General features: G+C 61.4%; 86 protein-coding genes and 3 pseudogenes (2 of these 89 only partly in view). 39 read left to right on the forward strand and 50 right to left on the reverse strand.

Features of this window, described 5'->3' with window-relative positions:
• Window positions 1–2,153, forward strand: partial view of an Orn/Lys/Arg decarboxylase N-terminal domain-containing protein gene (locus DKB71_RS15780; protein WP_323605852.1) — the 3' portion only. The gene continues 103 nt to the left of window position 1, outside the view; the window shows 2,153 of its 2,256 coding nt (coding positions 104–2,256); the start codon falls outside the window, past its left edge; its stop codon occupies window positions 2,151–2,153.
• A 14-nt stretch (window positions 2,154–2,167) separates the two neighbouring features.
• On the forward strand, window positions 2,168–2,782 hold the full coding sequence (locus DKB71_RS15785; protein ID WP_274077008.1) for a GNAT family N-acetyltransferase: 615 nt from the start codon (window positions 2,168–2,170) through the stop codon (window positions 2,780–2,782).
• On the opposite strand, the gene DKB71_RS15790 is transcribed toward DKB71_RS15785, so the two are convergent.
• Together DKB71_RS15790 and DKB71_RS15795 are read right to left on the reverse strand one after the other, a co-directional pair.
• Window positions 2,748–3,641: a LysR substrate-binding domain-containing protein gene (locus tag DKB71_RS15790; RefSeq protein ID WP_408600981.1), complete on the reverse strand. Its 894-nt coding sequence runs from the start codon at window positions 3,639–3,641 to the stop codon at window positions 2,748–2,750. The two genes, DKB71_RS15785 and DKB71_RS15790, sit on opposite strands and share 35 nt — an antisense overlap.
• A gap of 87 nt (window positions 3,642–3,728) precedes the next feature.
• Entirely contained in the window at window positions 3,729–3,962 is a 234-nt protein-coding gene (locus DKB71_RS15795) for a hypothetical protein (RefSeq protein WP_274077006.1), read from the reverse strand.
• Between the two features lie 183 nt (window positions 3,963–4,145).
• Here DKB71_RS15795 and DKB71_RS15800 point away from each other — a divergent pair, with 183 nt between their 5' ends.
• Entirely contained in the window at window positions 4,146–4,706 is a 561-nt protein-coding gene (locus DKB71_RS15800) for an NADPH-dependent FMN reductase (RefSeq protein WP_274077005.1), read from the forward strand.
• Window positions 4,707–4,715: 9 nt separating this feature from the next.
• On the opposite strand, the gene DKB71_RS15805 is transcribed toward DKB71_RS15800, so the two are convergent.
• Window positions 4,716–5,375: a TetR/AcrR family transcriptional regulator gene (locus DKB71_RS15805; protein WP_408600982.1), complete on the reverse strand. Its 660-nt coding sequence runs from the start codon at window positions 5,373–5,375 to the stop codon at window positions 4,716–4,718.
• Window positions 5,376–5,430: 55 nt separating this feature from the next.
• On the opposite strand from DKB71_RS15805, the gene DKB71_RS15810 reads away from it, so the two are divergent.
• Window positions 5,431–6,534 (forward strand): DUF2855 family protein, encoded by a 1,104-nt coding sequence (locus DKB71_RS15810; protein WP_408600983.1) that lies wholly within the window; start codon window positions 5,431–5,433, stop codon window positions 6,532–6,534.
• Window positions 6,535–6,636: 102 nt separating this feature from the next.
• Here the strand turns inward: DKB71_RS15810 and DKB71_RS15815 are convergent, their stop codons facing one another.
• Window positions 6,637–7,587, reverse strand: a complete 951-nt coding sequence (locus DKB71_RS15815) for a DUF1853 family protein (protein WP_408600984.1) — start codon at window positions 7,585–7,587, stop codon at window positions 6,637–6,639.
• A 111-nt stretch (window positions 7,588–7,698) separates the two neighbouring features.
• On the opposite strand from DKB71_RS15815, the gene DKB71_RS15820 reads away from it, so the two are divergent.
• The 6 genes from DKB71_RS15820 to pepN are packed head-to-tail and all read left to right on the forward strand — an operon-like array spanning window position 7,699 to window position 14,216.
• Window positions 7,699–8,589, forward strand: a complete 891-nt coding sequence (locus tag DKB71_RS15820) for an NAD(+) kinase (protein WP_274077001.1) — start codon at window positions 7,699–7,701, stop codon at window positions 8,587–8,589.
• A complete protein-coding gene (locus DKB71_RS15825) occupies window positions 8,589–9,560 on the forward strand; it encodes a metallophosphoesterase (protein ID WP_408600985.1) in 972 nt (323 codons plus the stop codon). Before DKB71_RS15820 ends, DKB71_RS15825 begins: the two co-directional genes overlap by 1 nt.
• Window positions 9,557–10,426 carry a rhomboid family intramembrane serine protease gene (locus DKB71_RS15830; RefSeq protein WP_408600986.1) on the forward strand — a complete coding sequence of 290 codons (870 nt, stop codon included), beginning with the start codon at window positions 9,557–9,559 and terminating at the stop codon, window positions 10,424–10,426. The genes DKB71_RS15825 and DKB71_RS15830 overlap by 4 nt, the downstream gene beginning before the upstream one ends.
• A gap of 34 nt (window positions 10,427–10,460) precedes the next feature.
• Complete coding sequence (locus DKB71_RS15835) at window positions 10,461–10,721, forward strand: YeaC family protein (RefSeq protein ID WP_274076998.1); 261 nt, start codon at window positions 10,461–10,463, stop codon at window positions 10,719–10,721.
• A complete protein-coding gene (locus tag DKB71_RS15840; RefSeq protein WP_408600987.1) occupies window positions 10,718–11,548 on the forward strand; it encodes a DUF2797 domain-containing protein in 831 nt (276 codons plus the stop codon). The genes DKB71_RS15835 and DKB71_RS15840 overlap by 4 nt, the downstream gene beginning before the upstream one ends.
• A 10-nt stretch (window positions 11,549–11,558) precedes the next feature.
• Window positions 11,559–14,216: an aminopeptidase N gene (pepN, locus tag DKB71_RS15845; protein ID WP_408600989.1), complete on the forward strand. Its 2,658-nt coding sequence runs from the start codon at window positions 11,559–11,561 to the stop codon at window positions 14,214–14,216.
• A 142-nt stretch (window positions 14,217–14,358) separates the two neighbouring features.
• Here the strand turns inward: pepN and DKB71_RS15850 are convergent.
• Window positions 14,359–14,478: pseudogene (locus tag DKB71_RS15850) on the reverse strand (outer membrane lipoprotein carrier protein LolA); the annotation flags it as partial.
• Window positions 14,479–14,769: 291 nt separating this feature from the next.
• On the opposite strand from DKB71_RS15850, the gene DKB71_RS15855 reads away from it, so the two are divergent.
• Together DKB71_RS15855 and DKB71_RS15860 are read left to right on the forward strand one after the other, a co-directional pair.
• Window positions 14,770–15,822: a YCF48-related protein gene (locus DKB71_RS15855; protein WP_323605840.1), complete on the forward strand. Its 1,053-nt coding sequence runs from the start codon at window positions 14,770–14,772 to the stop codon at window positions 15,820–15,822.
• A 28-nt stretch (window positions 15,823–15,850) separates the two neighbouring features.
• A complete protein-coding gene (locus DKB71_RS15860; protein WP_323605838.1) occupies window positions 15,851–18,235 on the forward strand; it encodes an RND family transporter in 2,385 nt (794 codons plus the stop codon).
• Between the two features lie 169 nt (window positions 18,236–18,404).
• Here the strand turns inward: DKB71_RS15860 and DKB71_RS15865 are convergent, their stop codons facing one another.
• The gene (locus DKB71_RS15865) at window positions 18,405–19,124 is read right to left on the reverse strand and encodes a FadR/GntR family transcriptional regulator (RefSeq protein WP_323605836.1); all 720 of its coding nucleotides are present in this window, start codon (window positions 19,122–19,124) and stop codon (window positions 18,405–18,407) included.
• 202 nt (window positions 19,125–19,326) lie between these two features.
• On the reverse strand, window positions 19,327–21,063 hold the full coding sequence (locus DKB71_RS15870) for an IlvD/Edd family dehydratase (protein ID WP_166620189.1): 1,737 nt from the start codon (window positions 21,061–21,063) through the stop codon (window positions 19,327–19,329).
• 193 nt (window positions 21,064–21,256) lie between these two features.
• On the opposite strand from DKB71_RS15870, the gene DKB71_RS15875 reads away from it, so the two are divergent.
• The 9 genes from DKB71_RS15875 (at window position 21,257) to DKB71_RS15915 (ending at window position 28,177) form a co-directional block, all read left to right on the forward strand.
• Window positions 21,257–22,579: an MFS transporter gene (locus tag DKB71_RS15875; protein ID WP_274076992.1), complete on the forward strand. Its 1,323-nt coding sequence runs from the start codon at window positions 21,257–21,259 to the stop codon at window positions 22,577–22,579.
• A 153-nt stretch (window positions 22,580–22,732) separates the two neighbouring features.
• Window positions 22,733–23,725 carry an AraD1 family protein gene (gene araD1 / locus DKB71_RS15880; RefSeq protein WP_408600991.1) on the forward strand — a complete coding sequence of 331 codons (993 nt, stop codon included), beginning with the start codon at window positions 22,733–22,735 and terminating at the stop codon, window positions 23,723–23,725.
• Window positions 23,726–23,735: 10 nt separating this feature from the next.
• Window positions 23,736–25,310, forward strand: a complete 1,575-nt coding sequence (locus tag DKB71_RS15885; RefSeq protein WP_408600992.1) for an aldehyde dehydrogenase (NADP(+)) — start codon at window positions 23,736–23,738, stop codon at window positions 25,308–25,310.
• A gap of 122 nt (window positions 25,311–25,432) precedes the next feature.
• Complete coding sequence (locus DKB71_RS15890; protein ID WP_408600993.1) at window positions 25,433–25,771, forward strand: DUF5629 family protein; 339 nt, start codon at window positions 25,433–25,435, stop codon at window positions 25,769–25,771.
• Complete coding sequence (locus tag DKB71_RS15895) at window positions 25,764–26,933, forward strand: lactonase family protein (RefSeq protein WP_408600994.1); 1,170 nt, start codon at window positions 25,764–25,766, stop codon at window positions 26,931–26,933. Before DKB71_RS15890 ends, DKB71_RS15895 begins: the two co-directional genes overlap by 8 nt.
• 156 nt (window positions 26,934–27,089) lie before the next feature.
• Window positions 27,090–27,269, forward strand: coding sequence for a hypothetical protein (locus DKB71_RS15900; RefSeq protein ID WP_408600995.1), 180 nt, complete (start codon window positions 27,090–27,092; stop codon window positions 27,267–27,269).
• A gap of 200 nt (window positions 27,270–27,469) precedes the next feature.
• Window positions 27,470–27,595: a hypothetical protein gene (locus tag DKB71_RS15905; RefSeq protein ID WP_274076987.1), complete on the forward strand. Its 126-nt coding sequence runs from the start codon at window positions 27,470–27,472 to the stop codon at window positions 27,593–27,595.
• A gap of 115 nt (window positions 27,596–27,710) precedes the next feature.
• A complete protein-coding gene (locus tag DKB71_RS15910) occupies window positions 27,711–27,923 on the forward strand; it encodes a hypothetical protein (protein ID WP_274076986.1) in 213 nt (70 codons plus the stop codon).
• Window positions 27,920–28,177 (forward strand): hypothetical protein, encoded by a 258-nt coding sequence (locus DKB71_RS15915; RefSeq protein ID WP_274076985.1) that lies wholly within the window; start codon window positions 27,920–27,922, stop codon window positions 28,175–28,177. Before DKB71_RS15910 ends, DKB71_RS15915 begins: the two co-directional genes overlap by 4 nt.
• Window positions 28,178–28,186: 9 nt before the next feature.
• Here the strand turns inward: DKB71_RS15915 and DKB71_RS15920 are convergent, their stop codons facing one another.
• From DKB71_RS15920 to DKB71_RS15930, 3 genes are read right to left on the reverse strand one after another with little or no spacing between them, the layout of a single operon-like run.
• Complete coding sequence (locus DKB71_RS15920; protein WP_408600996.1) at window positions 28,187–28,783, reverse strand: glutathione S-transferase; 597 nt, start codon at window positions 28,781–28,783, stop codon at window positions 28,187–28,189.
• Window positions 28,780–32,421 (reverse strand): AAA family ATPase, encoded by a 3,642-nt coding sequence (locus tag DKB71_RS15925; RefSeq protein ID WP_408600998.1) that lies wholly within the window; start codon window positions 32,419–32,421, stop codon window positions 28,780–28,782. The genes DKB71_RS15920 and DKB71_RS15925 overlap by 4 nt, the downstream gene beginning before the upstream one ends.
• Complete coding sequence (locus tag DKB71_RS15930; RefSeq protein ID WP_408600999.1) at window positions 32,418–33,662, reverse strand: exonuclease SbcCD subunit D C-terminal domain-containing protein; 1,245 nt, start codon at window positions 33,660–33,662, stop codon at window positions 32,418–32,420. The genes DKB71_RS15925 and DKB71_RS15930 overlap by 4 nt, the downstream gene beginning before the upstream one ends.
• Window positions 33,663–34,015: 353 nt before the next feature.
• Here DKB71_RS15930 and DKB71_RS15935 point away from each other — a divergent pair, with 353 nt between their 5' ends.
• On the forward strand, window positions 34,016–35,371 hold the full coding sequence (locus tag DKB71_RS15935; RefSeq protein WP_408601000.1) for a lytic polysaccharide monooxygenase: 1,356 nt from the start codon (window positions 34,016–34,018) through the stop codon (window positions 35,369–35,371).
• A 96-nt stretch (window positions 35,372–35,467) separates the two neighbouring features.
• On the opposite strand, the gene DKB71_RS15940 is transcribed toward DKB71_RS15935, so the two are convergent.
• From DKB71_RS15940 to DKB71_RS15970, 7 genes are all read right to left on the reverse strand, one after another.
• A complete protein-coding gene (locus DKB71_RS15940) occupies window positions 35,468–37,120 on the reverse strand; it encodes a BatD family protein (protein WP_408601001.1) in 1,653 nt (550 codons plus the stop codon).
• Entirely contained in the window at window positions 37,117–38,850 is a 1,734-nt protein-coding gene (locus DKB71_RS15945) for a tetratricopeptide repeat protein (RefSeq protein ID WP_408601002.1), read from the reverse strand. Before DKB71_RS15945 ends, DKB71_RS15940 begins: the two co-directional genes overlap by 4 nt.
• Complete coding sequence (locus DKB71_RS15950) at window positions 38,847–39,926, reverse strand: VWA domain-containing protein (protein WP_274076978.1); 1,080 nt, start codon at window positions 39,924–39,926, stop codon at window positions 38,847–38,849. The genes DKB71_RS15945 and DKB71_RS15950 overlap by 4 nt, the downstream gene beginning before the upstream one ends.
• Complete coding sequence (locus tag DKB71_RS15955) at window positions 39,919–40,413, reverse strand: DUF4381 domain-containing protein (RefSeq protein WP_408601003.1); 495 nt, start codon at window positions 40,411–40,413, stop codon at window positions 39,919–39,921. Before DKB71_RS15955 ends, DKB71_RS15950 begins: the two co-directional genes overlap by 8 nt.
• Window positions 40,410–41,354 (reverse strand): DUF58 domain-containing protein, encoded by a 945-nt coding sequence (locus DKB71_RS15960; RefSeq protein WP_274076976.1) that lies wholly within the window; start codon window positions 41,352–41,354, stop codon window positions 40,410–40,412. Before DKB71_RS15960 ends, DKB71_RS15955 begins: the two co-directional genes overlap by 4 nt.
• A 5-nt stretch (window positions 41,355–41,359) precedes the next feature.
• Window positions 41,360–42,319: a MoxR family ATPase gene (locus DKB71_RS15965; protein WP_008150800.1), complete on the reverse strand. Its 960-nt coding sequence runs from the start codon at window positions 42,317–42,319 to the stop codon at window positions 41,360–41,362.
• A gap of 301 nt (window positions 42,320–42,620) precedes the next feature.
• Window positions 42,621–42,974, reverse strand: a complete 354-nt coding sequence (locus tag DKB71_RS15970; protein WP_408601004.1) for a hypothetical protein — start codon at window positions 42,972–42,974, stop codon at window positions 42,621–42,623.
• A 356-nt stretch (window positions 42,975–43,330) separates the two neighbouring features.
• Here DKB71_RS15970 and DKB71_RS15975 point away from each other — a divergent pair, with 356 nt between their 5' ends.
• Both DKB71_RS15975 and DKB71_RS15980 read left to right on the forward strand, forming a co-directional pair.
• Window positions 43,331–44,725 (forward strand): hypothetical protein, encoded by a 1,395-nt coding sequence (locus DKB71_RS15975; RefSeq protein ID WP_408601005.1) that lies wholly within the window; start codon window positions 43,331–43,333, stop codon window positions 44,723–44,725.
• 502 nt (window positions 44,726–45,227) lie between these two features.
• Window positions 45,228–50,117, forward strand: coding sequence for an NAD-glutamate dehydrogenase (locus tag DKB71_RS15980; protein ID WP_408601006.1), 4,890 nt, complete (start codon window positions 45,228–45,230; stop codon window positions 50,115–50,117).
• Window positions 50,118–50,280: 163 nt separating this feature from the next.
• Here the strand turns inward: DKB71_RS15980 and DKB71_RS15985 are convergent, their stop codons facing one another.
• The 4 genes from DKB71_RS15985 to DKB71_RS16000 form a co-directional block, all read right to left on the reverse strand.
• On the reverse strand, window positions 50,281–50,991 hold the full coding sequence (locus DKB71_RS15985) for an ATPase (protein ID WP_323605800.1): 711 nt from the start codon (window positions 50,989–50,991) through the stop codon (window positions 50,281–50,283).
• A 228-nt stretch (window positions 50,992–51,219) separates the two neighbouring features.
• Entirely contained in the window at window positions 51,220–51,630 is a 411-nt protein-coding gene (locus tag DKB71_RS15990; protein WP_408601007.1) for a cupin domain-containing protein, read from the reverse strand.
• Window positions 51,631–51,824: 194 nt separating this feature from the next.
• Window positions 51,825–52,118: a putative quinol monooxygenase gene (locus DKB71_RS15995; RefSeq protein ID WP_046818089.1), complete on the reverse strand. Its 294-nt coding sequence runs from the start codon at window positions 52,116–52,118 to the stop codon at window positions 51,825–51,827.
• A 124-nt stretch (window positions 52,119–52,242) separates the two neighbouring features.
• Window positions 52,243–53,676: a PLP-dependent aminotransferase family protein gene (locus tag DKB71_RS16000; protein ID WP_408601008.1), complete on the reverse strand. Its 1,434-nt coding sequence runs from the start codon at window positions 53,674–53,676 to the stop codon at window positions 52,243–52,245.
• A gap of 205 nt (window positions 53,677–53,881) precedes the next feature.
• Here DKB71_RS16000 and DKB71_RS16005 point away from each other — a divergent pair, with 205 nt between their 5' ends.
• From DKB71_RS16005 to DKB71_RS16020, 4 genes are all read left to right on the forward strand, one after another.
• On the forward strand, window positions 53,882–54,322 hold the full coding sequence (locus DKB71_RS16005; RefSeq protein WP_323626595.1) for a carboxymuconolactone decarboxylase family protein: 441 nt from the start codon (window positions 53,882–53,884) through the stop codon (window positions 54,320–54,322).
• Between the two features lie 73 nt (window positions 54,323–54,395).
• A complete protein-coding gene (locus tag DKB71_RS16010) occupies window positions 54,396–55,373 on the forward strand; it encodes a LysR family transcriptional regulator (RefSeq protein ID WP_408601009.1) in 978 nt (325 codons plus the stop codon).
• A gap of 58 nt (window positions 55,374–55,431) precedes the next feature.
• On the forward strand, window positions 55,432–55,953 hold the full coding sequence (locus DKB71_RS16015) for a GNAT family N-acetyltransferase (protein WP_408601010.1): 522 nt from the start codon (window positions 55,432–55,434) through the stop codon (window positions 55,951–55,953).
• Window positions 55,954–56,062: 109 nt separating this feature from the next.
• Window positions 56,063–56,557, forward strand: a complete 495-nt coding sequence (locus DKB71_RS16020) for a hypothetical protein (protein WP_408601011.1) — start codon at window positions 56,063–56,065, stop codon at window positions 56,555–56,557.
• Between the two features lie 94 nt (window positions 56,558–56,651).
• Here DKB71_RS16020 and DKB71_RS16025 read toward each other — a convergent pair whose 3' ends face one another.
• From DKB71_RS16025 to DKB71_RS16110, 18 genes and pseudogenes are all read right to left on the reverse strand, one after another.
• Entirely contained in the window at window positions 56,652–56,852 is a 201-nt protein-coding gene (locus DKB71_RS16025; RefSeq protein WP_408601108.1) for a cbb3-type cytochrome c oxidase subunit 3, read from the reverse strand.
• A pseudogene (locus DKB71_RS16030) lies at window positions 56,849–56,962 on the reverse strand (hypothetical protein); the annotation flags it as partial. The pseudogene DKB71_RS16030 and the gene DKB71_RS16025, both read right to left, overlap by 4 nt.
• Before the next feature lie 331 nt (window positions 56,963–57,293).
• On the reverse strand, window positions 57,294–59,660 hold the full coding sequence (locus tag DKB71_RS16035) for a tetratricopeptide repeat protein (protein WP_408601012.1): 2,367 nt from the start codon (window positions 59,658–59,660) through the stop codon (window positions 57,294–57,296).
• A gap of 187 nt (window positions 59,661–59,847) precedes the next feature.
• A complete protein-coding gene (locus tag DKB71_RS16040) occupies window positions 59,848–62,361 on the reverse strand; it encodes a fused MFS/spermidine synthase (RefSeq protein ID WP_408601013.1) in 2,514 nt (837 codons plus the stop codon).
• A 184-nt stretch (window positions 62,362–62,545) separates the two neighbouring features.
• Window positions 62,546–64,120, reverse strand: coding sequence for an arylsulfatase (locus DKB71_RS16045; protein ID WP_323626602.1), 1,575 nt, complete (start codon window positions 64,118–64,120; stop codon window positions 62,546–62,548).
• A 75-nt stretch (window positions 64,121–64,195) separates the two neighbouring features.
• Window positions 64,196–65,224, reverse strand: a complete 1,029-nt coding sequence (locus DKB71_RS16050) for an HAD family hydrolase (RefSeq protein ID WP_408601014.1) — start codon at window positions 65,222–65,224, stop codon at window positions 64,196–64,198.
• Window positions 65,221–66,647, reverse strand: a pseudogene (locus DKB71_RS16055) (hypothetical protein). The gene DKB71_RS16050 and the pseudogene DKB71_RS16055 overlap by 4 nt, the downstream one beginning before the upstream one ends.
• Window positions 66,644–68,224 carry a VWA domain-containing protein gene (locus DKB71_RS16060; RefSeq protein WP_408601015.1) on the reverse strand — a complete coding sequence of 527 codons (1,581 nt, stop codon included), beginning with the start codon at window positions 68,222–68,224 and terminating at the stop codon, window positions 66,644–66,646. Before DKB71_RS16060 ends, DKB71_RS16055 begins: the two are co-directional and overlap by 4 nt.
• A gap of 1 nt (window position 68,225) precedes the next feature.
• A complete protein-coding gene (locus DKB71_RS16065) occupies window positions 68,226–69,218 on the reverse strand; it encodes a vWA domain-containing protein (protein WP_408601016.1) in 993 nt (330 codons plus the stop codon).
• Window positions 69,205–69,780 carry a DUF4381 domain-containing protein gene (locus DKB71_RS16070; RefSeq protein ID WP_323626607.1) on the reverse strand — a complete coding sequence of 192 codons (576 nt, stop codon included), beginning with the start codon at window positions 69,778–69,780 and terminating at the stop codon, window positions 69,205–69,207. Before DKB71_RS16070 ends, DKB71_RS16065 begins: the two co-directional genes overlap by 14 nt.
• Entirely contained in the window at window positions 69,777–70,712 is a 936-nt protein-coding gene (locus DKB71_RS16075) for a DUF58 domain-containing protein (RefSeq protein ID WP_408601017.1), read from the reverse strand. The genes DKB71_RS16070 and DKB71_RS16075 overlap by 4 nt, the downstream gene beginning before the upstream one ends.
• Window positions 70,709–71,689 (reverse strand): MoxR family ATPase, encoded by a 981-nt coding sequence (locus tag DKB71_RS16080; RefSeq protein WP_274076951.1) that lies wholly within the window; start codon window positions 71,687–71,689, stop codon window positions 70,709–70,711. Before DKB71_RS16080 ends, DKB71_RS16075 begins: the two co-directional genes overlap by 4 nt.
• A gap of 8 nt (window positions 71,690–71,697) precedes the next feature.
• On the reverse strand, window positions 71,698–72,645 hold the full coding sequence (locus tag DKB71_RS16085) for a transporter (protein ID WP_408601018.1): 948 nt from the start codon (window positions 72,643–72,645) through the stop codon (window positions 71,698–71,700).
• A gap of 12 nt (window positions 72,646–72,657) precedes the next feature.
• Window positions 72,658–74,061 carry a DUF1254 domain-containing protein gene (locus tag DKB71_RS16090; protein ID WP_408601019.1) on the reverse strand — a complete coding sequence of 468 codons (1,404 nt, stop codon included), beginning with the start codon at window positions 74,059–74,061 and terminating at the stop codon, window positions 72,658–72,660.
• A 26-nt stretch (window positions 74,062–74,087) separates the two neighbouring features.
• Window positions 74,088–75,539, reverse strand: coding sequence for a DUF1254 domain-containing protein (locus DKB71_RS16095; RefSeq protein WP_408601020.1), 1,452 nt, complete (start codon window positions 75,537–75,539; stop codon window positions 74,088–74,090).
• A gap of 13 nt (window positions 75,540–75,552) precedes the next feature.
• Complete coding sequence (locus DKB71_RS16100) at window positions 75,553–76,344, reverse strand: hypothetical protein (RefSeq protein WP_408601021.1); 792 nt, start codon at window positions 76,342–76,344, stop codon at window positions 75,553–75,555.
• Between the two features lie 356 nt (window positions 76,345–76,700).
• Window positions 76,701–77,840, reverse strand: coding sequence for an RHS repeat-associated core domain-containing protein (locus tag DKB71_RS16105; RefSeq protein ID WP_408601022.1), 1,140 nt, complete (start codon window positions 77,838–77,840; stop codon window positions 76,701–76,703).
• A 174-nt stretch (window positions 77,841–78,014) separates the two neighbouring features.
• Window positions 78,015–78,440 (reverse strand): YciI family protein, encoded by a 426-nt coding sequence (locus DKB71_RS16110; RefSeq protein ID WP_408601023.1) that lies wholly within the window; start codon window positions 78,438–78,440, stop codon window positions 78,015–78,017.
• A 555-nt stretch (window positions 78,441–78,995) separates the two neighbouring features.
• Between DKB71_RS16110 and tpx the strand changes: the two genes are divergently transcribed.
• The 7 genes from tpx (at window position 78,996) to DKB71_RS16145 (ending at window position 92,164) form a co-directional block, all read left to right on the forward strand.
• The gene (gene tpx / locus DKB71_RS16115; protein ID WP_274077334.1) at window positions 78,996–79,496 is read left to right on the forward strand and encodes a thiol peroxidase; all 501 of its coding nucleotides are present in this window, start codon (window positions 78,996–78,998) and stop codon (window positions 79,494–79,496) included.
• Between the two features lie 178 nt (window positions 79,497–79,674).
• Window positions 79,675–80,991, forward strand: coding sequence for an MdtA/MuxA family multidrug efflux RND transporter periplasmic adaptor subunit (locus DKB71_RS16120; protein ID WP_408601024.1), 1,317 nt, complete (start codon window positions 79,675–79,677; stop codon window positions 80,989–80,991).
• Window positions 80,988–84,092 (forward strand): MdtB/MuxB family multidrug efflux RND transporter permease subunit, encoded by a 3,105-nt coding sequence (locus DKB71_RS16125; RefSeq protein ID WP_274077332.1) that lies wholly within the window; start codon window positions 80,988–80,990, stop codon window positions 84,090–84,092. Before DKB71_RS16120 ends, DKB71_RS16125 begins: the two co-directional genes overlap by 4 nt.
• Window positions 84,089–87,196, forward strand: a complete 3,108-nt coding sequence (locus tag DKB71_RS16130; RefSeq protein ID WP_408601026.1) for an efflux RND transporter permease subunit — start codon at window positions 84,089–84,091, stop codon at window positions 87,194–87,196. The genes DKB71_RS16125 and DKB71_RS16130 overlap by 4 nt, the downstream gene beginning before the upstream one ends.
• Entirely contained in the window at window positions 87,193–88,656 is a 1,464-nt protein-coding gene (locus DKB71_RS16135; RefSeq protein WP_408601027.1) for an efflux transporter outer membrane subunit, read from the forward strand. Before DKB71_RS16130 ends, DKB71_RS16135 begins: the two co-directional genes overlap by 4 nt.
• A 587-nt stretch (window positions 88,657–89,243) precedes the next feature.
• Entirely contained in the window at window positions 89,244–91,325 is a 2,082-nt protein-coding gene (locus DKB71_RS16140; protein WP_408601028.1) for a putative bifunctional diguanylate cyclase/phosphodiesterase, read from the forward strand.
• Between the two features lie 92 nt (window positions 91,326–91,417).
• Window positions 91,418–92,164 carry an SDR family oxidoreductase gene (locus tag DKB71_RS16145; RefSeq protein ID WP_274077328.1) on the forward strand — a complete coding sequence of 249 codons (747 nt, stop codon included), beginning with the start codon at window positions 91,418–91,420 and terminating at the stop codon, window positions 92,162–92,164.
• Between the two features lie 62 nt (window positions 92,165–92,226).
• Here the strand turns inward: DKB71_RS16145 and mapR are convergent, their stop codons facing one another.
• From mapR to DKB71_RS16160, 3 genes are all read right to left on the reverse strand, one after another.
• The gene (mapR, locus tag DKB71_RS16150) at window positions 92,227–93,636 is read right to left on the reverse strand and encodes a GntR family transcriptional regulator MpaR (RefSeq protein WP_406592664.1); all 1,410 of its coding nucleotides are present in this window, start codon (window positions 93,634–93,636) and stop codon (window positions 92,227–92,229) included.
• A 144-nt stretch (window positions 93,637–93,780) separates the two neighbouring features.
• Complete coding sequence (gene ccoG, locus DKB71_RS16155; RefSeq protein WP_408601029.1) at window positions 93,781–95,211, reverse strand: cytochrome c oxidase accessory protein CcoG; 1,431 nt, start codon at window positions 95,209–95,211, stop codon at window positions 93,781–93,783.
• A gap of 194 nt (window positions 95,212–95,405) precedes the next feature.
• Window positions 95,406–95,639 (reverse strand): DUF3203 family protein, encoded by a 234-nt coding sequence (locus DKB71_RS16160; RefSeq protein WP_274077325.1) that lies wholly within the window; start codon window positions 95,637–95,639, stop codon window positions 95,406–95,408.
• A 124-nt stretch (window positions 95,640–95,763) separates the two neighbouring features.
• Here DKB71_RS16160 and DKB71_RS16165 point away from each other — a divergent pair, with 124 nt between their 5' ends.
• Complete coding sequence (locus DKB71_RS16165; RefSeq protein WP_408601030.1) at window positions 95,764–96,267, forward strand: MgtC/SapB family protein; 504 nt, start codon at window positions 95,764–95,766, stop codon at window positions 96,265–96,267.
• A 152-nt stretch (window positions 96,268–96,419) separates the two neighbouring features.
• Here the strand turns inward: DKB71_RS16165 and DKB71_RS16170 are convergent, their stop codons facing one another.
• Window positions 96,420–96,587 carry a hypothetical protein gene (locus tag DKB71_RS16170; protein ID WP_408601031.1) on the reverse strand — a complete coding sequence of 56 codons (168 nt, stop codon included), beginning with the start codon at window positions 96,585–96,587 and terminating at the stop codon, window positions 96,420–96,422.
• Window positions 96,588–96,806: 219 nt separating this feature from the next.
• Between DKB71_RS16170 and DKB71_RS16175 the strand changes: the two genes are divergently transcribed.
• The 3 genes from DKB71_RS16175 (at window position 96,807) to glgB (ending at window position 104,525) form a co-directional block, all read left to right on the forward strand.
• Window positions 96,807–98,804, forward strand: a complete 1,998-nt coding sequence (locus DKB71_RS16175) for an alpha-1,4-glucan--maltose-1-phosphate maltosyltransferase (RefSeq protein WP_408601032.1) — start codon at window positions 96,807–96,809, stop codon at window positions 98,802–98,804.
• A gap of 142 nt (window positions 98,805–98,946) precedes the next feature.
• Window positions 98,947–102,288 carry a maltose alpha-D-glucosyltransferase gene (treS, locus tag DKB71_RS16180; RefSeq protein WP_408601033.1) on the forward strand — a complete coding sequence of 1,114 codons (3,342 nt, stop codon included), beginning with the start codon at window positions 98,947–98,949 and terminating at the stop codon, window positions 102,286–102,288.
• A gap of 2 nt (window positions 102,289–102,290) precedes the next feature.
• On the forward strand, window positions 102,291–104,525 hold the full coding sequence (gene glgB / locus DKB71_RS16185; RefSeq protein WP_408601034.1) for a 1,4-alpha-glucan branching protein GlgB: 2,235 nt from the start codon (window positions 102,291–102,293) through the stop codon (window positions 104,523–104,525).
• A 79-nt stretch (window positions 104,526–104,604) separates the two neighbouring features.
• Here glgB and DKB71_RS16190 read toward each other — a convergent pair whose 3' ends face one another.
• The 7 genes from DKB71_RS16190 to DKB71_RS16220 all read right to left on the reverse strand — a co-directional run.
• Window positions 104,605–105,672, reverse strand: coding sequence for an autotransporter domain-containing protein (locus DKB71_RS16190; protein WP_408601035.1), 1,068 nt, complete (start codon window positions 105,670–105,672; stop codon window positions 104,605–104,607).
• A gap of 310 nt (window positions 105,673–105,982) precedes the next feature.
• The gene (locus tag DKB71_RS16195; protein ID WP_408601036.1) at window positions 105,983–108,697 is read right to left on the reverse strand and encodes an autotransporter outer membrane beta-barrel domain-containing protein; all 2,715 of its coding nucleotides are present in this window, start codon (window positions 108,695–108,697) and stop codon (window positions 105,983–105,985) included.
• 228 nt (window positions 108,698–108,925) lie between these two features.
• On the reverse strand, window positions 108,926–109,726 hold the full coding sequence (locus DKB71_RS16200; RefSeq protein WP_408601037.1) for an endonuclease/exonuclease/phosphatase family protein: 801 nt from the start codon (window positions 109,724–109,726) through the stop codon (window positions 108,926–108,928).
• A 944-nt stretch (window positions 109,727–110,670) separates the two neighbouring features.
• Entirely contained in the window at window positions 110,671–111,426 is a 756-nt protein-coding gene (locus DKB71_RS16205) for a PIG-L deacetylase family protein (protein ID WP_408601039.1), read from the reverse strand.
• Between the two features lie 193 nt (window positions 111,427–111,619).
• Window positions 111,620–113,779 carry a glycogen debranching protein GlgX gene (gene glgX, locus DKB71_RS16210; protein ID WP_323628239.1) on the reverse strand — a complete coding sequence of 720 codons (2,160 nt, stop codon included), beginning with the start codon at window positions 113,777–113,779 and terminating at the stop codon, window positions 111,620–111,622.
• Between the two features lie 114 nt (window positions 113,780–113,893).
• On the reverse strand, window positions 113,894–114,217 hold the full coding sequence (locus tag DKB71_RS16215) for a DUF2934 domain-containing protein (protein ID WP_274077314.1): 324 nt from the start codon (window positions 114,215–114,217) through the stop codon (window positions 113,894–113,896).
• A gap of 21 nt (window positions 114,218–114,238) precedes the next feature.
• Window positions 114,239–115,343 carry the end of a malto-oligosyltrehalose synthase gene (locus tag DKB71_RS16220; RefSeq protein ID WP_408601040.1) on the reverse strand. The gene runs 1,670 nt beyond the window's last position, so 1,105 of the gene's 2,775 nt are visible here — the last part of the coding sequence; its start codon lies beyond the right edge, outside the window; the stop codon is at window positions 114,239–114,241.

Genomic DNA, 115,343 nt, shown 5'->3' on the forward strand with positions numbered 1-115,343 from the left:
AGGAAGGTTTCAGTATCGTCTCGGCGATGGATTACACCGAAGGCCGGCTGGTTGCCTCGACCCATCACGGCCTCTCCTGCATGCTGATAGCAGCGGAAGACGCCAGCGCTCATTCGCACTTGTTACAAAATATGGCCGAGTTGATCGGGCTGGCGCGGGTGCGTGCCCCGGATCTGCCCATTTTCGCCTTGGGTGAGCAAGTAACCCTGGAAAACGCGCCGGCCGACGCCATGGCCGAGCTCAATCAGTTACGCGGCATTCTCTACCTATTCGAAGACACCGTGCCTTTCCTCGCCCGCCAGGTGGCGCGGGCCGCGCGCAAGTACCTGGATGGCTTGCTGCCGCCGTTCTTCAAGGCGTTGGTGCAACACACCGCCGATTCCAACTATTCCTGGCACACCCCCGGTCATGGCGGCGGGGTGGCGTATCACAAAAGCCCGGTAGGGCAGGCGTTCCACCAGTTCTTCGGGGAAAACACCCTGCGTTCGGATTTATCGGTATCGGTGCCGGAACTGGGCTCGCTACTGGATCACACAGGGCCCCTGGCAGAGGCGGAGGCGCGTGCGGCGCGTAACTTCGGCGCCGATCACACCTTCTTCGTGATCAATGGCACCTCGACCGCGAACAAGATCGTCTGGCACTCCATGGTCGCGCGCGACGATCTGGTGCTGGTGGACCGCAATTGCCATAAGTCGGTGCTGCATTCGATCATCATGACCGGTGCCATCCCGCTGTACCTGTGCCCGGAGCGCAATGAGCTGGGGATCATCGGCCCGATTCCGCTGAGCGAATTCAGCCGCGAATCGATCCAGTCCAAGATCGACGCCAGTCCGTTGACCCGGGGCAGGGCGCCGAAGGTCAAGCTGGCGGTGGTGACCAACTCGACCTACGACGGCCTCTGCTACAACGCCGAGCTGATCAAGCAGCAGTTGGGCAACAGTGTCGAGGTGTTGCACTTTGACGAGGCCTGGTACGCCTACGCGGCGTTCCATGAATTCTTCGCCGGGCGCTACGGCATGGGTACTTCCCGCAGTGAAGACAGTCCGCTGGTGTTCACCACCCATTCCACGCACAAGCTGCTGGCAGCCTTCAGCCAGGCGTCGATGATTCATGTGCAGGACGGTGGCGCCCGGCAGCTGGACCGCGATCGTTTCAACGAAGCTTTCATGATGCACATCTCCACGTCGCCGCAGTACGGCATCATCGCTTCGCTGGATGTGGCGTCGGCGATGATGGAGGGCGGGGCCGGGCGTTCGCTGTTGCAGGAAATGTTCGACGAGGCCCTGAGTTTTCGCCGGGCGCTGGCCAATTTGCGCCAGCACATCGCCGCCGACGATTGGTGGTTTTCCATCTGGCAGCCGCCGTCGGTGGAAGGCATCGACCGGGTGGTGACCGAGGACTGGCTGCTGCAACCGGGGGATGACTGGCACGGCTTTGGCGAGGTGAGCGACGATTATGTCCTGCTCGATCCGATCAAGGTCAGCCTGGTGATGCCGGGCCTGACCGCGGGCGGTGCGCTTAGCGAACGCGGAATCCCGGCGGCGGTAGTCAGCAAGTTTCTCTGGGAGCGCGGGCTGGTGGTCGAAAAGACCGGGCTGTATTCGTTCCTGGTGCTGTTCTCGATGGGCATCACCAAGGGCAAGTGGAGCACGCTGCTCACAGAATTGCTGGAGTTCAAGCGCAGCTACGACGCCAACGTCAGTCTGGCCAGTTGCCTGCCCTGTGTGGCCCAGCAGCACGGCGCGCGCTATCTGGGCATGGGCTTGCGTGACCTGTGCGATCAGCTGCACGCCTGTTACCGCAGCAATGCCACGGCCAAACATCTCAAGCGCATGTACACGGTACTGCCGCAAATCGCCATGAAGCCGGCGGACGCCTATGATCATCTGGTGCGTGGCGAAGTTGAAGCGGTGTCGATCGATGCCCTGGAAGGGCGTATCGCTGCCGTCATGCTGGTGCCGTACCCGCCGGGCATTCCGTTGATCATGCCCGGCGAACGATTTACCGAAGCGACCCGCTCGATCATCGACTACCTGGCGTTTGCTCGCACGTTCGACAGCAGCTTCCCGGGTTTCGTCGCAGACGTGCATGGATTGCAACACGAAGACGAGGGCAATGGACGGCACTACACCGTCGATTGCATCAAGGAATGAGGACCTTTCCCAGTATGCAACCGGTCATGAATCCGAATTACCCAGGGCTGTCGGTGCGCGTCGCCGACGAGGGCTTTGCCGCTTATATCTGGGGCAGTGATTTCAGTTTTGAAGTCGCCGCCTACGGTGCTCCCGAAATAGGCCAGCCGGTGGAGCAGTGGCGGGTCACGCCGATCATCCCGTATCGCAAGTGCTATGGCATCGATCCGGAGGAGTTCAGCAGCTTTCGCGATGCCGCCGACAGTGCGATCTTCATGGCGTACCTGGACGATGAGCCTGTGGGCCACCTGGTGATCAGCACCAACTGGAACGGCTTTGCCCACATCGACGAACTGGCGGTGCACGCACCGGCCAGGCGCCACGGCGTGGCCAAGGCGTTGCTGGATGTCGCGCAGTTCTGGAGTCGCAAGAAAAAACTGCCGGGCATCATGCTCGAAACCCAGAACAATAACCTGGGCGCCTGCCGGCTTTACGAGCGTTGCGGGTACGTGATCGGCGGTATCGACCATCTGCGTTATCGCGGCATTGACCCCAATACCGCCGAAGTGGCGCTGTTCTGGTACCGATTCTTCGACAACCCGCTGGAACACCCGATCAGCTCGCCAACATCGCCGCGGCTTGTTCCGTGATGATCGCCAGCAACGCCTGAATGGCCGGCCCGGGCTCGCCGTTCTTCAGGGTCAAGGCGTAGAGGCTGACCGGCACGGCCGGTGCCAGCGGGCAGACATCGAGCCCGGCCCCTTTGGCGCCGAGGGCGGTAAAGGGGTCGACAATGGCCAAGCCTTCACCGGCCTCGACCATGCTGCGCATCATCTGGTGAGTCTGCACCCGGGTTTGTATGACCGGCGCCGGCCGCAGCGCATGCAGTTTGTGTTCAAGCGCCGGGCTGAGCGGGTCATGTCCTTCCAGGCCCACCATTGCCTGACCGGCCAGGTCCTGCAGCGAGATGTACTTCTGCTTGGGTTGCAGCCAGCCGTGGGGGGCGAGCAGCTGCAGCTTGCCTTGGGCGATCGATTGACAATGAATATCGGCATGCTCGGGATCGTGCAGGCTCAGGCCGAGGTCGCTTTCGCGCAGCAACAGGCTTCGGACGATATCGCGGGTGGGTTGGCTCAGGAGCGTGCAGGGCGCGTCGGGCAGGCGGCGGCGCAGGGCGGCGATGCTTTGCGGCAACAAGTGCTGGGCCAGGGGCGGGGTGCAGATGATGCGCAGCGGCGGGGCCAGGTATTGCCGCAGGCTGTTGGCCAGGCGTTGCACCGGTTCGAGGGCATCGTAGAGGCGGGTGATTTCGATCTGCAACTCCCGCGCCTCACGCGTGGCCTGCAAACGCCCGCGAACGCTGGCGAACAGCATGAAACCCAACTGATCCTCGGCGTCGCGCAGGATGCGTTCGACTTCGGCCACCGGCAACTGCAGCCATTCGGCGGCGGTGCCCAGGTGACCGGTCTGCAGGAGCGCCTGGATCACTTCGATATGGCGTAAGCGCATGCGTGAAGTCCACGTTCAGCAGGTGAGGAGTCATTGACTGAATCCTAACCCAAGTCTGCGCATCTGCCTTCTGCTCATAACACCGGGTTATGAAACGACGTTTACCGGTTCGCGGGTGATGGTCACGCCCGATTGCACCAGCATGAATTCGTTTTCATCGAGCTTGTTCACGCGATCGCCAATGGCCAGCTTGTACGTGGTGACAGGCGTCGAGCCTGCGTAGCCGTCTGCCGGCGGGGTGGATTCCTGGAACTCATGTACGGAATAAATGCGGCCTTCCGCGTCTCTTGCATGGAACTGACCGACGAGTACTGCTGCCATCTGCTTAGAACCTCTGGAGATAAATCACTCAATGTGCGGTGGATAGACCGCCACTGAGCACGGTAAGTTTTCCTACGTAAAAAAAATATAATCAGGACGCAGATATACCCATGTTCATTGGTCGAACCGTCGCCTGATCATCTATAACTACAGGCTCCTCCCACGGACAATCGAGAGTCTTCCATGAGCAATGTCTATAACGTCGCCGTAGTGGTCGGCAGCCTGCGCAAAGCATCGATCAACCGCAAGGTCGCCCTCGCGCTAGCGGATCTGGCGCCGGCCAACCTCAAGCTGGAAATCGTCGAAATCGGTGATTTGCCACTGTACAACGAAGACATCGATGGTGCTTCACCGCCGGCAGCCTACAGTACTTTCCGACAACAAGTCAGTTCATCCGACGCAGTGCTGTTCGTCACCCCGGAATACAACCGTTCGGTGCCGGCCCCGTTGAAAAATGCCATCGACGTGGGTTCGCGGCCTTATGGCAAGAGTGCCTGGAGTGGCAAGCCGGGTGCGGTGATCAGTGTTTCCCCGGGTGCGGTCGGTGGATTCGGCGCCAATCACAACTTGCGCCAGTCCATGGTGTTTCTCGATGTGCCATTGATGCAGCAGCCTGAAGCCTACCTGGGCGGCGCCGGTTCCGCGTTCGACGAGGCGGGCAACCTGTCCGAATCCGTCAGGCCGTTCCTGCAGAAATTCATCGATGCCTACGGCAAGTGGGTTGAACAGCACAAGAAGCTTTGATGCTTTGGATTACGTAGCGCTGGCCAGTCGGCCACAGATCAGCGTTTCCATTTCCGACAACCATGCGGCGGTTTGCGCCGCCGCAGGTTGTGCGGTAACGCAATAACGCCGTCCGCCCCAGGCCATGATGACCCACGCATCGATGGTTGTCTGTGAGGGCTGAACAGGCAAGTCGCTACAGGCGGCGAGCGCTTCGCCCCATTTGCGTGACAGTTCTTCGAACACCCTTCGATGATGTTTTGGCTCGGCGATCTGGTGTTCGATGAGCGAAACGGCATGGTTGAACAGGGGCTGGCGCTCGTCGACGGGATTGCAGGTCATGTAGATCAGGCGTTTGATCCGGGTCGGCCAGTCCAGGTCATTGGCTTGTACCACCGATTCATCCATGTGCTGTAACAGGGCATCCAGTTGATGCCGTATGTAACCGGACAGCAGCGCCTCCTTGCTCGGGAAATAGTCGTACAGCGTGCCAACCGCAACGCCTGCTTCCAGTGCCACTTCCCGGGTGGTCAGACCGGCCCAGCCATTTCTTTGCCAAATCCGAACAAAAGCCTGGTAAATCGCTTCGACGGTGAAAATCGCCCGGGCCTGACTCGGCCGTTTCAGCGGTTTTGCCCGGGGATTGACGGCGGGCTCGCCGCCCTTGGAGTTTCCGAACCCGCTCTTCATTGGCTGCCATTACTCTGGTGCTACCCGCCACGTTTGCGCAGCAGGAGACTGAAAGATGCAAAGTCCAATTACCGTAACACGGCTGATCACCCGTAAAAACGCCCTTGACCAAGGCCGGATCGAGCAGGTGCAACGAAGCCTGGTCCCGGCAACCGGCGAGGTGATCCTGAAGATTGACCGTTGCGCGCTGACGACCAACAACATTACCTACGCCGCCTATGGCCATTCGATGAACTACTGGGGGTTCTTTCCTACAGGGTTGGCGGAATGGGGCCATGTGCCTGCCTGGGGATTCGCCGATGTCGTGGCGTCTGACGTGGCTGGCATCAAGGTCGGGGAGCGCTTCTACGGCTACTTTCCCCTGGCCAGCCATCTGTGGATGCGCCCGGAGCGGGTCACCGAACGTGGTTTCTACGACGGTGCCGAACATCGACTCGGGCTGACCTCGGCGTACAACCAATACACCCGTTGCAGTTGGGATGCGTACTACAGCCCGAAAACCGAAAACCTGCAGATTCTGCTCAAGCCGCTGTTCCTGACCTCTTCCATGCTTGCGGACTTCTTGCAGGACAAGCAGTTCTTCGGAGCAGCCCGGCTGGTGTTCTCCAGCGCTTCGAGCAAAACTGCCTATGGCACCGCAGTCTGCCTGGGCGATCATCCCGGGCTGGAACGGGTAGCGCTGACCTCTGCCGGCAACAAATCCTTTGTCGAGACCCTTGGCTGTTACGAGCGAGTGGTGTCTTACGCCGAGCTGGCGAACCTGCCCAATGACCGTCCTACGCTGTATGTGGATTTTTCCGGCGACCTTGATTTGCGTGACCGGGTGCACCGGCATTTTGCCGGGCGGTTGGTCTATAGCTGCTTTGCCGGCTCGGCGCAAAGTACCGATGAGGCTCGGCTTACGGCCATTGAGGGGCCGCAGCCGGTGTTCTTTTTTGCGCCGATTCAAATCCGCAAGCGCAATGCCGAATGGGGGCCGGAAGGGGTGAGTCAGCATATTGGTGAGGGATTGCTGCAGTTTTTCCGGAAGGTGACGGGTGGTGAGTCGCCGTTGTTGGAGGTGGTGGAAGGTCATGGGTATGAAGCGGCGCAGGCGCTTATTTCCCGTTTGTTTCATGGAGAAGTCGCGCCGGTGGAGGGGCATGTGATTAGGTTGTGACCGTACCGGCCTCTTCGCGAGCAAGCCCGCTCCCACATTGGAAATGCATTCCCCTGTGGGAGCGGGCTTGCTCCGAAGAGGCAGGTTCAGGCGCCAAAAAACTCAACCCTGCCCCGGCACATTCGGCCAAAGATCCGCCACCAGAAACAACCGCTCCGCTTCCTCCCAATCACCCAAGGCATTTTCCGTAAGACGCACCAGCAATTGCGCCGGCGCCAAGGGCTCCAGTTCGCTCAGCCAGGCATTCAACTGTTCAGCGCCCCACGTCTGCTCCCCGGGGTAGTGCGCCGGTGCCAGCCAGGCATGGCGGGGCAGGGGTTGCCAGCGGCCGGGCGGGCTCTGGGCGAAGAACGCCGGCCAGTCCTTTTGATGCAGCCAGCGACCGCGCAAGTGCTGGGGATGCGCGCCACTGGGCGATGATGCCTGCCCCGGCCAGGGATAAAGCAAATAGCCCCCCAGCCACAAATGCGCATTGAACTGGCGGATATCCAGCGCCGCCAGCACCTCGCGACTCTCCGGGCGCGCGGAGATTGGCAGTTGGTGCTGGCTCAGGTGCGCCAGTTTGCGGTCCAGCCGATCGTGGCAACCCGGACCGAGCCACTGCGCGGCGTCCTGTCCGTCGCCGTTCTGCGGGCCGAGGTACAGCTTGATCGCCAGTTCCAGGTGATGCACGCCGTCGCGATCGCGCAGCAGCATGTCCAGCTCGCCCAGGGTGTGACCCTCGCGACGGATCGGCATGTTGGCGGCAATCAACTCGATCCCCGGCGCATGCTGCACGGCGAACTGCCAGAGTCGCTCATAATAAAGGCCCAGGCGGCGGGTACGGGCCTGGGCCAGCCAGTGCAGCAAGCCGTAACTGTCCCGGTCGAGTTTTCGCAGCCAGTTTTCCAGGTGGTCCGGGGCCTGCACCCAGTCGCTGCCGGCCAGCGGATGACGTTGTGGCCAGGGCGTGGCGCTGAGCATCGGCGGGGCGAGGATGACCCACGCCATGTCGCGCACTTCGGGGTGGCGCAACTGGTGGGGTAACTGCAGCAAATCTGGAAATAGGATCATCTTGCGAGCATAGCCCGAATCGCGGGCACACCTTGAAGCTGAAAGGATTTTGTCTATCCCGTGCTTTCGCCCATAATCGTGCTTTTCGCCGTCACAGAGCTTAGGGGCCCCATGGAGCAATTTCGCAATATCGGCATCATCGGTCGCCTGGGCAGTTCCCAGGTGCTGGATACCGTACGCCGACTGAAACGTTTTCTGCTCGATCGTCACCTGCACGTGATCCTCGAAGACACCATTGCCGAAGTCCTGCCGGGCCACGGTTTGCAAACCTCGTCGCGCAAGATGCTCGGTGAGGTCTGCGACATGGTCATCGTGGTGGGCGGTGATGGCAGCCTGCTGGGCGCGGCCCGTGCCCTGGCCAAGCACAATATCCCGGTGCTTGGCATCAACCGCGGAAGCCTGGGGTTCCTCACCGACATCCGCCCCGATGAGCTGGAAACCAAGGTCGCCGAAGTGCTTGACGGCCACTATCTGGTGGAAAACCGCTTTCTGCTGCAGGCCGAAGTTCGCCGCCACGCCGAAGCCATTGGCCAGGGCGATGCCCTGAACGATGTGGTGCTGCACCCCGGCAAATCGACACGCATGATCGAGTTCGAACTGTACATCGACGGCCAGTTCGTCTGCAGCCAGAAAGCCGACGGCCTGATCGTCGCCACGCCCACCGGTTCCACGGCCTATGCGCTCTCGGCCGGTGGCCCGATCATGCATCCCAAGCTCGACGCTATTGTGATTGTGCCGATGTACCCCCATACCTTGTCAGGCCGGCCGATTGTGGTCGATGGCAACAGTGAGCTGAAAATCGTCGTGTCCAAGGATATGCAGATTTACCCGCAAGTCTCGTGTGACGGGCAGAACCACTTTACCTGTGCGCCCGGCGACACCATCACCGTGAGCAAAAAGGCGCAGAAGTTGCGGCTGATCCACCCGCTCGATCACAACTACTATGAAGTGTGCCGGACCAAGCTCGGCTGGGGCAGCCGGTTGGGTGGTGGAGGCGACTGATGCTCGATCCCGCGCGTAGCTACGACCTGATCGGTGACGTGCACGGTTGCGCTCTGACCCTTGAGCACTTGCTCGACCGGCTCGGTTACCACAAGCAAGCGGGCGTCTGGCGCCATGCCTCGCGCATGGCGGTGTTCGTCGGCGACATCATCGACCGCGGTCCGCGGATTCGCGAGGCGCTGCACATCGTCCATGACATGGTCGAGGCCGGCCAGGCACTGTGCATCATGGGCAACCACGAATTCAATGCCCTGGGCTGGGTCACCCCGGCGCTGCCTGGCAGCGGCAAGCAGTTCGTGCGCGAACACACCCCGCGCCATGCGCGCCTGCTGCACGAGACCCTGACCCAGTTCGAACACCATCCGGCGGACTGGCATGACTTCCAGCAGTGGTTCTATGAACTGCCGCTGTTCGTCGATGCCGGACGCTTCCGGGTGGTGCATGCCTGTTGGGACGCCGGCTTGATCGAGCCGCTGCGGGCCTTGTTCCCCGATGGCTGTGTCGATGAGCACTTCCTCCAGTCCTCGGCCGTGCCCGGCAGTTTCGCCTGCACCGTGTTCGACCGCCTGTTGCGCGGCACCGACATGCGCCTGCCCCATGGCCTGACCATGACCAGCGGCGACGGCCTGACCCGCGCGTTCTTCCGCACGAAATTCTGGGAAGACGACCCGCAAACCTACGGAGACATCGTGTTCCAACCTGACGCCTTGCCCGACCCGGTCGCCCGAACGCCACTGTCGTCCACCGAGAAAAACACGCTGTTGCGCTACGGCATAGACGAACCGTTGCTGTTCGTCGGCCATTACTGGCGCAGCGGCAAACCGGCACCGATTCGTCCGAACCTGGCGTGCCTGGATTACAGTGCGGTGCTCTACGGAAAACTGGTGGCCTATCGCCTGGACCAGGAAACCCGGCTCGATCCGCACAAGTTTGTCTGGGTCGATGTCGAGCGACCGGAGGTGTTGCAATGAGCAAGATCGCAGTCTTGCGCCTGCCGCTGGCGGTGGACCTGAGCGGTTTCGTCAAGTTGCTGCAACGCATGCAGGTGCCGCATCGGGTCAGCGAGGAAGCGGGCGAGCAGGTGCTGTGGGTGCCGGAAAACATCAGCCACGACGTGCGGGTGTTGTATGAGCGTTATCCCGAGGGCGATCCGGAGCAGAAACTCGACATCCCGGTGGCTCAGTCGACGCGTCGACCGAACTTCGCCGATCAACTGCGCCATGGAAAAGCCACGGCAACGGTGCTGCTGCTGAGCCTGATCGTCGGCGCGCTGACGCTGCTGGGCGATAACCTGACGACATTGCGCTGGCTGACCTTTCTCGATTTTCGCGTGGTCGGCGAGTACATCCATTTCGTGCCGTTGGCCGACAGCCTGGCGGCGGGGCAGTGGTGGCGACTGGTGACGCCGATGCTGATCCACTTCGGCATCCTGCACCTGGCCATGAACGGCATGTGGTACTGGGAGCTGGGGCGGCGCATCGAGTCGCGCCAGGGCAGTATCAACCTGATCGGTCTGACCTTGCTGTTCAGCCTCGTGTCCAACTATGCCCAGTACGTGTTCAGCGGCCCGACCCTGTTTGGCGGCTTGTCCGGCGTGTTGTACGGCCTGCTCGGGCACTGCTGGATCTTTCAGGTCCTGTCGCCGAACAGCGCCTATCGCCTGCCTCGTGGGGTGTTGGCGATGATGCTGATATGGCTGCTGCTGTGCCTGTCCGGGCTGGTCTCGATGATCGGCTTCGGCGAAATTGCCAACGCGGCCCACGTCGGCGGGTTGCTCGTCGGATGCTTGACCGGCTTGTTGGGTGGTTTGTACAACCGCCGTAAACTGGCCGCCTAAAACTGTTATGTGATTCAAAGAGCGCGGAGACCCAATGTCCTCTTTCAACGAAATGATCAAGAACATCACCCCGGACATCTACCAGAGCCTGAAACTGGCGGTGGAAATCGGTAAATGGTCCGACGGTGGCAAGCTCACCGCCGAACAACGCGAACTGTCGTTGCAGGCGATGATCGCCTGGGAAGTCAAGAACCTGCCTGAAGAAGAGCGTACTGGCTACATGGGCCCGCAGGAATGCAGCTCCAAGTCGATTCAAGTGCCCAATATCCTGTTCAAGTCGGATGCCATCCATTGATCGAGATTGGCCGCGGTGCAATCAGTAAAATGTCGGCGCGCCTGGACGGGCCGAACGTGCAATACGCATTTCGCCTGGGCGACGTCGAGGTTCCGGTCAATCCGTTGATCGGCACCACGGTGCGCCTGGAATACCTGGGGGCGATTCACTGCACCCATTGCGGACGCAAGACCAAGACCAGTTTCAGCCAGGGTTACTGCTACCCGTGCATGACCAAGCTGGCCCAGTGCGACGTGTGCATCATGAGCCCGGAACTCTGCCATTTCGACGCCGGCACCTGCCGGGAGCCGGAGTGGGGCCAGACGTTCTGCATGACCGATCACATCGTGTACCTGTCGAATTCCTCCGGGGTCAAGGTCGGGATCACCCGCGCCACCCAGTTGCCGACCCGCTGGATCGACCAGGGCGCCAGTCAGGCCTTGCCGATCATGCGCGTCGCGACCCGCCAGCAATCAGGCTTCGTCGAAGACCTGTTCCGCAGCCAGGTCGCCGACAAGACCAACTGGCGCGCCTTGCTCAAGGGCGATGCGGTGTCGGTGGACCTGCCGCACATCCGTGACCAGTTGTTCGACAGCTGCGCCGAGGGTCTGCAAGGATTGCAGGAACGATTCGGCCTGCAGGCGATCCAGACGATTGCCGACGTCGAACCGCTGGAAATCCGCTTTCCGGTCGAGCAGTATCCGGCGAAGATCGTCAGCTTCAACCTGGACAAGAACCCGATTGCCGAAGGCACGCTGATGGGGATCAAGGGTCAGTACCTGATCTTCGATACCGGCGTGATCAACATTCGTAAATACACGGCTTATCAGCTCGCCGTGCATAGTTAAGGACTCCAGCATGCGCACCGAACAACCGAAGATGATCTACCTCAAGGACTATCAGGCGCCCGAGTACCTGATCGACGAAACGCACCTGACCTTCGAGTTGTTCGAGGACCACAGCCTGGTCCATGCGCAACTGGTGATGCGCCGCAACCCCGAGCGAGGCCCGGGGTTGCCGCCGCTGGTGCTGGATGGCCAGCAGCTGGAATTGCTGTCGGTCACCTTGGCCGACCAGGAGCTTTCTGCAGCCCAGTACCAGCTGACCGAAAATCACCTGACCCTGCAGCCGACCAGCACCACGTTCACGGTCGACACCAGCGTGCGCATCCACCCGGAAACCAATACTGCGCTGGAAGGCCTGTACAAGTCCGGCACGATGTTCTGCACCCAGTGCGAGGCCGAGGGCTTCCGCAAGATCACCTATTACCTCGACCGCCCGGACGTGATGAGCACGTTCACCACCACGGTGGTCGCCGAGCAGCACAGCTATCCGGTGCTGCTGTCCAACGGCAACCCGATTGCCTCGGGGCCTGGCGAAGACGGCCGGCACTGGGCGACCTGGGAAGACCCGTTCAAGAAACCGGCGTACCTGTTCGCGCTGGTGGCCGGTGATTTGTGGTGCGTCGAAGACAGCTTCACCACCATGAGCCAGCGCTCCGTGGCGCTGCGCATTTATGTCGAGCCGGAAAACATCGACAAGTGCCAGCACGCCATGAACAGCCTGAAGAAGTCCATGCGCTGGGACGAAGAGGTCTACGGTCGCGAGTACGACCTGGACATTTTCATGATCGTCGCCGTGAACGACTTCAACATGGGCGCCATGGAGAACAAGGGGCTCAACATCTTCAACTCCAGCGCCGTGCTGGCGAAGGCCGAAACCGCCACCGACGCCGCGCACCAGCGGGTCGAGGCGATCGTAGCCCACGAATACTTCCACAACTGGTCGGGCAACCGCGTGACCTGCCGCGACTGGTTCCAGTTGTCGCTCAAGGAAGGTTTTACCGTGTTCCGCGATTCCGGCTTCTCCGCCGACATGAACTCGGCCACGGTCAAGCGTATCCAGGACGTGGCGTACCTGCGTACCCACCAGTTCGCCGAAGATGCCGGTCCGATGGCCCACGCGGTGCGCCCGGACAGCTTCATCGAAATCTCCAACTTCTACACCCTGACCGTGTACGAAAAGGGTTCGGAAGTGGTCGGCATGATCCACACCCTGTTGGGCGCCGAAGGCTTCCGTAAAGGCAGCGACCTGTACTTCGAGCGCCATGACGGCCAGGCCGTGACCTGCGATGACTTCATCAAGGCCATGGAAGATGCCAACGGCGTCGACCTGTCCCAGTTCAAGCGCTGGTACAGCCAGGCCGGTACACCACGCCTGGTGGTGAGCGAGTCCTACGACGCCGCGGCGAAAACCTACAGCCTGACCTTCCGCCAGAGCTGCCCGGCAACGCCGGACAAGGTGGAAAAACTGCCGTTCGTGATTCCGGTCGAACTCGGCCTGCTCGATAGCCAGGGCGGTGAAATGGCCCTGCGTCTTGCCGGTGAAGCGGCGGCGCAAGGCACTTCCCGAGTGATCTCGGTGACCGAAGCCGAGCAGACGTTCACCTTCGTCGACATCGCCGAACAGCCGCTGCCGTCGCTGCTGCGTGGTTTCTCGGCGCCGGTCAAACTGAGCTTCCCGTACAACCGTGACCAACTGATGTTCCTGATGCAGCACGACAGCGACGGCTTCAATCGTTGGGATGCGGGTCAGCAACTGTCGGTGCAGGTGCTGCAGGAACTGATCGCCCAGCAGCAGAAGGGCGAGGCGCTGGTGCTCGATCAGCGTCTGGTTTCGGCCTTGCGTACCGTGCTGTCGGATGAGTCGCTGGACCAGGCGATGGTCGCCGAAATGCTCTCGCTGCCAAGCGAAGCCTACCTGACCGAAATCAGTGAAGTTGCCGATGTCGAGGCGATTCATACCGCCCGCGAGTTTGCCCGCAAGCAACTGGCCGATGCGTTGTTCGAAGGCCTGTGGCTGCGTTACCAGGCCAACCGCGACCTGTCCAAGCAGACCCCCTACGTGGCCGAAGCCGAGCATTTCGCCCGTCGCGCATTGCAGAACATTGCGCTGTCGTACCTGATGCTCAGCGGCAAGCCTGAAGTGCTGGCGGCGACGCTGGAACAGTTCGAGGCCTGCGACAACATGACCGAACGCCTGACCGCGCTTGCCGTACTGGTCAACTCGCCATTCGAAGAACAGAAGGCCAAGGCCCTGGCCAGCTTCGCCGAGCACTTCAAGGACAACCCGTTGGTCATGGACCAGTGGTTCAGCGTCCAGGCCGGCAGTGTGCTGCCCGGTGGCCTGGATCGGGTCAAGGCATTGATGCAGCACCCGGCGTTCAACATCAAGAACCCGAACAAGGTGCGCGCACTGATCGGCGCGTTCGCCGGGCAGAACCTGATCAACTTCCATGCGGCGGATGGTTCCGGGTATCGCTTCCTGGCGGATCTGGTCATTGAGTTGAACGGCTTCAATCCGCAGATTGCGTCCCGGCAGTTGGCGCCTTTGACGCGCTGGCGCAAGTACGATGATGCGCGTCAGGCCTTGATGAAAGGTGAGCTGGAGCGGATTCGGGCTTCGGGGCAACTGTCCAGCGATGTGTTTGAGGTGGTCAGCAAAAGCCTGGCTTGAGGTTGGTCTTGCTCCCGCAGTGTTCCTCGGACCCTGCGGGGGCATATCTCCCGCAGATGTACACCGATCAACCTGTAGGAGCTGGCTTGCCAGCGATGGCTGCCTTATAGGCGACCCATCTCCCACAGATGTACTGCGGTCGAACTGAGGGAGCGAGCCTGCTCGCGAAAAGCCCGAGAGCGCCGTGGGGTGTCAGGCTTCCCGCGTCATCGTTGACCTCCATCGCGAGCACGCTCGCTCCTACAGGTAAGAGCGAAACCATAAGTGGCCGTTACCTGAATAATGGATATGTACACCACCACTCCCCAAAAAAAGCGCAATCACCCCACCTGATACCCAATCATTCAGAAATCCCCCATCCCCCTGCGGTTAACAAAACATAACGTGCCGTCGATTGTCAGCCCTTCAAGAACACCGATAGGATAAGCCAGCTTCCGAAGGGGCTCTGGATTGCGGGTTTCAAGACTATGCTTTGAAACAGGTCATCCCGCGAACACCCCTTACGGCGCCCTGAAAGGTTGAACGACCTAACAATAATAATGGGGGAAGGTCTATGAGTGAGCCTGTCATGGGTGTGGGTATCTGCCGCCCGCCGGCATTGCGCAAGTTCGCGTTGCTGGCTACAGCGCTCTCGCTGTTGGGCTGTGCCGTGTGGTCGGCACCGGTGCTGGCCGCTGATGCGCCGGCATCCGACGTTGTTTATTCCGTTGAATCGGCCAAGGCCAGCAAAAGCCTGGTGCTCGATGTCGTGCACGCCGGCAAGCGCCTGGTGGCGGTCGGGGATCGCGGGCACATTCTCTATTCCGATGACCAGGGCGCGACCTGGACCCAGGCCAAGGTGCCAACCCGGCAGCTGCTGACCTCGGTGTTCTTCGTCGATGACAAGCACGGCTGGGCCGTCGGTCATGACGCGCAGATCCTCGCCAGCGAGGACGGCGGTAGTACCTGGACCAAGCAATTCGAAGATCTCAAACGCGAATCGCCGCTGCTCGACGTCTGGTTCCAGGACGCCAGCAACGGCTTTGCCGTGGGTGCCTACGGGGCGCTGATGGCCACCACCGACGGCGGGAAAAACTGGGAAGACGTCAGCGATCGCCTGGACAACGAAGACCAGTTCCACCTCAACGCCATCACCGCAGTCAAGGATGCCGGGCTGTTCATCGTCGGCGAGCAGGGCAGCATGTTCCGCTCGGCCGATTGGGGCCAGACCTGGGAAAAGCTCGAAGGCCCGTATGAAGGTTCGCTGTTCGGTGTGATTGGCACCGCGCAACCCAACACGCTGTTGGCCTATGGCCTGCGCGGCAATCTGTACCGCTCCACCGATTTCGGCAGCAACTGGGAAAAAGTCGAGCTCAAGGCTGAGCGCGGTGACCTGGAGTTCGGACTGTCCGGCGCGACCTTGCTTGACGATGGTTCGATCGTGATCGTTGGCAACGGCGGATCGGTGATCAGCAGCAGCGACAACGGTGAAACCTTCAGCGTGTTCAACCGTCGCGATCGTATCTCGCTGTCGTCGGTGGTCGCCGCAGGCAATGGCAATCTGATTCTGGCTGGACAGGGCGGCGTTCGCGCCACTTCGCCAAACGGCGCAGAGCTGGGCAAATGAGCCGGGTTAATAATAAGAAGGCGCAGCTATGACTTCCTTAAGCACACCTCATCAGGACAAGGCGACGTTTCTTGAGCGCCTGATCTTCAACAACCGCCCGGCAGTCATCACGATCTGCCTGCTGGTGAGTATTTTCCTGTTCTGGCAGGCGACGCTGATCCGGCCGTCCACCAGCTTTGAAAAAATGATCCCGCTCGAGCATCCATTCATTCAAAAGATGATGGAGCACCGCAACGATCTGGCAAACCTGGGCAACACCGTACGCATTTCCGTGGAAGCCACTGACGGCGACATCTTCTCCAAGGAGTACATGGAGACTCTGCGCCAGATCAACGACGAGGTGTTCTACATCTCCGGCGTCGATCGCTCCGGCCTCAAGTCGCTGTGGAGTCCGAGCATTCGCTGGACGGAAGTGACGGAGGAGGGTTTCGCTGGCGGTGAAGTGATCCCGCAGAGCTACAACGGCTCCCAGCAAAGCCTCGACCTGTTGCGCAACAACGTGCTCAAGTCCGGGCAGGTCGGGCGGTTGGTGGCCAACGACTTCAAATCGAGCATCGTCGACATCCCGCTGCTGGAGTCCTACCCGGACCCGCAGGACCAGGGCAAGCTGCTGGCGCTGGACTACCGCCAGTTTTCCCATGAGCTTGAAGACAAGATCCGCGACAAGTTCGAAGCACAGAACCCGAACGTGAAGATCCACATCGTCGGTTTCGCCAAGAAAGTCGGCGACCTGATCGACGGCCTGGTGATGGTGGTGATGTTCTTCGGCATCGCCTTCGTCATCACCCTGATCCTCCTGCTGTGGTTCACCAACTGCCTGCGCAGTACCGTCGCCGTGTTGAGCACGACGCTGGTGGCGGTGATCTGGCAGCTGGGGTTGATGCACTTCTTCGGCTTCGGGCTCGACCCGTACTCGATGCTGGTGCCGTTCCTGATCTTCGCCATCGGTATTTCCCATGGTGTGCAGAAGATCAACGGTATCGCCCTGCAATCGAGCGAGGCGGAAAACGCCCTGACTGCCGCGCGACGTACGTTCCGCCAACTGTTCCTGCCGGGGATGATCGCGATCCTCGCCGATGCCGTGGGCTTCATCACGCTGCTGATCATCGACATCGGTGTGATTCGCGAGCTGGCCATCGGCGCTTCCATCGGTGTGGCAGTGATCGTGTTCACCAACCTGATCCTGTTGCCGGTGGCGATTTCCTACGTCGGCATCAGCAAGCGCGCGGTCGAACGCAGCAAGAAAGACGCGGTGCGTGAGCATCCGTTCTGGCGCCTGCTGTCGAACTTTGCCAGCGCCAAAGTTGCACCGGTGTCCATTCTCCTGGCGCTGGTCGCCTTCGGTGGTGGCCTGTGGTACAGCCAGAACCTGAAAATCGGTGACCTCGACCAGGGTGCGCCGGAGCTGCGCCCGGACTCGCGCTACAACAAGGACAACAACTTCATCATCAGCAACTACTCCACCAGTTCCGACGTGTTGGTGGTGATGGTCAAGACCAAGTCCGAAGGCTGCTCGCGCTACGAAGCCATGGCGCCGATCGACGAGCTGATGTGGAAGATGCAGAACACCGAGGGCGTGCAGTCGGCGATTTCCCTGGTGACCGTGTCCAAGCAGATGATCAAGGGCATGAACGAGGGCAACCTGAAATGGGAAACCCTGTCGCGTAACCCGGACGTGTTGAACAACTCCATCGCCCGTGCCGATGGCCTGTACAACAACAGCTGTTCATTGGCGCCGGTGCTGGTGTTCCTCAACGATCACAAGGCCGAAACCCTGGATCGCGCGGTGCATGCGGTGCAGGAATTCGCCAAGGAGCACAACACCGAGAACCTGGAGTTCATCCTGGCGGCCGGTAACGCGGGGATCGAGGCGGCTACCAACGAAGTGATCAAGAAGTCCGAGCTGACCATCCTGATCCTGGTGTATATCTGCGTCGCGGTCATGTGCATGATCACCTTTCGTTCCTGGGCGGCGACCCTGTGCATCGTGTTGCCACTGGTCCTGACGTCGGTGCTGGGCAACGCCCTGATGGCCTTCATGGGCATCGGCGTGAAAGTCGCGACCCTGCCGGTGGTTGCGCTGGGTGTGGGGATTGGCGTGGACTACGGCATCTACATCTACAGCCGCCTGGAAAGCTTCCTGCGTGCGGGCCTGCCGTTGCAGGAGGCGTACTACCAGACGCTGAAATCCACCGGCAAGGCCGTGCTGTTCACCGGTTTGTGCCTGGCGATCGGCGTGTGCACCTGGATCTTCTCGGCCATCAAGTTCCAGGCTGACATGGGCCTGATGCTGACCTTCATGCTGCTGTGGAACATGTTCGGTGCGTTGTGGCTGCTGCCGGCATTGGCGCGGTTCCTGATCAAGCCGGAGAAGCTGGCGGGGCAGAAGGGCAATTCGCTGTTTGCTCACTGATCCAGGGCCAGAAACACAAAAGCCGTAGCCTCAGGGTTGCGGCTTTTTTACATCTAAAATTCACACCAGACCCCTATAGGAGCTGGCTTGCCAGCGATGGTGTGTCAGACACATTGATGTCGACTGACACACCATCGCTGGCAAGCCAGCTCCTATAGGGGATCGCGTTTTATGAGGGATCGCTGCCTAGCACCACATTCAACGCACTGCGCGCATCATCGAGCTGCACCAGCGTCGCATGCCGCGCGCCCAACGCATCGCGGTTCTCGATCGCCGTGAGTATCGCCTTGTGCCGTGGCAGCGCCAGTTCATGCAGGTTCGGCCGCTGGTTGGAATGCTTCAATGCTTCGGCAATTGCCACCGACAGCATGTTGCACAGGTTGGCCAGCAAGTCGTTGTGGGTGGCGTCTGCAATTCGGCTGTGGAAATCCAGGTCCGGTTGCAGCAGGGCTTCCGGCGTCGGCGCGGCTTCCATGCGTTGGTAGGCTTCACCGATGGAGGCGATATCCGCGTCGGTGGCGAACTGTGCGGCGAGGGCGGCGGCGGCCGGTTCGATGATGCTGCGTACGCTGGTCAGCAGGTCGAAGAACTGGTTCTGCGGGCTGCTTTGCATCAGCCAATGCAGGACGTCCGGGTCGAGCATGTGCCATTCCTTGCGCGGCTTGACCACGGTGCCAACCCGCGGACGGGAGTACACCAGGCCCTTGGCGACCAGCACACGGGTGGCTTCGCGCAACACCGGCCGGCTGACGGCATATTCCTCGCAGAGCAGGGCTTCGGCGGGCAGTTTGTCGTCCGGCAGGAAACGTCCGGAGACGATCTGCATGCCCAGTTCCTGGACGATGCGCGAGTGCATGCTTTTGCGGTCGGAGGGTTTGCGGTAATCCATGGGGAACGGCGCGGTCCTGGGCGATGGAGATGGCGGGCATGATAGCAGGCGTGGGGAGTGACGGTCGCTAGCACCGGGTTTTGACTGGCGCAGAACGACTGTAGGAGCTGGCTTGCCAGCGAAGAGGCCCTGACAGCAAACATTAGGGTTGACTGTCAGGCCGCCTTCGCTGGCAAGCCAGCTCCTACAGGGGGCGGTGGTGTCAGTGAGAATGACGCGGTACTTCGGCCCCACGGCAACCGACCAGGAAGTCAAAGTCGCAACCCTGATCCGCCTGCAACACATGGTCGATGTACAGCTGACGGTAACCGCCCACCAGCAATTGCTGTGGCGGTTGCAGATCCGCCATGCGCGCCGCCAGTTCAGCATCCGGAATATCCAGGTGCAACCGGCCGCTGGCGCAGTCCAGCTCGATCCAGTCACCTTCCTTCACCGCCGCCAAAGGCCCACCGGCTGCGGCTTCCGGTGCCACGTGCAGGACCACCGTGCCATACGCGGTACCGCTCATGCGTGCATCGGAAATGCGCACCATGTCGGTCACGCCCTGGGCCAGCAGCTTGGCCGGCAGGCCCATGTTGCCGACTTCGGCCATGCCCGGATAACCCTTGGGCCCGCAGTTTTTCATGACCAGGATCGAGTTGGCATCCACATCCAGTTCCGGGTCGTTAATGCGCGCCTTGTACATGTCGAAGTTCTCGAACACCACCGCACGCCCGCGGTGTTGCATCAGCTCGGCACTGGCGGCGGAGGGCTTGAGCACCGCGCCCAGTGGTGCCAGGTTGCCGCGCAGTACACAGATCCCGCCGTCGGCGCGGATCGGGTTGTCGAGGGTACGGATCACTTCGTCCTCACCATAGATCGGCGCGTCCCTGGTGTTCTCGCCGATGGACTTGCCGTTGACGGTCAAGGCGTTCGGGTTCGGGATCAGGTTGGCTTCGCCGAGACGGCGTAGTACCGCTGGCAAGCCACCGGCGTAGTAGAACTCTTCCATCAGGAAACGTCCGGACGGTTGCAGGTCGACGATGGTCGGCATGCCGCGACCGATGCGGGTCCAGTCGTCCAGGTCCAGCTCCACGCCGATGCGCCCGGCGATGGCCTTGAGGTGAATCACGGCGTTGGTCGAACCGCCAATGGCGGCGTTGACCCGGATGGCGTTTTCGAAAGCTTCCTTGGTCAGGATCTTCGACAGCTTCAAATCCTCCCGGACCATTTCCACGGCACGCATGCCGGACATGTGCGCCAACACATAACGCCGCGCATCGACGGCAGGAATCGCCGCGTTGTGGGGCAGGGAAGTGCCCAGTGCTTCGGCCATGCAGGCCATGGTCGACGCGGTGCCCATGGTGTTGCAGGTACCGGCCGAGCGGGACATGCCGCCTTCAGCCGCGAGGAAGTCATCGATGGTGATGGTGCCGGCCTTGACCTGTTCGCTGAGCTGCCAGACCACGGTACCCGAGCCGATGTCCTTGCCCTTGTGCTTGCCGTTGAGCATCGGCCCGCCGGTGACGACGATCGCCGGCACGTCGCAGCTGGCCGCACCCATCAGCAAGGCCGGGGTGGTCTTGTCGCAACCGGTTAGCAGCACCACGCCGTCGATGGGGTTGCCGCGAATCGCTTCTTCGACGTCCATGCTCGCCAGGTTGCGGGTGAGCATGGCGGTCGGGCGCAGGTTGGATTCACCGTTGGAGAACACCGGGAACTCCACCGGGAAGCCCCCGGCCTCGATCACTCCGCGCTTGACGTGTTCCGCGATCTGGCGGAAATGCGCGTTGCACGGGGTCAATTCCGACCAGGTGTTGCAGATGCCGATGATCGGCTTGCCATGGAACTGGTGGTCGGCGATGCCCTGATTCTTCATCCAGCTGCGGTACATGAAGCCGTTCTTGTCGGCGGTGCCAAACCATTGGGCGGAGCGCAGGGTGGGTTTCTTATCAGACATGATCGATTCTCTTATTGTATGACTATATTGTTCGAGCTGAAGCGTAACATAAGCGCAAATTCGTCTGTTTGGAAGTGTTGTTGGCTAAATAGTATTACTATATAGTCGTTTTCAGCGGAGGGATGGCCCTGACGGTTTGCCGTGAGAGGCGTCCCCCGAGGTTCTATAACAACAACAATCGGAGACCGATCTCATGAGCCAGGAACTGCGGCTGATACGTCGCATCACGCTGAAACTGATTCCCTTCCTGATCCTGCTGTACCTGATCGCCTATGTGGATCGCTCCGCCGTAGGTTTCGCCAAGCTGCACATGGGCGCCGACATCGGCCTGGGCGATGCGGCGTACGGACTGGGCGCAGGGCTGTTCTTCATTGGCTATTTCCTGCTGGAAATCCCCAGCAACCTGATGCTTGACCGTTTTGGCGCGCGGCGCTGGTTCGCGCGGATCATGGTCACCTGGGGTGCTATCACCATCGGCATGGCATTCGTCCAGGGGCCGAACAGCTTCTACCTGATGCGCTTTCTGCTCGGCGCGGCGGAAGCCGGGTTCTTTCCAGGCGTCCTCTACTACATCACCCAGTGGTTCCCGGTACGCCATCGCGGCAAGATCCTGGGCCTGTTCATCCTGTCCCAACCCATCGCGATGATGATCACCGGACCTATATCCGGTGGTTTGCTGGGCATGGAAGGGGTGTTCGGCCTGCATGGCTGGCAGTGGCTGTTCATCGTCATCGGCACCCCGGCGATCCTGCTGACCTGGCCGGTGCTGCGCTGGCTGCCGGATGGTCCGCAACAGGTGAAATGGATGGACCAGGCGGAGAAGGACTGGCTCAGTGGCGAGCTGAAAAAGGACCTGGAGCAGTATGGCCAGACCCGTCACGGCAATCCGCTGCACGCCCTGAAGGACAAACGCGTGTTGCTGCTGGCGCTGTTCTACCTGCCGGTGACCCTGAGCATCTATGGCCTGGGCCTGTGGCTGCCGACCTTGATCAAGCAGTTCGGCGGCACTGATCTGGTGACCGGGTTCGTGTCATCGGTGCCGTACATCTTCGGGATCGTTGGTTTGCTGATCATCCCGCGCAGCTCCGATCGATTGAATGATCGGTATGGCCACCTGGCCGCTCTGTACGTGCTCGGTGCCATCGGCCTGTTCTTCAGTGCCTGGCTCTCGGTGCCGGTGTTGCAACTGGCGGCGCTGTGCCTGGTGGCGTTCTCGCTGTTTTCCTGCACGGCGATTTTCTGGACCTTGCCCGGTCGCTTCTTTGCCGGCGCGAGCGCGGCGGCGGGGATTGCCCTGATCAACTCGGTGGGCAACCTCGGCGGCTACATCGGCCCGTTCGTGATCGGCGCGCTCAAGGAGTACACCGGCAACCTCGCGTCGGGGCTGTATTTCCTGTCCTGCGTGATGCTGTTCGGCCTGGTGTTGACCGGCGTGGTGTATCGCCTGCTGGAGCGCAAGCATGTGTTGCCGGTGGATGAGTTTGCCGCCAGTGCGCGTGGGGCTACCCGTACCTGACACAAAAATCTGGCAATCACCCCTACCCCTGTAGGAGCTGGCTTGCCAGCGATGGCGATCTATCTGACACATTGACGGTGAATGTGCCGCCGCTTTCGCTGGCAAGCCAGCTCCTACAGGGGGGCGGTGTTTTCAAGTAAATGGAGAATATTCATGCGTTTGGTTCAGTTCGAATTGAGTAACGGCGAACGCCGCGTAGGCGTGGTCGAGGAAGGTCTGGTCCGTGAAGTGCAAGACGCCCGCACGGTGCGCGACCTGGCCCTGGCGGCGATCGAGGCGGGTTGCAATCTTGAGCAGCAGGTGCAGAGCCTCGGGTTGGGCATCAGCCACGACTACGCCGAGCTGCTGGCGCAACTGCGCATCCTGGCGCCGCTGGATCACCCGGACCCGGCGCACATGCTGGTCAGTGGCACCGGCCTGACTCACCTGGGCAGCGCGTCGGCCCGGGACAAGATGCACCAGCAGGCCGGTGATGAAGCTTCGATGACCGACACCATGCGCATCTTCAAGTGGGGCGTGGAGGGTGGCAAACCCGCGGCAGGCCAGGCGGGGGTCCAGCCGGAATGGTTCTACAAGGGCGACGGCAGCATTGTCGTACGCCCGGGCCAGCCGTTCCCGCTACCACCCTTTGCCGAAGACGCCGGTGAAGAGCCTGAACTCAGCGGCCTCTACGTCATCGGTCACGACGGCAAGCCGTACCGCGTCGGTTTTGCCGTGGGCAACGAGTTTTCCGATCACGTCATGGAGCGCAAGAACTACCTGTACCTGGCCCACTCGAAACTGCGCAGTTGCAGCTATGGACCGGAGCTGCGGGTGGGCGAGCTGCCGCAACACCTGGCCGGTACCAGCCGTATCCTGCGCGATGGCCAGGTGCTGTGGCAGAACGAGTTCCTTAGCGGTGAGGCCAATATGTGCCACAGCCTGGCCAACCTCGAGTTCCACCATTTCAAGTACAGCCAGTTCCTGCGTCCGGGCGATGTGCACATCCACTTCTTCGGCACCGCGACCCTGTCTTTTGCCGATGGCATCCGCACGCAACCGGGCGATGTGTTCGAGATCAGCCAGGGCGAATTCGGCGCGCCGTTGATCAATGGCATCGCGCCTGTCGATGCGGCTTTCGAACCCGGCACCGTCTGCACACTTTAAGGAGTTACCTATGATCCTTGGTCACAACTACATCGGCGGCCGGCGCAGCGCGTTGGGCAGCGTGACATTGCACAGCGTCGACGCCGAAACCGGCGAGGCGTTGCCCCATGCTTTCATCCAGGCCACCCCGGAAGAAGTCGATGCCGCCGCCAAGGCTGCCGCTGCAGCGTACCCGGCTTATCGCAGCTTGAGTGCCGAGCGGCGCGCACAATTTCTCGACGCTATCGCCGATGAACTGGATGCGCTGGGGGATGAGTTCGTAAGCGTGGTGTGCCGCGAAACCGCGCTGCCTGCTGCACGGATTATCGGTGAGCGTGGCCGCACCAGCGGCCAGATGCGCCTGTTCGCCGCTGTGCTGCGGCGTGGCGACTTCTACGGCGCGCGCATCGACCAGGCCCTGCCTGAGCGTCAGCCGTTGCCGCGTCCGGACCTGCGTCAGTACCGTATCGGGCTCGGACCGGTGGCGGTGTTCGGGGCCAGCAACTTTCCCTTGGCGTTCTCCACCGCCGGTGGCGACACCGCGTCGGCCCTGGCCGCCGGTTGCCCGGTGGTGTTCAAGGCCCATGGCGGCCACATGGCCACGGCCGAGCAGGTGGCCGATGCGATCATTCGCGCGGCACAGAAAACCGCGATGCCGGCCGGCGTGTTCAACATGATCTACGGCGGCGGGGTAGGTGAAGCGCTGGTCAAGCATCCGGCCATCCAGGCGGTGGGCTTTACCGGTTCGCTCAAAGGTGGTCGAGCCTTGTGCGACATGGCCGCGGCACGCCCGCAACCGATCCCGGTGTTTGCCGAAATGTCCAGCATCAACCCGGTGATCGTGCTGCCCCAGGCGCTGCAGGCGCGCACGGAAACCATCGCCCGTGGCCTGTCGGCTTCGGTGGTCCAGGGTTGCGGCCAGTTCTGCACCAACCCTGGCCTGGTGATCGGCATCCGTTCGCCGCAGTTCACCGCCTTCCTCCAGCTACTGGCCGACATGATGGCCGACCAACCGGCGCAGACCATGCTCAACGCCGGGACCCTGGGCAGCTATGCGAAGGGCTTGCAAACATTGCTCGATCATCCTCGGATCGAACACCTGGCGGGCCATGCGCAACAGGGGCGGCAGGCGCAGCCGCAGCTGTTCAAGGCCGACGTCAACCTGCTGATTGATGGCGACGAGGTGCTGCAAGCGGAAGTGTTCGGCCCCACCACCGTGGTGGTCGAAGTGGCGGATCAGGCACAACTGAGCGCCGCGCTGCACGGCCTGCATGGTCAGCTGACCGCGACCATCATCGGCGAGCAGGCGGATTTCGAGCAGTTCAGCGAGCTGACCGGGTTGCTGGAGCAGAAGGTCGGGCGAATCCTGCTCAATGGCTATCCCACCGGTGTGGAGGTCTGTGATTCGATGGTCCATGGCGGGCCGTACCCGGCGACGTCGGATGCGCGCGGCACGTCGGTGGGCACCCTGGCCATCGACCGATTCCTGCGCCCGGTGTGTTTCCAGAACTACCCGGACAGTTTGCTGCCGGAGGCGCTGAAAAACAGCAATCCACTGGGTATCCAGCGCCTGGTGGATGGCCAACCGTCCCGCGAGGCCCTCTAACAGCCAAATACGATTCCTTGTGGGAGCGGGCTTGCTCGCGAAGGCGGCCGACCAATCAATAGGGATGTCTCTGACCCATCGCTTTCGCGAGCAAGCCCGCTCCCACATTGGTATGAGGCGCAATGAGCTATCATTGCGTTTTTCCCATTCAAAGATTGAATGCCATGACTGCTGCAAACGACACCCTGCTCAACGCCCTCGAACACTGCGGGATGGTGGAAATCGATGGGCTGCATGCCTTCGAATTCGCCCTCGATGAAGACGACAACCTGCATATCGAATGCATTGACGGTCGCAATGCCCTGCACTGGGAATTCACCCCCGCGCAGATCCAGGCGGCAACGTTCGATGCGACCTTGCAAAGCTGGTTGATCAACGACAACAACGGCGAACACCGCCTGGTCTGCCTCGACGACGTCGTCAGCGGTGACAACGACGACGATGATCAACAGGATGCGTAACCTCTGGCCGCTGTTGATCGCCGGTAGCATCGGCGCGATGGGCGTGCAGGTGGCGGCCGCCGACGACTATCAATTGCTCGTGGGTTCCTACACGGCCGGCCAAAGCCAGGGTATCTATCGCCTGGCCTTCGACAGTGCCACCGGGCAGATCGACGCCAAGCCGCTACAGGTGATCAACAGCGAAAATCCGTCCTGGCTGACCCTGTCCAAGGACCAGCAGCACCTGTTCGTGGTCAACGAAAATGGCCCGGGCCAGGCCGATCCGGTCGGGCGCGTGAGCAGTTATGCCATTGACCCCAAGACCCATGAGTTAAGCCTGATCAACCAGGTACAGAGCCTGGGCAACGAGCCGACGCATTCGAGTCTCAGCCTTGATGCCAGCCACTTGTTCGTCAGCAACTACTCGGTATCTGAAGATCCGGGTGGCACCCTGGCGGTGTTGCCGCTGGCGGCCGATGGCACGCTCAAGCCTGTGGTGCAGATGAGCAGCCATCCGGCCAGCCGGGTCAATCCCGAGCGGCAGATGTCGGCGCATGTGCATTCGACGGTCTCCTCGCCTGATGGCAAATACGTGTTTTCCAACGACCTGGGGGCGGACAAGGTGTTTGTCTACCGCTTCGACCCCAAGGCCAATCCCGACTTGCCGTTGATCCCGGCGACTCCCTCGTTCGTTCAGTTGCCAGCGGGCAGCGGGCCGCGCCATTTGCTGTTCAGTGCCGATGGCAAGCACGCCTGGCTGACCATGGAAATGAGCGCGCAAGTGGCGGTGTTCGATTACCGCGACGGCAAGCTGGAGCAAACCCAAATGGTCGACCTGGCTGCGGGTCAGCCGGTTTCGGACAAGGCCGCCGCGGCATTGCATGCCTCGAAGGACGGCAAGTTCCTCTATGTCAGCAACCGTGGCACCGCCAACCAGTTGCTGGTGTTCGCCATCGAGCCAGCCACCGGCCACCTCAAGGAGCTGCAACGTCGCGCGGTAGAAGGCGACCATCCCCGGGAATTCAGCCTCGATCCGAGTGGCAAGTTCCTGCTGATCGCCAACCAGAAAAGCAACCAGATTGTCGTCGTCGAGCGCGATGCCAAGACTGGCTTGTTGGGTAAGACCGTGCAAAACCTGCCGATGGATGCCCCCAGTGACCTGAAATTCCTGGTGCGTCAATAGGCCGCAGGCCCCGGTTGATGGGGCCTGCATCCTTCTATCGATGAGCGTGATATGTGGAAGTGCTACAAAGCATTTCAAGCGGCTAAGCCCCGAGGGTTAAGTTTGCTTCACGGCCCCACCGGCCAGGCAAGCCAACTGACTTCGAGGAACTCCCGCATGAACTTCAATCTCTTCTCCGTGATCGCCGCTTCCGCCATTTCCGCCACCGTTGCCCTGCCAGCCAGCGCCAACGTTGAAATCAGCGACAGGAAATCCCACACCCAGAGCTACACCCAGAAATACCTGCAACAGAGCGCCAACTTCTACGCCGCGCTGGACCACAAAAACCAGCACTGAAATTCCAGCCCTGCCGCCTTTATGCAGGAGCGAAGTCACTTGCCGATCGAAGCCCAGGCCGCGAAAGGCGTTGAAGTGATGTCGCTCCTGCATAACGCGTTTGCGACAAGCCATCCTGTAATGCTTGATATCAGGTGGCCATGCCTCTAAATTTGACGCTGATTTTTTGACTCCTCCTTCATCAGAAAAGGATTGCCAAAATGACCCTGCGTCTCGCCGTCGTACTGCTGTCCCTCTACTCGACCCCCATCCTGTCCGCTGCCGTACCCATTCCCGGCGAACCTGACGCTGCCCGCGAGCGCATGATGAGTTTTATTGAAGACTGAGATAGTCTGGGTTAATGATCAACGAAGTTGATATTTGCTATGCATCAGACTCGTTGGTTACCGGTGCTTTTTTGATTGATTCTGTGGACTCTGAAACATGTCCACGGAGTTCATCATGGCCAGCTCGATCATCACCTCTGCCAAACACGGCGCCTATGTGGCTATCGGTCTTTACCTGGTCATGGTGCTGGTCATCAGTCTTTCGCCGCAGTCACAGCAAAGCGTCGAACCGCCGATTCATGTCGCACACCCTGGCATCCAGTTTGAACATCGCGCACAGCAGGCGATGGTCGATCCGGCGGAACTGGCGGGAGTGGGCGGAGCATGAACCGTTGCAAACTTTTGGTCATCGCTTTCCTGGCCTTCATCACCAACGGATTTTCCTTGCTGGGGATAGGGCAAGGTTCGATAGGCGGGGTAGCCCGGGCCATCGAGGCCAACCACAACATTGCGCGCAACATCGAAACGGCAAAGGCCATGGGCATGCTGGCCGGCAATCCGCCGATCAAGTCCGAGGAAAGTTTTTTCGGACCGTTCCAGGTGGATTGCTCGGCCATTGGCATGTGTGAAGTGTTGGCGTAACAGAGGGGGCTATTTCTTCATGATCGATGTGAACAAATCGGACTCCAGAAACCGCTGCAACCAAGCCTGTAGACGTCGATAGGGCGTTTGCGCGAACCACTCGCGGTCGACATGGGCGAATTGCCGTATGAACGGCATCAGCGCCACGTCGGCCAGGCTCGGGTGATCCGTGAGCAGGTAGTCGCGTCCCTCCAGTAACTCATCCAGTTTGCGCAGGAACACCTCGCCTTCGGCGCGATAGAACGCCATCGGTTGCTCAGGATAGCGCTCGGCGTACTTGTAGCGATTGAGGTGCACTTTGAAGTGCTGATCGTTCTCCTCGATCAACGCCTCGATGGCCAACTGTCCTTGCGGATCATCCTTGAGCAACCAGTCCTGCGGGTCATGGCGGGCGACGGCCCAGCGCATGATGTCCAGGCTTTCATCGATGACCTGGCCGTCCACGTCCAGCACCGGCACCGTGCCTTTGCTCGACAGTGCGAGCATTTCGGAGGGTTTGGCCTTGAGGCTGACTTCGACGATGTCCACGGCCACTTCGCAGTAGCGCAGCGCCATTCGCGCGCGCATGGCGTAGGGGCAGCGGCGGAACGAGTAGAGCGTGATCATTTCACCTCCAGGGTGCTCAGGCCGTTGCCCTGGCGGCGGACCTGGATCTGCACCGGAATCCGCTCATGCATTTCCTGCACATGGGAGATCACCGCGACCTTGCGCCCTTGGGCCTGCAAGCCGTCGAGGGCGTCCATCGCCAGTTGCAGGGACTCCGGGTCGAGGCTGCCGAAGCCTTCGTCGATGAACAGCGATTCGATTTTCAGCGTGCTCGAGGCCATCGACGCCAGGCCCAGCGCCAGGGCCAGCGACACCAGGAAGGTCTCGCCACCGGACAACGAATGCACCGAACGCAGCTCGTCGCCCATCTCGGTGTCCATCACCAGCAAACCGAGCATGCTGCCGCCGCGTTTCAGGCGATAGCGCCGTACCAGTTGGCGCAATTGCACGTTGGCGTGGTGCACCAGCAGGTCGAGGTTGTAGGCCTGGGCGATCTTGCGGAAGGTGTCGCCGGTGGCCGAACCGATCAACGCGTTCAGGCGTGCCCAGCGCTGGTACTCGCTGTACGCGTCAGCGATCTGTTGCGCGAGGGCCTGATTGGCGTTCTGCCGGCGCTGATCCTCAGCCTGTTCGGCACGCAATTCGGCGCAGAGCTGCTCGCTGACGCCGAACTGGTTTTGTAACTCGGTAAGCGCGTTGGCGAGCTGTTCGTCATCGAGGTTGCCGTTGTGCTGCGCCTGATGATCGAGCAAGCGCTTGTCGCGCTCCTGTAGCAGGACATTGGCCTGTTCGATGGCTTTTTCGCTGTGCTGCAAGCGTTGGCGCAGTTCGCTGACATTGGCGTCGTCGACCCGCAGCAGGTCGTCAAGGCCAGCGTCATCCAGTTCCGGGTGGCGGGCGCGCCAGTCGGCGATTTTGTCGCCGAGCTCGCGCTGTTCGCTTTCCAGGGTGTGCAAACGCTCTTGCTGCGCCTTGAGTTCGGCGGCGATTCGCACGAGCTGCGTGAGTACGTTCTGCAGTTCCGTGGCCGTCGTGGTTTCGGCGTTGCGCGCCTGTTCCACGTCCTGCTCCAGCTGCTGCTGCCACTGTTCGGCACTGGCGTGGGAGGCGAGCAATTGTCCGAGCGCCTGCTGGCTCGCCTGTTGTTGCGCGGCCAGTGCATTGAACTGCTGCTCGGCGGTTTGCAATTGTTGCACACGGGTTTGCTGCCGATCCTGTTCCTTCTCCAGGTGTTGCTGACGCTGTTGCTGCTCGGCAAGTTCTTCCTTTTGCTGATCGAGTTGCGCCAGGCGCTCGGCGATCTGCCGATCGAGCTGCATGAAGGTCGCGGCGGGCTCGAGACGTAGCGCTTCCAGGGTGTCGGCTGGCAACAGGCTGGCAAACGCGCCGAGTTCTTCGTCCAGGCGCTGGCGGTCATTGCCCAGCTCACGCTGTTGATTGTCCAGATGCTGGGCCGCTTGCTGGTGCGCGGTTTCGGCGTGGCGCAATTGCTGGGTCAGGCGCGCGGCGTCCTGTTGCAGGGTGAGCAGGGCGGTTTGCCGTTGTTCGTCCTGGCTGATGCTCTGGTTCAACTGGGTGTTTTGCTGGCTGAGCCAGGCGCCGCGCTTGGCGTAGTCCTGATTGTGCAGGGCGGTGGCCAGCGGATGCGCTTCAAGGCTTGGCGCCAGGGCTTGTTGCTGGGTCGCCAAATGTTCCTGCTGTTGCAGCAGTTCTTTTTGCTGGGCGATCAGTCCGCCCACTTCCGCCCGCAGTTCGGTCAGCTTTTCCTTGAGCTGGTCGACCGCTTTTTGGGCCGTGGCCTGCTCGCTTTCATCATGGCGACCCAGGCTTTGCAACAGGGCTTCGGGTTGATGGTAGGGATGCTCGTTGCTGCCGCAGACAGGGCAGGGCTGGTCATCCTGCAACTGCGCGCGCAGTTCCTCGACACTGGCGCTGCGGGCCAGGCGCTGGCGCTCCAGCAGTTCGCGGGTGACGGTCAGGGTCTGCTCGGCGATGGCGAGTTCAGCCTTGGCCTTTACCCCGTCCTGGGTCAGGCGCTCACGTTCCTGTTGCGCAGCGACCTGGCGTTGCTGCAACTCGGCGCCGCGCTTGTCCAGGTCCTGCTGGCTGTCCCACAGCCGCGTCAGGTCTTCGATGGCCCGCAGTTGCTTGCGGTTGTCCTGCAAGAGGCTGCCGAGGATGCCGATCTGCTCGGCGACGGCGTCTGGTTCGGCGCCGGCCTCCTTGAACAGCACCTCCAGTTGCTGTTTCTGCGCAGTGAACGCCTGCGTGGTGCGCACGGCGTTCTGTTCGAGGTTGGCCAGTTCGGCCTGGCCCTTGTTCAGGCGATTGCCGATCAGCATCAGCTGTTGCAGGCGATCGCGGTAAGCGTTCCATGCCTCGCTCAAGGGCGCCAGATGTACGCTCTGTTCCAGCTCGGCCGCCATGCGCTGCAAGTGTTCGCCAGCCCGGGCCTGTTGCTCGTGCAAGGTTTGAATCGCGCTTTGGCCCTGGGTGCAGGCTTGCTCGGCGCTCTGTCTGGCTTCGGCGGCCAGGGCCGTGTCCTTCGCCAGGCGGGCGAGGGTGCTTTGTTCCTCGAAGGCCTGACGCAACAGCGGCGCACATACGGTTTGCCGTTGTTGCGCTTCACCCAATGCGATCCGGGTCGTGCCAAGGGCCTGTTCCAGTAGCGCCTGACGCTCGCTGAGTTCGCCGTGCTGGCGGGTATGCTGGGCGATTTGCTCGGCCAAGGGCGTGAGTAACGCATCGACCTCGGACTTGCGGGCGAACTGGTGCCGTTGCGGGGCGAGCTGCTCCAGGCGCGTCAGCTGCATGCGCTCGCTGGCCAGGCTGTCCCAGGTTTGGCGGGCGCTGTGCAGTTGTTCGGCAGCAGCCAGTTGCGCGTCATGCAAACGGCGCAGTTCGCTGAGCCAGGTGTGCTGCAGTTCAAGCTGCTTGAGCTGCGCCTGCTGATGTCTAAGCTGCTGTTGCGCGGCCTGGAAGCGCTCGTCGAGCTCGGCGCGGGCCTCAGGCGCCAGGGGCGTGACGCCGCTGGCCTGGTCCTGCAGCAGTTTGTGGGCTTCGCGGGCTTCTTTGGTCTTGTCGAAGGCCCGCCGGCCCAGCCGGGTGTATAGCGCCGTGTCGGTGAGTTTTTCCAGGAGTTCGCTGCGGTCGTTGTCATCGGCCTTGAGGAAGGCGCTGAACTCGCTCTGCGCCAGCAGCACGGCCCGGGTGAACTGTTCGAAATTCAGGCCCAGTGCGGCTTCGAGCTGGGTCTTGTATTCACCTTTCTGGCTGGCCAGCAGTTGATCCTGATCGAGGTCGCGCAGGCTCTGGCGGCTGGCTTGCAGTTTGCCACCGGCCTTTTCCCGGGCGCGATTGGCTTCCCAGCGTGCGCGATAACGGCGGCCGTCGACGCCGACAAAATCCACTTCGGCATAACCTTCGCCAGTGCCGCGGCGCAACAGGGTGCGCGGGTCGCCGGTGCCGATTTCGCCATCGGCGTCCGGCACCTTGGCGTCGCGCCCGGTGTTGTTCAGCCGCGGCACGGCACCGAACAGGGCCAGGCACAACGCGTCGAGCAGGGTGCTCTTGCCGGCACCGGTGGGGCCGGTGATGGCGAACAGTCCGGCGCTGGCCAGGGGTTCGGCGGTGAAGTCGATTTCAAACGGCCCGGCCAGTGAGGCGAGGTTTTTCAGGCGGATGGCGAGGATCTTCATGGCTGTTCGTCCTCCATCTGCACGTCTTGCAGCAGCTCGGCAAAGTCCTTTAGGGTTTGCTCATCGACCTCGCTGCCGTAGTTGTCCTGCCAGGCACGGCTGAACAGTTCATGGGGCGTGAGCTGGTCCAGTTCGATCAACCCGGCACCTTCATCGGCACCTTCGCGGCTGCCGTTGCCGGCGTATTCGGCGGCGATGCGCACCAGGCGCACGGCCTTGCCTTCCAGGGCGCTTTCCACTTGATGGCGCAAGTCCGGTTGCGGCTCGTCGAGGCGTACCCGCACTTCCAGCCAGGGCTGGCGCTGGTAGTCGGCCAGCAGGTCGATGATCGGCAGGTCGGCCAGTTGCACAAGGATGTCGGCCAGGGGCGCAGGGCCGATACGTTGCAGGTTCACTGAGCGAGGAATCAGTTTCGGTTCGACGCTGACCAGGGTTTCGCCGTCGAGTGTGATGACGAGAACCTGATGCTGGTAGCCGATCTCCGAGAACGACAACGGAATGGGCGAGCCGCTGTAGCGAATGCGCTCCTCGCCGTTGACCTTCTGTGGCTTGTGCAAATGCCCCAGGGCGACGTAGCTGATGGTCGGTCCGAACAGGCTGGCGGGCAGCGCTTCGGCGTTGCCGATGATCAGGCTGCGTTCGGAGTCTTCCGACACCGAACCACCGGCCATGTGCGCATGGCTGATAGCGATCAGTGCCTGCCCGGTCAGCCGTTTGGCATTGGCCGCTTCAATCAGCCATTCGTGAACCTGGCCGATGCCGCGCAAATAGTTGTCGCCCAGATGGGCGCCGGTGACTTCGGCCGGGCGCAGGAACGGCAGCGCCAGGCACCAGGCAGCAATGTCGCCTTGGGCATTTGGCAGTGGCAGCAACAGGCGCTCGGCGTCCAGTTGCCCGTCATCCAGCCACAGCACGCGGCCCAGGGCATGGGTGCGCAAGCGGCGCATCAAGGGCGCGGGCAGTTCGATGCGTGAGCCGGAATCGTGGTTGCCGGCGATCATCACGATGGTCAGCAAGGGTTGCTGCTCATGGGCGCTGACGATGAAGTCGTAAAGGCGTTCCTGGGCTTTGACCGGCGGGTTGACCGTGTCGAAAATGTCGCCGGCGATCAGCAGCACATCCGGCTGGTCCAGTTTGAGCTGGCGCAGCAGCCAGTCGAGAAAACAGCCGTGCTCAAAATCGCGATCCTGGCCGTGCAGGTTCTGCCCGAGGTGCCAGTCGGAGGTGTGGAACAGACGCAAGGGCAACTCCGCTACAAAAAAGGTGATGGCCGCGAAGACAAATGACAGCGGCGAAAGGGGAGAGAGTTTACTGGCAAAAGACTGTTGTTGCAGAACACCTTTAAAGGTCAAGACGTCTGCATTCGGTGTTGAAAACCCGCGACCGTCTGTCCCCACTGTCAGATCTGTCAGTAGGCACCAGGGCGAGCCGGGTATTCAATGGGTTCGAGCATGGAGCCTTACAGTGCAAGCGACAGGATGTGCTTTCCAATAGAAGGGAGGCGAGGCAGGTCGGACAGTGGCTGATGTGGTTAGGGCGTTACATGTGATTCCAGGGTTATCGAAGTTACTACGATTGTTAATGGAGAAATACTATGTCACAGGGTCGTCCGAACTCTATCAGTAGAAGCAACAATGCGCGTCATGGCCACGTTTTTTCTCCCTCTTCACGGGCACATTTTGAGTGGCTCGCGGGGAGACTCGACTTAGGGGCTCTGAACCAACGCGAGTCCGGCAAGTTTTTTCCTCTGACTGCCGGCGGGCTCAGGGATACTTTTGCCAAAGATGACGACGCCAACGTCCCGCCGCCTCCAGATGGAAAAATTGCCAGTGCCAATCAACTGACCGGTGCACAACTGGATGAACCAGGGAGTCATTGGAAAAAACATGATGTGCGAAGTGGCGAAACGCTGGACATTTCCTGGCGTTTCAGCGCGAAGCACGCGACCCGGCGCTGGAACTATTTCATGACCAGGGAAGGTTGGGATCCTGACAAGGTCCTGTCGCGCGACCAGTTTGAAGCGGAGCCGTTTTACACAGTGCAAATCAACCTGCAACCGCATTGGGCCCATGGCGAGCAAATGTTGCCCGCTTCACCCACCACCCATGGTGTCCCACTACCGGAACGGGACGGGTACCACGCATTGCTGGCCGTCTGGGAAGTGGCCAACACTTCCATGGCTTTTTACCAAGTGATTGATCTGAATTTCGTGCCACCGGAAGGCGGCGGTGAACGGCCGGTTCCACCGACTGGACTGGCTGCTGTCAAGGTCACTGACAAGCAAGTACTGTTGAATTGGAATGCAGGAACCGGTCCCTTTCCGATCGCCTGCTACCGCATTTCGCGTAACGGAAGATTTTTGGTTGATGTAGACGCTCCGAATCTTGCTTTTGCCGATAACAGCGTGGCGCCTGAAACCCAGTACACATATGCCATCAGCGCGGTCGACGATCGCAGCCATATCTCTGCGCCCAGCCGGCCGATTCAAGTGCACACCTTGCCAGAAGGTGGAGCGGGGCCTACCGCTCCGACGAACCTGCACAGCATGGGCCAGACCACACACAGTGTCAGCCTGATGTGGGGGGCATCCACCGGCACGGACCCAATAGTCGACTATCTGATCTATCGGGACGACATTCATATCAAAACCGTGAGCGTCACTCAGACCTCTTTTGTAGACTCTGGCCTCACACCAGACACCCCATACCGTTACGCGGTGAAAGCGCGCGACCTGAACAACAAGCTTTCGTCGTCCAGTAACGTTCTGAGCGTCAGCACTGAGAGTGGCGGGGGCGAGTATCCGGCATGGAAACTGAACACTCAGTATGCAAAAGACCAGCGAGTGAGACACGCTGCAAAGAACTGGTCCTGCCTTCAGGCACACACCTCCTACGTAGAAGACTGGGCCCCTGGGGTGGGCGACAATGTGCTTTGGGTCAAACTGGCCTGACCTTTGACCGACTCATTGTGCTTTGCTGAAAGGCCTTGATGATCGCAGCCTGCGGCAGCTCTTGGAGGAGCTGCCGCAGGCTGCGATCTTTTGATCTTATTTCGGATAAAGCGGCGGCAACCCACTGTCCCCAACCGGATCCTGAACCCGTTCGGCAATCGGAATCGTCCGGATCGCCCGCCACAAATCTTCCCCTTGCCAATGCTGGCCGGTTTCGCTGTACAGCGCGCCGTTCAAACCGTCGAGGGCGTCGGACAGCGGGACGAAGCGGGCGGCCATGTCGGCCAGGGTTTCCGGTTGCTGGCGGGCCCAGGCGTCGAGCGCCTGGCGGGTGGCGTGGGAATCGTTGGCCTGGCAGGCACGCTTGAGGTCGTCGAGCACCGTGCGTGGGCTCGGGCCGGTTTGTGCCGCCCGCAGGATTGCCGGTTGCCAGCGTGCCCGCCACCAGAGGCCGAACCCCAGCAGGGTGGTACAGGCGAGGATCAGGGTGCTGAGTTTCCAGCGCCAGAGGGTTTCGTTGCTGGCACTGCTGTCCATTGGTGTGGCGCCGGCCGGAGTATCGACCAGCAGGCTCGGATTGGCCGCCACCTGCAGGGTCCGGGCGGGCAGGCTGCTGTGCTCCAGATGGTCTTCGAAGGTGTTCCACCAGACCACCTCGACCGACGGCAAGTCGATGGCGCCGCTGCGCGAAGGCACCAGCGCCTCGCGATCTTCGCGGCTGCCCACCAGGCCTCGTTCGGTATTCTGGTTACCCAGCACCGGTTGATCGGGATAGCGCCGCAGGCCACTGACCTCGGTGCCGGGCAGGGGCGGCAGTTGCGAACTGGCCAGGCCTTCGGCCTTGACCGTCAGGCTGCGGGTGAGCGAATCGCCGACCTGGACGTGTTCCGGCTCTGGATTCCAGCTTTCACTCAGGGTCAGGCTGCGAGCCGGTAGCCAGGGCAGGTCGGCGGGATAGGTGATGGGTTTGGCCTTGACCGTCAGCAGGATCTCGCCGGAGCTGACGCGCATCAACTTGCCGGATTTCGGCGCCTGGGCGCTGGCGTCCTGCACGGGTTGCGCCTCCACCAGTGCGGCATTGAATATCTGCGCCGGGATGATCAGTTCACCGCTGTGTTGCGGGTAGATCGCGTAGCGCATCTCGATCACGCCATGGCGAATGCCGTTGATGTCTTTCTCGTAGGTGCGTGACTCGCCGAGCTGTTCGATGCGCGCGTCGGGAATTTGCAAGGGCGGCAGGCTGCCGTCGTCGTACAGGGACACCGAATGATAGATGCGCAAGGTCAGGATCGCCTGGGCCTGCACGTACACGGTGGTTTGATCGAGGCTGGCGTCGATGAACACCGCTGCCTGCTTGTTCGGGCTCGCCTGGGTGTCGCTCTCGACCACTTGCACGGTGATCGGCTGGCTCTGCACGTCGCCCAGCGCGAGCGGGGGGATCACCAGGGTGCCGTTGTGCAAGGGCAGCAGGGTGACGATCCAGCGGGTGGTGGCCTGGTTGTCGCCATTGAGGGTGTTCAACTGGTTGACCTGGCGGGTGCCACGCACTTCGAACAGGGGCTCCAGTGGCGTCAGGTCCGGCTTGCCGAACTGGGTCACGTCGTTGGATTCCAGGGTCAGTTCGATGGTCTCGCCGGAGTTCAGGCGAGCCCGGTCGACACTGGCGACCAGCTCGGCTGCCTGGGCCTGCACGATACAGAGCAGCAAGGCGGGCAGCGGGGCGAGCATGAAGGCGGTGAAGCGGGTCATCGAGTTTTTCCCTGATCCTGATGTTGTTGCTGTTCGTACCAGAACTTGCGTCTGAGCAATTCACCCGGGTCGTCCGGGATCTGCCTGAGCCATTGCTCCAGCGCCTGCTGCTGCTCGGCATCGAGACTGTCGCTGGTCGGGGGCATGGGGGCAATGGTGTGCTGTTCATCTCCCAGTTCGCTGCCCGGGACCTCGTTGGCGCCGGGGCGCGGCGGTGTCGTGGCGGATGGCTCGGTGGCGGCTTGGGTCGGTTCGCCAGCGGTTTGCGGCTCACCCGTTGTCGACGGCTGCGCAACGCTACTGGGTGGTGTTTCCTGCGCCGAATCGGCGGCCTCCTCATTGGCGGCTTTGTCAGGGGCGGGCGGGGTGGCTTGCTGCTTGAGCAGGCTTTCCACCAGGGCCTTGTTGGTCAGGGCCGGGCGCAGATCCGGTTGGCGTTCGAGGGCCTGTTCATAAGCATCCACGGCCGCCTCCAGCTCGCCGCTTTTGGCCAGGGCGTTGCCACGATTGTAGTGGGCGTGGGCGTCGTTGCCCTCGGCGAACCGCTGGGCGGCGCCCGTGTAGTCGCCGGCTTCGTAGAGAGCCACGCCTTGCCACTGGTGATCTTCGAAGTGCCGGGCCGCCTCGGCCGGACGTTTCTGCTTGAGCAAGTGCTGGCCCTGCTGGTCGGGGCGCAGCCACAGGTCCTGGAAGTCGAAGGCATAGCCCGGTTGCGGCAGCATGAAAAATAGCGGCAGGCAGAACAACCAGCCGCGACGACCGGCGCAGGCGGCCAGCAACAGCAGCGGCAACAGCAGCCAGTAGCCCTGGTCGGCCCAGGTGTCGAGGCGCAGGGTCTGGCCGTCGTTGCGCAGGTTGCGCGGCCCGTCGAGCAGGCCGAGGGCGCGCAGATCGCCATCGCTCAGGCGCGCGTGGCGGTAGTGTCCGTCCAGCTCGTTGACGAAGGCCTTCAGGCCGGGCTCATCCAGGCGCGACACCAGGATCGCTCCCTGTTCGTCCTTGAGGAAACTGCCATCCTCCTGGGTGATCGGGGCGCCGTCGGCGGTGCCGATGCCAAGCATGAGCAATTGCGTCGACTTGCCGCTCAAGGCGCGGCTGATGCCCAGGCGCTCCGGTTCGCTCAGGGAAGTGCCGATCAACAGGATCCGACCGTCGCCCAGTGCGGCCTGTTCCAGCAAGGCCAGGGCCTTGACCACCGCCAGATCGGCACGCTGGCCGGCTTCGGGCATCAACGACGGCTTGAGTGCATCGAGCAGGTTGCGGCTGGTGGACAGGTCGTCCGACAGCGGCACCAGGGTGTGGGCGCTGCCGGCGTAGACGACGATTGCAGTCTGCGCGTCGTTGCGGCTTTGCAGCAGGTCGAAGAGTTTGCGCCGGGCCTGTTCCAGGCGGTTTGGCTGAACGTCGGTGGCGAGCATTTGCGGGGTCAGCTCAAGGATCACCACCAGCGGGTCAGCGGGTTTCTGGCTGGTCTGCTCGACGCGGGAAAAGCTCGGTCCGATCAATGCGACGACAGCGATCGACCAGGCCAGGCCCAGGGCGATCCACGGCAGTTTGCTTTCGCGTCCGCTGCCGCCACTGAGCAACGCCGCATGGAACGCCGGCGGCAGGATCATCTGCCAGCGCCCCGCGCGCTTCTGCCGATGCCACAGTTTCCAGAGCAACCAGCCAAGCAGCGGCAGCGACAGCAGCCACCAGGGACGGAAAAAGTACGGCCAGAGTGCGCTCATCGGCGCCTCCGCAGGCGCAGGCGTTTGAGGCGCTGGCGCCAGTCAGGCAATGGCGATTGCAAGAACAGGTCCTTGGTGAAAAATCGTTGCAGCGGGTTGTCCGGCCACAGCTCGCGCACCACCAGCAGCATGCTCAGCCACAACGCCAGCGCCAGCGGCCAGTGGTACAACGCCTGGGCCGGACGGGCCTGGGTCGGTTGCTGGGTCACGGGCTCCAGTTTGTCGAGGGTGCCCTTGATCGCTTGCAGTTCCTGGCCATCGCGAGCGCGGAAGTACTGGCCGCCGGTGGCGTCGGCGATCGCCTTCAAGGTGGGTTCGTCAAGATCCAGGCTCGGATTGATCCCCAGGAAACCGGGGGTGCCGCTTTCTTCCGGGTCGGCGCCGATACCGATCGGGTAGATTTTCACCCCTTCCTTGGCCGCCAGGCGCGCGGCGGTCAGCGGATCGATTTCGCCGCCGTTGTTGGCGCCATCGGTGACCAGAATCAACACGCGGCTTTGCGCCGGGCGTTGTCGCAGGCGCTTGAGGGCCAGGCCGATGGCGTCACCGATGGCGGTGTTCTTGCCGGCGATGCCGATACGCGCTTCGTCGAGCCAGACGCGCACGGTGTGCCGGTCAAACGTCAGGGGTGCCTGCACGTACGCCCGGCTGCCGAACAGGATCAGCCCGACCCGGTCGCCGTCGCGACTTTCGAGGAAATCGCCGAGCAAATGCTGGACCAGGGTGAGGCGGCTGACGTCATCGTCCTGCCACTGCATATCGGGAAAGTCCATCGAACCGGACACGTCCACCGCCACCAGCAGGTCGCGCCCGCTGGCTGCAATCGGCAACGGCTCGCCGAGCCATTGCGGGCGCGCGGCGGCGCTCAGCAACAGCAACCAGAGCAGCAAAAACGGCGCCTGTTGGCGCCAGGCGGGCAAGTTGGCCCGGGCGCGGCGCTTGGCCAGGCCTTCGAGGTCAGCGAGAAAACTGACCTTGAGTGCCGGTTCGCCACTGTCGGCCACCGGCAACAGCACACGCATCAACCAGGGCAGCGGCAGCAGGGCGAACATCCACGGCCAGGCGAACTCAAACATGTTTGCGAATCCAGGTGTCGACCGCCTGGGTCAGGCCGGCGATGGCCTTGTCGTCCAGCTTGCATTCGGGCTTGTAGGCGCCCTCGACCAGCACCATCCAGCGGGTCAGGCCGGCAGCGGGGCAGCGGTTGTCGAGAAAAGCCAGCCATTTGCGGCCATTGAGGGTATGGCTTTGGCTGTAGGGGTAATGGTTGCGGCACAGACGCTTGAGCAGGCCATTGAGTTGCTGCAGCCAGGCACCGGCGGGCGCGCCGTCGTAAGGTTTGGGCATGCGCGCCAGTTCCGCCAGTGCGGCCACGCGCACCGGGTCCAGCGGTTGTTCGACGGGGGCTACCGGTTGCTTGCGAGTCAACAGGTGCCGCAGCTTCCACAGGCCAAAGCCGATGGCCGGCAGCAACAGCAGCAGCAACCACCAGCCCGGTGCCGGCGGCCAGAACTCCACGGGGGGCGGAGAAATCAGTGGCTGCAACTGCTCGAGACTGCTCATCGGCCTTTCCCCGGCTGCTGTGGGTTGAGGTACTCGCGCAGTTGCTCGACCATTTCACTTTGCGTGCTCAGCGGCATCAACAACACTCGAAGCTTCTGTGCCAGCAGCTCCCAGCGGGCGATGCGCGCTTCGGCCTGGGCGCGGTAGGTCTGGCGCAGGTCGAAGTTGAGCGTGTCGAGTTCCAGTTGTGCGCCACGCTCGGCGAAGCGCAACAGTCCGGCGGCAGGCAGGGCATGATCCAGTGGATCGGACAACGGCAGCAGCAACAGGTCGCAATGGCGCGATAACAGGCTCAGCTGTTGTTCGGCGCTTTCGGACAAGGCGCGCTCGTCGCAGATCACGATCGCCAGGCTGCCGGGCCGCAACACCTCCCGCGCGCGGCGCAAGGCAATGCCGAACGCATCGCGATCGGGCTCGCTTTCGGTGTGCAGCGACTGGTTGACCCGCACCAGGCGGTTGAGCAGCTGCAACAGGCTCTGTTTGCTGCGCCTTGGCTTGATTTCGTAATGCTCATTGTCGCCGAACACCAGGCCTCCGACCCGGTCGTTATGCCCCAGCGCGGCCCAGCCGATCAGGCTCGCGGCCTGGGCGGCGAGCACCGACTTGAACATCAGCCCCGAGCCGAAGAACAACCGACGACTCTGCTCGACCATGATGAAGATCGGCCGCTCACGTTCTTCGTGAAACAGCTTGGTGTGGGGTTCCTGGGTCCGGGCGGTGACGCGCCAGTCGATGCTGCGCACGTCGTCGCCGGCTTGATAAACCCGCACCTGATCGAAATCCACGCCACGGCCCCGCAGCTTGGAGTGGTGCAGGCCGATCAGCGGGCTGCGCTGGCTCGGCGTGGAAAACAGCTGCACTTCACGCACGCGATGACGCATCTCGATCAACTCGGCGAGGCTGACACGGATGCCCGGTTCGGGCGGCAGGATGGCGTTCATCGGGGTCAAGCGACGGCTACGACGTCGAGAATCCGCTGGACCACCCGGTCCTGGTCGATACCGGCGGCTTCGGCTTCAAAGGAAAGAATGATGCGGTGGCGCAATACATCGAACAGTACCGCCTGGATGTCTTCGGGGCTGACGAAGTCGCGCCCGGCCAGCCAGGCGTGTGCCCGGGCGCAGCGATCCAGGGCAATCGAACCGCGGGGGCTGGCGCCGTAGGCGATCCATTCGGCCATTTCCGGATCGAACTTGGCCGGGGTGCGCGTGGCCATGACCAGTTGCACCAGGTATTCCTCCACGGCGTCGGCCATGTACAGGCCGAGAATCTCCTTGCGTGCGGCGAAGATCGCCTGCTGGCTGACCCGGCGTTCGGGCTTGGTTTCGCCGTTCAAGGCTTCGCCACGGGCTTGTTGCAGGATGCGGCGTTCGACAGCAGCGTCCGGAAAACCGATTTTCACGTGCATCAGGAAACGGTCCAGCTGCGCTTCGGGCAGCGGGTAGGTGCCTTCCTGCTCGATCGGGTTTTGTGTGGCCATCACCAGGAACAACGGCGAAAGCTCATAGGTGCTGCGTCCGACACTGACCTGGCGCTCACCCATGGCTTCGAGCAATGCCGATTGAACCTTGGCCGGGGCACGGTTGATTTCGTCCGCCAACACCAGGTTGTGGAAGATCGGGCCCTGCTGGAACACGAAGCTGCCGGTTTCCGGGCGATAGATCTCGGTACCGGTGATGTCGGCAGGCAACAGGTCGGGGGTGAACTGGATGCGATGGAACTGCGCTTCGATGCCTTCTGCCAGTTCCTTGATGGCCTTGGTCTTGGCCAGGCCAGGAGCCCCTTCAACCAGCATGTGGCCGTCGGCAAGCAGGGCGATGAGCAAGCGCTCGATGAGTTTTTCCTGGCCGAGAATCTGCGTTGAAAGAAAGGTTCGCAGCGCTAGCAGCGCTTCACGATGTTCCATCGATGACTGTTCCTGGAGAGGGTGACCGAAGACGTTCGTATAACGCCAGGGCTGGGGGCGTTACTTTAATCCATCGCGGGGGGCGGCGACTAACGGCATTTTGTGCAAAGTGCGGGAAATGGTTGGGGATTTGCTGGTTTTTGCAGGGCGACAGTCCTGAGGTGACTGTCAGGGCCTCATCGCTGGCAAGTCGAATCGTCGCGCCGCAGTCCTGCAGTTATTGGCGGTGTGGATGCTATCAGTGCAACACATCGGTCACTGTAGGAGCTGGCTTGCCAGCGATAGGGCCGGTTCAGACACATCAAATCTGACTGATAAAGGTCCCGGTACCGTCAAGGATATTCTTCAGGGTTTCCTGAACCTCCGCCAGATCCACCATGTCCGGGTCAAAAGTGATCTCCAGCACATCATCCCCATTCAACGCATCGGCATCCGCCGCGGCGATCTCGATCTTCAGCAGGGTAGGGCTGAGGGTCACCTTCACGCCATCCAGGGTCGAAGGCTCGCCATCGAGGGTGATCTCAAGCTCATCCTCATCCGGATACCGACTCATGAGAAACATCTCACCCTTTTCGCTATGGCAGCACAGCATCGCCATGTCGTCTTCTTCTTCATCGCAAGGGTTGACGATCAAGAGGGCGGTGGTCATTTGCATGGGGAATTCCTGGCTCGGCGAGCGTGATGAACGTAAAAAAATGCAATTCTGCCAGTCCACGGATATTTCTGCTGCCTCAGGTTGCTGACGTGGCGGGAAAACACCGATTTCCATTATCACTTTGATGTATCGAAAAGCCGTTACAACTAGACCCTGTGAATGATGAAGGGTGCTTCTCACGGACTTTTCCTAACTTGCCATGGGAAATTTCCGATCCTGTTGCAGGAGGTTTGCGAGCCCTGAAAATAACGCCAGGAAGCAGGTTTTTTACTTGTCTTTGCGCATTTCAATCCCTTAGCGTGATCGCCCAGACGCAAAGGATTGCGCAGTCAATCATGTAAAAAGGACCTCTTTCGATGAGTCAGTATTTCGAACGGGCAGATGAGATCAAGCACCTGTCCGAGGAACAAATCGAGCAACTGTACCAGCGCTATCTGGACGGTGAAAAAAGTGCCGACCTGAAAATCGAGTTCAACATTGCGCCTGAAGTCCGCAGTCTGTTGAAGATATTGCCGCCGATCATCAGCAAGGACCTGACGTGCCCCTACTGCGACCTGCCCATGTGGGTGCGCCGGCACGCCAAGGGTACCCCTGTCTCACTTCGTAACCCTTTCAAGTGCGTGCGTTGCGAGCACTATCACCATGAGCCTGGCCACCAAGGGCGAATCAAGCGCTGTACCTGCAATGAGTGCTACAAGCTGCGCCAGCAGGAAATCGCCGCCCAGGCGCAGCGTGATCGTCTCGAGTTGGAGAAACGCTACGCCACGCCGCGTCCGTCGGTGCCTTATGCATCGCTGGGCTTCGTCCAGAAACTGGCACTGCTCGCCTTGCTCGACGACGGCCAGGTCGACGGTGGCGAGCGCATTGCCTCGCTCGCCACCGGGGTCAGGAGCGAACCTCTGGCACCCACTGATGAGGCCAGTGAAGCGCTGGTGAGGAACCTGCACGAGACCGGAGCGCTGGACGTCGACCTGGATGGCGACATCAAGGCCTTCGATCGGGCGTCCGGCTACCAGATCAAAGACTTCTGCTCCGTGCGCTGGCTACCCAATGTCGCATTGGAACCCGGCATACGCGGCACTCGCGACGCACTGTACGGCGCTTTGTATCAAGAGCTGTCAGGCAGTGTTCAGCCCGCCTGGAAAAGCGAATTGTACGCCTTGATGTTGAGCCTGGCCCGGGACGAGTCGCTTCAGTACATCCAGATCCTGGCCAGTGAAGTGAGTTTTGTATTCAGTGCCCAAGGGCGCGCCGAAACCGTTGTCGGCCAGCTTCTGCAGGACTTTTCGGTGAGCCATATCTACTACTTTGCGCGGTTGGCGGTGAAGAATGCCGCGCATTTCTACGCCACCGGCAATTCCAAGGGCCGTAACCACGCTTGCAACACCATCCCGGGCAACATGTTGGGCACGGCGCAGGATGCAAAGGCGCGAAACTGGCGCAAAACCGCCTATCGCGATTCGCGAGTGCCGCAGTCGGCCTTGCACCGGATCCTGTATGACGTGGTACTCAAGGACAGCGGAGCAGGTTTCTCCAAGTCCCCGGGCCTCTACTGGCGTGACGAACTGGTGCCACGGTTTTTCTCTGGCAATGGCTGCACGACGGACCAGGCCGGGCATCTGCAGCTGTTCTGTCGTGAATGTGATTCGACCAACGTCGATGCCAGCATGGACAAGAAGACGATTCAAATGCTCTGTTACGACTGCGCGACAGTGAGCCGATTTCAGGCGTTCGATGACTTGATCGACTGAATCGGTCGAGGTTCCTTCAATGAGCAGCATTAGCGTCCATGGTCGGTTCGGCGATCATGGATGTTGTCAATTTCTGGTTGGGGCGGGGAGGGCGCGTCCCGATCTGCCGTTCTGGTACGGTTGTCCCGCAAAAACTGTGCAATCAGCCCCGAAATCGCCTTCGGCTGCTAGTGTTGTTCAATGCGCGCCTGCAGAGCAGCGTACCGTTGACCGAATATGTCGCAGCACCGCAAGCATGGGCCTTGCCGCACTCGTTAAGCTGCGCAACGGATGAGCACCCGTAAAGGCATTGCGCTGCACGCAGCCCAGTCGCTTTTGCAGATGCCCATTCACGGAAGGTGAATGTGACCCGAGTGTCTCGTTTAGCTTCACTCTCCTGTCGCCCTGTTTCCTCTGCCCGAGAATCAGGAGCAGGGTGACGGGTAGCTTTGAAACATAGCCCCGAACAGGGGTGTTTCGCGCGACGCTTTCATCAATAACAAGCCCAAGCGGAGTACCACAGATGGCGTTCTTCACCGCAGCCAGCAAAGCCGACTTCCAGCACCAACTGCAAGCGGCACTGGCGCAGCACATCAGTGAACAGGCACTGCCACAAGTGGCGCTGTTCGCTGAACAATTCTTCGGCATCATTTCCCTCGATGAACTGACCCAACGTCGGTTGTCTGACCTCGCTGGCTGTACTCTTTCTGCGTGGCGCCTGCTTGAGCGCTTCGATCACGCGCACCCGCAAGTGCGCGTCTACAACCCCGATTACGAACGCCACGGCTGGCAGTCGACCCACACCGCGGTCGAAGTGCTGCACCACGACCTGCCATTCCTGGTGGACTCGGTGCGCACCGAGCTGAACCGTCGCGGCTACAGCATCCACACCCTGCAGACCACCGTGCTGAGCGTGCGTCGTGGCAGCAAGGGCGAGCTGCTGGAAATCCTGCCAAAAGGCACCCAGGGCGACGACGTGCTGCAAGAGTCGTTGATGTACCTGGAAATTGACCGTTGCGCCAATAACGCCGAACTGAACGTGCTGGCCAAAGAGCTGGAGCAAGTGCTCGCTGAAGTGCGCGTGGCGGTGGGCGATTTCGAGCCGATGAAAGCCAAGGTCCAGGAAATCCTCACCAACCTGGACAACAGCCAGTTCGCCGTCGATGCCGACGAAAAGAGCGAAATCAAGAGTTTCCTGGAATGGCTGGTGGGCAACCACTTCACCTTCCTCGGCTACGAAGAGTTCGTGGTCAGCGATGAAGCCGATGGCGGTCACATCGTCTATGACAAGGACTCCTTCCTCGGCCTGACCAAACTGCTGCGCGCCGGCCTGAGCTACGATGACCTGCGCATCGAAGACTACGCCGTCAACTACCTGCGCGAACCGACCCTGCTGTCGTTCGCCAAGGCGGCGCACCCAAGCCGTGTACACCGTCCGGCTTACCCGGACTACGTGTCGATCCGTGAAATCGACGCCAACGGCAAGGTCATCAAGGAATGCCGTTTCATGGGCCTGTACACCTCGTCGGTGTATGGCGAGAGCGTGCGGGTCATCCCGTACATCCGCCGCAAGGTCGCGGAAATCGAACGCCGTTCCGGCTTCCAGGCCAAGGCTCACCTGGGCAAGGAACTGGCCCAGGTGCTCGAAGTGCTGCCGCGCGACGACCTGTTCCAGACGCCGGTGGACGAGCTGTTCAGCACCGTGATGTCGATCGTGCAGATCCAGGAACGCAACAAGATCCGCGTGTTCCTGCGCAAGGACCCGTACGGTCGTTTCTGCTACTGCCTGGCCTACGTGCCGCGTGATATCTACTCCACCGAAGTTCGGCAGAAGATCCAGCAAGTGCTGATGGATCGCCTGAAAGCCTCGGATTGCGAGTTCTGGACCTTCTTCTCCGAGTCCGTGCTGGCCCGTGTGCAGTTGATCCTGCGCGTCGACCCGAAAAACCGCATCGATATCGACCCGCAGCAGCTGGAAAACGAAGTGATCCAGGCCTGCCGCAGCTGGCAGGACGATTACTCGGCGCTGACCGTCGAAAGCTTCGGCGAGGCCCAGGGCACCAACGTGCTGGCCGACTTCCCGAAAGGCTTCCCGGCCGGCTACCGCGAGCGTTTCGCCGCGCATTCGGCTGTGGTCGACATGCAGCACCTGCTGAGCCTCAACGACAAGAACCCGCTGGTGATGAGCTTCTACCAGCCGCTGGGCCAGGTGGGCCAGCGCGAGCTGCATTGCAAGCTGTACCACGCCGACACCCCGTTGGCCTTGTCCGACGTCCTGCCGATCCTGGAAAACCTCGGCCTGCGCGTGCTGGGTGAATTCCCGTACCGCCTGCGTCACACCAATGGCCGCGAGTTCTGGATCCACGACTTCGCCTTCACCGCAGCCGAAGGCCTGGACCTGGATATCCAGCAACTCAACGACACCCTGCAGGACGCGTTCGTCCATATCGTGCGCGGCGATGCCGAGAACGATGCGTTCAACCGCCTGGTCCTGACCGCCGGCCTGCCTTGGCGTGACGTGGCGCTGCTGCGTGCCTACGCCCGTTACCTCAAGCAGATCCGCCTGGGCTTCGACCTGGGCTACATCGCCAGCACCCTGAACAACCACACCGACATCGCTCGCGAACTGACCCGGTTGTTCAAGACCCGTTTCTACCTGGCGCGCAAGCTGAGCAGCGACGATCTCGAGCAGCGTCTGGAACATGCGATCCTGACCGCGCTGGACGACGTCCAGGTGCTCAACGAAGACCGCATCCTGCGTCGCTACCTGGACCTGATCAAGGCCACCCTGCGCACCAACTTCTACCAGACCGACGCCAACGGCCATAACAAGTCGTACTTCAGCTTCAAGTTCAACCCGCACTTGATCCCTGAACTGCCGAAACCGGTGCCGAAGTTCGAGATCTTCGTCTACTCGCCACGCGTCGAAGGCGTGCACCTGCGCTTCGGCAACGTCGCCCGTGGCGGCCTGCGCTGGTCCGACCGTGAAGAAGACTTCCGTACCGAAGTCCTGGGCCTGGTAAAAGCCCAGCAAGTGAAGAACTCGGTGATCGTGCCGGTGGGTGCGAAGGGCGGCTTCCTGCCGCGTCGCCTGCCACTGGGCGGCAGCCGTGACGAGATCGCGGCCGAGGGCATCGCCTGCTACCGCATCTTCATTTCGGGCCTGTTGGACATTACCGACAACCTGAAGGACGGCGCCCTGGTGCCGCCGACCAACGTCGTGCGCCATGACAACGATGACCCGTACCTGGTCGTCGCCGCGGACAAGGGCACCGCGACCTTCTCCGACATCGCCAACGGCATCGCCATCGACTACGGCTTCTGGCTGGGTGACGCGTTCGCCTCCGGTGGTTCGGCCGGTTACGACCACAAGAAAATGGGCATCACCGCCAAGGGCGCGTGGGTCGGCGTACAACGTCACTTCCGCGAGCGCGGCATCAATGTCCAGGAAGACAGCATCACCGTGGTGGGCGTCGGCGACATGGCCGGTGACGTGTTCGGTAACGGCTTGCTGATGTCCGACAAGCTGCAACTGGTCGCAGCGTTCAACCACCTGCACATCTTCATCGACCCGAACCCGAATCCGGCGACCAGCTTCGCCGAGCGTCAGCGCCTGTTCGACCTGCCGCGTTCGGCCTGGTCGGATTACGACACCAGCATCATGTCCGAAGGCGGCGGCATCTTCTCCCGCAGCGCGAAAAGCATCGCGATTTCCCCGCAGATGCAGGAACGCTTTGACATCCAGGCCGACAAGCTGACCCCGACCGAACTGCTCAATGCCTTGCTCAAGGCACCGGTGGACCTGTTGTGGAACGGCGGTATCGGTACCTACGTCAAGGCCAGCAGCGAAAGCCACGCCGATGTCGGCGACAAGGCCAACGATGCGCTGCGCGTGAACGGCAACGAACTGCGCTGCAAAGTGGTGGGCGAGGGCGGTAACCTGGGCATGACCCAACTGGGGCGTGTCGAGTTCGGTCTAAATGGCGGCGGTTCCAACACCGACTTCATCGACAACGCCGGTGGCGTGGACTGCTCCGACCACGAAGTAAACATCAAGATCCTGCTGAACGAAGTGGTTCAGGCCGGCGACATGACCGACAAGCAGCGTAACCAGTTGCTGGCGAGCATGACCGACGAAGTCGGTGGCCTGGTGTTGGGCAACAACTACAAGCAGACCCAGGCCCTGTCCCTGGCGGCCCGTCGCGCCTTGCCGCGGATTGCCGAGTACAAGCGCCTGATGAACGATCTGGAAGGCCGCGGCAAGCTGGATCGCGCCATCGAGTTCCTGCCGAACGAAGAGGCGATCAACGAGCGCATCGCCGAAGGCCATGGCCTGACCCGTGCCGAGTTGTCGGTGCTGATCTCCTACAGCAAGATCGACCTCAAGGAGCAACTGCTGGGCTCCCTGGTGCCGGATGACGACTACCTGACCCGCGACATGGAAACCGCTTTCCCGCCAACCCTGGTGAGCAAGTTCTCCGCAGCGATGCGTCGTCACCGTCTGAAGCGCGAAATCGTCAGCACCCAGATCGCCAACGATCTGGTGAACCACATGGGCATCACTTTCGTTCAGCGACTCAAGGAGTCGACCGGCATGAGCCCGGCGAACGTGGCCGGTGCCTACGTGATCGTGCGTGACATTTTCCATCTCCCGCACTGGTTCCGTCAGATTGAAAACCTGGACTACCAGGTGTCCGCCGACGTGCAACTGGAGCTGATGGACGAGCTGATGCGTCTGGGCCGTCGCGCCACGCGCTGGTTCCTGCGTGCCCGTCGCAACGAGCAGAACGCTGCCCGTGACGTCGCGCACTTCGGTCCGCACCTGAAGGAGTTGGGCCTCAAGCTCGACGAACTGCTCAGTGGCGAGATCCGCGAGAACTGGCAGTCGCGCTACCAGGCATACGTCGAAGCCGGTGTACCGGAGTTGCTGGCGCGCATGGTGGCGGGTACTTCGCACCTGTACACCCTGCTGCCGATCATCGAGGCCTCCGACGTGACCGGCCAGAACCCTGCGGACGTGGCCAAGGCCTACTTTGCCGTGGGCAGCGCGCTGGACATCACCTGGTACCTGCAACAGATCAGTGCCTTGCCGGTTGAAAACAACTGGCAGGCCCTGGCCCGTGAAGCGTTCCGCGATGACGTCGACTGGCAGCAACGTGCGATCACCATCTCGGTCCTGCAACAGGGCGACGGCACCCAGGACGTGGAAACACGCCTGTCGCTGTGGATGGCACAGCACGGCAGCATGATCGAACGCTGGCGCGCGATGCTGGTGGAAATCCGTGCCGCCAGCGGTACGGACTACGCCATGTACGCGGTGGCCAACCGTGAACTGCTGGACCTGGCTTTGAGCGGGCAAGCGGTGGTGACTACCCCCGCACCTGCCAGCGAAGTGCTTGAGCCGGCGGCCTGATCAGGCGTTGATTGAAAAAGCCCCGCATTGAGATGCGGGGCTTTTTTTTTTTCGCCCAGGTTTTTATAGCGTCAATTCTGGCCCCTTCGCGGGCAAGCCCGCTCCTACAGTGGTACGCGGCTAACCTGTAGGAGCGGGCTTGCCCGCGAAGAGGCCCTATCTTTTAATACAACTTATGACCTTGTTTATTATCAACCATCGACACTTTATCTGTCGGTCTGGTCAATAAATTACTGAGCGACTGGTCAAACTTCTGCAGTGCCCTTACTTGCACATTCTGCTGTTCATTAATATCGGCAACGATCTCTTCACTGCGTTTATAGTCGGCCCACACTGGGCTCAGTGCTACGGCGTCATGGCCTCTTGCAGTGCCGATATAGTTGAAGTTGCGATCGTAGAAGTCGGCACTGACATTGGCCTCGACGTCCGAACTGCGCGAGGTGATCAACTGGCTGCGGCTGTCGACGATTGCAACCACGTCCGGTTTCGCCGCCTTGAGGCTCTGCATGTCCGGATACACCGTGACCGAACCGAACTGCCGTTGCAGCGAGGCCTTGACCCAGTCCACCGCCAGGTCGGGCTTGGACGTGGCGACATACGCATCGTGAATCGGTTGAACCAGCAGGCTCTGGCCGAAGCCGGTGCCGGCATTGGCCTGGTACTCCTGCAGGTAGGCGCGATTGGCCTGGGTATTGCGGCTGTAGACCACGCCCAGGGAAACGTCATGGCCGTTGGGAATGCTGGAGGCGCTACTGCGACCTACGGGGGCGGTGAAGATGCCGTCCAGCGAAGAGACCGCGGAAGGTGCCGTGGGAATCGAGCAGCCGGTTAACAGGGCCGTTATTGTCAACGTACTGACAAGTGCAAGTTTCATGGTGTTTCTCCACTGAAACAACATCAGTCGGAAAGTTAAGTTGCCGGGCATGGCCGGCAGTGACTTCAGACTAAACCGGGAGTCACTGAATGAAATGGCCAATATCCGCTATTATCCGTAGATCAATAGTTTTATTTGCTTTAAAGAAGTGCCGTTAAGTGCCCGGAGAAATAAAAAGACCCCAATCGCAGATTAAAGCCTTTTTATTTATGGCTGTTCGTTCAGCGATCAGTTTTTCAAGGGGACCAGGACTTTTTCGTCGGGCGACAACACCATGAACACCAACAGTTTTGCAGGTTGGGTTGCGCTGGCGTTTTTCGAGACCAGATGTTCCGAGCCAGCGGGTTCGTACCAATACTCACCGGCCTTGTACGTGATCTCTTTTTCGCCCTTCACCTGAGAAGTGATCGACCCCGAAAGCACATAGGCCATGGCCATGCCGTCATGTTTGTGGGCGATCGACGCTTGGCCTGGCTTATAGTCGACCTCGATCATCAAAGCCTTTTTGCCTGGGGCGTTTTTCAGCATCTGGTCCTGCAACACCGTGACCTTTTCTGAAGGATCACCGGCCTCATGGGCAAACGCCGAGGCGCAAACGGTCAAGGCAAGGGCAGCGAGAGAGAAGCGCAAAACGTTCATGGTTGATCACCTGCAGTGGTTAGTCGTCAGGGACCAATCTATGGCGTCGGTGGGAACAAACAAACAGCCAATTTTCGGGAAGGCAAGGGGACCAATGTGCGGCGCTTGAACGAAAAAGATCGCAGTCCCCGACCACGTTTGCAGAGGTACCCATACTCTGCAAGCGCGACCAGGGACTGCGATCTTAACCGTGTTTATCTGATCGGAAAGCTGTTGAAGTCGACGGCGTTGGCCAACTGGCAATCGATCAGGTCGATGAAGCCTTGCACCTGGGGACTGTTGAAATGCGATTGCATGGCCGTTTCCGATTGCCAGTGGGCGCTGACAGTCCAACGGTTACTGTCCTCAGGGCAGCGGTCGACCATATAGGATTCACAGCCCGGTAGTTCGCGCAGGGTATCGACAATTTTTTGCAATTGCTGACCCAGTTCATCCGAGCGGCCGGCGACGGCCTGCACCTTTACGGTATTGATCACGTTGTAGGACATTGGCACACACTCCTGAATCAGGCCGGACGAATCCTGCTCATTGAGGGATAACGCCTATGCAGGATAGGCCTGCACCTCCGGACCACCAATAGCCAATCGCTTAATAAAGCCGCAGACCAATCCGTCAGGCAACCTGCTGCAAAATGTCTCGAAAACGATCCAGGGCGATGTCGATGTCCAGGGTCTCGATAGCGCCGAAACCGAGGAAAAACCCGGCCTGGGGCGCTTGCTGATAGAAAAAGCTGTCGATGGCATAGAGCCCGACTTCAACCTTTTTCGCCAGCTCGATCACCAGTGCCACATCCACTGGCACCTTGCACAGCACCACCATGTGAAAACCCGCCGTGGTCGGCACCGCCTCCAGCCAGGGTGAGAGATCGCCGGCCATGCGCGCCAGGATCCGCTCGCGCCGGCCCGCATAGATCGTGTGGCAGCGACGAATGTGCTTGAGCAGGCAGCCTTCGGCGATGAATTTGGCCAGCGCCCACTGGGGCAGGGTGGAGGTGTGCAGGTCGGTGAGCTGTTTGGCGCGCACCACCGCCTCGAGAATCGCCGGCGGCAGGATCGCGTACCCCAGGCGCAGCTCCGGCAGCAGGGTTTTCGAGAAGGTCCCGACATAGGCGACGATCCCGCGTTCATCCATGCTTTGCAGCGAGTCCGTGGGGCGGCCTTCGTAGCGGAATTCGCTGTCGTAGTCGTCCTCGATGATGATCGCGCCCAGTTCATGGGCCTTGGCCAGCAAGGCGACTCGCCGCTCGTGGCTCATGGGCATGCCCAAGGGGAACTGGTGGGACGGGGTGACGTAGATCAGCCGCGTTCCGCGGGGGATTTGCTCCACCACAATGCCTTCGGCGTCCACCGGCACGCCCATCACCGTGGCGCCGTGGGTGCCGAACAACAGGCGCGCCGGTGGATAACCGGGGTCTTCCATGGCCACGATGCTGCCAGGGCGGGTCAGCACCCGGGAAATCAGGTCCAGGGCCTGTTGCGCACCGTTGCACACCACCACGTCCTCATCCCGGCAATTGACCCCGCGAGAAAAGGCGATGTGTTGCGCGATGGCATTACGCAGGGCCGGCAGGCCTTCAGGCAGGCTGTAGAAACCCTTGGACCCGGCAATCTGGCGCAACGCATGGGACGTGCAGCGTCGCCAGTCGTCCTGAGGGAACTGCCCTTTGCTTGTGGCACCGCCGATGAAGTCGTAACGCAGCGACCCTTCCAACGTGGGGTGGCGTAGAAATACCGGAAGTTTGCGCCAGGACTCGATCACCTCAAAGCCGGCGAGCTCGTCAGGGCTCTGCTTGCGCTCGACTTTCGTGGCGCGGGCGTTGACGTAGGTGCCTTTGCCGATCACCCCGGTGAGGAAGTTTTCATAGGTCAGCTGGGCATAGGTATCGGAAATGGTCTTGCGTGAAATGCCCAGTTGCTCGGCCAGCAGGCGGCTTGGCGGCAGTTGCGAACCGGCTGCCAGGCGGCCTGATTCGATAGCGCTGCGCAGTTGCTTGTACAACTGGCCCGCCAGGTCCTTGCGGCCGTTAATGACGACGTGTAGTTCCATACCGGCAAGGCTCCTGGGCTGTTGAGGCGCGTGTGCATCGCGCCAGATTAACCGCAACTTGTGTTTATACATAAGTTGCGTGCAGGAAAAACCGCCAATTGGTCTGCAGCCCGGTGGTCCACGGAAAATTCGCCCAATTGGATATGTAACGCAGGGTTATCAACGACTACCTTGGGGGCACATCGTCGCTACCTGAGATCGCGCCATGAAGCCCCGCCTGGATTACTACAGCGCCTCGCCCAAGGCGATGAAAGCGATGATCGCCATGGAAGCCCTGACCAGCAGTCTGAGCATCGAGCCGGCGCTGCTGCACCTGGTCAAGATCCGTGCCTCGCAGCTCAACGGCTGTGCGTTCTGCACCGACATGCACTCGGTGGACGCCCGGCGCCTGGGCGAGACTGATCGCCGCCTGTATTCGATTGTGGTCTGGCGCGACAGCAACTTCTTCAATCCGCGCGAGCGCGCGGCCCTGGCCTGGACCGAGGCGGTGACGCTGCTGTCCCAGGACCATGTGCCGGATGCCGTTTACGAGCAGGCCCGGGCGCAATTCAGCGAAGGAGAGCTGGTCGATTTGACAATAGCTGTCACTACCATCAACAGCTGGAATCGACTGGCCGTGAGTTTTCGCCAGACGCCCAGCGCCTGAGCGCCTGTCACACGTCTTTCATGCACGATGCGCAAGATGGAGCTCCCGGTGAAAGATCGACAGGGAGTCATCGATGTCCTTCATGGAAACCCGCAGTGCTCAGCCTGTAGCGCAATATCGCGCAGCCTTCGATAAAACCACGTCCTGGCGCACCCGCGCGGCGCAGATCGATCCGCTGCTGGCGCAGTGCTTCAGCGTCACCGCCCGCTGCGGCTGCTTCATGCAGGCGGCCCGCCGCCTCAACATCAAGGCGACCCGGTTGCGCCAGCAATTGACGCAGCTTGAAAGGCAGTTGCAGTGTTCGCTGTTCAGCGCTTCGGAGAACGGCCTGGTGCTCAGCCGCGACGGCCTGCAACTGCACAGGCAGCTGACCGCGCTGGCGCACGAACGCGACTTGCCGGTGATCGAGCAGCCACGGGTGCGCCTGGCCGTCGCCGAGACCATCCTGCACGACATCCTCGGCCGCGACCTGGTGGGGTTGCTGCGACGCAATGCCAGTGCGCGCCTGGACATCATCAGCCTCGACAGCGAATTGTCCCTGCAGGCCGTCAGTGCCGATGTCGTGGTGTGGCTGGCGGGGCCCGACTCGCCGATGCCGGGCCCGAGTTTCGCCGTCAGCGAACCGCGATGCATGGCGCGACTCGACTACGTGCCGCACATCGCCAAGCGTTATTCCCGGGTCGCCGCGCGGCCGGAAGGCCTCGATGACCTCGCCGACTTCATGCTGGTGCAATGGCAGCACGATCGGCAGATCGACAGTTTTCGGCCATGGAACGACCTGGTCGACCAGCGCCTGGCCGGGGTCGTGCAGTCGCATTCCTACGAATTGATGCTGGAGATGGTCCGTTGCAGCGCCTGCATCGGTCTGTTGCCCGGCTACATGAGTCACTTTGATCGTGCCTTGATCGGTTTGCCGGGGTTGTTCGGCCAGCCGATGCAGCGCCAGTTGTGGATGGCGGTGAATGCCGAGTCCCTGGGTGAGGTGCAGGTGCAGACGATTGTCGAGTTGATCCAGAACACCTTCGAAGAGCGGCGGGAGTGGTTTTTGTAGGGGTGATGATGGATGCGTTAGAGTAGGCGGCCATGACTGTCTCAAGGATGAATCACCCATGACCGCCACCGACGCTGTCATCACCCTCGAACGCCTCAACGATTCCCACGTTGAAGGCATCACCGCGCTTTACCGCGAACCGCTCGTCGCTCGTCAAACGCTGCAAATGCCGTTTCCGTCCTCCGAAACCTGGCACAGACGCCTGGCGACGGACAACGAGCGGGTTTTTCAACTGGTGGCCGTGCACCAAGGGACGGTTATCGGCAGCATCACCCTGGAACAGTTTTCCCGTATCCGTCGCAGCCATGTCGGCAACTTCGGCATGGGCGTAGCCCCTGCGTGGCAGGGCAAGGGCGTGGGTTCGACACTGTTGGCGGCGGCGCTGGATATCGCGGACAACTGGATGAACCTGCGGCGGGTCGAGCTGAGCGTGTATGCCGACAACGAAGCCGCCATCGGCCTGTACCGCAAGTTCGGCTTCGAAAAAGAAGGGTTGTTTCGCGACTATGCGGTGCGTGACGGTGCCTACGTCGATACCTTGAGTATGGCGCGCCTGCGCCGCATGCCCGTGGCCGATTGATCGTTCGCCCAGGGTCAAAGCCACCGCTCGTACGTTTAGTCGTACGTCGGTGGCGCGCATCTGCCATGCTCAATGTCCTCAGCACTGCTCCAACCATAGGAACACCGCAATGGACGATGTACAGCAACTGGGTGAGATGCTTCGCCACTACGCAGAAAGCGAAGCGCACAAGAAGCAGCTGTTCGAGACGCAATCGAGCGAGTGGGCGGCGCGCATTGGTGAGCTGTTCAACCAGATCCAGCAATGGCTGGAGCCGGTCAAGGCGCCCCATTTGCTGGAGGTCAGCCGCGAGGCGTATGTCGCGTCGGGGCCGAGTGTGCCGGTGGAGAGCTCCACCTTCAAGACTGAAAAGCTGAGCATCCTGATCGCCGGCAAACCGGTGGAGTTCGTGCCCGACGTGATGGGTGTCGGCGGTCAGATTTCACTGGCGGTGATGGGGTTTACCGCGGCGCGTTATGGCAGCGTATCGCTGGTGTGCCTGCCGCCGTCCACGAGCTGGCAGTGGCGCAAGACCAATGGCTTGAAAGACCCCGATACCTTTGCCTTCGACGGGAATTTCCTCGCCCAGCAGTTGCAGAGCCTGATTCCCCGCGAACGCGGTTGATCCAAGACCGCGATGGCTGGCTAGCCAGCTCCCACACGGATTGTACAGTCCCTGTAGGAGCTGGCTTGCCAGCGATGGCGTCCTCAGCTTCACCTCAAACCTCCAGATTACCCCAGCCTTTTCGAGGCTCTTGCGGCGCCACCGCATTGATGCTCTTGCCCGTCGCGGCTTCAACCCGCCGCGCAACCTCCGGATCATCGGCAAACGGAATCAAACTGGCATCGTCCAGGCTTTCAGCCGTCTGATGGCGCAGGCAGTATTCGATGGCGACCCACCCAAACACCACCCCCAGGATAGGAACAGCACACCCCCGGCAAAACGCACCACGAACCCCGGATGGCTGGCCTGCAAGGCCTCGACGAAGGAATAGGTCAGCGTGCCGTCGTCGTTGATCGCGCGCCACACGCGGATCAGAACCAGCATGACGTGAATGCGCGGGGTATTTCTCTGATATGGTTTTTCCACATATGGCTGAATCTGTTACGAAGATTAGCATCGGTCCATAGTCATATGCCTCTGCAGGAGCGAGCTTGCTCGCGAAAAACCCGAGAGCGCCACGGTTCTGCCGCGTCGTGAAGTGGCGGCGGTGAGTCAAGTTATTCATTGGCAGGGCTGACGCTTTCGCGAGCAAGCCCGCTCCCACATTTGATCTTCAGAGTTCACAAAATCTGTGACCCGAACAGATCCAATGTGGGAGCGGGCTTGCTCGCGAAGGGGCCTTAGGATCAGCCACCAATTACTTCAACGCTGGATCCCCCATGTTCATTTTCTTCCAGCCCTGCAACAACACCTGGGCCTTCGGTTCTTGCCCGTTATCCAGGTAATACTGGATCAACGACAACCGCGCATTACGGTTGGCCGGCTGCACTTTCAACAGCCGTTCCAGCTCCTCGCACGCCGCATCGACCTTGCCGCTGTCATGCAATGCCACGGCCAGCACGTAGCCGTACTGCGCACTCTGCGGCTCCAGTTGCGCGGCTTTTCGCAGGAAGGGCATGGCCTGTTCGGCTTTGCCGGCGCGCACCAGTGACAAGCCCTGGGTGTGTTGCAGCAGTGCGGCGTTGGGGTGTTCCTTGAGGCTTTGCGCCATCAGCGCCTGGGCTTCCTGGCTGCGACCATTGGCCTCCAGCCACTGCACCAGGGTCACCAGCGCCGGGTAGAAGTCCGGGTCGCGCTGCAGTGATGTGCGCAACAAGCCTTCGACCTCGCCGCTGCGGCCGCTGGCCTGATAGAGCATGGCCAGGTTGAGGTTGGCTTCGGCGCGTTCGGCCAGGCTCTTTTGCACGGCTTCGTATTCGCCGATGGCAGACTCCCAGTTGCCCTGGGCACTGCCCAGGCCATTGCGGGCGACGCTGAGCAAGTCGCGGGCCGCCGCGATGCGCACGGCCTTCACCGGGTCGCTCAGCAGGGGCGTCAACAGTGGCGCACGCTCTGGCGGCGGCAGGAAGGCGCTAATGGCACGGATGGCGCTTTCGCGCACTTGCGGTGCCGGGTTGGCCAGGTCCTTGGTCGCCAGTTTCAGCGCCTGCTCACTGGGGTACAGCGGCAACTCCGTCAACAGCGTCGCCCGTTGGATCGCCGGCAGGTTGCTGCGTTGCAGTTGCTCGTACAAGGCTTGCGCGGCGCCGGGCTGGCCGTTGCGAATCAGCCACAGGCTTTCGTCGTAGCGCGGGGCTTGCACGGCGCTGGCGTTGGCGGTGTTCCAGAGCTTGAACTGCTCTGTGACCTTGTCGCCGGCCTTGCCTTGGTGACAGGTCAGGCAGGCGTCCGGCGTGCCGAGTTTTTTCGCGCGCTCGGGGTTGGGGATGCTGAAACTGTGGTCATGCCGGAAGTCGTTGCCCATGTAGAACTTGCCGGGCATATGGCAATCCACGCACTGCGAACCTGGCTGGCCCATGGTGTGGCGGGTATGTTCGATGGAGTCGTAGTTCTTCGCTTGCAGGCCTTTGCCGTCGACGGTTGCCACCGGTGTCTTGCCGGCGGTGTTGTGGCATTGCAGGCAGACGCCATTACCCGGTGCCTTGAGTTCGCTGCTGTGGGGGTTGTGGCAGTTGCTGCAACGCACCCCCTTGTCGAACATTTTGCTCTGGGCGAAGGAGCCGTGCTCGAACACTTCGTCCTTGATCTTGCCGTCCAGGGCGTACAGCTCGCGGGTCAGGGCGCTTGGCAGGTAATCATCCATCAGGCGCTTGCCGACGGTGAAGCCATCGCCCAGGGGCGCGCGGCGCGAGTGACAGCGGGCGCAGGTTTCGATTTCGACGGTGGCGTTCTTGTCCTTGAGGTCGACGGCGAACCCTGCGTGGATCAGGTCGGTCTTTTTCGCCGTCCATTCCAGGTGATTGGAAGCCGGACCGTGGCAGGCCTGGCAGCCGACGCCGAGGTTGTTCCACTGGCCGTCGAAGGTGTTTTTCGCGGCATCGAAATTGCGCTTGTAACCGGTGGTGTGGCACTCGACGCACATGAAGTTGGCATTTTGGCTAGGTTTGCTCCAGTGCAGCGGGTCCTTGAAGGTCACGCCCTGGCCCGGATAGAGATGAAACCAGCGATGTTTCTCGGTATCCCAGGCGATGCCCAGGGCTTGCAAGCGACCATCGCCCACCTCGATCAGGTACTGCTGCAACGGTGCGATACCGAAGGTGTAGGCGACCTTGAAGTCGGCGTTCTTGCCGTCGATGCCGGGGGTGTTGACCCAGAATCCGTCGTCCTTGCGCGAGAACCGGGTGGTTTCGTTTTCGGCTTTGAAAGTGACGTTGTTGAAGTCGCCGAGCATGGTCTCGGCGTTGGCTTCCTGCATCGCCAATTGGTGATGGGAACCTTGCCAGTCCTTGACCTGGGCGCTGTGGCAGCCCTGGCATTGTTGTTCGTCGACCATTTTCGCCGGTGCCACGGCAATGGGTTGCGGTTGTGGTTTGGCGGGCTGGACGACAGGTGCGCTGACCGGCGCAGGGGGCACGGGGGCCGGTTGGCTGCTGAACAGGAACCAGCCGATGCCCGCGACCGCCAGCAGCAGGATGCCAATGGTGACGGGGAACAGGTAACGATTGATCAGGGTCGATTGCAAATCAGGGTTTGGCTTTGTAGCTTTATTTTTATGTGTCGGCATTACGACTTCCGTAGTCCAGGTGCGTTTGCCGTCAGGCGCGCGTTGAGGCTCGAGGCAGCTTTGCCGGAAGGGCGGCGTGTGTCAAATGATGGTTGTGGTGAATGTGATGGCTCCTTCGCGAGCAAGCCCGCTCCCACAGGGGAACGCATTCCAATGTGGGAGCGGGCTTGCTCGCGATAGCGATCTGTCATTCCCCGACAAACCAGCGGAAATACGGATTCCCCCCGTCCCCGCGCATCACCTCGCGCACATCCCTGGCCCAGGCATCCCGATCGCCGTCATAGGCATGCAGGCTTGCCCGATAAAACTGCATCAGGCGTTGCCGATGAGCATTCATGCGCTCATTGAACCCGGCATCGGCATTCACCAGCGGCGGCGCGACGTGCAGATCCAGCAGCGCCGGCAGCACCCGGCTGATTTCCTTGGCCCGCACCCACGGTGCGTATTCGATGCGCGGTTGATCATCCGTCACCGCGGGGGCGTCAGCGGCGAAGCGCTCCAGGCCGGTGCGATCGGTCACCCAGGTCGCGAGTAGCGCGGCGGCCGAGCCGATACCGACATCCTGCAAGGTGCTGCGTACGTTGTCCTGCTGGAAGCGCTGGTTGATTTTCGCCGCATCCAGCTCGATCGGCTCCATCGAGCCCACCAGCAGCATCTCGTGGAACTCGCTGGTCCACAGCGTGGCGTAGGGGAAGACATCCAGGAAGCTGCGTACCAGCGAGCGCGAGTCGTCGATGTTCTGCGTCGGCAACGGCAGCCACTGGGCGACGAGGCCCTGTTTCTGCAGGCGACTGGCGGCCAGTTGATAGAAATCCCGGGAATACAGGTTGACCACGCCGGCAGCGGAGGGCGGTGGCGGTTCCAGGGTGATCAGGTCGTAGGGCTGCGGGTTGCGCAGCAGTTCCTGGCGACCGTCGCGCAGGCGCACGTCGACACCCGGGTCGGCAGCCGCATTGAAGTTGCCCTTGAACAAGGGCGCCGCGTTGACCACTGAAGGCAGCAGCTCGGCGACCACCCGGTGTTCCAGGCCCGGATAGCGGGTGAGGGCACCCGCCGTGATGCCCGTACCGAAACCGATCACCAGCGCCGAACGCGGTTCGCCGTTGTGGATCAACAGCGGCAACAGCGCCTGAATCCGCATGTAGCGCAGCGAAGGCATGGCATCGCCGGTATTGGACACGCCCTGGATGTACAAACGCTGGAACGCCCGCTGGCCCTTGCCCTGGGTGACCACGGCCACGGTGCCGCCGCGTCCTTCCTCGTAGAACGCCAGGGTACCGTTGCGCGCGCCGGGCAGCAGGCTGGCCAGTTTGTCCACCGGAGTCAGCAGCGCCAGCGCCAGCGAGACCAGGCCGACCGCGATCACACCCTGGCGCCGGCCTTTCTTCACGCCATGACCCTTGCGCACCGCGAAGTAGCCGATTCCGGCGGCGATGATCGCCAGCAATCCCAAGGTTCGTACCAGCCCTAGCAGCGGGATCAGCACAAAACCGCAGAGCATCACCCCGACGATGCCGCCCAGGGTATTGAACGCTACCACCTCACCGACATTTCGCCCGACATGCTCGCGCCCGACGCTGAGGCGCAGGGCCACGGGAAACGCCGCGCCGAGCAGCACGGTCGGCACGAACACGATGCTCAATGCGGCCACCGCAAAGCGTACGCTCATGCCCAGCAATTCACTGGCACCCCATGACAACACCCAGGCTTCGGCCACGCTTTGCGCGAGCACCAGCCAGCGCCCCAGCAGGGCAATTTCCAGCAAGGCGATCAAGCCGGCACCGGCGATCAGCAGGCCGAACCCCCCCCAGGGATCGCGCAGGCGATCGACCCGGCGGGCGAGCAGGGCGCTGCCGAGGAACAGCCCGGTGAGGTAGGTCGCCAACACCACGGCAAACGCGTAGGTGCGGGTACTCATGAACTGCACGATGGATTGCGACCAGACCACTTCGTAACCCAGGGCCACCCCACCGGCAATCGAGTACAGCCACAGGGCCAGGCGATCCGGCGCCTTGTTGGCGTGGTGCTTGACCGGTGCCTCAACGGCGGGCGAACGATGGCGCTGGAACCACAGGGCGCCCGCGGCCGCCAGCAGGTTGAGCATCGCGGCGGCCAGGGCACTGCCGCGCACGCCGAGGGTGGCGATCAGCACGAACGCAGCGAGCAGCGTGCCGGCGATGGCGCCGGCGGTGTTGGCCGCGTACAGGTGGCCGCCGGCCTTGCCCAACTGCTGCGGGTCGCTGGCCAGGGAGCGAACCAGTACCGGCAACGTACCGCCCATCAGCAGCGCCGGAACGCCCACCAGCACAAACGGCAGCACCCAGGCCAGCAGGCCGATGTGTTGTTCCAGCCAGGCGAAAGGGCTGGCCGCGACGCTCATGGCGAAGGTCGCGCCGACACCCAGCACCGCCACCAGCACTTCCAGCCCGGCGTACAGCAGCACCGGTTGCTGCAGGCGGTCCGCCCAGCGGCCGAACAGCAATCCACCCAGGGCCAAGCCAGCAAAAAATGCGCTGATCCCGGTGGTGATGGCGTACACCTCGACGCCCACCACCAGCGACAGCTGCTTGATCCACAGCACCTGGTACACCAGCGCCGCGGCGCCGGAGACGAACAGCAACAGGGCGGGGATCAACAGCGCCGAGGGAGGCGACGTGGGGGCAGGTATGGCCGACGACTTGCTGGCGACACGTGAGGACATTGCGGAGTGCCTTGTTCCGGTTCAAGAACACCTGTGACTGTGCCGGCCCTTTCGCGAGCAAGCCCGCTCCCACATTTGGAACGCGGACCCCTGTGGGAGCGGGCTTGCTCGCGAAGGGGCCGATGCGGTCCCAAGTCGAAAATAAGTCCGCTCGCCGGTGAAGGCGAGCGGCGGTCGAGCAGTCTTACTGTGCAGCTTTCATTTTTTCTTCGATCTTGGCGTCCACCGCCTGACGGATCTGGTCGATGCTGAAGCTCGCCGGCCGCTGGCTTGGCGGGTAGTCGACGAAGGTCTGCAGGAAGGCTGCAGATCGGCGGGTACCGTCGAAGATCAGGTAGTCGTTCTTGGTCAGCCAATCATAGTATTGGTCAGACACGACGTCGGCACGCTCGTACGGATCCATGCGCAGGTTGAACATTTTTGGCACACGCAAGCAGACGAAAGGTTCGCTCCACACTTGCAGGCCACCGGGTGCACGCTGCTCACAGAAGACGATTTTCCAATCGTTGAAGCGCATGCCCACGAGCACGCCGTCATCGTTGAAGTAGTAGAACTCGTTGCGCGCACTCTTGTCGGTCTTGCCGGTCAGGTAGTCCAGCTGGTTAAAGCCGTCCAGATGCACCTTGAAGTTCTTCCCGCCGACGTCAGCCCCTTTGAGCAGGCGATCCTTGATGTCGGTATCGCCCACCGCGGCCAGCAACGTCGGGAACCAGTCCAGACCGGAGACCATTTGTGTCGACACTTCACCCGGCTTGACCTTGCCAGGCCAGCGGATCATCGCGGGTACCCGATAAGCGCCTTCCCAGTTGGAGTTTTTCTCGTTGCGGAACGGGGTCGTCGCCGCATCCGGCCAGGACCACTGGTTAGGGCCGTTGTCGGTGGTGTAGACCACGATCGTGTTGTCGGTGATCTTGAGGTCATCCAGCGTTTTCAACAGCTTGCCCACGTCGCCGTCGTGCTCAAGCATGCCGTCGGCGTAATCGTTGCCGACCATTCCGCTTTGGCCTTTCATGGATTCACGCACATGCGTGAAGGCATGCATGCGCGTGGTGTTCATCCAGACGAAAAACGGTTTGTCCGCCTTGGCCTGCTTCTCGATAAACGCCTGGGCAGCGGCCGTGGTTTCGTCGTCGATGGTTTCCATGCGTTTTTTTGTCAGTGCGCCGGTGTCCTCGATCTTGCCGTCGGCAAAACTGTGGATCACACCCCGCGGAGACGCTGCCTTGACGAACTCGGCATCATCCTTGGGCCAGTAGGGACGCTCCGGTTCCTCTTCGGCATTGAGGTGGTAGAGGTTGCCGAAGAACTCATCAAAGCCGTGGTTGGTGGGCAGGTACTCGTCTTTATCGCCCAAGTGGTTTTTGCCGAACTGCCCGGTTGCATACCCGTGGGTCTTCAGCGCCTGGGCAATGGTCACATCCCTGGCCTGCAGCCCGACCGGCACGCCGGGCATGCCCACTTTGGACAGGCCTGTGCGCAGAGGCGTCTGCCCGGTGATGAACGACGAACGTCCGGCAGTGCAACTGTTCTCCGCGTAATAGTCGGTGAACATCATGCCTTCCTTGGCGATGCGGTCGATGTTCGGCGTCTTGTAGCCGACCACGCCCATGGAATAGGCACTGATGTTGGTCTGGCCGATGTCGTCGCCAAATATCACCAAAATGTTGGGTTTATCGGCAGCCCCGGCCGTTGCCGAGATTGCCATCACCGACGTCGCGACCAGGGCGAGTTTGGGTAGCCACTTGCGTATGCGAGTCATAAGACTTGCTCCTTTTTGCTCATTGGCGTCGCTTGAATACGACAAACGTTTATTGCAGTCCTGCATTACGCTTTCTTATTGCACTTGCCCGGTTGTGGCGGCATCGAACGGATAGATCCGGCGCCATTCGGCGGCCATGTCGACGACGGTCCAGCCACGTTTGTTTGCTTCGTCCAGCGCCTTGTCCAGCCGACCGATCTGCGATTGGCGGTCATAGGCCCATTCGCGTTTGGCGTCGGTGTGGTGCACCAGCCCCATGAATCGTTTGCCCGACCCGGCGGCGGTCCACTGCAGCATCTGCAGGTCGCCGTCGGAGTTGCCGAAGGCGAGAATCGGTCGACGGCCGATCACGGCGTCGATGCTCACCGGTTTGCCCGGCCCGTCATCGTTGTGCGCCAGTTTCGGGGTGCGCAGGATCGACGCCTGGCCATCCTTGTACTCAAAAGTGGTGACGAATGTGGTGCCGATCACCTGCTCGGGCGGGATGCCGTAGACCTTTTCGGCGAAGGCGCGCATGAACGCGGTGTCGCCACCGGAAACGATGTAGGTCTTGAAGTTCTGGCTACGCAGGTAGTCGAGCATTTCCAGCATCGGCTGGAAGATCATCTCGGTGTAGGGCTTGCCGGTTTTCGGATGGCGGGCCTGGGTCAGCCAGGTCTTGGCGTAGTCGTCGAAGGCTTCGGTGGTCATGCCGGTGTGGGTCGCACCGAAGATTTTCATCATGCCGTCGAGGCCGCTGGCGGCGAGGGCCTTGTGATCGTTTTCCAGCACGGCCTGGAACGGCTGGGTGGTTTTCCACTCCGGGTGCTGCGCTGCGGTGCGCTTGACCTCTTCCAGGGCGAACAGAAACTCGAAGTACATCGGCTGCTCGCTCCACAGGGTGCCGTCGTTATCGAACACGGCGATACGGTCCTCGGGTTTGACGAAGTCCTTGCTGCCCTGATCGGTCACCGCTTGCACGAATTCGATGATGTTCTTTTTTGACGGACCATCATTCCAGGAAGGCAACGGCTCAGCGGCCTGCACCAGCAATGGCAGGCTCAGGGCAAGGGTCAATAGAAACCGGAAACCGTGCAGTTGGCGCAGCGATACGGAGCTCATCATGGGACATCCTTCTCGTGAACGGGGTTGAGTGGTCGCAGTGCGGTAGCGAGTGATTCCTGCTTGTGTTCGGCCAGACTATGCAGCGTAGTCAAGGATTCGTTGAGTTGGTGCAGCGCCTGATCCTTGGTCGGCTGGCGGCCGTAGCACGCACGCAGGAAGGCTTGCAGGCGCGGGCCGAAGCCGGTCAGCTTCAGGCCGTTGCGGCTGCGGCGGGTCCACAGGTACAGGGCGCCCAGTTGTGGCGGTTGGCCATCCAGTTGCGCCGGGATCTGGCGCCAGGCGTAGTCGGGCGATTGCAGCCACGCCGCGTGGCGGGCACGGCGGCGGGCCTGCCAGGCGAGGTGCGCGCGGTGCACATACGGGCGGGCAAACCAGGCGAGCAAAATCACGCCCGACAGCAACGCCAGCAGGCTCAGGGCAACACCCGAGAGGTGCAGGCGATTGCCCTGACCGAGTTTTTTCAGGTCTTCGGTAATCGAGAACACGGGCTTGTAAGCGCTGTTGGCGGCGGCGTCGAAGCTTACGGCCGGGACCTGGGCGATGCGGGTCTGCTGGCTGCTGGCGTCAAACCATTTCAGCTCGATGGCCGGCAGGTTGTAGTGGCCTTGTTTGTCGATGCGGTAGGTCACGCTGTCGATGCGCTGGCCGCCGGTGAAGTTGCCGCGTCCGTCGTCCAGATTGCTGATTTGCGGGGTTTTCGGGTATCGGCTCAGACCGCTGACATCGCCCAGTGAAGGTGTCGGCAGCGACATGGCCAGGGCACCGTCAGCCTGAAGCGTAAGCTCTCGGGTGAGGCTGTCGCCAACTTTGGGCGGCGAGGACGAATCAACGATCTTCTGGCTGAACCGCAGCCCTTGCGCAACCAGCACCGGCTCGCCGGGCTGGAAACCTGGCGGTCGCGTCGCGGTGAAGTGCAGTGGTTGGCTTTGCGCGCTGAGCTCGCTGGTGGCTTGGCCCGGTGTGACCCGTACCGTCAGCGGTGGGATGTCGAAGGCTTGGGCCAGGTTTGGCGTGATCAGGTAGGTGTAGCGCATGCCGTTGAAAGATTTGCCGTCGAGCGTCTGGTTCAGGTGCTCGGCGTGGCCATCGGACGGCATCACCAGTGCGCCGGGCAATTTGAGGTCGGGCAGGGTGGGGGCGCTGGTGAACCAGGTGTCGGTGAGTACGTCCAGGCGCAATTCGACGAGGCTGCCGACCATGGCGGTGTCGGCGGGTTGCAGGGTGGCCGGACGCGCAGGTCGGGTTCGGCGGCGAGGGTGGTGGTGGAGATCAGCAAGGTGAGCAAGAGGCCGAGTTTTGCGGTGATTGGTCTGACGCCTTCGCGAGCAAGCCCGCTCCCACAGGGGATTTGTGGTGCACATAGATCAAATGTGGGAGCGGGCTTGCTCGCGAAGGAGGCGACACGGTCTCTCAGACTGATCATGGCCTGCCTCCCACCTGATCCTGCAAACTGAACTTCTGTTTCAAGAACTTCGCCGGCGATGTCGTCAGGTTCTGCAACCACTGGGCATCCGACGCCGCCTGTTCGGTCTGCACCTGTTTGCTCTGGCCCTTGCCCGGTGCCTTGTCCATCTTGATTTCGTCGGGCTTGACCTCAGGGGCGTTTTTCTCCGCGTCTTCGGTATCTTTCTGCAGGGCGATGGCCAGGGCCAGGTTGGCCGTGGCTTCGGGGAACTGCGGCTGCAACTTCAGCGCCTGGTTGTAGGCCGCGATGGCCTGGTCGAACTTGAAGCGGCGCACGTAGATGTTACCCAGGTAGAAATACGCCTGGGGCGTTTCCAGGCGCGCGAAGCTGGCCAGGGCCAAGTCAAAATCGGCGGCGTTGTAGGCGGCCATGCCTTTCCAGTACGGGTCGACGAAATGCGCGGCGGCCTGGGGGAAGTGTTCGTGCTCGAAGGCCCAGCGACCTTGCTGGTCCGGGGTGAAAAATGCATCGGTCAACGCATTGGCTTGTGCCGGTGCCGGTTGATAGCCGATACCGATGGCCAATAAAAGACCGGCCATCCAATTCACACTCCAGCCCTTGCGCACACTGAAAAACGCCAGTAGCAGCAGCGGCCAGCACAACCAGTAACCGGCATCCTTCCAGTGCAGCTCGCGCTGTTCAGCGCTGGCACTCTGGAAATGTTGCTGGGCGTGAAGATCAATCCAATCCAGGTCGTCGTCATTGAGTGTCAGACTGCCCAGGGGCGCATCCAGGGCTGACGCCAGTTGCTTGAGGGCAGCCTGATCGAAACGGCCCAGCGCCGGGCGACCATTGCTGTCGGTGCGCGGCTGGCCGTTGGCATCGCGGATGATCCCGCCGTCTTGGCTGCCGACCGCGAGGATCAGCACTTGCAGCGCGCTGTTTGCCAGTTGTTTGTCCAGGCCGGCCAGTGCCGAGGTGTCGGCGCCGTCGGTGATCAGCAACAAGGTGCCTGGAGTTTTTTCCGCTACCAGCAGGCGCTTGGCCTGCTCGATCACCGCGCCGACGTTTTTCCCCGGTTTGCCGATCAGTTCGGTGCCCAGCGCCTGGATGAAGGTGTCGAGCAGGGCCGGATCGTCCGTCGGCGGCAATACCAGATGGGCGCTGCCCGCATAGGCGATCAAAGCATTGCGCGCACCGGCGCGACGCTGGATCAGGTCATGCAGCTTATGCTTGGCCGCTTCCAGGCGACTCGGTTGCACGTCGGTTGCATCCATGGACGGCGACAAGTCAACGGCGATGATCAATGGCGCCCGGTTCTCCAGGAAATCCGGGCGATCCTGTTCCCAGGTCGGCCCGGCGGCGGCAACCGCACCGATCATCAACAGTGCGCAGACCAGATGCACCGGACGCAGCCATTGTTGATCCTGCGGGGTAATCAGCAAGTGCGGCAGCAGGTGTTCGGCGATGTTGCCGCGCAAACGCCGCTGCAAGTCGCGGCTGCGGCGCCAGAGCAGTGGCAGCAACGCGGCAAAAGGCAGCAGCAACAGCCAGAGTGGGCGCAGGAAGTGGAAGTCGCTGAGGTTGATCTCCATCTCAGGCCTCCTGCCGCTGGCGTGCGATGGACAATCGAGGAGATAGCATGGCGATCACGTGATAGAGCGCGAGCAGGGCAATCGCCGCCCCAAGCGGCCACCAGAACAGATCGCGTTTGGGTTGATGGCTGAGGGTTTTCACCTGATGCGGGGTGAGCTGGTCGAGGGTGCTGTAGACCTGATCCAGGGCGTTGCGGTCTTCGGCACGGAAGAACTTGCCACCGGTGGCCGTGGCGATCTGCTGCAATCCCTGTAAGTTGACCTTGGCTTCACCGGATGCCTCGGGGTCGCCAATGCCGATGGTGTGGATCACCACGCCTTTGGCCGCGGCCATTTCGGCTGCGTGATCCGGGGTGATGGCGCTGCTGGTGTCGTTGCCGTCGGTGAGCAAAATCAGCACTTTTTCCTGCTCATGAGCCTGATCGAGCAGTTTCAGGCTCAGGCCAATGGCATCGCCGATCGCCGTGTTGGGGCCGGCCATGCCGATGCCGGTGTCGTCCAGCAACAGCGACAGGCTGGCGTGATCGAGGGTCAAGGGCGCTTGCGGGTACGCGCCGCTGCCGAACACGATCAGGCCCAGGCGATCCTCTTTGCGTTTGTCGATAAAGCCATGCACCACTTCCTTGACCGCGGCCAGGCGATTGATCTGCTGGCCGTTGGCGTCGGTGAAATCGGTGGTTTCCATGGACTGGGAAATGTCGATGGCCAGCATCAGGTCGCGCACCGGTTGCTGGCGCTCGATGGGTTGTTCCACGTACACCGGTCTGGAAGCCGCCAACAGCAACAGCGCCCACACCAACAGGTTCAGCAGCAATTGCCAGTGATTGGTGCGCGTACCGGCCTGGCTCGGCGCCTGGCCGACCGCTCGGCTCATGGCGGCGAAAAAAGGCACACGCACCGCGCTGCGCGCCTCACGGTAATCGGGTAGGTAGCGATAGCCCAGCCATGGCAAGGGCAAAAGCAGTAACAGCCAGGGGTAATCAAGCTGCCACATGGTGATGCTCCACCCAGTGTTTGCAGGTGTTGAACAGTTGCTGGCGCTGCTCGTTGGGCATGGCGCGTAACACGGCATCGGGTGAGTAGGCCAGTTGTGCAAGCTGTTGGCTGAAATCGGCGGGTAGGGGGGCTTTACTGTGCCGTTGCAGGAAGGCCTGCCAATCCGCATTCCCAAGCGCACCGGGACCCTGTAGGAGCTGGCTTGCCAGCGAAGGCGGCCGCCAGAACACTGCACGCCTCAAGGCCCCCTTCGCTGGCAAGCCAGCTCCTACAGGGGATGTGTTCGGCATGGAGATGGCGGTGCGTTTGAGCAATTCTGGAAGCTCGCGCAACGCATTCAGATCGTCACTTCGCTTTTGCAGCTGCGCCAAGCGCACCAGGGCCTCACGCCGATAACGATCACGTCGCCATTGCACATAGCGCCGCGCGCTCAGCAGCACAACCGCCACCACCAACACAGCCAACAACACCCACCAACCCCAGGTCTGCGGCGCGTAGCTGACCGGCGCGGGCAGGGCGATCTCCTTGAGTTGCTCGATGCTCGGCACATTCGGGTTCACCGCCGTGCTCCCGCTCGTTTGCCCAGCTCGGCGCGCAGTTGTTCGTGAGCTTCGGTGGCGGTGCTGAACATCATCAAGGGCACCTGGCTGCGTCGCAGCAGCGTGGCCACGTCCTTGAGCCGACCGCTGAGAAAGTCACCCAACGGCTGGTGCACCTGGCGGCGTTCCACTGCCAGTTCAACCTGCAACTGGCCCTGGGTGATCAGCAGGCGGCCGTTCCTGGGCAGGTTCAGCCCCAGCGGATCGTAGACCTGCATGGCGATCACATCGTTGTGCGCCGCCAGCTGCCGCATCAGCTGCAAGGTGCGCTCGCCCGCGCCGGCAAAGTCGCTGACGATGCAGATCAGATGATCATGCCCGGCCAGCGCCAGGCACCGCTGCAAGACCTTGTCCAACTGGTCTTCGCCTTCGGCGTCGGCATTGGCCGCATTGAGTTCCTGATTCTGCTGGGCGATGCGGCTGCACAAGGCTTCGATGCGCTTGCGGCTGCGCAGGGGTGCGATGCTGTCGATGCGCTGATCGTTGAACACCAGCCCGCCGACCCGATCCCCCGCGTTGAAGACCATCCACGCCGCCAGTGCGCCGAGTTCGGCGGCGACGGCGGATTTGAAGCTGCGTTGCGAGCCGAAAAACATCGACATGCGCTGGTCGACGACGATCAACGCCGGGCGGTCCCGTTCTTCGGTAAAGGTGCGCACCACCGGTTTGCCGGTGCGCAGCGACGCCCGCCAGTCCAGATGACGCAAATCGTCCCCCGGCTGATAGCGGCGCAATTCATCGAAATTCAGGCCACGGCCACGCAGGCGCGATGCATGGTTGCCGGCCAGGATGCTGCCTTGAGGTTGGCGGGCAGCAAAACTCAGGTCACGGGCCTTGAACTCCAGCGCCATCAATTGCGCCAGAGAGACATAGACCAGACCGTCGACATTCATGCCGCAATCGCGACTTTGTCGAGCAGACGGTCGAGCACCTGATCGGCCGTTACGCCGTCAGCCACCGCGTCGTAGCTCAGTTGCAGACGATGGCGCAGCACCGGGTGCACCACGGCGCGTACGTTGTCCGGCGAGACGAAGTCCTGGCCTTGCAGCCAGGCATCGGCGCGGGCGCAGCGATCCAGGCCGATACCGCCGCGCGGGCTGGCACCGATGTTGATCCAGCGCCCGAGGTCGGCGTCGTAATCGGCCGGGTGGCGGGTGGCATTGATGATGTCGATCAGGTAGCGGTCGATGGCGGGGGACACATGCACCGCACTGACTTCCCGGCGCGCGGCGAAGATCACGTCCTGGGACAGCTCGAAGCCTTGTACCGGCGCAGTCTTGGCACCCAACGCCACTTCTTCCTCGCGCAGCAGGCGCAGCACCTGGCTCTCGTTTTCCGCGCTCGGGTAATCCAGCAGCACCTTCATCAGGAAGCGGTCCATCTGCGCTTCAGGCAGCGGGTAGGTGCCTTCCTGTTCGATGGGGTTTTGCGTTGCGACGACGATGAACAGTTCCGGCAGCGCATGGCTGTTGCCGGCCACGGTTATCTGCCGTTCTTCCATGGCTTCGAGCAGCGCGGCCTGGACCTTGGCCGGGGCGCGGTTGATTTCGTCGGCCAGGATCAGGTTGCCGAACAGCGGCCCCGGCTGGAAGCGGATCTCGTTCTTGCCCTCGACCTGGTGCAGCACCTCGGCGCCGGTAATGTCCGACGGCAACAGGTCCGGGGTGAACTGGATGCGACTCATCTTCGCGTCCAGGTGCTTGGCCAGCGCCTTGACCGTGCGGGTCTTGGCCAGCCCCGGCAGGCTTTCCAGCAGCAGGTGCCCGTTGGCCAGCAGGCCGACGAGAATCTGCCGGATCACCTGGTCCTGGCCGAGCACCGCTTCGGCGATGCTCGCTTGCAGGGCGTTGAGGTCGTTGAGTGCGCTCATGGTTGCTCCTAGAAAAACGCCAGGGTCATGTTGGCGGCGACGCCGTTGCCTTCAGGGCGGTTCTTGGTGTCGAACTCCGGCACCCAGCGCAGGCTGAAGTTGGCCTGGGCATCGGCGAACTTGCCGGTCCAGCCAATCACCGGGCCGGCACCGACCGAACGCCCGCGAAAGCCACTGGAGGCGCCCGACCCGGAGTCATCGTTGATCTGCTGGATGTAACCGGCCGCCATGCCGGCCGCCCAGCCATTGCCGAAACCGTGGGTCCACAGCAAGTCCAGGGTGAAGAGGTCACCGTTCTGATAATCCGTGTCGTCGTTCTCGGTATAGAACTCCAGCCCGCTGTCCAGGGTGAACTCGCCGCCCTTGCCGTCGAGATGGGTGAAGGCCATGGTGGGCATGAAGGTGTAGGTGTTCTGCCCGGCGTTGGCCAGGCGATCGACGTCGTAGGCGCCTGTGGGCACGTAGATCGGCAGCGAGAACGAGATGTGGTTGACCTCGTCGAAGTGATAGCCGGCGGCGATCGGCGTTACCAGCATGTCGGCGAACTGGGTGGCCTTGTCCTCGGTGCCCAGGGTGCGGCCACGGGGGCCGGTGATGCTCGCGGTAACGTCGGTGTACTGCACCGGCACGCCGATGGCCGAGGCATAGTTCCAGCGCCCCTCGCCGGTGTCCCAGACATGGGTGAAGTTGGCCATGGTGTAGGACACCTTCATGTCCAGGTCGGTACTGATTGCGCCGCCTATCGGTATCTGCGAGTTGCCCTTGAGATCACCGTCGTACCAGATGCTGGTCAGGGACATCACCCAGCCCGGTTCCGGCGGCACGATCCCGGCATTGGAAAACACTTGTTGCCCGGTGATTGGCCGGCCAACGCCACCCTCGACTGCGAGCACCAGCGGACTACTGCCGACCAGGCACAGCGCTAACAACGAGCGCACTACGTAAGGCTTGATCATGACTTGCTCCGCTTACTGATTTTGTGGAGCCACAGGCGTCAACAACGGCATCTGCCATTGGCCGTTGCTGACTTCAGGTTTTGGCAGGTACAGGCGCAACACGCCGTAGAACGGCCCGTTCGGTGCCGGCAACCAGTTGCTTTGCAGCTCCTTGGCCGGGGCTTTGTTCTGAACATAGAGGGTCAGGCCGCCGTCGTTGTCGAGCTTGAGGTCGGGCAACATCCGCGAGTTGATCAGGTAGCGATTGAGCGGGTTGGCCACCAGCAACTTGTTCTTGCCGTCGTACATCGTCAGGGACCAGAAGGCGTCAGCCGGGGGCAGGGCGCCCTTGTCGAAATGCAGGGTGTAGTCGTGTTTCGAGGCATCGACCGGCTGGCCGTCCTTGTCGACGAAGTAACCGATGTAGTTCGCTTCTTCGGCGGAGTTGCCGAAGATCCCCATGTTGGCGCCGGCGTAGCGATACAGGTAATTGCCCTTGAGGTGATCGCGGGTACCGAAAAAGTCGCCGCTGGTGACTTCGTGGGTATCGACCCGGGTTTTCTTGAACTCGGCGAATTCAGCCTTGGCATCGCTGATGCCATCCTCCAGGGCCTTGCGTTGTTCGGCTGTGAGGTTGCTCAGGTTGAACGGCTTGCCGGCTTCGATGCCGATTTTCGCGAAACGCCCGAGCAGGTCTTTTTCCACGTCCTGGGGCGGGGCGAACGACAGCATGAAATTCAGGTAGCGAAACAGGTCCGGGGTGTCGCTCATGGTCGGCGTGGGTTTCGGCCAATCGACCTTCGGCGCGGCAGGCGGGGCTTTTTGCTTGTCGTAGTGGCTGAGGGTTTCAACCTTGTAGCCCTTCTGGATCTGCTTGACCTTGGCCAGGTCCTTGTCATCGAACAACTGCGTGCGATACAGCGCATAGGCGATGTTGCTTTCGCTGCGCAGCAGGCGGTCGATGTTCAGCGGTTGCCGGCCTTGCCAATTGGGGCCGGCAATCATGAAATGGCCGCCGTTGTTGCCGGTGCTGCGGGTGCCCAGGTAGGCGAAGTTCTGCGTGTAGGCGTCAATCAATTGCACCGAGTAATAGCGATGCTCTTCGATGGGCGGCAGGGTCAGCACCACCGGCTCGGCGCGCAGGTCCATCCAGACGAAGGAGTAGGGAGTGTCTGCATTCGGCGTGACGAACGCGGTGTCCTTGGCGGTGAACGCCTTGGCGGTGTTGCCGATCTGGTTGAACGGCGCCTTGAAGTTCGGGCTCTGCTTGTCCACGGCCTGGGTGTAGAGGGTCTTGTACATCTCCACCACCGGGAAGCCGTACAGGTAGGCCTCCTTGGCGATGCCCCGGGCTTCTTGCGGGGTGGCGGTGAAATCAGCCCAGGCACTGCTGCTCAAGGTGAGTACAAGGGCGGATAACAGAATGCGGTTATTCATGACACTTCCTTAATGAACACGCGGCGTCATTCCACGGCCGTGATGTCGTCGAGTTTCCAGCTTTTGTCGAAATAGGCCAGGGTCGGGGCATACAGGCGGAAATAACTGAACCAGTGTTTGCCCGGCAGGGTTTGTACCCAGTTGTTCTCGAAGCCTTTTGGCGGGGTGGGGCCGAAGTACAGGTCCACCGAACCGTCGTCGTTCTTTTTCAGGTCCTGGCGCGACGACAGGTCGGCCTTGCGCTGCGGGTTGTCGATCAGGCAGCGGCTGTCGATGTCATACACCGTCATCGACCAGAACTGCTTGGCCGGCGGGTTGGCGCCGACGTGCAGGCGATAGCTCTTGGCACCGTCGAGCCAGTTGCCCTTGGCGTCGGTGTAGGCGCCGAGGTAGGTCTGGCCCAGGCCCGGGGTTTTCGAAACCATGCCCTTGGTGTTGGTGACCGCCTCGTAGAACCAGGCACTGCGTTCCCACAGTTGGTCGTAGTAAGCGACGCGTTGGGAAGGGTCGGCGATGTTCAACACCGTGTCCCACTGCCGGTCCGGCCAGTACTGGGCACCGGGAAAGCGCTTGGCGAAGGTGTTGGCCTTGGCAATCAGCTCGCCGACTTGTGCACCTTGTTCCAGGGCCTTGCGCTGGACATCGGTCGGGTTGAACGGTTTGTCCTTCTCGATGCCAAGGCTCGCGAGCATGGCCATGTAGAAGCGATCACGTTCGTTGACCGGTTCTTTCTGGATGATCTGGTGCAACCGCTCCCAGTACGCCATGCCCCGTGGCTGGGTGCCGGACCAGGCTTTGCCCTCGGGGGAGAGCAGTTTGGTCTGGCTGGGCTCGGCACGCTTGGCATAGGGGTACATCCGGAATTGCTCGACCAGTGCCTTGCCCTTGGCCGGGTCGGGGTCGAGCACGCGAAAACCTACCAGCACGTTCATGGTTTGCGACCTGGCCAGGTAATACTGGCCTGCATCGGCCGGTGGCTCGGCGCCCGGTGGCAGCACCAGGTATTTGCCGCCCTTGCCTTTGTCCGGGCCGGTCTGGCCCATGTCGATGATCGCCCGTTGCCAGAAATCGCCAATACCACCCGCAGTGGGGCCGGGGGGCAGCTCGATCACCAGCGGCCCGGTTTCATTCAGGTCGACGAAACCCAGGATGTAGGGCGTGGTGGCGTTGGCGGTGATGACGCCAAGCTTGTCTTCATAACTGTCGAGCACCATCAGGTCGCCATTGTGGGCGCCCAGCTTGTCGCGGAACTCTTCCTGCCATTGTGCGTAGGACACCAGCGGCAAGGCCCACAGATAACTCTGGGTCGCCTGCTGGAAGTCCAGTTCGGCATAGAGTTTGGCAATGGAGTCATGGGCGGGCAGTTCGCCTTCCATGGCGATCTTGCCGATCCGGGTGTCCAGTTCCTGGGCACCCACTCCGCAACTGACGAACATCGTCATCAGGCTGAAACCGGCTGCGCGAATGGCACCGTGCATAAGTGGGGATTCCTTATTTACCGAAAGTGGCGTTGAGGCCGACGAACAGGGTGAATTGCGGCATGCCATCGCCTTTTTTCTCGACGGTCCATTGCGGTTCGATGAAGGCGTTGAGGATATTGGACCTGTCCTTCCACACTTTGCCACCACCCAAACCGAGTGGGATGTAGTGGGTGTCGTTCTTCAGGTCGAAGGTCCAGATGCCGGTGGAGCGCAGGTACCAGCCCTTTTCCAGGTTATGGATGATGAAGGGCTGCATCGTTGCGCTTTCGACGTTGGGCCGGTCGTGGTCGCCGGCGAACGAGCTCTGGTATTGCACCAGCGCGCCCAACAGGCCGCGCGGTGAGGAGTCGATAGCAACCGCGGCCAGACCGGCTTGCCATTTGCCGGTACCAAGCTCGTCCTGGTCGGCGGTGGGGGCGGTGATCATCGGGCCGATGCCCAACTGCACGCCCTCGGTCTTCACCAGGAAAATATCGAACAGGTTCAGGTCACCTTCGCCGGTGCTGTAGCCACTGTTCGGGTCCGGATGGGTACTGATCGGCGCCGTGGCGCGTATCAACTGCGGCACGCCAATGTAGTCGTTGGGCGCAATCGGCAGGGTGCCGCGTATCAGCAGGTCATTGGTATGGATGTTGGTGTCGTAGTACTTCGGGGTGTAGTAGTCCTGAGCGCTCATGCCCGGGGCGAAGTTCAGCGGGTTGTTGCTTTTGTTGGCGGTCTCGGCGTTATCCGCCTGGGCGCAAACAACAGGCGCAAGCAAGGTCGCCAAAAAAAAGGCGCGCGTCCCCGGTTTGTTCAACATGATTCCCCGATTCCTTGGTGGCTCATTTGGATGACTCGGCACTTGGCGGCCGTTACTGCGTAAGCTCTTTCCTATCAGCCTGTAGGATATGACTGTAGACGCTAGCAGTTAACCAGCGATTCGCTAGTCGAAGGGGTTAATTCTTTGGTTTTGTGTGCGGATTCGTATTGATTTTGTGTACTAAAAGGTTGATACGAATCAAGTAGTTGCGTGGAGATTTGCGCCGTTGATACTAAAACCCGGCGTTGCTGCGACACAAAAGCCGGATTCTCGATGGCGCTGTTTGGCCGGCTAGCTGCGGATCATGATTATCCAACAGCCGACTTGTTGGGCCAGAAGGTGATCCTCGATCGCATTTAATGACTTGAGTCGCGCCTGATCCGGGATACTTGAGCGGACGAGCCCAAGCGAGATGAAATGTTTCCATCTGATTCCAGTATTAAGGCGTTGTCTTCAAATTGCACGCGAGGTGATTCCGAAGGGGGCGTGGGTACTGCTCTGAATGCCTGGTCCGATATCAAACCAACATTGATGCGTCTGCCAGAGCCAGACCAGTCCGAATCTGATGAAGTCGAGCTTCGTCTTGAACCTGATGACGTCGTGGCATAAGAACTGTCTGATCCGTACGAGCCGACTGAATGGTTCGACCCGAATGAGTTGATTGAACTGTTCGATCCAAACGAGGCAGCAGATAGATGGGAAGTGGTCGACTCTGATGAACGGGTTGAACTTGAGGATGAGGCGATTGAGTCCAGTGAGCCACCCAAGCGGGATCGATGCTGATTGTTCAATCCTCCTGAGGCTGGTCGATAGGTGAATGGTTGCATCGGGATGGGATCCAGTTGAGAGGCTGAACGAGTCCACGTAGGCAATATGGGGTTTTGGATTGCCGGCTGTAGTTGATTGCTAGAACTTCCTAATCTTTGTACGAATCGCCCTGAACGTCTAAATGTGAGAAAGGGAATTGCTGGGGAGATATGCCCCGTTGGATCATTTCGGTTAATCGAGTCGCCCAAACAATAGGCATAGGGATTAATTCCCCCATCACCAAAAGGACTCCAGCTGTCTGGGCTGTTGAAGCGCATCAACACCGTATTGAATATCCGATAGCCGATTCCCAAAAAATAATGACCAGTCACCGGATCTTGCCGTTCGCCGTTGAACCCCAACAGGCTGAGCAATCCGTTACTTATAGAGCGATGTCCGTAGGGTGAGTAGGAAATGGTTCGGTGTTGGGCCGGATTGATGGCGATCAGTACCGAGCGCTGCTGATCGGTCGCCAGTAAGCTGGTTTTAACCGCGTTGCCATCGCGTTGTTGCTGTGCCAGGTGTCGTTCTTCGTGTTGAAAAATCGAGAACGTCGACGCGCCCTGAATCTCAGTAGCCAGCAGGTTCTTGCAGTAAAAACGCTGGGATTCGGCATCGCTCAGCGGCAATGTCCCGACGAGCCGGTCAAGTGGATCGTATGAGTAACGGCAGAGCATGATTTCGCGCATTGCAAGCGCTCCCGAAGCCAGTGGGGCAGGGCTTTCAGCTTCATCCTCAGCGCTTAAACAGTCTACTAGCAGAACTGATAGGTTGTTCTTCGCGGGTAACCCTGAAATTGTGCTTTGTGGTGGCGAGGAGCCTGTACCCCTCGTCACACTGGCTTTAGGCCGCCAGTTAAAATTTCAACGCTTCTTCCCTTGCTCGAACGCACGCTCTTCCTGCTCGCGCAACTCCGGTGTCAACTCCTCGCCGAAGTCCTCCATCTCGAACACCTGGCGAATCTCGATCTCGGCTTCGGTGCCCGGCATCGGGTTGGGGCAGCGCTCGACCCATTCGATGGCTTCTTCTTTGGACTTCACTTGCCACAGCCAGAAACCGGCGATCAGCTCCTTGGTTTCGGCGAAAGGGCCGTCGATCACTGTGCGTTTGTCACCGGAGAAACGCACGCGGGCGCCTTTGCTGCTCGGCTGCAGGCCTTCGCCGGCGAGGAGGATGCCGGCCTTGGCCAGTTCCTCGTTGTAGTTGCCCATGGCGGTCAGCAGTTCGGTGCTGGGCATGATGCCGGCTTCTGAGTCCTGGCTGGCCTTGATGATGATCATGAAACGCATGGTGTTGTCTCCGCTGGATTTGGATGGTTCATTTATAGTCGAACGATCACCGGCCAAATCGACAACGCTATTGCGATAAACTTATGAATACCCAGCTCCTACATGTGATCGGGGCGCATACAAATTCAATGCCAGGCAAGGAACCCCTGTAGGAGCTGGCTTGCCAGCGATAGCGGTCTAACATCCAGCATCGATGTCGACTGACCCGGCGCCATCGCTGGCAAGCCAGCTCCTACAGTTGATCGGGGCGCACACAAATTCAATGCCAGGCAAGGAACCCGTGATCGGGTCGTACACAAATGCCGTGCCTGGCGAAGAACCCTGTAGGAGCTGGCTTGCCAGCGATAGCGGTCTGACAGCTGGCATCAATGTCGACTGACGCGGCCCATCGCTGGCAAGCCAGCTCCAGGGGGCAGGATTGGGTCGCCAGTTGTATGCGATTTCGTGCGCCGACACATGACAAATTATGTTTGGCCATAGGTCGTCGGACAATTTCGTGGTTAACTTCTGCCTCTTCAAAATTCTCCACCACCAACGTTCAGAAGGACTCCGTTCATGGCTCAAGTCACTCTTAAAGGCAACCCGGTTCAAGTCAACGGCCAACTGCCACAAGCCGGTTCCAAGGCGCCAGCCTTTTCCCTTGTGGCCGGCAATCTGTCCGACGTCACCCTGCAAGACTTCGCCGGCAAGCGCAAAGTGCTGAACATCTTCCCAAGCGTCGACACCCCGACCTGCGCCACTTCCGTGCGCAAGTTCAACGCCCAGGCCAACGATGTCGCCAACACCGTGGTGCTGTGCATCTCCGCTGACCTGCCGTTCGCCCAGGCCCGCTTCTGCGGCGCCGAAGGCCTGGAAAACGTGCAGAACCTGTCGACCCTGCGCGGTGCCGAGTTCATCGAGAACTACGGCGTGGCCATCGCTGACGGCCCACTCAAAGGCCTGACCGCCCGTGCCGTGGTGGTACTGGACGAGAACGACAACGTGCTGCACAGCGAGCTGGTCAAGGAAATCGCTGAAGAACCTAACTACGAAGCCGCGCTCGCCGCTCTGAAGTAAGTAAAGCATTACAATTGTTAACGGCCTGGCCCTGTCCAGGCCGTTTTCATTTGTGTTTCAGTATGTTGGATATCTCTCCTGTTACGTAAGCCGAAGGTAAATTGCCGGTAAAGGCGCTTTGCTTATGACCCACCAGTGCTTATCGTTCAGCCTCATGTAAAACAAGCCCACGCGCCCAATGGTTGATCACTCAATGCAATCCTCCGCTTCCCGTAGTCCTCGTCGCTGGCTGTTTGGCCTGCTTGTCCTGTTGGTCATCGCCGCCCTGTGCTGGAAATTCTGGCCGGGCAGCGCTGCGCCGAAAGAGGGTGCGGGGCAAAAAGCCGTGGCCGGGCACACCGGCAGGTCAGGCGGGATGCGGCCGGGGTTTGGCGGCGCGGCAGGGCCTGTGCCGGTGCGTGTGGCGCCGGCGGTCACGGGGGATTTCCCGCTGTATTACAAGGCGCTGGGCACGGTGACGGCGCTGAACACCATCAACGTGCGCAGCCGTGTCGGTGGTGAGTTGATGAAGATCTATTTCGAGGAGGGGCAGATGGTCAAGGCGGGCGACCTGCTGGCTGAAATCGACCCGCGTCCCTACCAGAACGCCTTGCTCCAGGCTGAAGGCACCTTGCTGCAGAACCAGGCACAGTTGAAAAACGCCCAGGTGGATGTCGAGCGCTATACCGGCCTGTACCGTGAGGACAGCATCGCCAAGCAAACCCTGGACACCGCCGTGGCACTGGTCGGTCAGTACCTGGGCACGGTCAAGACCAACCAGGCGGCGGTCAACGACGCCAAGCTCAATCTCGAATTCACCCGCATCCGCGCGCCCATCGCCGGGCGCGTCGGCCTGCGCCAGCTGGACGTCGGCAACCTGGTGGCGGCCAACGACACCACGGCGCTGGCAATCATCACCCAGACCCAACCCATCAGCGTGGCCTTCACCTTGCCGGAAAACAGCCTCGACGTGGTGCTGGCCCGCTATCGCAGCGGTGCCAAGCTGCCGGCCGAGGCCTGGGATCGTGGCGACACCAAGCTGCAGGCCACCGGCGTGTTGCAGAGCCTGGACAACCAGATCGATGTCACCACCGGCACCCTGAAATTCAAGGCGCGCTACGAAAATCGCGACCAGGCGCTGTTCCCCAATCAGTTCGTCAATGTGCGCCTGCTGGCGGACACCCTCAAAGGCGTGGTGCTCGCGCCATCCGCAGCGATCCAGTTCGGCACCAACGGCACCTTCGTCTATGCCCTGGACGGCGACAAGAAGGTCAAGATCCGTCAGTTGAAAATAGGCGCCAGCGACGGTGAAAACACCGTGGTCACCGAAGGCCTGTCCGCCGGTGATCGGGTGGTGCTGGAGGGCACCGACCGCCTCAAGGACGGCAGCGACGTGGAAGTGGTCAACGACCCGCAGCAAGTGCCGACCAACCCCGCCGGCCACCTGCAGGGCAGGTCCGCGGCCACCACGACTGAACCGGCACCTGCCGACAAGGCGAAAAAGGGCGGCGCATGAATCTCTCGCGGCTGTTCATCCTTCGCCCGGTTGCGACCACCCTGAGCATGCTGGCCATTATCCTGGCCGGCGTGATCGCCTATCGCCTGCTGCCGGTGTCGGCCTTGCCCCAGGTCGATTACCCGACCATTCGCGTCATGACCCTGTATCCCGGCGCCAGCCCGGATGTCATGACCAGCGCCGTGACCGCGCCGCTCGAGCGCCAGTTCGGGCAGATGCCCGGCCTGACCCAGATGGCATCCACCAGCTCCGGCGGCGCCTCGGTGCTGACCCTGCGTTTCAGCCTCGACATCAACATGGACGTCGCCGAGCAACAGGTGCAGGCGGCGATCAACGCCGCGACCAACCTGCTGCCCAAGGATTTGCCGGCACCGCCGGTGTACAACAAGGTCAACCCGGCCGATACCCCGGTGCTGACCTTGGCAATCACCTCCAAGACCATGCTGTTGCCCAAGCTCAACGACCTGGTCGACACGCGCATGGCGCAGAAAATCGCCCAGATCAGCGGCGTCGGCATGGTCAGCATTGCCGGTGGCCAGCGCCAGGCGGTGCGGATCAAGGTCAACCCCGAGGCGCTGGCGGCCAACGGCCTGAACCTGTCGGACGTGCGCACCCTGATCGGCGCCTCCAACGTCAACCAGCCAAAAGGCAACTTCGACGGCCCGACCCGGGTGTCGATGCTCGATGCCAACGATCAACTGACCTCGCCCAAGGATTACGCCAACCTGATCCTGGCCTACGCCAACGGCGCACCGTTGCGGCTCAAGGACGTGGCAGAAATCGTCGACGGCGCCGAGAACGAACGGCTGGCGGCCTGGGCCAATGAAAACCAGGCGGTGTTGCTGAACATCCAGCGCCAGCCCGGGGCCAACGTGATCGAAGTGGTGGACCGGATCAAGGCCTTGCTGCCGAGCATCACCGACAACCTGCCGGCCGGCCTCGATGTCACCGTGCTGACCGACCGCACCCAGACCATTCGCGCCTCGGTCACCGACGTGCAGCACGAACTGCTGATCGCCATCGCCCTGGTGGTGATGGTCACCTTCCTGTTCCTGCGCCGGGCCAGTGCCACGATCATTCCGTCGGTGGCCGTGCCGTTGTCGCTGATAGGCACCTTCGGCGTGATGTACCTGGCCGGTTTTTCGGTCAACAACCTGACCCTGATGGCCCTGACCATCGCCACCGGCTTCGTGGTGGACGATGCGATCGTGATGCTGGAGAACATTTCCCGGTTCATCGAAGAGGGCGACAGCCCGTTGAACGCGGCGCTCAAGGGCGCCAAGCAGATCGGCTTCACCCTGATTTCCCTGACCCTGTCGCTGATCGCCGTGCTGATCCCCCTGCTGTTCATGGCCGATGTGGTGGGGCGGCTGTTCCGCGAATTCGCGATCACCCTGGCGGTGGCGATCCTGATTTCCCTGGTGGTGTCCCTGACCCTGACGCCGATGATGTGCGCGCGATTGCTCAAGCGCGAGCCAAAGGAAGAAGAGCAAGGCCGTTTCTACCGCGCCAGCGGTGCAGCAATTGATTGGATGATCGCGGCTTACGGGCGAAAGTTAAAGTGGGTTCTCAAGCACCAGCCGCTGACGCTGATGGTGGCCATTGGCACCTTGGCGCTGACGGTGTTCCTGTACATGGTGGTGCCCAAGGGCTTTTTCCCGGTGCAGGACACCGGGGTGATCCAGGGCATTTCCGAAGCACCTCAGTCGATTTCCTTCGCCGCGATGAGCGAGCGCCAGCAGGAATTGGCCAAGGTGATCCTGGCGGATCCGGCGGTCGAGAGCCTGTCGTCCTACATCGGCGTCGACGGCGACAACTCGACGCTCAATAGCGGTCGGTTGCTGATCAACCTCAAGTCCCACAGCGACCGCGACCTGAGCGCCACTGAAGTGATCGCGCGCTTGCAGCCGGAACTGGACAAACTGGTGGGCATCCGCCTGTTCATGCAGCCGGTGCAGGACCTGACCATCGAAGATCGGGTCAGCCGCACGCAGTACCAGTTCAGCATGTCGTCGCCGGATTCCGAGCTGCTCAGCCTGTGGAGCGGGCGCCTGGTCGAAGCCCTGGCCCAACGGCCGGAGCTGACCGACGTGGCCAGCGACTTGCAGGACAAGGGCCTGCAGGTCTACCTGGTGATCGACCGCGACGCCGCGTCGCGGGTCGGGGTGTCGGTGTCGAACATCACCGATGCGCTGTACGATGCCTTCGGTCAGCGGCAGATTTCCACGATCTACACCCAGGCCAGCCAATACCGCGTGGTCTTGCAATCGCAGTCCGGCGAGAAGATCGGTCCGCAGGCGCTGGACCAGATCCACGTCAAGACCACCGATGGCGGGCAGGTGCGCCTGTCCAGCCTGGCGCATATCGAGGAGCGCCAGGCGCAATTGGCGATCACCCATATTGGCCAGTTCCCGGCGGTGATGATGTCGTTCAACCTGGCCCCCGGCGTGGCGCTGGGGCATGCGGTAGAGATCATCGAGCAGGTACAGCAGGACATCGGCATGCCGATTGGTGTGCAGACCCAGTTCCAGGGCGCGGCCGAAGCGTTCCAGGCGTCGCTGTCGAGCACCTTGCTGCTGATCCTGGCGGCGGTGGTGACCATGTACATCGTGCTGGGCGTGCTCTACGAGAGCTACATCCACCCGATCACCATACTCTCGACCTTGCCCTCGGCGGCGGTTGGCGCCTTGCTGGCGTTGATCCTCAGCGGCAATGACCTGGGGATGATCGCGATCATCGGCATCATCCTGCTGATCGGCATCGTCAAGAAGAACGCGATCATGATGATCGACTTCGCCCTCGACGCCGAACGCAACCAGGGCATGGACCCGGAAACGGCGATCTATCAGGCGGCACTGTTGCGTTTCCGGCCGATCCTGATGACCACCCTGGCAGCCTTGTTCGGCGCGGTGCCGTTGATGCTGGCCACCGGTTCCGGCGCGGAATTGCGGCAACCCTTGGGTCTGGTGATGGTCGGCGGCTTGCTGTTGAGTCAGGTCCTGACCCTGTTCACCACACCGGTGATCTACCTGTATTTCGACCGTCTCGGTCGGCGCTGGGGTCGCAAGCCTGAAGCCGTGGAAGCGGTAGAGCAGCCATGAACCTCTCCGGTCCTTTCATCAAGCGCCCGGTCGCAACCATGTTGCTCAGCCTGGCGATCATGCTGCTGGGCGGCGTGAGTTTCGGCCTGTTGCCGGTCTCGCCGTTGCCGCAGATGGACTTCCCGGTGATCGTGGTCCAGGCCAGCCTGCCTGGCGCCAGCCCGGAAGTCATGGCTTCCACCGTGGCCACGCCGCTGGAACGTTCCTTCGGCGCCATCGCCGGGGTCAACACCATGAGCAGCCGCTCCAGCCAGGGCTCGACCCGGGTCATCCTGCAATTCGACCTGGACCGCGACATCAACGGCGCGGCGCGGGAAGTGCAGGCGGCGATCAACGCCTCGCGCAACCTGCTGCCCAGCGGCATGCGCAGCATGCCGACCTACAAGAAGGTCAACCCGTCCCAGGCGCCGATCATGGTGTTGTCGTTGACCTCGGACGTGCTGGAAAAAGGCCAGCTCTATGACCTGGCGTCGACCATCCTGTCCCAGAGCCTGTCGCAAGTGCAGGGCGTCGGCGAAGTGCAGATCGGCGGCAGCTCCCTGCCAGCGGTGCGCATCGAGCTCGAACCCCACGCGCTCAACCAATACGGCGTGGCCCTGGACGATGTGCGCAACACCATCGCCAATGCCAACGTGCGCCGGCCCAAGGGCTCGGTGGAGGATGGCCAGCGGCTGTTGCAGGTGCAGGCCAACGACCAGCTGGAAAAGGCCAAGGACTACGAGTCGCTGATCATCCACTACGCGGACGGTGCCGCCCTGCGCCTGAAGGACGTGGCCAAGGTCAGCGACGGCGTCGAGGACCGCTACAACAGTGGCTTCTTCAACGACGATGCGGCGGTGCTGCTGGTGATCAACCGCCAGGCCGGGGCCAACATCATCGAGACGGTCAACGAGATCAAGGCCCAGTTGCCGGCGTTGCAGGCCGTACTGCCGGCCAGCGTCAAGCTGAACCTGGCCATGGACCGCTCGCCGGTGATCAAGGCCACGTTGCACGAAGCGGAAATGACCTTGCTGATCGCCGTAGCCCTGGTGATCCTGGTGGTGTTCCTGTTTCTCGGCAACTTCCGCGCCTCGCTGATCCCGACCCTGGCGGTGCCGGTGTCGTTGGTCGGCACCTTTGCCGTGATGTACCTCTACGGTTTCTCGCTGAACAACCTGTCGCTGATGGCGTTGATCCTGGCCACCGGGCTGGTGGTGGACGATGCCATCGTGGTGCTGGAGAACATCTCCCGGCACATCGACGCGGGGGTGCGGCCGATGAAGGCGGCGTACCTCGGCGCCCAGGAAGTCGGCTTCACCTTGCTGTCGATGAACGTGTCGCTGGTGGCGGTGTTCCTGTCGATCCTGTTCATGGGCGGGATCATCGAGAGCCTGTTCCGCGAATTCTCCATCACCCTGGCGGCGGCCATCGTGGTGTCGCTGGTGGTCTCGCTGACCCTGACGCCGATGCTCTGTGCCCGCTGGCTCAAGCCGCACAAGCCGGGCCAGGAAAACCGCCTGCAGCGCTGTAGCCGGCGGGCCAACGACTGGATGGTCGGCAAATACGCCACCAGCCTCGATTGGGTGCTGCGTCACAAGCGCCTGACACTGCTCAGTCTGTTTGTGACAATTGGCGTTAACGTTGCGTTGTATATCGTTGTTCCTAAAACGTTTCTTCCTCAGCAGGACACCGGTCAGCTGATCGGTTTCGTGCGCGGCGACGATGGTCTGTCGTTCAGCGTGATGCAGCCGAAAATGGAGATCTTCCGCCGCGCCGTGCTCAAGGACGAGGCGGTGGAAAGCGTCGCCGGATTCATCGGAGGCACCAACGGCACCAACAACGCGTTCATGCTGGTGCGCCTGAAACCGATCAAGGAGCGTGGTATTTCCGCGCAAAAGGTCATCGAACGCCTGCGCAAGGAAATGCCCAAGGTCGCCGGCGCGCAACTGATGCTGATGGCCGACCAGGACCTGCAGTTTGGCGGTGGCCGCGAACAGACCTCGTCGCAGTACTCCTACATCCTGCAAAGCGGGGATCTGGGCGCGTTGCGCGAGTGGTATCCGAAAGTGGTGACCGCCCTCAAGGCGCTGCCCGAACTGACCGCGATCGATGCCCGCGAAGGGCGGGGTGCCCAGCAGGTGACGCTGATCGTCGACCGCGACCAGGCCAAGCGCCTGGGGGTGGACATGGACATGGTCACGGCGGTGCTCAACAACGCCTACAGCCAGCGCCAGATCTCGACCATCTACGACAGCCTCAACCAGTATCAGGTGGTGATGGAGGTCAATCCGAAGTACGCCCAGGACCCGATCACGCTCAAGCAGGTGCAGGTGATCACGGCGGACGGCGCGCGGATACCGCTGTCGACCATCGCCCATTACGAGAACAGCCTGGCAGACGACCGGGTCAGCCACGAAGGCCAGTTCGCCTCGGAAAGCATTGCCTTCGACATGGCCGAAGGCGTGACCGTGGAGCAGGGCAGTGCCGCCATCGAGCGGGCCATTGCCTCGGTGGGACTGCCCGAAGACGTCATTGCGAAAATGGCCGGCACCGCCGATGCCTTTGCCGCGACCCAGAAGAGCCAGCCATGGATGATCCTCGGCGCGCTGGTGGCGGTGTACCTGGTGCTGGGCGTGCTGTATGAAAGCTACATTCATCCGCTGACCATTCTCTCGACCTTGCCTTCGGCGGGTGTCGGCGCGCTGTTGTCGATCTATGCCCTGGGCGGTGAGTTCAGCCTGATCTCATTGCTTGGCCTGTTCCTGCTGATCGGCGTGGTGAAGAAAAACGCCATCCTGATGATCGACCTGGCGTTGCAGCTCGAGCGCCATCAGGGCATGGCACCGCTGGAGTCGATTCGCAATGCCTGCCTGCAACGTTTGCGGCCGATCCTGATGACCACCCTGGCCGCGATCCTCGGCGCCTTGCCGTTGTTGCTGAGCCGCGCCGAAGGGGCGGAAATGCGCCAGCCGCTGGGCCTGACCATCATCGGCGGGCTGATCTTCAGCCAGGTGCTGACCCTTTACACCACCCCGGTGGTTTACCTCTATCTCGACAAACTGCGCCATCGCTTCAACCGCTGGCGTGGGGTGCGTACCGATGCTGCCCTGGAAACTCCGCTATGACTGACCGTTCGCTGTCCAACCTGGCTACACCGCTGATCACCGCCCGTGGCTCGCGTTTGCTGAGCCTGTCGCTGTGCGTGGCGATGCTCAGTGCCTGCGCCGTCGGCCCGGATTACCAGCGCCCGCAAACCGCGGAACCTGCGCAGTACAAGGAAGCGGCCGGCTGGCGCCAGGCCAATCCGAGCGATTCCCTGGCTCGCGGTGCGTGGTGGGAGCTGTACGGCGATCAGCAACTCAATGGCCTGATCGACAAGCTCAACAGCGCCAACCAGACCGTCGCCCAGTCCGAAGCCCAGTACCGCCAGGCCCAGGCCCTGGTGCGCAGCGCCCGGGGTGCGTTTTTTCCGACGGTGGACCTGACCTTGGGGAAAAACCGCTCCAGCCAGGGCACCGGCAGCAGCAGCTCCAGCCTGACCAGTTCCTCCAGTGGTATTCGTGACACCTACACCGCCCAGGCCGGGGTCAGTTGGGAAGCCGATGTCTGGGGCAAGTTGCGCCGCGGGCTGGAAGCCGACACCGCCAATGCCCAGGCGAGTTTTGCCGACCTGGCGGCGATGCGCTTGAGCCAGCAGTCGGAACTGGTGCAGAACTACCTGCAATTGCGGGTGATCGACGAGCAGAAGCGTTTACTTGAGGCGACCGTCGCGGCCTACCAGCGCTCGCTGAAGATGACCGAAAACCAGTACCGCGCCGGGGTTTCCGGTAAGGACGCGGTGGCCCAGGCGCAGACGCAACTCAAGGGTACCGAGGCGGACATGGTCGACCTGATCTGGCAACGCGCCCAATTGGAAAACGCCATCGCCGTGCTGATCGGCTTGCCACCGGCTGAGTTCAGCCTGGCGGAAACCCAGACCATCCCGGCCTTGCCGGCGGTGCCATTGAGCCTGCCTTCGCAACTGCTGGAACGCCGCCCCGACATCGCCTCGGCCGAGCGCTCGGTCATCGCCGCCAACGCCAACATCGGCGTGGCCAAGGCCGCTTATTACCCGGACCTGACCCTGAGTTTGAACGGCGGTTACAGCAGCAGCACCTCGAAAGACCTGTTCAGCCTGCCGAACCGTTTCTGGTCGGTCGGCCCGCAACTGGCCATGACCTTGTTCGACGGCGGCCAGCGGTCGGCGGAAGTGGACCGCAGTGAAGCGGCCTACGACGAAACCGTGGCCAAATACCGCCAGACCGTGCTCGACGGCTTCCGCGAAGTGGAGAACTACCTGGTCCAGCTCAAGGTGCTGCAGGACGAAGCCGTGGTACGTCAGCAGGCGCTGGATGCAGCCCGCGAGTCGTTGCGCCTGACCGAGAACCAGTACAAGGCGGGGGTGATCGCGTACCTGGATGTGGTGGTGGTCCAGGCCGCGGCATTGAGCAATGAACGCAGCACCCTGGACCTGCTGCAGAGCCGCCTGATTGCCAGTGTGCAGCTGATTGCGGCGCTGGGTGGCGGGTGGGATGGTCAACTGTAGGAGCTGCCGCAGGCTGCGATCCTTTGATCTTGATTTTTAAAGGCAACGTCAAGAGATCGCAGCCTGCGGCAGCTCCTACAGGGGGTGTGTTATGCCACAAGATCTATGTGTCACCGCAAAACCTGTAGGAGCTGGCTTGCCAGCGAAGGCGGCCGAAAGACTGGCGCAAGGTTCGAGGACGCCTTCGCCGGCAAGCCGGGCTCCTACAAAAACCGAAGGCGTTTGAAAGACTGGCGCAAGGTTCGAGGACGCCTTCGCCGGCAAGCCGGGCTCCTACAAAAACCGAAGGCGTTTGAAAGACTGGCGCAGGGTTCGAGGACGCCTTCGCCGGCAAGCCGGGCTCCTACAAAAACCGAAGGCGTCCGAAAGACTGGCGCAAGGTTCGAGGACGCCTTCGCCGGCAAGCCGGCTCCTACAGGGGGGCACGAGTGCGGACGGAGTTAATGTAAAACCTTAAAACAAGCGTTTCATCGCCTTGCTGGCATTTTGCTCATTTTGTGAGTGCGTTCTCATTTGGAATCAGTACAATCGCCGGATTTATACCTCCGAGAACGGAAGCAGTACGGGGGTGATAACGAGACATCTTCATGCTCATCGGTAGTTATTCCCCAACGCTGGTAATCATTTCGCTTTGTGTGGCCATCCTCGCCTCTTACACCGCGCTGGACCTGACCGGGCGCATTGCCACGGCCAAGGGCCGGGCGGTGCATTGGTGGACGGCGGGCGGGGCGTTTGCCATGGGCGTCGGGGTGTGGTCGATGCATTTCATCGGCATGCTTGCGTTCAAGTTGCCTATCGACCTGGGATACGACCTCCCCATCACCTTGCTGTCACTGCTGATCGGCATCCTGTCCTGCGGTTTCGCCCTGTGGCTGGTCAGCCAGGCGCGGTTGCCGGCCTGGCAGCTGGCGTTCGGTGCGCTGGTCATGGGTGCCGGGATCAGTGCCATGCATTACACCGGCATGGCGGCCATGCGCATGCAGCCGGGCATCGATTACGCCCCGGCGCTGTTCGGCGCGTCGCTGTGCATAGCGGTTGGCGCCTCGGGCGCTGCACTCTGGATTGCGTTCCGCCTGCGCCAGCACACACCTTATGTGCGCCTGATCCGTGGTGGCGCGGCGGTGATCATGGGCATTGCCATCGTCGGCATGCACTACACCGGCATGGCCGCCGCGCAATTCCCTGAGGGCAGTTTTTGCGGCGCAGCCGTCAATGGCTTGCGCGGCAATGGCCTCGACAACCTGGTCCTGATCACCACCCTGGCGGTATTGTGCATCGCCTTGCTGACCTCGATCCTCGATGCGCGCCTGGAAGCCCGGACCGCCAACCTTGCCCAGTCGTTGACCGAGGCCAATCGCGAACTGACCCAACTGGCCCTGCACGACACGCTGACCGGCCTGCCCAATCGCGTGTTGCTGGCCGATCGCATCGATCAGGGCATGTCCAGGGTCGACACCGAGGGGGGATGTCTGGCGTTGATGTTCATCGATCTCGATGGCTTCAAACCGGTCAATGACGCCTTCGGCCACCATATGGGTGACCAGTTGCTGCGCGAAGTCAGCCTGCGCCTGCGCGAGGATCTGCGTGGCCAGGACACCCTGGCGCGCATCGGCGGCGATGAGTTCGTGCTGCTGGTGCAATTGAGCGAGCCGGACGACGCGATGAACCTCGCGGCCCGCCAGGTCAGCCTGATCGGCCGTTCGTTCCGGGTGGCCGATCATGATTTGCAGATCTCCGCCAGCGTCGGCATCGCCCTGTATCCGGGCAATGGCCAGACCGCTCACGAATTGCTGATGAACGCCGATGCGGCGATGTATCACGCCAAGGGCACGGGCAAGAACGGCTACAGCTTTTTCGATGCCTCGATGAACAGCAACGCGCGCAAGCAGCTGCAATTGCTCCAGGACCTGCGCAATGCCGTGGAGCAGAAAGAGTTCAGCCTGCACTACCAGCCCAAGTTCGATGCCAACAACGGCCGCCCGGTGGGCGCCGAAGCGTTGTTGCGCTGGGAGCACCCGACCCAGGGCATGCTGTTGCCGGACAAATTCATCGAACTGGCGGAGAAGACCGGGCTGATCATTCCTATCGGTGAGTGGGTGCTCAACGAAGCCTGCCGCCAGATGCGCGAATGGTATGTGCTGGGCTACACCGATTGGCGCATCGCGGTGAACCTCTCGGCCTTGCAGTTCTGCCATGTGGGCCTGGTGCAGAGCGTCGCCAAGGCGCTGGCCACGCACCGTTTGCCAGCCAACAGCCTGACTCTGGAAATCACTGAAACCACGGCCATGAGCGATGCCGATGCGAGCATGACGGTGTTGCAGGAGCTGTCGGACATGGGCGTTGACCTGTCCATCGATGATTTTGGTACCGGTTACTCGAGCTTGATGTACCTCAAGCGCCTGCCGGCCAACGAGCTGAAGATCGACCGCGGTTTTGTACGCGACCTGGAGCGTGACAGCGATGACGCCGCGATCGTATCGGCCATCGTCGCCCTCGGCCAGGCACTGGGCTTGCGGATCGTCGCCGAAGGCGTGGAAACGGGCTCGCAGCAGGACTTCCTGACCCAGCTCGGTTGCGATTCGTTGCAGGGTTATCTGCTGGGGCACCCGTTGCCAGCCGAACGCTTCATGAAAGAAATCCACCGCGCCGAGCAGTTGGCCCTGGCTTGATCTGGCCGGACCGATGAGGGTTTCATGCAAAATCCGCCAATGGCGGTTATTCTTCCCCCCGACTGCATAGGGTTGAAAGGGGGAAAGTTTGCATGGAAAAAGTCATCGTCATCACCGGCGGGAGTCGCGGCATCGGTGCCGCTACGGCGCTGTTGGCTGCCAAACAAGGCTATCGGATCTGCATCAACTACCAGGCCGATGAGCAGGCCGCGCAAACGGTGCTGGACCAGGTCCGCGCTTTGGGCGCCCAAGCCATCGCGGTGCGCGCCGACGTCAGCATCGAAGACGAAGTCATCGCCTTGTTCAACCGGGTGGACAGCGAGCTGGGCCGGGTCACGGCGCTGGTGAACAACGCCGGCACCGTCGGGCAAAAATCCCGGGTCGACGAGATGTCCGAATTCCGCATCCTCAAGATCCTCAAGACCAATGTGCTGGCGCCCGTACTCTGCGCCAAGCACGCCATCCTGCGCATGTCGCCCAAGCACGGCGGGCAGGGCGGCAGCATCGTCAACGTATCCTCGGTGGCCTCGCGTTTGGGCGCACCCAACGAGTACGTCGACTACGCAGCCTCCAAAGGGGCGCTCGACACCTTCACCATCGGTTTGTCCAAGGAAGTGGCGGGTGAGGGGATTCGGGTCAACGCGGTGCGACCGGGCTACATCTACACCGATTTCCATGCGCTGAGCGGCGATCCGGATCGGGTCAGCAAGCTGGAGTCGGCGATTCCCATGGCCCGTGGCGGGCGCCCGGATGAAGTGGCGGAGGCGATTGTGTGGTTGCTGTCGGACAAGGCGTCCTATGCGACGGGGACCTTTGTCGATCTGGGCGGCGGCCGGTAAAGATCAAGATCAAAAGATCGCAGCCTGCCTGTAGGAGCTGCCGCAGGCTGCGATCTTTGCTTTTAAAATGATCTGACTATCCGCCCCAACGTCTCCATCGCCTTCTCCGCCGCCTCATCCCAAGGGCTCCCATAATTCAACCGGATGCAATTCCTGAAACGCTGGGTCGGCGAAAAAATCGGCCCCGGTGCAATGCTGATCCCTTGCGCCAACGCCATCTGGAACAACTTCAACGAATCCATCTGCTCGGGCAGTTCCAGCCAGAGGAAGTATCCTCCAGCCGGCTGGCTGACGCGGGTCTGCGCCGGGAAGTAGCGGGCAATGGCCGACAGCATGGCGCTTTGCTGTTCCTCCAGGGCGTAACGCAACCTGCGCAAATGACGATCATAACCGCCGTGTTGCAGGTAATCGGCAATCGCGGCCTGGGCCGGCATCGAGGCACAGAGCGAGGTCATGAGTTTCAGCCGTTCGATCTTCTGCGCATAACGTCCGGCGGCGACCCAGCCGATGCGGTAACCCGGGGCCAGGCTCTTGGCAAAAGAGCCGCAATGCATCACCAGGCCTTCGGTATCGAAAGCCTTGGCCGGTTTGGGCGCCTGTTGGCCGTAATAGAGTTCGGCGTAGACATCGTCTTCGATCAGCGGCACCTGATGGCTGCGCAGCAGTTCCACCAGTTCGCGCTTTTTCGCTTCGGGCATGGTCGCGCCCATCGGGTTCTGGAAGCTGGTCATGCACCAGCAGGCCTTGATCGGATGGCGTTCCAGGGTTTGCGCCAGCACGCCGAGGTCGATGCCGTCGCGCGGGTGCACGGGGATTTCCACGGCCTTGAGTTTCAAGCGCTCCAGCACTTGCAGGCAGGCGTAGAACGCCGGGGCTTCGATGGCCACCAGGTCGCCGGGTTGCGTCACGGCTTGCAGGCACAGGTTCAGCGCTTCCAGGGCGCCGTTGGTAATCAGCAGTTCTTCCATGGGCAGCATCAGGCCGCCGACCATGTAGCGCAGGGCAATCTGCCGGCGCAGTTGCGGGTTGCCCGGCGACATGTCGGTGACCACCATGCGCGGGTCCATGTCGCGGCTGGCGCTGGCCAGCGAGCGCGACAGCCGCTGCAGTGGAAACAGGGTCGGGCTGGGGAACGCCGAACCGAAGGCGACGGTGTTCGGGTCCTTGATCGAGTCGAGGACCGAGAACACCAGTTCGCTGACGTCGACTTCGGTGGATTCATTGACCTGGCTGCTGATCTCCGGCTCGGAAAACGGCCGTGGCGCATGGGCGTTGACGAAGTAGCCGGAGCGCGGACGGGCGCGGATCAGGCCGCGGCGTTCGAGCAGGTAATAGGCCTGGAACACGGTCGAGGGGCTGACCCCGTAGGTCTGGCTGGCGTAGCGCACCGACGGCACGCGCTGGCCGGGCCCGAGGACGCCGGTGCGGATCAGTTCAGCAATGTCATCGGCGAATTTTTCGTAGCGTTTCATCGTTAGCCTGGATTGGTGTCATTCAAGAAACCGAGGTGACTTTTTCGCTGGCAAGCCAGCTCCTACAGGTATTGCAGCGTTCATGTGGGAGCGGCGGTGCGACGATTCGACTTGCTCGCGAATGGCGCACCGCAGTCTAAAGCCTTAACGGTTCATCGGCGCAACAAACCGGCTCTTGGCCACGCTGTAGACGCCTGGCTCATCGCTGTCGACGACCTTGAAGCTGATGCTCTGCGAGCTGCTGCCTGGCCGTTCCGTGGTCATCGCCACCGACACCGGCACATCGACAATCTCGCCCGGCGCCAGGCTCAGCTCGGTCTTGCCCTGCAACTGGAAGCCGTCGCCGTCGACCAGGGCCAGGTGGTAGTCCTGGCGTTGCTGGGTCTTGTTGATGACCTTGAGGCTGTAGATGTTCTCGATCTGCCCCTGGCTGTTCTCGCGAAACAGGCCGCGGTCCTTGCTCACGTCCAGCGACACCATCGGCCGCTCCATCAGCGCGATGAGCAGTGCAACGATCATCACCAGCAGCACGGCGGTGTAACCGATCAACCGTGGCCGCAACAGGTGAGTCTTGCCGCCCTGCAACTGATGCTCCGAGGTATAGCTGATCAGCCCGCGCTCGTAGCCCATCCTGTCCATGATCGAATCGCAGGCGTCGATGCACGCCGCGCAACCGATGCATTCCATCTGCAAACCGTCGCGAATGTCGATGCCGGTCGGGCACACCTGCACGCACAGCTGGCAATCGATGCAGTCACCCAGGCCGACCTCGGCCGGCTTGACCTCGCGCTTGCGCGGGCCACGGTTCTCGCCACGGGCCACGTCGTAGGAAATGGTCAGGGTGTCCTTGTCGAACATCACGCTCTGGAATCGCGCATATGGACACATGTGCATGCACACCGCTTCACGCAGCCAGCCGGCATTGATGTAGGTGGCCCCGGTAAAGAACAGCACCCAGAACAGGCTGACGCCGCCCATCTGCAGGGTGAGCAGTTCTTCGGCCAGCGGACGGATCGGCGTGAAATAGCCGACGAAGGTCAAGCCGGTGAGCAGGCTGATCGCCAGCCACAAGCTGTGCTTGGCCGAGCGGCGCAGGAATTTGTTCAGCCCCCAGGGCGCCGCTTGCAGCTTGATGCGCTGGTTGCGTTCGCCTTCGGTGATTTTCTCGCACCACATGAAGATCCAGGTCCAGGAGCTTTGCGGGCAGGTGTAGCCGCACCAGACCCGGCCGGCGAACACGGTGATCGCGAACAGGCCGAACGCGGCAATGATCAGCAGTGCCGAGAGGAGGATGAAATCCTGCGGCCAGAAGGTCGCGCCAAAGATGTGGAATTTGCTTTCGGAGAGGTCCCAGAGCACCGCCTGGCGACCGCCCCAGTTCAGCCAAACGGTGCCGAAGAACAGCAGGAACAGGACACCCGCGCCGCTGATGCGCAGGGTTCGGAACAGACCGGTGAAGCTGCGGGTGTGGATCAGGTTGTCGCTGGACTTGGCCTTCATCTTTGGACGCGAAGGTTCGAAAGTCTGTACTAAGGGGGCGCTTTCTACGGTTCGGACGGGGATTCTATCGCTCATGGTCTTTCGCTCATCAGCCTCCATCAGGCAGGAGCACTATGAGCGGCGATCTGTTTGCATAACAGACTCAGGTATTGCATTAAAAACCGGATCAGATGCTCGCGGCAGCCGGCCTGCGACAAGTTGAAGCACCTGTCGCGGCGGGGCGTGGGCGGCTATATCCCACGCTTGCAGGCCTTGTTGATCCAGGTCAGTCAAATCACCGAATCACTGTCGGTGGCCTTCAAATGCCGGCGACCGTCCACCGCACCTGCTACGGTCAAAGCGTCGGCTTCTGCTTCGGTGATGTAGATGCGCTGGCCTTCGAGGTCGACCGCCGACATCGCTTTGGCGCTATCGGTGATGATGGTCACATCGGGGCACAGGCGAATTTCCTCGCCGTTTTCGGTGATAAAGAAGCAGGTCTCGTTCTCGATGCGTACGGTCATGACGTGATCCTTGTTTTTTACGACTGATGCAGCGTTAGGCTATCGGCGGTGAGCATCGTTCTGTGCAACTGATTAATGGTTGATGTGGTCCATCCTCCATCACTTTTTCAAAAGGGAATGCGCCATGAACGCCTGGTGGCATGAAGTCTGGGTGACCCTGCAGTCCGAGTTCGCCGACATCGGCGATGCCTCGCAACTGACCCGCATCACCGTGCGCCTGCTGATGGCCGCGGTGCTGGGCGGCATCCTCGGGTTCGAGCGCGAGCACAAGGGCAAGGCCGCCGGGGTGCGTACGCACATGCTGGTGGCGCTGGGTGCGGCGTTGTTCGTGCTGGTACCGCAGATGTCCGGCTCCCAGGCCGACGCCATGAGCCGGGTGGTGCAAGGCGTGATCGCCGGGATCGGCTTCCTCGGCGCCGGCACCATCCTGAAAAACCAGGAAGGCGACGAAGGCCACGTCAAAGGCCTGACCACCGCCGCCGGACTGTGGATGACCGCCGCCATTGGCGTATCCGCCGGGTTGGGGCGGGAAGCGACGGCGGTGCTCAGTACGTTGTTGGCGCTGCTGATTCTTGGCGTGATGCCGAGGATCGTGAAGCTGATCGATAAAGACAAAGACCCAATGTAGGAGCGAGCTCGCTCGCGAAAAACCCGAGACCGCCTCGGAGTGTCAGGCTACCAGCGTCATCGTTCACGACCTTCGCGAGCAAGCTCGCTCCTACAGTTTGCTTCGTCATAGGGCTCGTGTTCGGGGAGCTTCCGGGGAACGATCAACTGTCTTCATTCAGGGTTAACAATCACCGGTGGCATGGTCGTCGGTGGCTCTTCCCTGGGTGGCGGGTTGCTGCCAGGCGGATCCTGTTCGGGTACAGGCTGCGGATCGCTGGGCGGAATCGCCGGGTTATCGATGTTCGGATCGGGGGTTTCGGCCGGGAATGGATTGTTCATTGTTCATCTCTCCAGTGGCACATGGCGTGAGTCGTGCTTAAGTTGGTTGACCACTGCGTGGAGGATTTGATTCCCGGCAGATCCTGCTGAACTTTTACCGGCGGCCGGCGCTCGGAACCTAAGTGAGTTCATTCCAGGGTGAAGTGCCCGGCGGGATGAAAACCAGACATCAGACACCAGACACAAGAGCGTCCATGGGGCGTAAAGGAGTGATGCTCGATGACTGCTGAAAAACCGAATGAACTGAGCTACAACCCGCACATGCCGCTTTCACAGGCACTGTTACTGCCGCGAATCGTGATTGAAAATACCCTGCCGACCCTCGAATGCGGGCAGTTTGCGGTCAAGGCCGTGGTCGGCCAGGACGTGGTGGTGACCAGCAAGGTGTTCGCCGACGGTCACGACAAGCTGGCCGTGCGGGTGCGCTGGCGGGCCGAGGGCGATGAGGTCTGGCATAGCGAGGTCATGGCCGAACTGGGCAACAACGGCTGGCAAGGCCAATTTCGGGTCGAGAGCCAGGGCCGTTATGTGTTCTGCATCGAAGCCTGGATCGACCAGTTCGCCAGCTTTCGCTACGAACTGGAAAAAAAGCATGCCGCCGCCGTGCCGGTCAGTCTTGAGCTGCAGGAAGGCCGACTGCACGTTCAGCAAGCGGCCGAACGCGCCGAAGGGCAGCTCAGCGAAGATTTGGCAGCCTTGCACCATGAACTGTCGGGCCTGCTCGAAACCGAGCAGGTGGCGTTGTTCCTGCACCAGCGCAGCGCGGAGTTGATGGCACAGGCCGATCATCGTGCCTACCTGAGCCTCAGCCCGGAGTACCCGGTGGACGTCGAGCGCCAGCTCGCGCAATTCGCCAGCTGGTACGAACTGTTCCCGCGCTCGATCACCGACGATCCCAAGCGCCACGGCACCTTCAACGATGTGCATGCACGGCTGCCGATGATCCAGGACATGGGCTTCGACGTGCTGTATTTCCCGCCGATCCACCCGATCGGCCGCAGTTATCGCAAGGGGCCAAACAACTCATTGACGGCCGGGCCGGACGATCCAGGCAGCCCCTATGCCATTGGCAGTGAGGAGGGCGGGCACGAGGCGATTCATTCGCAGCTGGGCACCCGCGAGGACTTCCGGCGACTGGTGGCGGCGGCTGCGGACTACGGCCTGGAGATCGCCCTCGATTTTGCCATCCAGTGCTCCCAGGACCATCCATGGCTCAAGCAGCACCCGGGCTGGTTCAACTGGCGGCCCGACGGCACGATCAAATACGCCGAGAACCCGCCGAAAAAATACCAGGACATCGTCAACGTCGACTTCTATGCCGTCGAAGCGATCCCCAGCCTGTGGGTCGAGCTGCGCGACATCGTCGTAGGCTGGGTGCAGGAGGGCGTGAAGATCTTTCGCGTCGACAACCCGCACACCAAGCCGCTGCCGTTCTGGCAATGGCTGATTGCCGACGTTCGCGCGTTGTACCCGGAGGTGATTTTCCTCGCAGAAGCCTTTACCACCCCGGCGATGATGGCGCGGCTGGGCAAGGTCGGTTACTCCCAGAGCTATACCTACTTCACCTGGCGCAACACCAAGGCAGAGCTGGCGACCTATTTCACCGAACTCAATGAATCACCGTGGCGCGAATGCTACCGGCCGAATTTCTTCGTCAACACCCCGGACATCAACCCGGCGTTCCTGCACGAATCGGGGCGTCCCGGCTTTCTGATACGCGCAGCGCTGGCGACCATGGGCTCGGGGTTGTGGGGCATGTATTCGGGGTTCGAGCTGTGCGAGTCGGCGCCGGTACCGGGCAAGGAGGAATACCTCGACTCCGAGAAGTACGAGATCCGTCCCAGGGACTTCAATGCCCCCGGCAACATCATCGCCGAGATCGCCCAGCTCAACCGCATTCGCCGGCAAAACCCGGCACTGCAAACTCATCTGGGCCTGAAGGTCTATAACGCCTGGAATGACAACATTTTGTACTTCGGTAAACGCAGTGCCGATGGCAGCAATTTCATTCTGGTGGCGGTCAACCTCGACCCCCATAACCCGCAAGAGGCGAATTTCGAGTTGCCGCTGTGGGAAATGGGTTTGCCCGATGACGCCAGCACCCAGGGTGAGGACTTGATGAGCGGCCATCGCTGGACCTGGCACGGCAAGTACCAGTTCATGCGCCTGGACCCGGCGTATCAGCCGTTCGGGATCTGGCGGATTACTACCTCTTAGATACACCACCGACACCTGTAGGAGCCGGCTTGCTGGCGATGGCGGTGCATCTGACAACTGGATGGTGCCTGCCGCACCGCTATCGCCAGCAAGCCGGCTCCTACAGGGGTAGTGGTTAATTCGAATTCAACAGGAGTTTCAAATGGCGAAGAAACCCAAGGCAGCCACTTTCATCAAGGATCCGCTCTGGTACAAGGACGCGGTCATCTATCAAGTTCACGTCAAATCCTATTTCGACTCCAATAACGACGGAATCGGCGATTTTCCCGGTCTGATCGCCAAACTCGACTACATTGCCGACCTCGGCGTCAATACCATCTGGCTGTTGCCGTTCTACCCCTCGCCACGCCGCGACGACGGTTATGACATCGCCGAGTACCGGGGCGTCCACAGCGACTACGGCACCATGGCCGACGCCAAGCGCTTCATTGCCGAGGCGCACAAGCGTGGTTTGCGGGTGATCACCGAACTGGTCATCAACCACACTTCGGATCAGCATGCGTGGTTCCAGCGCGCCCGCAAGGCGAAAAAGGGCTCGGCAGCCCGGGACTTCTACGTCTGGTCCGATGACGACCAAAAGTACGACGGCACCCGCATCATTTTTCTCGACACCGAAAAATCCAACTGGACCTGGGACCCGGTGGCCGGCCAATACTTCTGGCACCGCTTCTACTCGCACCAGCCGGACCTGAATTTCGACAACCCGCAGGTCATGAAGGCCGTGCTGTCGGTGATGCGCTACTGGCTCGACATGGGCATCGACGGTCTGCGCCTCGACGCGATCCCGTACCTGATCGAGCGCGACGGCACCAACAACGAGAACCTGCCCGAAACCCACGATGTGCTCAAGCAGATCCGCGCCGAAATCGACGCGAATTATCCGGACCGCATGTTGCTGGCCGAGGCTAACCAATGGCCGGAAGACACTCAGCTGTATTTCGGCGACACCGATAAGTCCGGGCTGAACGGCGACGAATGCCATATGGCGTTTCACTTCCCGCTGATGCCGCGCATGTACATGGCGCTGGCCCAGGAAGATCGTTTTCCGATCACCGATATTCTGCGCCAGACTCCGGAGATCCCGGCCAATTGCCAATGGGCGATTTTCCTGCGCAACCACGATGAACTTACCCTGGAGATGGTCACCGACAGGGAACGTGACTACCTGTGGAATTACTACGCGGCCGACCGTCGCGCGCGGATCAACCTGGGGATTCGCCGGCGCCTTGCGCCGCTGATGGAACGCGATCGCCGACGGGTGGAGCTTCTCAACAGCCTGTTGCTGTCGATGCCCGGCACGCCGACCTTGTACTACGGTGACGAGATCGGCATGGGCGACAACATCTACCTCGGCGATCGCGACGGCGTGCGCACGCCGATGCAGTGGTCCATCGACCGCAACGGCGGGTTCTCCCGTGCCGATCCGGCCAGCCTGGTACTGCCGCCGATCATGGACCCGCAGTACGGCTACCTGTCGGTCAATGTCGAAACCCAGGCCGGTGATCCGCATTCGCTGCTGAACTGGACCCGGCGCATGCTGACGGTGCGCAAGCAGTCCAAGGCGTTCGGGCGCGGCACGTTGAAAATGCTCTCGCCGTCCAATCGCCGGGTGCTGGCCTATACCCGCGAATACACAGGGCCGGACGGCAAGCACGAAGTCATCCTGTGCGTGGCCAACGTTTCGCGCAGCGCCCAAGCCGTGGAACTGGACCTGTCGGCGTACGTCGGCATGGTGCCGGTGGAGATGCTCGGCGGTAACGCGTTCCCACCCATTGGCCAGTTGAGTTTCCTCCTGACCCTGGCGCCTTACGGTTTCTACTGGTTCGGCCTGGCTGCGGAGAACCAGATGCCGAGCTGGCACGTGGAACCGGCGCAAAGCCTGCCGGACTTCACCACCCTGGTGCTGAAAAAACGCATGGAAGAACTGCTCGAGGCGCCATCGCGCGCGACCCTGGAGCAGGCCATCCTGCCGAACTGGCTGCAGAACCGCCGCTGGTTCGCCGGCAAGGACGCGGCCATCGAACAGGTCAACCTGGCCTACGGCGTGCGTTTCGGCGATGCGCAGCACCCGGTGTTGTTGAGTGAAATCGAAGTCACCAGCGCAGGTGTGAGCAGCCGCTATCAACTGCCGTTCGGCTTCATTACCGAAGACCAGATGGGCGCCGCATTACCCCAGCAACTGGCTCTGTCGCGCGTGCGCCGAGGCCCGCAGGTCGGTCTGATCACGGATGCCTTCAGCCTGGAAAACTTTATCCGCACGGTGCTGCAAGGCATGCACGACAGCAGGGTGCTACCGTCGGACGGCGGCGAGATCCGTTTCGAACCCACTGCGCAGCTTGCCAAACTGGGCCTGACGGCGGAGTCGGATGTGCGTTACCTGTCCGCCGAGCAATCCAACAGTTCGGTGGTGGTCGGCAATAGCCTGGTGTTGAAGCTGATTCGCAAAGTCGCATCCGGCGTGCACCCGGAACTGGAAATGAGCGCGTATCTGACCGCTGCCGGCTTCGCCAATATCTCGCCTCTGCTGGGGTCGGTGGTGCGTCGGGATGCAGCGGGCGAAGACAACTTGCTGATGATCGCCCAGGGCTATTTGAGTAACCAGGGCGATGCCTGGGAATGGACCCAGAACAACCTGGAGCGGGCGTTGCGCGACGAGCTCGCCGATGCCATGTCCGAGCAGGAGCAGCACTACAACGCCCTTGGCGAATTGAAGGATTTCGCTGCCATGCTCGGCCAGCGCCTAGGTGAAATGCATCAGGTGCTGGCGGCGTCGAGCGACAACCCCGACTTTGATCCGTACATCATCACGCAAAAGGATGCGCTGGCGACGGGCAAGGATGTGGTGGCACAAATCGAGCATGCGTTGAAGTTGCTCAAGCAGCATCAAAATGAACTGAACCCGGCGGACAAAACCCTGGTCAGCCGTTTACTGGACCATAAAAAGGCGATACTCGGCCATGTCCAGGAGCTGGCGAAAAAAACGGCGGGTGGCCTGCGGATCCGTGTGCATGGCGACTTGCACCTGGGCCAGGTGCTGGTGATCAAGGGCGATGCGTACCTGATCGACTTCGAAGGCGAACCGGCACGTCCGCTGCCGGAGCGTCGAGGCAAGCACAGCCCGTACAAGGATGTCAGCGGCGTGTTGCGTTCCTTCGACTACGCGGCGGCCATGACCATCAACTTGCACAACGTTGATAACACCGACCAGGCCCAGGCAGCACGCCAGCGGGTCGGCGATCGTTATTTGAGTGAGGCAAAACAGGCATTTATCCACGCTTATCGGCTGGCGGCAGCTACGCTTGGCCATGCGTGGCAAGATCCTGAAGGCGAAGATGCCGCTTTGGCATTGTTCGGTCTGGAGAAGGCGGCTTATGAAGTGGCCTACGAGGCGGAAAATCGCCCCGGCTGGCTGCCCGTGCCGTTGCACGGTTTATATGGATTATTGAGTGGGCTTAAACCCTTTTCCGATCTTGGTGGAGAGTAGTCATGAGTTTCTCGAACAAGGAAACGGGTCATCATCACAGTGAAGCGCTGCTACCCAAAGCGCGGGATATCGATGCGCTGGTGCGCGCCGAGCATCGCGATCCCTTTGCCATTCTCGGTCCCCACGGCGATGGCGCCGGCGGACAATTCATCCGGGCCTATCTGCCGGGCGCCTTGAGCGTGCAGGTGGTGGACAAGGAGTCCGGAGAAGAACTGGGCAACCTTGAAGCGACACAGACCCCCGGGCTGTTCGCCGGTCATTTCCAACGGGCACAGCCGTATCTGTTGCGAACCCGCTGGGCCGGTGGCGAGCAGATTGCCGAAGACCCCTACAGTTTTGGCCCGCTGCTGGGCGAGATGGATTTGTATTTGTTCGCCGAAGGCAACCACCGCGATCTGAGCAGCGCCCTGGGCGCCCAGTTGAAGACCGTGGATGGCGTCGATGGCGTGCGCTTCGCCGTGTGGGCACCGAACGCCAGGAGGGTGTCGGTGGTGGGGGACTTCAACGGCTGGGACGGTCGTCGTCATCCGATGCGCCTGCGCCACCCCACCGGTGTCTGGGAGCTGTTCATTCCACGCCTGCAAGCAGGGGAGGCCTACAAATACGAAATCCTCGGCAAGGACGGGATCCTGCCCCTCAAGGCCGATCCCATGGCACTGGCCACCAGCCTGCCACCGGACACCGCCTCGAAAGTCGCCCCGCCGTTGAAGATCGACTGGCAGGATCAGGACTGGATGGCGTCCCGCGGCGAGCGTCAACGACCGACGGCGCCGTTGTCGATCTACGAACTGCACGCCGGTTCCTGGCAATGCGAGCTGGATGACCTGGGCGAAGTCGCCCGCCAGTACACCTGGCCGGAGCTGGGCGAGCGCCTGATTCCGTACGTGAAAGAACTGGGCTTTACCCACATCGAGCTGATGCCGATCATGGAACACCCGTTCGGCGGTTCCTGGGGCTATCAACTGCTTTCGCAATTCGCCACCAGCGCCCGCTACGGCACCGGCGACGAATTCGCCGCCTTCGTCAATGCCTGCCACCTGGCGGGCATCGGCGTGATCCTCGACTGGGTGCCGGCGCATTTCCCCACCGACACCCATGGCCTGGCCCAGTTCGACGGCACCGCGCTGTACGAATACGGCAACCCCCAGGAAGGCTTTCACCAAGACTGGGACACCCTGATCTACAACCTCGGCCGCACCGAAGTGCACGGCTACATGCTGGCGTCGGCGTTGCACTGGCTCAAGCATTTCCACGTCGATGGCCTGCGGGTCGATGCGGTGGCGTCGATGCTGTACCGCGACTACTCGCGCAAGGCCGGCGAGTGGGTGCCTAATCGCCATGGCGGCCGGGAGAACCTCGAGGCCATCGACTTCCTGCGTCACCTCAACGACGTCGTGGCGCTTGAAGCCCCCGGGGCGCTGGTGATCGCCGAAGAGTCCACGGCCTGGCCGGGGGTCAGCCAGAGTACGCAACAGGGCGGCCTTGGCTTCGCCTATAAATGGAACATGGGCTGGATGCATGATTCGCTGCACTACATTCAGCAGGACCCGGTGTACCGCGCCCATCATCACAACGAGCTGAGCTTTGGCCTGGTGTACGCCTGGTCGGAGCGTTTCATCCTGCCGATCTCCCACGATGAAGTGGTGCACGGCAAACACTCGCTGATCGACAAGATGCCCGGCGACCGCTGGCAGAAATTCGCCAACCTGCGGGCCTACCTGAGCTTCATGTGGACCCATCCAGGCAAGAAGCTGTTGTTCATGGGCTGCGAATTCGGCCAATGGCGCGAGTGGAACCACGACCAGCAGCTTGATTGGTATCTGTTGCAGTACTCCGAGCACAAAGGCGTGCAGAAGCTGGTGAGCGACCTCAACCGGCTGTATCGCGAAGAGCCGGCGCTGCACGAGCAGGACGACGTGCCGCAGGGCTTCCAGTGGCTGATCGGCGACGATGCGATCAACAGCGTCTACGCCTGGATGCGCTGGAGCAAGGACGGCCAGCCGATCCTGGTGGTGGCCAACTTCACGCCGGTGCCGCGAGAGGCCTATCGCGTCGGCGTGCCGTTTGCCGGGCAGTGGAGCGAGGTGTTCAACAGCGATTCGTCGATCTATGCCGGGTCCAACTATGGCAACAGTGGCGGGGTAACGGCCGAGGCAACACCGAGCCATGGGCAGGCATTGTCACTGGCGTTGAATCTGCCGCCGTTGGCGGTGTTGATGTTGCGCCCGCAAGGCTGATCAGGCGCCGTCTTCGCGGGCGATACGACGTGCCCGCGAAGCGCCTGCGTCGGGAACTGCTGAGTACCGGCAGTTTCCCTCACCAACGCATCCTTACCCCGAGGCTGCCAATCAGCCCGTTCAAATCATTGTCATCCACATCACTGCTGTAGTCGGCGCTGACGTACAGGCTCACGGTGGGAGTCATTCTGGCGACCAGACCCAAGCCCAGTTCGACCGTCGAGGAGTTGCGGCTGCTGCTGATCTTGTCGACCTGGTCGAGGGAAACGGTATTGCCGGTGTACACCGTGTGCCACAAGTTGGTGCGCACATAGGGTTCAATGGGCAGGCCGTTGATGTCGTAGCTACCTTTCAACTTGGCACCGACCCGGCCGCTCCACGAGGAGAGATCGCTGGAGGAGGCGTTGCCGGAACCGGCATAGGGCGTATCCAGGGTGATGCGCTGATTGATCAATTGCGCCTGGGGTTCGACCACCCAGTTCTCACTGATGCCGATCGGGAACCCGCCTTCGACCGAGAGCGTCACCGCACTGCCTTCGGTAATTTGTCGGGCGCCTTGTTCATTGCGGCTGTAACCGTTGACCCGACCACCGCTGGCCGACAGATCGACGTGCCAGCCCTGTGGGCCGGTCAGGCTGTAGTAGGCGCCGAGGCTCTGCCCTTGCAGGTTGAGGGTGTCGTTGCGCGGGTCCGATTGTGCGCGATTGGTCATCAAGCCGTTGCCGGTGCCGTGGAACTCTGCAGTCCCGCCGATCAGGCCGACCCGTTGTGTATGACCGCTATTGCTTCGCAGGGTCACAAGCGCCGGGCTTTTGTGTTCGCCGGAGCCGGGGATGGAAAAACCCTGGGCGAGGGCATCGGTTTGTGCCTGGCGCGAGGCCTGGCCATAGAGTTGATCCCAGGCACCGGGCGCGGCGTCTTCGACGGTCAGGCTGGAACTTCGGGTATCGGCAATCGGGCTGAAATGGCCGGGATAGGTGCTGGCGAGTGCGGGCAAGGTGAGCACGGGGATATCCTGGCGATACCAGGGGGTCGTTTCTTCCTCGGCGGGGGAGGCTTGCACTTCCATCGACGAACACAACAGCAGGGTACTGGAAACGGTGCAAATACTGACGCGGATCTCTTGTGGGGTGAATGAAGTCTTCATGGAGGTCTACCTTGCAATCGCATGCGGTATCTCGCTCTGGCGTCTCTCCTACCCCGAGTGAGGGGCGACCGAAGGAATTAGGGCAAGCCGACGCCTGCCCGTTTTCACGGGTGGCGGCGGTTGGTCCTGATGGTGATTCCGGGGTAGTACCGTGAAGTCAAGAAGACCCCTGCCATTGCGTCAAGAAAATGGCCGATAAATGGTAGGGGTATTTCAGATCATATAAGTGACTGATTTACGACGCCTCCATAAGTTCTTGTTTATTGGTTGAAACGTCAAAAAACTCGCGAGCTAGAGCCGTTTTCGAGGCTTACCAACTCACCCTGACTCCCACGTTACCGCTCATTCCACGCAGTGGGTTGCTGTCGATATTGCTGCTGTAATCGGCATTGGCATACAGGCTCACAGCGGGCGCAAGGGTGAGGATGGCACCGATGCCCAGATCGGCCGATGAGGTGCGTTGTTCGGTCTTGATCTCGGTGCTGTCGCCGAATGTCACGGTGTCCGTTCCCGACATTGTGTGCCACAGGTTGACCCGCACATAAGGTTCCAGCGGCAGCTTAGCGACCTCGTAGCTTCCCTTGAGCCGGGCGCCGAGGCGGCCGGTCCAGGCCGGGTCGGAATCGAACGACACCCTGGAAATACCGTCGTCCTGACTCTTCAGCTTAACCTGTTGATGGATGACCTGTGCCTGAGGTTCGAGCACCCAATTGTCTGCCACTGCAAAGGGGTAGCCGGCCTCGACCGAGAGGGTCGTGGCGTGGCCGTCGTTGTCGATTTTCAGGCCACGGTCGGAGTGGCTGTCGCCGTTGAGCCACGTGTACATGGCCACGGTATCGACATACCAGCCCTTGGGGTCGATCAGGGTCCAGTAGAGCCCGAGGCTGTCGCCTTGCAACTCGACCTTGCCGGCGCGCTGGTCATGGAAACCCTGGTTGAAACCGTCGACATCACCCTGCAAGCGACTGTGACCGACGAAAAAACCAGTGCGCTGGGTTTGCCCGTTGGACGTTTGCGAAGCGAACAGATCGTTGCCCACCTGGAACCCGTTCAGCGAGCCGTCGAGCCGTGGCGTGACGGTACCAGCCCAGGTCTGGTCGAAGTTTTTCCCGTAGGCCCGACCCCAGCCCGCACCAAAGGCACCGGTTTCGTTGAGCAGTCGTTGGTCACCCTGTCGATCATGGAAGGTGCCGAGCGCCGCCTGGGCCAGCTGCGCGGCCGCCGGTGGCAATACGGACCAGACCGGGACTTCCTGACGGTACAGGGGAATGGGCGCTGCACCGGGTTCAGGGACCGGCAATGGCGGCGAGCCGACGGCCGCTACCGGCGTCGCGAGCGGCGCCGCGTCCGGGGGTACCGGAATCGGTGGCAAGGCAGGATTGGGGTTAGGCACCGAGACCGGTGCAACCAGAATCGGTGGCAAGGTGGGATCCGGGTTGGGCACTGCGACCGGTGCTACCAGGATCGGTGGCAAGGCAGGATCCGGGTTGGGCACCACAAGCGGTGGAACCAGAATCGGTGGCAAGGCGGGGTTCGGATTGGGCACCTCGACCACTGGCGCGGCCACTACGGATGAGCGCAGGAACCAACTGTTTTCGCTGCCAGCGGTGACGCCGCCCTTGAACAGTTGGTAATCGAAAGCGCCGGCCGATAACGGGGTTTTTAGCGTAAAGGCGCCACTGTCGCTGATGGCCGTTCCCTGGGCCTGGACAACCTGAATGCCGTTTTGCAGGGTTGCCGCACCCGTGCCACCCAGGTTGTTGACGGTAATCGACGTGGTACCCGTCAAGGTGCCGTCATTGACCACCAGTTTGTCACTGGGGGAACTGTCATCGCCAAGCACACTTTGTACCCATAGCTGGCCGCCGTTGCCGGCATAGTTGCCCTGTACCGTCAGGGTGTCGCTGGTGCGGGTATTGCCGCTGCTCAGGTCGATGACCCCGGCGTTGTTCAGCGTCGCACGCTGACCTGCGGTAAACGGGGTGAGGCTGCCCTGGGTCGAAGTCACGACACTGCTGCTGTCGATGTTGAACACGCCGCTGCCAGTGTCGCTGTCACCCAGGACGAAGTTGCCGTCGAAGTCGAACCGCGAGCCTTTGTCCAGGTTGACGGTTTCCCAGTTGGTGTAACGCGCAGCGCCGCTGGACGTGGTGTTATCGAAGGTCAGCAGGTCGCTGCCGTTGCCTCCATCTATGGTCGGCGTCTGGGCCAGGATGGTGTCATTGAGATTGCGCAGGGTTGCCTGGTCATTGCCATCTCCCATCAGGATCGCCGAGCGGATGATCCCGCCGCCTTCCCAGGTCAATGTGTCATCGCCCACGCTGGTACGGATCTCGCCGACGATTTCGCCGCCGGTCACCGTAATGCTGTCGTTGCCACCGCTGACACTGATGTTGCCGCCAATTCGTCCACCGGAAACGATGATGGTGTCAGTCCCGAACCCGGTGACCAGATTGCCGAGGATCTGCCCGCCAGACATGTCGAACAGATTGTTATCGAGCTTCATGTCGACCCGGCCGATGCTTCCGCCGGTCATCCTGGCGGTGTCGCCGTCTTCGAAGGCGCCCGTGATGGTGCCTGCGCTCATCTCGAAAAAGTCGCGACTGTCGCCCTGGGCCAGCGACTGGAGGGTCCCGCCGCTCATGACAAAGGTATCGACGCCATTACCCTGGTTCACCGCCCCGGTGACCTGGCCGGCACTGATGTTGAACGTGTCGCTACCGTCGCCCTGATTGACGATCCCGGTGATGACGCCGGAATTCATGCCCAGGGTGTCGTTGCCGGCGCCGAAGGTCACATTGCCTGTGATCGAGCCGCTGCCATTGGCGGGAAAACTCAGGCTGTTGTTACCGGCAAGGTCAGTCAGCGGCCCGCTATTGCCGCTGTCGCAGACGAAGTTGTCGTTGCCGGGGGAGGGGGTGAGGTTACAAGCCGCGTTAGCGGGCAGTGACCAGCCCATGCAGAGCCAGATGGAAATGGCACAGGCGCTGTAACGGTAGTTGGGCAGTTCTTTGCAAAGCTTCATGCTCGTCTCCGCGTAGGAATCGGCACCTGTGTCTTGCCAGCAGGGCAAGACAACAGGTGCATCGGCAGCGCGAGTTGCGAGACATCATCAGGAAGGCAAAACCTTTCGGGCAACGACGGCTACGGGGCCTGTCCGCACGATTCGTTCGAAACGGACGGGAGCACCGTAGCAGGTGTTTTTTGGGGCATCTACTGTCACAAATGACAGGTAGAGATCAGTTCAGACGCATCACAGATGCACTTCGACCGCCAATGGCAGGTGATCTGACAGGTGCGTCCAGGGCTTGTGGCTGAGGATCTTCGGCTCATGGCTGCTGGCGTTGCGCAGGTAGATCCGGTCCAGGCGCAGCAACGGGAAACGCGCCGGGTAGGTCTTTGCAGGACGGCCATGGTGGCGTTCGAAGGATTCGTGCAAGTAGTCGCGACGGGAGAGGGCGGCGTTGCCCTGCAACTGCCAATCGTTGAAGTCGCCGGCGATGATCACGGGCGCCTCATCGGGCAAGGATTCGAGCAATTGGCAGAGCAACTGCAACTGCAACTGTCGATGACTTTCCAGCAGGCTCAGGTGCACGCAGATCGCATGGACCTCGGCGTGACCCGGCACGTCCAGCACGCAATGCAACAGGCCACGGCGCTCGGGGCCGGTGATGGAAACGTCGAGGTTGCGGTATTCACGGATCGGGTATTTGGACAGCAGCGCATTGCCATGGTGACCGTCGGGGTAGACCGCATTGCGCCCGTAGGCGAAGTCGCTCCACATGCTGTCGGCCAGGAACTCGTACTGCGACATTTGCGGCCAGTTGTTGTACCGCGAAGAATGGCGCTCATGTTCACCGACGACTTCCTGCAGGAACACCAGGTCGGCTGAGGTGCTGCGTACCGCATCGCGCAACTCCGGGAGGATGAAGCGCCGGTTGAGTGCGGTAAATCCCTTGTGGGTGTTGACCGTCAGCACGCGCAGTCGATGGATGACCGGGGGGGTGTCCAACGGTATTGAGCCAAGGGTCTGGCGATTAGAGTCGCTGCTCACTTTCACTCCTCTGAATCCGGGATGCTTATGTATGCGACTGATCTGGCAGCGTGCAGTTCAGCTCTTTTGCGTACATATCCATTTCTGCGTAATGCCACCGCGGATGTACCCGATCAAACTGTAGGAGCTGGCTTGCCAGCGATGGTCGTCAACGATGACGCACACTGATCTGGTAGCGTGCAGTTCAGCTCTTTTGCGTACATATCCATTTCTGCGTAACGCCACCGCGGATGTACCCGATCAAACTGTAGGAGCTGGCTTGCCAGCGATGGTCGTCAACGATGACGCACACTGTCTGAGTGACGGTGTTGTCCAGATTTTTTTCGGTCAACACATAAGAGGTCGGCTGTCAGGCCGCCTTCGCTGGCAAGCCAGCTCCTACAGTTTGATCGGCGTATATCTGCAGGAGATTGCTTGGCTGTCAGGCCGCCTTCGCTGGCAAGCCAGCTCCTACAGTTTGATCGGCGTATATCTGCAGGAGATTGCTTGGCTGTCAGGCCGCCTTCGCTGGCAAGCCAGCTTCTACAGTTTGATCGGCGTATATCTGCAGGAGATTGCTTGGCTGTCAGGCCGCCTTCGCTGGCAAGCCAGCTCCTACAGTTTGATCGGCGTACATCTGCAGGAGATTGCTTGGCTGTCAGGCCGCCTTCGCTGGCAAGCCAGCTCCTACAGTTTGATCGGCGTATATCTGCAGGAGATTGCTTGGCTGTCAGGCCGCCTTCGCTGGCAAGCCAGCTCCTACAGTTTGATCGGCGTACATCTGCAGGAGATTGCTTGGCTGTCAGGCGGCCTTCGCTGGCAAGCCAGCTCCTACAGTTTGATCGGCGTACATCTGCAGGGGATTACTCGGCTGGCAGGCCGCCTTCGCTGGCAAGCCAGCTCCTACACTTTGATCGGCGTACATCTGCAGGAGATTGCTTGGCTATCAGGACGACTCGGTCTATTCAGACAAACACAATCTCATAAGGCAACCGCATCCGCTCCAGCAACACCCTCGGCAACCGCGGCGCAACCCCGATGGCCGGCTCTCCGTCGAGCTGACTGGCATACGCATGGGTAGCGTGGCTCTTGCGCGCCACCGTCCAGGTGTCCAGGCGCACTTTGCGTGCCCGATGCCAGGGGATCAAGGCGCTATCGCGGTTTGGCCAGTGCCATGCCCAGACAGGTATTTCAGTGAAGACGGCGCCCGCGATGGTGGCCGCATTGGCGCTGGCGCGGCCGACGGCGTCATGGTCGCTGTTGCCGTCCTCGCACCAGGTGCTGAACACAACGTCGCCCGGGCGCAGATAACGGGCGATGAATTGCGTGAGCGCCTGTTCATGCTCGGCCAGGGTGTTGTCGGTGAAGCCGCCGCGGATCCATTTCAGGCTGTGCATCGGCAACCCGAGTCGGCGCAGGGCCTCGACGCTTTCCTGGGAGCGGAACACGCTCAGGCGCTTTTCCGACCATTGCTGGGAGCCTTGATGACTGGCGCTGCCGTCGGTCACCGAGATCAATTGCAAGGGGTGTCCCGTGGCGGCGAGCAACTGCAGCAGACCGCCGCAGGTCAGCACTTCGTCGCCGGGGTGGGGGGCGATCACCACTGCGCGGGCGCCGGGAGGGAGAAGGGATTGGGTACCGATGACCGGGATATTGGCCAGTTGCGGGGCGCTGTTCCAGATTTGCTCGGCACAGCTGTCACTGATGGACACGGATTTCATGGCGTTACGTCCTTGTTACATTCGCCTTCAGGCGTGCGCGACGCAAGTGCGGCAGCAGCCGTGAGGGCGGGTTGATAGCGAAGCGCGGCGCTCCGGACCCTGGACAGCCGCGCATCGAGTATTGCTCATGTAGCGGTATTCGTCGCGCCGGATGTGCTCGCAAGAAACAATTTTTCCGGCGCGCCGGCTGTTTTTACTCCTCTTCCTCCCGTTGCAGTTCGAACAACAGCAACGAACGCCCGGTGACCGAGTACTCGCGACCGAAGTCGAAGCGTTCCTGGCCGCGTATGGACGGTTGGTTGGTGTCGATCAGGCAGGTCCAGAAACTGCCATCGGGCACCTCCGGCAGGAGGAAGTTGACGATGTCGTGATGGGCGTTGACCACCAGCAACAGCGTGGCGTCCGCCCCTTTGCGGCGAATCCCGGTTTCCTGGGCGCGGCCGTCGAGCAACATGCCCAGGCAGCGATTATGCGCATCGTGCCAGTGCTCGGTGGTCATTTCGCTGCCATCCGGCGCGAGCCAGGTGACATCCTTGACGCCGATGTCCTCGTTGTAATTGCCCACCAGGAAGCGCCCGCGGCGCAGGATCGGATAGGTCAGGCGCAATTTGATCAGGCGCTTGACGAACTTGAGCAGGGCCTTGCCGTCTTCGCTCAGGTCCCAGTTGACCCAGCCGATTTCGCTGTCCTGGCAATAGGCGTTGTTGTTACCTTCCTGGGTGCGGGCGAATTCATCGCCGGCCACCAGCATCGGCGTACCCTGGGCCAGCAGCAAGGTGGCAAAGAAATTGCGCATCTGGCGCTGGCGCAGGGCGTTGATTTCCGGGTCGTCGGTGGGGCCTTCGACGCCATGGTTCCAGGACAGGTTGTTGTTGCTGCCGTCCTGGTTGTCCTCGTCGTTGGCCTCGTTGTGCTTGTCGTTGTACGACACCAGGTCATTGAGGGTGAAACCGTCGTGGGCGGTGATGAAATTCAGCGATGAATAGGGCCGCCGGCCGCGCTGGTTGAACATCTCGCCGGAAGCGGTCATGCGGCTGGCGAAGTCCGCCAGTTGGCCATCGTCGCCTTTCCAGAAGGCGCGCACGGTGTCGCGAAACTTGTCGTTCCATTCCACCCAGCCCGGCGGGAAGCGTCCGACCTGATACCCGCCGGGCCCGCAATCCCAGGGCTCGGAGATCAGCTTGACCTGACGCAGGACCGGGTCCTGGCGGCAGGCCACGAGGAAACTGTGGCGCTCGTCGAAGCCGTCGTGATAACGCCCGAGGATGGTCGCCAGGTCGAAGCGAAAGCCATCCACATGCATCTCCGAGGCCCAGTAGCGCAGGGAGTCGGTGACCATCTGCAACACGCACGGGTGGCTCAGGTCCAGGGTGTTGCCGGTGCCGGAGTCGTTGATGTAGAAGCGCTTGTCGTCAGGCTTCAAGCGGTAGTAGGAGGCGTTGTCGATGCCGCGCATGGACAGGGTCGGACCCTGTTCGTTGCCCTCGGCAGTGTGGTTGTAGACCACGTCGAGGATCACTTCCAGATTGGCTTCGTGCAGGTGCGCGACCATCTCCTTGAACTCGGCGATCTTGCCGCTGGCCAGGTAGCGCGGGTCGGGGGCGAAGAAGGCAATGCTGTTGTAGCCCCAGTAATTGGTCATGCCTTTGTGCAGCAGGTGCTGGTCGTTGACGAAAGCGTGGATCGGCAGCAGTTCGACACTCGACACACCCAGCTTGCGGATATGCTCCAGCACTTCGTCGACCATCAGTCCGGCAAAGGTCCCGCGCACGTTTTCGGGGACGGCGGGGTGACGCATGCTGTAGCCGCGCACGTGGGTTTCATAAATGATCGTCTTGTCCCAGGGCACGCTGACCCGGTGATCGTGGCCCCAGGTGTGCGCCGGATCGATCACCTTGCATTTGGGCACGAAGGGCGCGCTGTCGCGTTCGTCGAAACTGAGGTCGCGGTCCGGGTGGCCAATGGTGTAGCCGAACAAGGCCTCGGACCATTTCAGGCGGCCGATCAGTTGTTTGGCGTAGGGGTCGATCAACAACTTGTTGGGGTTGAAGCGATGGCCGTTGGCCGGGTCGTACGGGCCGTACACGCGGTAACCGTAGATCAGCCCCGGATGAGCGTCGGGCAAGTAGCCGTGGTAGATCTCGTCGGTGTATTCCGGCAGCTCGATGCGTTCGAGTTCGACTTCGCCGGCATCATCGAAAATGCACAGTTCGACCCGGGTGGCGTTGGCCGAGAACAACGCGAAATTGACCCCCAGGCCATCCCAGGTCGCACCGAGTGGAAAGGGCAGGCCTTCACGGATGCGCGAGGGTTCGGCACGGGGAGGCGGCGTTTCTTTCTTCGGACGGGACATATTTGCTCCAGCAACAGCGGACAGTAACGGGGCTCAGTATTTATTTCGCGGGCGAGCACACCCCTCGGTGGCGAGCGGGCTCGCCACGCAATGATTCAATGCAACGGCAGAAGCTTAGACCGCTGGCGGTTTTCGCGCCGCACGGGGCTTTTTCTCGGCGGCCTTTTCCCCAGGTGGTATCACCGCAGAGGCAGCAGCCGGCTTGGCCTTGGCCTTGGGTTTTGGTGCTGCAGCCTTGCCATTGAGCTTGGCATCGCCTTCTTTGCTCACGGCGGGCTTGCTCGCCGGGGCTTTTGCCGGCTTTTTCGGCGCCAGTTTTTCGGCTTCGGCGAGTTTGCGCGCCATCTCCCAGTGCCGTGCTTCCTGGCCCTCGGGTTTGCCTTCAGACTCCCAGATCTGATAGGCAAACTCGCGGATACGCTTATCGTCGGTACTCATCGCATTGCTCCTGAACTGAACTCAAGTGTGGGTAGTTTGGATAAAGAGATTGACCGGAAAATCCCCCAGCGCGGCGCTGATCATCAGCTCCCTGTTTTTTGTGACTGCGACGCTTGTAAAAAGTCCCTTCAGATTTTCCTCGGCGGTTGTGAAGGGCAAACTGACCCGGGTGTCGCCCCACTGCAGCGCGTCCACCTGAGGCACGGCACTGTTTTCCAGCAGAGCCGAGCAACGGATCGGCACGATGACGATGGCGCGCTTGCCCTCCCATTCGCGAACAAATCCCAGCACACGTTTGGCCTGACTGCCGATGACTTCGAGGGCCTGGTAGCTCCCGTGTCGAAACAAATCGGCGTGCTCGGCCCGCAGGTTCAAAGTCTGCGCAATCAACGCTTGCTTGATGCGCCCGTCGCGCCAATGCGTCAACAGATCAGGCAGATCCAGCGATTGCTGCAAGGCCTGTTGGCGGCTGGCGTAATCCACCGGCCGGCGGTTGTCCGGATCGACCAGGGTGAAGTCCCAGAAGTCAGCGCCCTGATAGAGGTCCGGCACGCCCGGCACGGTCATGCGCAGCAAGGTTTGCGCCAATCCGTTGAGGGCGCCGGGCAAGGCGATGGTGTGGGCGGCCTTGCCGAGGGCGCTGCGCAGCAGATCACCTTCCGGACTCAACAGCAGGCGCTGGGTGAAGCTCTCGGTGGCCTGTTCGTAAACCTCGTTCGGAGCGCTCCAGCTGCTCTGCAGCTTGGCTTCGCGCAGGGCCTTGCGTTGCCATTGGCTGATGCGTTTGGCGTAGTCCTCCAGGGCCGGTTGGTCGTCGAGGTGCAACTCCAGCGGCCAACTGCCGAGCAGTGCCTGATAGAGAATCAGCTCATCACCGGCAGACGGCATCTGGTCATCGTCGCGCAACGGGCGGGCGAGGGCGCGCCACAGGCCGACCTGTTCGACGTACCATTTACTGCGTTCACTCAAGATTGCCAGGCGCGCCCGGGTATCCTCGCCACGCTTGTGATCGTGGGTCGCGGTGGCGAGCAGGTTGTCCGGAAAATTGGCCAGGCGTTGGGCGCATGCCCCATGAAAATCGGCCACCGGGGCGCTGAACTGCTCGGTGCTGAAGCCAACGTCATTG

Origin of the sequence: Pseudomonas sp. PLMAX (genome assembly GCF_046042685.1) — a bacterium.
In the GTDB taxonomy this organism is placed as follows: Bacteria; Pseudomonadota; Gammaproteobacteria; order Pseudomonadales; family Pseudomonadaceae; genus Aquipseudomonas; species Aquipseudomonas putida_AE.

Bases quoted from the DNA above. Each gene is read 5' to 3' on its own strand.
- DKB71_RS15950 (WP_274076978.1), bottom strand. From the start codon at position 39,926: ATGTTTGAGTTCGCCTGGCCGTGGATGTTCGCCCTGCTGCCGCTGCCC.
- DKB71_RS15820 (WP_274077001.1), top strand. From the start codon at position 7,699: ATGGAGCAATTTCGCAATATCGGCATCATCGGTCGCCTGGGCAGTTCC.
- DKB71_RS15905 (WP_274076987.1), top strand. From the start codon at position 27,470: ATGACCCTGCGTCTCGCCGTCGTACTGCTGTCCCTCTACTCGACCCCC.
- DKB71_RS16085 (WP_408601018.1), bottom strand. From the start codon at position 72,645: ATGATCAAGCCTTACGTAGTGCGCTCGTTGTTAGCGCTGTGCCTGGTC.
- DKB71_RS16205 (WP_408601039.1), bottom strand. From the start codon at position 111,426: ATGAAATCCGTGTCCATCAGTGACAGCTGTGCCGAGCAAATCTGGAAC.
- DKB71_RS15825 (WP_408600985.1), top strand. From the start codon at position 8,589: ATGCTCGATCCCGCGCGTAGCTACGACCTGATCGGTGACGTGCACGGT.
- DKB71_RS15890 (WP_408600993.1), top strand. From the start codon at position 25,433: ATGAGCTATCATTGCGTTTTTCCCATTCAAAGATTGAATGCCATGACT.
- DKB71_RS15960 (WP_274076976.1), bottom strand. From the start codon at position 41,354: ATGAACGCCATCCTGCCGCCCGAACCGGGCATCCGTGTCAGCCTCGCC.
- DKB71_RS15830 (WP_408600986.1), top strand. From the start codon at position 9,557: ATGAGCAAGATCGCAGTCTTGCGCCTGCCGCTGGCGGTGGACCTGAGC.
- DKB71_RS15915 (WP_274076985.1), top strand. From the start codon at position 27,920: ATGAACCGTTGCAAACTTTTGGTCATCGCTTTCCTGGCCTTCATCACC.
- DKB71_RS16195 (WP_408601036.1), bottom strand. From the start codon at position 108,697: ATGAAGCTTTGCAAAGAACTGCCCAACTACCGTTACAGCGCCTGTGCC.
- DKB71_RS16090 (WP_408601019.1), bottom strand. From the start codon at position 74,061: ATGAATAACCGCATTCTGTTATCCGCCCTTGTACTCACCTTGAGCAGC.
- DKB71_RS16015 (WP_408601010.1), top strand. From the start codon at position 55,432: ATGACCGCCACCGACGCTGTCATCACCCTCGAACGCCTCAACGATTCC.
- mapR (WP_406592664.1), bottom strand. From the start codon at position 93,636: ATGAAACGCTACGAAAAATTCGCCGATGACATTGCTGAACTGATCCGC.
- DKB71_RS15935 (WP_408601000.1), top strand. From the start codon at position 34,016: ATGTCACAGGGTCGTCCGAACTCTATCAGTAGAAGCAACAATGCGCGT.
- DKB71_RS15925 (WP_408600998.1), bottom strand. From the start codon at position 32,421: ATGAAGATCCTCGCCATCCGCCTGAAAAACCTCGCCTCACTGGCCGGG.
- DKB71_RS15865 (WP_323605836.1), bottom strand. From the start codon at position 19,124: ATGGATTACCGCAAACCCTCCGACCGCAAAAGCATGCACTCGCGCATC.
- DKB71_RS15815 (WP_408600984.1), bottom strand. From the start codon at position 7,587: ATGATCCTATTTCCAGATTTGCTGCAGTTACCCCACCAGTTGCGCCAC.
- DKB71_RS15990 (WP_408601007.1), bottom strand. From the start codon at position 51,630: ATGAACGTTTTGCGCTTCTCTCTCGCTGCCCTTGCCTTGACCGTTTGC.
- DKB71_RS16020 (WP_408601011.1), top strand. From the start codon at position 56,063: ATGGACGATGTACAGCAACTGGGTGAGATGCTTCGCCACTACGCAGAA.
- DKB71_RS16075 (WP_408601017.1), bottom strand. From the start codon at position 70,712: ATGAATGTCGACGGTCTGGTCTATGTCTCTCTGGCGCAATTGATGGCG.
- DKB71_RS16145 (WP_274077328.1), top strand. From the start codon at position 91,418: ATGGAAAAAGTCATCGTCATCACCGGCGGGAGTCGCGGCATCGGTGCC.
- DKB71_RS16125 (WP_274077332.1), top strand. From the start codon at position 80,988: ATGAATCTCTCGCGGCTGTTCATCCTTCGCCCGGTTGCGACCACCCTG.
- DKB71_RS16215 (WP_274077314.1), bottom strand. From the start codon at position 114,217: ATGAGTACCGACGATAAGCGTATCCGCGAGTTTGCCTATCAGATCTGG.
- DKB71_RS16105 (WP_408601022.1), bottom strand. From the start codon at position 77,840: ATGCGCGAAATCATGCTCTGCCGTTACTCATACGATCCACTTGACCGG.
- DKB71_RS15895 (WP_408600994.1), top strand. From the start codon at position 25,764: ATGCGTAACCTCTGGCCGCTGTTGATCGCCGGTAGCATCGGCGCGATG.
- DKB71_RS16005 (WP_323626595.1), top strand. From the start codon at position 53,882: ATGAAGCCCCGCCTGGATTACTACAGCGCCTCGCCCAAGGCGATGAAA.
- DKB71_RS15805 (WP_408600982.1), bottom strand. From the start codon at position 5,375: ATGAAGAGCGGGTTCGGAAACTCCAAGGGCGGCGAGCCCGCCGTCAAT.
- DKB71_RS16000 (WP_408601008.1), bottom strand. From the start codon at position 53,676: ATGGAACTACACGTCGTCATTAACGGCCGCAAGGACCTGGCGGGCCAG.
- DKB71_RS16080 (WP_274076951.1), bottom strand. From the start codon at position 71,689: ATGAGCGCACTCAACGACCTCAACGCCCTGCAAGCGAGCATCGCCGAA.
- DKB71_RS15980 (WP_408601006.1), top strand. From the start codon at position 45,228: ATGGCGTTCTTCACCGCAGCCAGCAAAGCCGACTTCCAGCACCAACTG.
- DKB71_RS15965 (WP_008150800.1), bottom strand. From the start codon at position 42,319: ATGGAACATCGTGAAGCGCTGCTAGCGCTGCGAACCTTTCTTTCAACG.
- DKB71_RS15800 (WP_274077005.1), top strand. From the start codon at position 4,146: ATGAGCAATGTCTATAACGTCGCCGTAGTGGTCGGCAGCCTGCGCAAA.
- DKB71_RS15790 (WP_408600981.1), bottom strand. From the start codon at position 3,641: ATGCGCTTACGCCATATCGAAGTGATCCAGGCGCTCCTGCAGACCGGT.
- DKB71_RS16190 (WP_408601035.1), bottom strand. From the start codon at position 105,672: ATGAAGACTTCATTCACCCCACAAGAGATCCGCGTCAGTATTTGCACC.
- DKB71_RS16135 (WP_408601027.1), top strand. From the start codon at position 87,193: ATGACTGACCGTTCGCTGTCCAACCTGGCTACACCGCTGATCACCGCC.
- glgX (WP_323628239.1), bottom strand. From the start codon at position 113,779: ATGTCCCGTCCGAAGAAAGAAACGCCGCCTCCCCGTGCCGAACCCTCG.
- DKB71_RS16060 (WP_408601015.1), bottom strand. From the start codon at position 68,224: ATGGAGATCAACCTCAGCGACTTCCACTTCCTGCGCCCACTCTGGCTG.
- DKB71_RS16170 (WP_408601031.1), bottom strand. From the start codon at position 96,587: ATGAACAATCCATTCCCGGCCGAAACCCCCGATCCGAACATCGATAAC.
- DKB71_RS15810 (WP_408600983.1), top strand. From the start codon at position 5,431: ATGCAAAGTCCAATTACCGTAACACGGCTGATCACCCGTAAAAACGCC.
- DKB71_RS15835 (WP_274076998.1), top strand. From the start codon at position 10,461: ATGTCCTCTTTCAACGAAATGATCAAGAACATCACCCCGGACATCTAC.
- DKB71_RS15860 (WP_323605838.1), top strand. From the start codon at position 15,851: ATGACTTCCTTAAGCACACCTCATCAGGACAAGGCGACGTTTCTTGAG.
- DKB71_RS16040 (WP_408601013.1), bottom strand. From the start codon at position 62,361: ATGTCCTCACGTGTCGCCAGCAAGTCGTCGGCCATACCTGCCCCCACG.
- DKB71_RS16095 (WP_408601020.1), bottom strand. From the start codon at position 75,539: ATGCACGGTGCCATTCGCGCAGCCGGTTTCAGCCTGATGACGATGTTC.
- DKB71_RS16165 (WP_408601030.1), top strand. From the start codon at position 95,764: ATGAACGCCTGGTGGCATGAAGTCTGGGTGACCCTGCAGTCCGAGTTC.
- DKB71_RS15975 (WP_408601005.1), top strand. From the start codon at position 43,331: ATGAGTCAGTATTTCGAACGGGCAGATGAGATCAAGCACCTGTCCGAG.
- DKB71_RS16065 (WP_408601016.1), bottom strand. From the start codon at position 69,218: ATGTGGCAGCTTGATTACCCCTGGCTGTTACTGCTTTTGCCCTTGCCA.
- DKB71_RS16130 (WP_408601026.1), top strand. From the start codon at position 84,089: ATGAACCTCTCCGGTCCTTTCATCAAGCGCCCGGTCGCAACCATGTTG.
- DKB71_RS15985 (WP_323605800.1), bottom strand. From the start codon at position 50,991: ATGAAACTTGCACTTGTCAGTACGTTGACAATAACGGCCCTGTTAACC.
- DKB71_RS16160 (WP_274077325.1), bottom strand. From the start codon at position 95,639: ATGACCGTACGCATCGAGAACGAGACCTGCTTCTTTATCACCGAAAAC.
- DKB71_RS15870 (WP_166620189.1), bottom strand. From the start codon at position 21,063: ATGTCTGATAAGAAACCCACCCTGCGCTCCGCCCAATGGTTTGGCACC.
- DKB71_RS16050 (WP_408601014.1), bottom strand. From the start codon at position 65,224: ATGATGAGCTCCGTATCGCTGCGCCAACTGCACGGTTTCCGGTTTCTA.
- DKB71_RS16045 (WP_323626602.1), bottom strand. From the start codon at position 64,120: ATGACTCGCATACGCAAGTGGCTACCCAAACTCGCCCTGGTCGCGACG.
- DKB71_RS15940 (WP_408601001.1), bottom strand. From the start codon at position 37,120: ATGACCCGCTTCACCGCCTTCATGCTCGCCCCGCTGCCCGCCTTGCTG.
- DKB71_RS15910 (WP_274076986.1), top strand. From the start codon at position 27,711: ATGGCCAGCTCGATCATCACCTCTGCCAAACACGGCGCCTATGTGGCT.
- tpx (WP_274077334.1), top strand. From the start codon at position 78,996: ATGGCTCAAGTCACTCTTAAAGGCAACCCGGTTCAAGTCAACGGCCAA.
- DKB71_RS16140 (WP_408601028.1), top strand. From the start codon at position 89,244: ATGCTCATCGGTAGTTATTCCCCAACGCTGGTAATCATTTCGCTTTGT.
- DKB71_RS15885 (WP_408600992.1), top strand. From the start codon at position 23,736: ATGATCCTTGGTCACAACTACATCGGCGGCCGGCGCAGCGCGTTGGGC.
- ccoG (WP_408601029.1), bottom strand. From the start codon at position 95,211: ATGAGCGATAGAATCCCCGTCCGAACCGTAGAAAGCGCCCCCTTAGTA.
- glgB (WP_408601034.1), top strand. From the start codon at position 102,291: ATGAGTTTCTCGAACAAGGAAACGGGTCATCATCACAGTGAAGCGCTG.
- DKB71_RS16175 (WP_408601032.1), top strand. From the start codon at position 96,807: ATGACTGCTGAAAAACCGAATGAACTGAGCTACAACCCGCACATGCCG.
- DKB71_RS15920 (WP_408600996.1), bottom strand. From the start codon at position 28,783: ATGATCACGCTCTACTCGTTCCGCCGCTGCCCCTACGCCATGCGCGCG.
- DKB71_RS15875 (WP_274076992.1), top strand. From the start codon at position 21,257: ATGAGCCAGGAACTGCGGCTGATACGTCGCATCACGCTGAAACTGATT.
- treS (WP_408601033.1), top strand. From the start codon at position 98,947: ATGGCGAAGAAACCCAAGGCAGCCACTTTCATCAAGGATCCGCTCTGG.
- pepN (WP_408600989.1), top strand. From the start codon at position 11,559: ATGCGCACCGAACAACCGAAGATGATCTACCTCAAGGACTATCAGGCG.
- DKB71_RS15995 (WP_046818089.1), bottom strand. From the start codon at position 52,118: ATGTCCTACAACGTGATCAATACCGTAAAGGTGCAGGCCGTCGCCGGC.
- DKB71_RS15900 (WP_408600995.1), top strand. From the start codon at position 27,090: ATGAACTTCAATCTCTTCTCCGTGATCGCCGCTTCCGCCATTTCCGCC.
- DKB71_RS15945 (WP_408601002.1), bottom strand. From the start codon at position 38,850: ATGAGCGCACTCTGGCCGTACTTTTTCCGTCCCTGGTGGCTGCTGTCG.
- DKB71_RS15795 (WP_274077006.1), bottom strand. From the start codon at position 3,962: ATGGCAGCAGTACTCGTCGGTCAGTTCCATGCAAGAGACGCGGAAGGC.
- DKB71_RS16100 (WP_408601021.1), bottom strand. From the start codon at position 76,344: ATGTTGAACAAACCGGGGACGCGCGCCTTTTTTTTGGCGACCTTGCTT.
- DKB71_RS16110 (WP_408601023.1), bottom strand. From the start codon at position 78,440: ATGCGTTTCATGATCATCATCAAGGCCAGCCAGGACTCAGAAGCCGGC.
- DKB71_RS15970 (WP_408601004.1), bottom strand. From the start codon at position 42,974: ATGCAAATGACCACCGCCCTCTTGATCGTCAACCCTTGCGATGAAGAA.
- DKB71_RS16035 (WP_408601012.1), bottom strand. From the start codon at position 59,660: ATGCCGACACATAAAAATAAAGCTACAAAGCCAAACCCTGATTTGCAA.
- DKB71_RS16120 (WP_408601024.1), top strand. From the start codon at position 79,675: ATGGTTGATCACTCAATGCAATCCTCCGCTTCCCGTAGTCCTCGTCGC.
- DKB71_RS15855 (WP_323605840.1), top strand. From the start codon at position 14,770: ATGAGTGAGCCTGTCATGGGTGTGGGTATCTGCCGCCCGCCGGCATTG.
- DKB71_RS16010 (WP_408601009.1), top strand. From the start codon at position 54,396: ATGTCCTTCATGGAAACCCGCAGTGCTCAGCCTGTAGCGCAATATCGC.
- DKB71_RS15785 (WP_274077008.1), top strand. From the start codon at position 2,168: ATGCAACCGGTCATGAATCCGAATTACCCAGGGCTGTCGGTGCGCGTC.
- araD1 (WP_408600991.1), top strand. From the start codon at position 22,733: ATGCGTTTGGTTCAGTTCGAATTGAGTAACGGCGAACGCCGCGTAGGC.
- DKB71_RS15955 (WP_408601003.1), bottom strand. From the start codon at position 40,413: ATGAGCAGTCTCGAGCAGTTGCAGCCACTGATTTCTCCGCCCCCCGTG.